Source organism: Flagellimonas olearia (genome assembly GCF_004150225.1).
Lineage (GTDB): Bacteria > Bacteroidota > Bacteroidia > Flavobacteriales > Flavobacteriaceae > Flagellimonas > Flagellimonas olearia.
On sequence record NZ_ML142909.1, the window covers coordinates 1 to 115,343 of the forward strand.

At 43.8% G+C, this 115,343-nt stretch carries 111 protein-coding genes, 1 other RNA gene and 1 pseudogene (1 of these 113 running past the window's edge); 66 read left to right on the top strand and 47 right to left on the bottom strand.

Annotation, left to right across the window (positions count from 1 at the left end; genetic code table 11):
- The first annotated feature begins 119 nt into the window (after window positions 1-119).
- The 3 genes from trhA to DN53_RS08925 all read left to right on the top strand — a co-directional run bounded on the left by trhA (window position 120) and on the right by DN53_RS08925 (window position 3,159).
- Window positions 120-755, top strand: a complete 636-nt coding sequence (gene trhA / locus DN53_RS08915) for a PAQR family membrane homeostasis protein TrhA (RefSeq protein WP_129654063.1) — start codon at window positions 120-122, stop codon at window positions 753-755.
- Between the two features lie 151 nt (window positions 756-906).
- Complete coding sequence (locus tag DN53_RS08920; protein ID WP_129654064.1) at window positions 907-1,572, top strand: phosphatase PAP2 family protein; 666 nt, start codon at window positions 907-909, stop codon at window positions 1,570-1,572.
- Between the two features lie 15 nt (window positions 1,573-1,587).
- Window positions 1,588-3,159 (top strand): ArnT family glycosyltransferase, encoded by a 1,572-nt coding sequence (locus tag DN53_RS08925; protein WP_129654065.1) that lies wholly within the window; start codon window positions 1,588-1,590, stop codon window positions 3,157-3,159.
- Between the two features lie 62 nt (window positions 3,160-3,221).
- Here the strand turns inward: DN53_RS08925 and DN53_RS08930 are convergent, their stop codons facing one another.
- Window positions 3,222-4,643 carry a cadherin repeat domain-containing protein gene (locus DN53_RS08930; protein ID WP_129654066.1) on the bottom strand — a complete coding sequence of 474 codons (1,422 nt, stop codon included), beginning with the start codon at window positions 4,641-4,643 and terminating at the stop codon, window positions 3,222-3,224.
- A gap of 168 nt (window positions 4,644-4,811) precedes the next feature.
- Window positions 4,812-5,510, bottom strand: a complete 699-nt coding sequence (locus DN53_RS08935; protein WP_129654067.1) for a ZIP family metal transporter — start codon at window positions 5,508-5,510, stop codon at window positions 4,812-4,814.
- Window positions 5,511-5,566: 56 nt separating this feature from the next.
- Between DN53_RS08935 and DN53_RS08940 the strand changes: the two genes are divergently transcribed.
- A complete protein-coding gene (locus DN53_RS08940) occupies window positions 5,567-6,739 on the top strand; it encodes a THUMP domain-containing class I SAM-dependent RNA methyltransferase (protein WP_129654068.1) in 1,173 nt (390 codons plus the stop codon).
- A 177-nt stretch (window positions 6,740-6,916) separates the two neighbouring features.
- Here DN53_RS08940 and DN53_RS08945 read toward each other — a convergent pair whose 3' ends face one another.
- Genes DN53_RS08945 through rlmD form a run of 3 tightly spaced genes read right to left on the bottom strand, consistent with a single transcriptional unit; the run spans window position 6,917 to window position 9,617 of the window.
- Window positions 6,917-7,681, bottom strand: a complete 765-nt coding sequence (locus tag DN53_RS08945; RefSeq protein ID WP_129654069.1) for a DUF6048 family protein — start codon at window positions 7,679-7,681, stop codon at window positions 6,917-6,919.
- On the bottom strand, window positions 7,662-8,174 hold the full coding sequence (locus DN53_RS08950; protein WP_242502104.1) for a DUF6452 family protein: 513 nt from the start codon (window positions 8,172-8,174) through the stop codon (window positions 7,662-7,664). The genes DN53_RS08945 and DN53_RS08950 overlap by 20 nt, the downstream gene beginning before the upstream one ends.
- Window positions 8,175-8,204: 30 nt before the next feature.
- Window positions 8,205-9,617: a 23S rRNA (uracil(1939)-C(5))-methyltransferase RlmD gene (gene rlmD / locus DN53_RS08955; RefSeq protein WP_129654070.1), complete on the bottom strand. Its 1,413-nt coding sequence runs from the start codon at window positions 9,615-9,617 to the stop codon at window positions 8,205-8,207.
- Between the two features lie 225 nt (window positions 9,618-9,842).
- On the opposite strand from rlmD, the gene rocD reads away from it, so the two are divergent.
- Window positions 9,843-11,087, top strand: a complete 1,245-nt coding sequence (gene rocD, locus DN53_RS08960; protein ID WP_129654071.1) for an ornithine--oxo-acid transaminase — start codon at window positions 9,843-9,845, stop codon at window positions 11,085-11,087.
- A 7-nt stretch (window positions 11,088-11,094) separates the two neighbouring features.
- Here the strand turns inward: rocD and DN53_RS08965 are convergent, their stop codons facing one another.
- The 3 genes from DN53_RS08965 to DN53_RS08975 all read right to left on the bottom strand — a co-directional run bounded on the left by DN53_RS08965 (window position 11,095) and on the right by DN53_RS08975 (window position 16,127).
- Window positions 11,095-12,147, bottom strand: a complete 1,053-nt coding sequence (locus tag DN53_RS08965) for a S66 peptidase family protein (RefSeq protein ID WP_129654072.1) — start codon at window positions 12,145-12,147, stop codon at window positions 11,095-11,097.
- A gap of 82 nt (window positions 12,148-12,229) precedes the next feature.
- On the bottom strand, window positions 12,230-13,549 hold the full coding sequence (locus DN53_RS08970) for a carboxypeptidase-like regulatory domain-containing protein (RefSeq protein ID WP_242502105.1): 1,320 nt from the start codon (window positions 13,547-13,549) through the stop codon (window positions 12,230-12,232).
- A gap of 112 nt (window positions 13,550-13,661) precedes the next feature.
- The gene (locus DN53_RS08975) at window positions 13,662-16,127 is read right to left on the bottom strand and encodes a M14 family metallopeptidase (RefSeq protein ID WP_129654073.1); all 2,466 of its coding nucleotides are present in this window, start codon (window positions 16,125-16,127) and stop codon (window positions 13,662-13,664) included.
- Window positions 16,128-16,288: 161 nt separating this feature from the next.
- Between DN53_RS08975 and bshC the strand changes: the two genes are divergently transcribed.
- Window positions 16,289-17,890, top strand: a complete 1,602-nt coding sequence (gene bshC, locus DN53_RS08980) for a bacillithiol biosynthesis cysteine-adding enzyme BshC (RefSeq protein ID WP_129654074.1) — start codon at window positions 16,289-16,291, stop codon at window positions 17,888-17,890.
- 207 nt (window positions 17,891-18,097) lie between these two features.
- Here the strand turns inward: bshC and pgmB are convergent, their stop codons facing one another.
- On the bottom strand, window positions 18,098-18,757 hold the full coding sequence (gene pgmB / locus DN53_RS08985; RefSeq protein ID WP_129654075.1) for a beta-phosphoglucomutase: 660 nt from the start codon (window positions 18,755-18,757) through the stop codon (window positions 18,098-18,100).
- A 244-nt stretch (window positions 18,758-19,001) separates the two neighbouring features.
- Between pgmB and guaA the strand changes: the two genes are divergently transcribed.
- Genes guaA through DN53_RS09005 form a run of 4 tightly spaced genes read left to right on the top strand, consistent with a single transcriptional unit; the run spans window position 19,002 to window position 23,578 of the window.
- Window positions 19,002-20,534: a glutamine-hydrolyzing GMP synthase gene (gene guaA / locus DN53_RS08990; protein ID WP_129654076.1), complete on the top strand. Its 1,533-nt coding sequence runs from the start codon at window positions 19,002-19,004 to the stop codon at window positions 20,532-20,534.
- Complete coding sequence (locus DN53_RS08995; protein ID WP_129654077.1) at window positions 20,531-22,675, top strand: LysM peptidoglycan-binding domain-containing protein; 2,145 nt, start codon at window positions 20,531-20,533, stop codon at window positions 22,673-22,675. The genes guaA and DN53_RS08995 overlap by 4 nt, the downstream gene beginning before the upstream one ends.
- Window positions 22,653-23,057, top strand: coding sequence for an OsmC family protein (locus tag DN53_RS09000; RefSeq protein ID WP_129654078.1), 405 nt, complete (start codon window positions 22,653-22,655; stop codon window positions 23,055-23,057). Before DN53_RS08995 ends, DN53_RS09000 begins: the two co-directional genes overlap by 23 nt.
- On the top strand, window positions 23,045-23,578 hold the full coding sequence (locus tag DN53_RS09005) for a DUF922 domain-containing protein (protein WP_129654079.1): 534 nt from the start codon (window positions 23,045-23,047) through the stop codon (window positions 23,576-23,578). The genes DN53_RS09000 and DN53_RS09005 overlap by 13 nt, the downstream gene beginning before the upstream one ends.
- Before the next feature lie 124 nt (window positions 23,579-23,702).
- Here the strand turns inward: DN53_RS09005 and DN53_RS09010 are convergent, their stop codons facing one another.
- From DN53_RS09010 to DN53_RS09020, 3 genes are all read right to left on the bottom strand, one after another.
- Window positions 23,703-25,301 (bottom strand): sulfatase family protein, encoded by a 1,599-nt coding sequence (locus tag DN53_RS09010; RefSeq protein ID WP_242502106.1) that lies wholly within the window; start codon window positions 25,299-25,301, stop codon window positions 23,703-23,705.
- A 190-nt stretch (window positions 25,302-25,491) separates the two neighbouring features.
- Window positions 25,492-25,941 (bottom strand): hypothetical protein, encoded by a 450-nt coding sequence (locus DN53_RS09015; protein WP_129654081.1) that lies wholly within the window; start codon window positions 25,939-25,941, stop codon window positions 25,492-25,494.
- 83 nt (window positions 25,942-26,024) lie between these two features.
- The gene (locus DN53_RS09020; RefSeq protein ID WP_129654082.1) at window positions 26,025-26,249 is read right to left on the bottom strand and encodes a helix-turn-helix domain-containing protein; all 225 of its coding nucleotides are present in this window, start codon (window positions 26,247-26,249) and stop codon (window positions 26,025-26,027) included.
- Window positions 26,250-26,268: 19 nt separating this feature from the next.
- On the opposite strand from DN53_RS09020, the gene DN53_RS09025 reads away from it, so the two are divergent.
- Window positions 26,269-26,502 carry a hypothetical protein gene (locus DN53_RS09025; RefSeq protein ID WP_242502107.1) on the top strand — a complete coding sequence of 78 codons (234 nt, stop codon included), beginning with the start codon at window positions 26,269-26,271 and terminating at the stop codon, window positions 26,500-26,502.
- A 37-nt stretch (window positions 26,503-26,539) separates the two neighbouring features.
- Here DN53_RS09025 and DN53_RS09030 read toward each other — a convergent pair whose 3' ends face one another.
- Together DN53_RS09030 and DN53_RS09035 are read right to left on the bottom strand one after the other, a co-directional pair.
- Window positions 26,540-27,025, bottom strand: coding sequence for a hypothetical protein (locus DN53_RS09030; RefSeq protein WP_129654083.1), 486 nt, complete (start codon window positions 27,023-27,025; stop codon window positions 26,540-26,542).
- Window positions 27,022-27,885, bottom strand: a complete 864-nt coding sequence (locus DN53_RS09035; protein WP_129654084.1) for a hydroxypyruvate isomerase family protein — start codon at window positions 27,883-27,885, stop codon at window positions 27,022-27,024. The genes DN53_RS09030 and DN53_RS09035 overlap by 4 nt, the downstream gene beginning before the upstream one ends.
- Before the next feature lie 47 nt (window positions 27,886-27,932).
- On the opposite strand from DN53_RS09035, the gene DN53_RS09040 reads away from it, so the two are divergent.
- The 4 genes from DN53_RS09040 (at window position 27,933) to DN53_RS09055 (ending at window position 32,448) form a co-directional block, all read left to right on the top strand.
- Window positions 27,933-28,175, top strand: coding sequence for a DUF3820 family protein (locus DN53_RS09040; RefSeq protein WP_129654235.1), 243 nt, complete (start codon window positions 27,933-27,935; stop codon window positions 28,173-28,175).
- Between the two features lie 49 nt (window positions 28,176-28,224).
- Window positions 28,225-29,859 (top strand): CTP synthase, encoded by a 1,635-nt coding sequence (locus DN53_RS09045; protein WP_129654085.1) that lies wholly within the window; start codon window positions 28,225-28,227, stop codon window positions 29,857-29,859.
- Window positions 29,860-29,926: 67 nt separating this feature from the next.
- A complete protein-coding gene (yidC, locus tag DN53_RS09050; RefSeq protein WP_129654086.1) occupies window positions 29,927-31,810 on the top strand; it encodes a membrane protein insertase YidC in 1,884 nt (627 codons plus the stop codon).
- Window positions 31,811-31,899: 89 nt separating this feature from the next.
- A complete protein-coding gene (locus DN53_RS09055; protein WP_129654087.1) occupies window positions 31,900-32,448 on the top strand; it encodes a DUF6515 family protein in 549 nt (182 codons plus the stop codon).
- Window positions 32,449-32,715: 267 nt separating this feature from the next.
- On the opposite strand, the gene DN53_RS09060 is transcribed toward DN53_RS09055, so the two are convergent.
- On the bottom strand, window positions 32,716-34,587 hold the full coding sequence (locus DN53_RS09060) for a fasciclin domain-containing protein (protein WP_129654088.1): 1,872 nt from the start codon (window positions 34,585-34,587) through the stop codon (window positions 32,716-32,718).
- 189 nt (window positions 34,588-34,776) lie between these two features.
- Between DN53_RS09060 and mnmA the strand changes: the two genes are divergently transcribed.
- The 4 genes from mnmA to DN53_RS09080 are packed head-to-tail and all read left to right on the top strand — an operon-like array spanning window position 34,777 to window position 37,743.
- Window positions 34,777-35,979 (top strand): tRNA 2-thiouridine(34) synthase MnmA, encoded by a 1,203-nt coding sequence (mnmA, locus tag DN53_RS09065; RefSeq protein WP_262707908.1) that lies wholly within the window; start codon window positions 34,777-34,779, stop codon window positions 35,977-35,979.
- 16 nt (window positions 35,980-35,995) lie between these two features.
- Window positions 35,996-36,283, top strand: coding sequence for a hypothetical protein (locus DN53_RS09070; RefSeq protein WP_129654090.1), 288 nt, complete (start codon window positions 35,996-35,998; stop codon window positions 36,281-36,283).
- Window positions 36,284-37,225, top strand: a complete 942-nt coding sequence (locus DN53_RS09075) for an NAD(P)H-dependent flavin oxidoreductase (RefSeq protein ID WP_129654091.1) — start codon at window positions 36,284-36,286, stop codon at window positions 37,223-37,225. It abuts the gene before it with no gap.
- A 47-nt stretch (window positions 37,226-37,272) separates the two neighbouring features.
- Window positions 37,273-37,743: a YfiM family lipoprotein gene (locus DN53_RS09080; protein WP_207211105.1), complete on the top strand. Its 471-nt coding sequence runs from the start codon at window positions 37,273-37,275 to the stop codon at window positions 37,741-37,743.
- 11 nt (window positions 37,744-37,754) lie between these two features.
- Here DN53_RS09080 and DN53_RS09085 read toward each other — a convergent pair whose 3' ends face one another.
- From DN53_RS09085 to DN53_RS09110, 6 genes are read right to left on the bottom strand one after another with little or no spacing between them, the layout of a single operon-like run.
- Window positions 37,755-39,089, bottom strand: coding sequence for a DUF58 domain-containing protein (locus tag DN53_RS09085; protein WP_242502108.1), 1,335 nt, complete (start codon window positions 39,087-39,089; stop codon window positions 37,755-37,757).
- A 7-nt stretch (window positions 39,090-39,096) separates the two neighbouring features.
- Window positions 39,097-40,095, bottom strand: a complete 999-nt coding sequence (locus tag DN53_RS09090; RefSeq protein ID WP_129654092.1) for an AAA family ATPase — start codon at window positions 40,093-40,095, stop codon at window positions 39,097-39,099.
- 2 nt (window positions 40,096-40,097) lie between these two features.
- Window positions 40,098-41,309, bottom strand: coding sequence for a DUF4350 domain-containing protein (locus DN53_RS09095; protein WP_165357340.1), 1,212 nt, complete (start codon window positions 41,307-41,309; stop codon window positions 40,098-40,100).
- Window positions 41,310-41,314: 5 nt separating this feature from the next.
- Window positions 41,315-42,031 carry a DUF4129 domain-containing protein gene (locus DN53_RS09100; protein ID WP_129654094.1) on the bottom strand — a complete coding sequence of 239 codons (717 nt, stop codon included), beginning with the start codon at window positions 42,029-42,031 and terminating at the stop codon, window positions 41,315-41,317.
- A complete protein-coding gene (locus tag DN53_RS09105; RefSeq protein ID WP_129654095.1) occupies window positions 42,028-42,969 on the bottom strand; it encodes a hypothetical protein in 942 nt (313 codons plus the stop codon). The genes DN53_RS09100 and DN53_RS09105 overlap by 4 nt, the downstream gene beginning before the upstream one ends.
- The gene (locus DN53_RS09110; protein WP_129654096.1) at window positions 42,944-43,918 is read right to left on the bottom strand and encodes a stage II sporulation protein M; all 975 of its coding nucleotides are present in this window, start codon (window positions 43,916-43,918) and stop codon (window positions 42,944-42,946) included. Before DN53_RS09110 ends, DN53_RS09105 begins: the two co-directional genes overlap by 26 nt.
- A 36-nt stretch (window positions 43,919-43,954) precedes the next feature.
- On the opposite strand from DN53_RS09110, the gene DN53_RS09115 reads away from it, so the two are divergent.
- The 5 genes from DN53_RS09115 (at window position 43,955) to DN53_RS09135 (ending at window position 49,831) form a co-directional block, all read left to right on the top strand.
- Complete coding sequence (locus DN53_RS09115; protein WP_129654097.1) at window positions 43,955-44,680, top strand: RDD family protein; 726 nt, start codon at window positions 43,955-43,957, stop codon at window positions 44,678-44,680.
- A gap of 2 nt (window positions 44,681-44,682) precedes the next feature.
- Window positions 44,683-45,297: a trimeric intracellular cation channel family protein gene (locus DN53_RS09120; protein WP_129654098.1), complete on the top strand. Its 615-nt coding sequence runs from the start codon at window positions 44,683-44,685 to the stop codon at window positions 45,295-45,297.
- Between the two features lie 222 nt (window positions 45,298-45,519).
- On the top strand, window positions 45,520-46,665 hold the full coding sequence (locus DN53_RS09125; protein ID WP_129654099.1) for a hypothetical protein: 1,146 nt from the start codon (window positions 45,520-45,522) through the stop codon (window positions 46,663-46,665).
- A gap of 8 nt (window positions 46,666-46,673) precedes the next feature.
- A complete protein-coding gene (locus DN53_RS09130; RefSeq protein WP_129654100.1) occupies window positions 46,674-47,183 on the top strand; it encodes a DoxX family membrane protein in 510 nt (169 codons plus the stop codon).
- Window positions 47,180-49,831 (top strand): TonB-dependent receptor, encoded by a 2,652-nt coding sequence (locus DN53_RS09135; protein ID WP_129654101.1) that lies wholly within the window; start codon window positions 47,180-47,182, stop codon window positions 49,829-49,831. The genes DN53_RS09130 and DN53_RS09135 overlap by 4 nt, the downstream gene beginning before the upstream one ends.
- A 29-nt stretch (window positions 49,832-49,860) precedes the next feature.
- Here the strand turns inward: DN53_RS09135 and DN53_RS09140 are convergent, their stop codons facing one another.
- Window positions 49,861-50,583: a peptidylprolyl isomerase gene (locus DN53_RS09140; protein WP_129654102.1), complete on the bottom strand. Its 723-nt coding sequence runs from the start codon at window positions 50,581-50,583 to the stop codon at window positions 49,861-49,863.
- Between DN53_RS09140 and DN53_RS09145 the strand changes: the two genes are divergently transcribed.
- Complete coding sequence (locus tag DN53_RS09145) at window positions 50,582-51,223, top strand: NUDIX hydrolase (RefSeq protein WP_129654237.1); 642 nt, start codon at window positions 50,582-50,584, stop codon at window positions 51,221-51,223. The genes DN53_RS09140 and DN53_RS09145 overlap by 2 nt on opposite strands.
- Window positions 51,224-51,259: 36 nt before the next feature.
- Window positions 51,260-52,072 carry a lysophospholipid acyltransferase family protein gene (locus tag DN53_RS09150; protein WP_129654103.1) on the top strand — a complete coding sequence of 271 codons (813 nt, stop codon included), beginning with the start codon at window positions 51,260-51,262 and terminating at the stop codon, window positions 52,070-52,072.
- Here DN53_RS09150 and DN53_RS09155 read toward each other — a convergent pair.
- The 3 genes from DN53_RS09155 to DN53_RS09165 all read right to left on the bottom strand — a co-directional run bounded on the left by DN53_RS09155 (window position 52,069) and on the right by DN53_RS09165 (window position 54,706).
- On the bottom strand, window positions 52,069-52,713 hold the full coding sequence (locus tag DN53_RS09155) for a hypothetical protein (protein WP_129654104.1): 645 nt from the start codon (window positions 52,711-52,713) through the stop codon (window positions 52,069-52,071). The genes DN53_RS09150 and DN53_RS09155 overlap by 4 nt on opposite strands.
- Window positions 52,714-52,716: 3 nt before the next feature.
- Entirely contained in the window at window positions 52,717-53,211 is a 495-nt protein-coding gene (locus DN53_RS09160) for an RNA polymerase sigma factor (protein ID WP_129654105.1), read from the bottom strand.
- 67 nt (window positions 53,212-53,278) lie between these two features.
- The gene (locus DN53_RS09165) at window positions 53,279-54,706 is read right to left on the bottom strand and encodes an amidohydrolase (RefSeq protein WP_129654106.1); all 1,428 of its coding nucleotides are present in this window, start codon (window positions 54,704-54,706) and stop codon (window positions 53,279-53,281) included.
- Window positions 54,707-54,806: 100 nt separating this feature from the next.
- On the opposite strand from DN53_RS09165, the gene DN53_RS09170 reads away from it, so the two are divergent.
- Window positions 54,807-56,117: an NAD(P)/FAD-dependent oxidoreductase gene (locus tag DN53_RS09170; protein WP_129654238.1), complete on the top strand. Its 1,311-nt coding sequence runs from the start codon at window positions 54,807-54,809 to the stop codon at window positions 56,115-56,117.
- 29 nt (window positions 56,118-56,146) lie between these two features.
- Here DN53_RS09170 and xerD read toward each other — a convergent pair whose 3' ends face one another.
- The gene (gene xerD, locus DN53_RS09175; protein WP_129654107.1) at window positions 56,147-57,043 is read right to left on the bottom strand and encodes a site-specific tyrosine recombinase XerD; all 897 of its coding nucleotides are present in this window, start codon (window positions 57,041-57,043) and stop codon (window positions 56,147-56,149) included.
- 226 nt (window positions 57,044-57,269) lie between these two features.
- On the opposite strand from xerD, the gene DN53_RS09180 reads away from it, so the two are divergent.
- The 4 genes from DN53_RS09180 to aroQ all read left to right on the top strand — a co-directional run bounded on the left by DN53_RS09180 (window position 57,270) and on the right by aroQ (window position 59,501).
- Entirely contained in the window at window positions 57,270-57,788 is a 519-nt protein-coding gene (locus DN53_RS09180; protein ID WP_129654108.1) for a hypothetical protein, read from the top strand.
- A gap of 80 nt (window positions 57,789-57,868) precedes the next feature.
- Window positions 57,869-58,327 (top strand): hypothetical protein, encoded by a 459-nt coding sequence (locus tag DN53_RS09185; RefSeq protein ID WP_129654109.1) that lies wholly within the window; start codon window positions 57,869-57,871, stop codon window positions 58,325-58,327.
- 166 nt (window positions 58,328-58,493) lie between these two features.
- Window positions 58,494-59,003, top strand: coding sequence for an outer membrane beta-barrel protein (locus DN53_RS09190; RefSeq protein ID WP_129654110.1), 510 nt, complete (start codon window positions 58,494-58,496; stop codon window positions 59,001-59,003).
- A gap of 81 nt (window positions 59,004-59,084) precedes the next feature.
- Entirely contained in the window at window positions 59,085-59,501 is a 417-nt protein-coding gene (aroQ, locus tag DN53_RS09195) for a type II 3-dehydroquinate dehydratase (protein WP_116219266.1), read from the top strand.
- On the opposite strand, the gene DN53_RS09200 is transcribed toward aroQ, so the two are convergent.
- The 6 genes from DN53_RS09200 to DN53_RS09225 form a co-directional block, all read right to left on the bottom strand.
- Entirely contained in the window at window positions 59,493-59,774 is a 282-nt protein-coding gene (locus DN53_RS09200; protein WP_129654111.1) for a DUF3817 domain-containing protein, read from the bottom strand. The two genes, aroQ and DN53_RS09200, sit on opposite strands and share 9 nt — an antisense overlap.
- Window positions 59,775-59,784: 10 nt before the next feature.
- The gene (gene lpdA / locus DN53_RS09205) at window positions 59,785-61,176 is read right to left on the bottom strand and encodes a dihydrolipoyl dehydrogenase (protein WP_129654112.1); all 1,392 of its coding nucleotides are present in this window, start codon (window positions 61,174-61,176) and stop codon (window positions 59,785-59,787) included.
- A 120-nt stretch (window positions 61,177-61,296) separates the two neighbouring features.
- Window positions 61,297-61,833 carry a DUF1572 family protein gene (locus DN53_RS09210; protein WP_129654113.1) on the bottom strand — a complete coding sequence of 179 codons (537 nt, stop codon included), beginning with the start codon at window positions 61,831-61,833 and terminating at the stop codon, window positions 61,297-61,299.
- Window positions 61,833-62,240 (bottom strand): peptide-methionine (R)-S-oxide reductase MsrB, encoded by a 408-nt coding sequence (gene msrB / locus DN53_RS09215; RefSeq protein WP_129654114.1) that lies wholly within the window; start codon window positions 62,238-62,240, stop codon window positions 61,833-61,835. Before msrB (DN53_RS09215) ends, DN53_RS09210 begins: the two co-directional genes overlap by 1 nt.
- A gap of 13 nt (window positions 62,241-62,253) precedes the next feature.
- Entirely contained in the window at window positions 62,254-62,745 is a 492-nt protein-coding gene (msrB, locus tag DN53_RS09220) for a peptide-methionine (R)-S-oxide reductase MsrB (RefSeq protein WP_129654115.1), read from the bottom strand.
- Between the two features lie 116 nt (window positions 62,746-62,861).
- Complete coding sequence (locus DN53_RS09225) at window positions 62,862-63,440, bottom strand: collagen-like protein (protein ID WP_129654116.1); 579 nt, start codon at window positions 63,438-63,440, stop codon at window positions 62,862-62,864.
- Between the two features lie 157 nt (window positions 63,441-63,597).
- Here DN53_RS09225 and glgB point away from each other — a divergent pair, with 157 nt between their 5' ends.
- The 4 genes from glgB (at window position 63,598) to DN53_RS09245 (ending at window position 70,272) form a co-directional block, all read left to right on the top strand.
- Entirely contained in the window at window positions 63,598-65,493 is a 1,896-nt protein-coding gene (glgB, locus tag DN53_RS09230) for a 1,4-alpha-glucan branching protein GlgB (protein WP_129654117.1), read from the top strand.
- 96 nt (window positions 65,494-65,589) lie between these two features.
- Window positions 65,590-67,989, top strand: a complete 2,400-nt coding sequence (locus tag DN53_RS09235) for a glycoside hydrolase family 31 protein (protein ID WP_129654118.1) — start codon at window positions 65,590-65,592, stop codon at window positions 67,987-67,989.
- Window positions 67,990-68,028: 39 nt separating this feature from the next.
- Window positions 68,029-68,838, top strand: a complete 810-nt coding sequence (locus DN53_RS09240; RefSeq protein WP_129654119.1) for a M48 family metallopeptidase — start codon at window positions 68,029-68,031, stop codon at window positions 68,836-68,838.
- A gap of 108 nt (window positions 68,839-68,946) precedes the next feature.
- Entirely contained in the window at window positions 68,947-70,272 is a 1,326-nt protein-coding gene (locus tag DN53_RS09245; RefSeq protein WP_129654120.1) for an MFS transporter, read from the top strand.
- A 78-nt stretch (window positions 70,273-70,350) separates the two neighbouring features.
- Here the strand turns inward: DN53_RS09245 and DN53_RS09250 are convergent, their stop codons facing one another.
- The 4 genes from DN53_RS09250 to DN53_RS09265 are packed head-to-tail and all read right to left on the bottom strand — an operon-like array spanning window position 70,351 to window position 73,305.
- On the bottom strand, window positions 70,351-71,076 hold the full coding sequence (locus tag DN53_RS09250) for a head GIN domain-containing protein (protein ID WP_129654121.1): 726 nt from the start codon (window positions 71,074-71,076) through the stop codon (window positions 70,351-70,353).
- Between the two features lie 36 nt (window positions 71,077-71,112).
- Window positions 71,113-72,204, bottom strand: coding sequence for a DUF4097 family beta strand repeat-containing protein (locus DN53_RS09255; RefSeq protein ID WP_129654122.1), 1,092 nt, complete (start codon window positions 72,202-72,204; stop codon window positions 71,113-71,115).
- Window positions 72,185-72,745, bottom strand: coding sequence for a hypothetical protein (locus DN53_RS09260; RefSeq protein ID WP_129654123.1), 561 nt, complete (start codon window positions 72,743-72,745; stop codon window positions 72,185-72,187). Before DN53_RS09260 ends, DN53_RS09255 begins: the two co-directional genes overlap by 20 nt.
- Window positions 72,742-73,305 carry an RNA polymerase sigma factor gene (locus DN53_RS09265; RefSeq protein WP_129654124.1) on the bottom strand — a complete coding sequence of 188 codons (564 nt, stop codon included), beginning with the start codon at window positions 73,303-73,305 and terminating at the stop codon, window positions 72,742-72,744. Before DN53_RS09265 ends, DN53_RS09260 begins: the two co-directional genes overlap by 4 nt.
- 217 nt (window positions 73,306-73,522) lie before the next feature.
- On the opposite strand from DN53_RS09265, the gene lon reads away from it, so the two are divergent.
- Window positions 73,523-75,973, top strand: coding sequence for an endopeptidase La (lon, locus tag DN53_RS09270; RefSeq protein ID WP_129654125.1), 2,451 nt, complete (start codon window positions 73,523-73,525; stop codon window positions 75,971-75,973).
- A gap of 53 nt (window positions 75,974-76,026) precedes the next feature.
- Window positions 76,027-76,719 carry a (d)CMP kinase gene (cmk, locus tag DN53_RS09275; RefSeq protein WP_129654126.1) on the top strand — a complete coding sequence of 231 codons (693 nt, stop codon included), beginning with the start codon at window positions 76,027-76,029 and terminating at the stop codon, window positions 76,717-76,719.
- 25 nt (window positions 76,720-76,744) lie between these two features.
- On the opposite strand, the gene DN53_RS09280 is transcribed toward cmk, so the two are convergent.
- From DN53_RS09280 to DN53_RS09305, 6 genes are all read right to left on the bottom strand, one after another.
- Window positions 76,745-77,224 (bottom strand): hypothetical protein, encoded by a 480-nt coding sequence (locus DN53_RS09280; RefSeq protein ID WP_129654127.1) that lies wholly within the window; start codon window positions 77,222-77,224, stop codon window positions 76,745-76,747.
- A 188-nt stretch (window positions 77,225-77,412) separates the two neighbouring features.
- Window positions 77,413-78,129 carry a VIT1/CCC1 transporter family protein gene (locus tag DN53_RS09285; RefSeq protein ID WP_129654128.1) on the bottom strand — a complete coding sequence of 239 codons (717 nt, stop codon included), beginning with the start codon at window positions 78,127-78,129 and terminating at the stop codon, window positions 77,413-77,415.
- Between the two features lie 87 nt (window positions 78,130-78,216).
- On the bottom strand, window positions 78,217-79,518 hold the full coding sequence (locus tag DN53_RS09290; protein WP_129654129.1) for a M20 metallopeptidase family protein: 1,302 nt from the start codon (window positions 79,516-79,518) through the stop codon (window positions 78,217-78,219).
- Window positions 79,519-79,592: 74 nt separating this feature from the next.
- Window positions 79,593-80,183, bottom strand: a complete 591-nt coding sequence (locus DN53_RS09295; protein ID WP_242502109.1) for a Crp/Fnr family transcriptional regulator — start codon at window positions 80,181-80,183, stop codon at window positions 79,593-79,595.
- Between the two features lie 243 nt (window positions 80,184-80,426).
- Window positions 80,427-81,584, bottom strand: coding sequence for a glycosyltransferase family 87 protein (locus DN53_RS09300; RefSeq protein WP_129654130.1), 1,158 nt, complete (start codon window positions 81,582-81,584; stop codon window positions 80,427-80,429).
- 261 nt (window positions 81,585-81,845) lie between these two features.
- A complete protein-coding gene (locus tag DN53_RS09305; protein ID WP_129654131.1) occupies window positions 81,846-82,226 on the bottom strand; it encodes a LysM peptidoglycan-binding domain-containing protein in 381 nt (126 codons plus the stop codon).
- A 257-nt stretch (window positions 82,227-82,483) separates the two neighbouring features.
- On the opposite strand from DN53_RS09305, the gene rpsA reads away from it, so the two are divergent.
- The 9 genes from rpsA to DN53_RS09350 all read left to right on the top strand — a co-directional run bounded on the left by rpsA (window position 82,484) and on the right by DN53_RS09350 (window position 91,339).
- Window positions 82,484-84,319 carry a 30S ribosomal protein S1 gene (rpsA, locus tag DN53_RS09310; protein ID WP_129654132.1) on the top strand — a complete coding sequence of 612 codons (1,836 nt, stop codon included), beginning with the start codon at window positions 82,484-82,486 and terminating at the stop codon, window positions 84,317-84,319.
- A 116-nt stretch (window positions 84,320-84,435) separates the two neighbouring features.
- A complete protein-coding gene (gene pyrR / locus DN53_RS09315; RefSeq protein ID WP_129654133.1) occupies window positions 84,436-84,972 on the top strand; it encodes a bifunctional pyr operon transcriptional regulator/uracil phosphoribosyltransferase PyrR in 537 nt (178 codons plus the stop codon).
- Window positions 84,973-84,978: 6 nt separating this feature from the next.
- Window positions 84,979-85,905 carry an aspartate carbamoyltransferase catalytic subunit gene (locus DN53_RS09320; protein ID WP_129654134.1) on the top strand — a complete coding sequence of 309 codons (927 nt, stop codon included), beginning with the start codon at window positions 84,979-84,981 and terminating at the stop codon, window positions 85,903-85,905.
- A gap of 1 nt (window position 85,906) precedes the next feature.
- Window positions 85,907-86,239, top strand: coding sequence for a ribonuclease Z (locus tag DN53_RS09325; RefSeq protein ID WP_129654135.1), 333 nt, complete (start codon window positions 85,907-85,909; stop codon window positions 86,237-86,239).
- On the top strand, window positions 86,236-87,141 hold the full coding sequence (locus DN53_RS09330; protein ID WP_129654136.1) for a ribonuclease Z: 906 nt from the start codon (window positions 86,236-86,238) through the stop codon (window positions 87,139-87,141). The genes DN53_RS09325 and DN53_RS09330 overlap by 4 nt, the downstream gene beginning before the upstream one ends.
- An 80-nt stretch (window positions 87,142-87,221) precedes the next feature.
- Window positions 87,222-87,869: a pyridoxamine 5'-phosphate oxidase gene (pdxH, locus tag DN53_RS09335; protein ID WP_129654137.1), complete on the top strand. Its 648-nt coding sequence runs from the start codon at window positions 87,222-87,224 to the stop codon at window positions 87,867-87,869.
- Between the two features lie 11 nt (window positions 87,870-87,880).
- Window positions 87,881-88,366 (top strand): SixA phosphatase family protein, encoded by a 486-nt coding sequence (locus DN53_RS09340; protein ID WP_129654138.1) that lies wholly within the window; start codon window positions 87,881-87,883, stop codon window positions 88,364-88,366.
- A 3-nt stretch (window positions 88,367-88,369) separates the two neighbouring features.
- On the top strand, window positions 88,370-90,445 hold the full coding sequence (ppk1, locus tag DN53_RS09345; protein WP_129654139.1) for a polyphosphate kinase 1: 2,076 nt from the start codon (window positions 88,370-88,372) through the stop codon (window positions 90,443-90,445).
- A gap of 12 nt (window positions 90,446-90,457) precedes the next feature.
- Complete coding sequence (locus DN53_RS09350; RefSeq protein ID WP_129654140.1) at window positions 90,458-91,339, top strand: Ppx/GppA phosphatase family protein; 882 nt, start codon at window positions 90,458-90,460, stop codon at window positions 91,337-91,339.
- A 5-nt stretch (window positions 91,340-91,344) separates the two neighbouring features.
- Here DN53_RS09350 and DN53_RS09355 read toward each other — a convergent pair whose 3' ends face one another.
- Both DN53_RS09355 and DN53_RS09360 read right to left on the bottom strand, forming a co-directional pair.
- Window positions 91,345-91,926: a MiaE family protein gene (locus DN53_RS09355; RefSeq protein ID WP_129654240.1), complete on the bottom strand. Its 582-nt coding sequence runs from the start codon at window positions 91,924-91,926 to the stop codon at window positions 91,345-91,347.
- Between the two features lie 42 nt (window positions 91,927-91,968).
- On the bottom strand, window positions 91,969-93,705 hold the full coding sequence (locus DN53_RS09360; RefSeq protein WP_129654141.1) for a DNA polymerase III subunit gamma/tau: 1,737 nt from the start codon (window positions 93,703-93,705) through the stop codon (window positions 91,969-91,971).
- 109 nt (window positions 93,706-93,814) lie between these two features.
- Here DN53_RS09360 and rnpB point away from each other — a divergent pair.
- Window positions 93,815-94,117: RNase P RNA component class A (gene rnpB, locus DN53_RS09365), an RNA gene on the top strand.
- Here the strand turns inward: rnpB and DN53_RS09370 are convergent.
- Genes DN53_RS09370 through DN53_RS09380 form a run of 3 tightly spaced genes read right to left on the bottom strand, consistent with a single transcriptional unit; the run spans window position 94,115 to window position 96,112 of the window.
- A complete protein-coding gene (locus tag DN53_RS09370; protein ID WP_129654142.1) occupies window positions 94,115-94,651 on the bottom strand; it encodes an RsmD family RNA methyltransferase in 537 nt (178 codons plus the stop codon). The two genes, rnpB and DN53_RS09370, sit on opposite strands and share 3 nt — an antisense overlap.
- Window positions 94,651-95,505 carry a DUF3822 family protein gene (locus DN53_RS09375; protein WP_129654143.1) on the bottom strand — a complete coding sequence of 285 codons (855 nt, stop codon included), beginning with the start codon at window positions 95,503-95,505 and terminating at the stop codon, window positions 94,651-94,653. The genes DN53_RS09370 and DN53_RS09375 overlap by 1 nt, the downstream gene beginning before the upstream one ends.
- On the bottom strand, window positions 95,465-96,112 hold the full coding sequence (locus DN53_RS09380; RefSeq protein ID WP_165357374.1) for a hypothetical protein: 648 nt from the start codon (window positions 96,110-96,112) through the stop codon (window positions 95,465-95,467). The genes DN53_RS09375 and DN53_RS09380 overlap by 41 nt, the downstream gene beginning before the upstream one ends.
- 195 nt (window positions 96,113-96,307) lie before the next feature.
- Here DN53_RS09380 and DN53_RS09385 point away from each other — a divergent pair, with 195 nt between their 5' ends.
- From DN53_RS09385 to DN53_RS09475, 19 genes and pseudogenes are all read left to right on the top strand, one after another.
- A complete protein-coding gene (locus DN53_RS09385; protein WP_129654145.1) occupies window positions 96,308-97,747 on the top strand; it encodes an ATP-dependent DNA helicase in 1,440 nt (479 codons plus the stop codon).
- Between the two features lie 18 nt (window positions 97,748-97,765).
- Window positions 97,766-98,335 (top strand): DUF4126 domain-containing protein, encoded by a 570-nt coding sequence (locus tag DN53_RS09390; protein ID WP_129654146.1) that lies wholly within the window; start codon window positions 97,766-97,768, stop codon window positions 98,333-98,335.
- A gap of 39 nt (window positions 98,336-98,374) precedes the next feature.
- On the top strand, window positions 98,375-99,088 hold the full coding sequence (kdsB, locus tag DN53_RS09395; protein ID WP_207211111.1) for a 3-deoxy-manno-octulosonate cytidylyltransferase: 714 nt from the start codon (window positions 98,375-98,377) through the stop codon (window positions 99,086-99,088).
- Window positions 99,079-99,777, top strand: a complete 699-nt coding sequence (locus DN53_RS09400) for an HAD family hydrolase (protein ID WP_129654148.1) — start codon at window positions 99,079-99,081, stop codon at window positions 99,775-99,777. Before kdsB ends, DN53_RS09400 begins: the two co-directional genes overlap by 10 nt.
- A 76-nt stretch (window positions 99,778-99,853) precedes the next feature.
- Window positions 99,854-100,909 carry an iron-containing alcohol dehydrogenase family protein gene (locus DN53_RS09405; RefSeq protein ID WP_129654149.1) on the top strand — a complete coding sequence of 352 codons (1,056 nt, stop codon included), beginning with the start codon at window positions 99,854-99,856 and terminating at the stop codon, window positions 100,907-100,909.
- Between the two features lie 38 nt (window positions 100,910-100,947).
- Window positions 100,948-101,487 (top strand): lysophospholipid acyltransferase family protein, encoded by a 540-nt coding sequence (locus DN53_RS09410; RefSeq protein ID WP_129654150.1) that lies wholly within the window; start codon window positions 100,948-100,950, stop codon window positions 101,485-101,487.
- Window positions 101,488-101,993: 506 nt separating this feature from the next.
- Window positions 101,994-102,872: a HEPN domain-containing protein gene (locus DN53_RS09415; protein WP_109649858.1), complete on the top strand. Its 879-nt coding sequence runs from the start codon at window positions 101,994-101,996 to the stop codon at window positions 102,870-102,872.
- Window positions 102,873-102,877: 5 nt separating this feature from the next.
- Window positions 102,878-104,554, top strand: a pseudogene (locus DN53_RS09425) (DUF6035 family protein).
- 169 nt (window positions 104,555-104,723) lie between these two features.
- Window positions 104,724-104,981: a DUF6660 family protein gene (locus tag DN53_RS18175; RefSeq protein WP_313790136.1), complete on the top strand. Its 258-nt coding sequence runs from the start codon at window positions 104,724-104,726 to the stop codon at window positions 104,979-104,981.
- 117 nt (window positions 104,982-105,098) lie between these two features.
- The gene (locus tag DN53_RS09435; RefSeq protein ID WP_109649862.1) at window positions 105,099-109,502 is read left to right on the top strand and encodes a CusA/CzcA family heavy metal efflux RND transporter; all 4,404 of its coding nucleotides are present in this window, start codon (window positions 105,099-105,101) and stop codon (window positions 109,500-109,502) included.
- Between the two features lie 16 nt (window positions 109,503-109,518).
- Complete coding sequence (locus DN53_RS09440; protein WP_109650103.1) at window positions 109,519-110,763, top strand: efflux RND transporter periplasmic adaptor subunit; 1,245 nt, start codon at window positions 109,519-109,521, stop codon at window positions 110,761-110,763.
- Window positions 110,764-110,878: 115 nt separating this feature from the next.
- The gene (locus DN53_RS09445) at window positions 110,879-111,208 is read left to right on the top strand and encodes a P-II family nitrogen regulator (protein WP_109649863.1); all 330 of its coding nucleotides are present in this window, start codon (window positions 110,879-110,881) and stop codon (window positions 111,206-111,208) included.
- A 20-nt stretch (window positions 111,209-111,228) separates the two neighbouring features.
- Window positions 111,229-111,651 (top strand): Fur family transcriptional regulator, encoded by a 423-nt coding sequence (locus tag DN53_RS09450; protein WP_109649864.1) that lies wholly within the window; start codon window positions 111,229-111,231, stop codon window positions 111,649-111,651.
- Window positions 111,652-111,685: 34 nt separating this feature from the next.
- Window positions 111,686-112,039, top strand: coding sequence for a SpoIIAA family protein (locus DN53_RS09455; protein WP_109649865.1), 354 nt, complete (start codon window positions 111,686-111,688; stop codon window positions 112,037-112,039).
- Between the two features lie 10 nt (window positions 112,040-112,049).
- The gene (locus DN53_RS18070; RefSeq protein ID WP_223308345.1) at window positions 112,050-112,505 is read left to right on the top strand and encodes an AlbA family DNA-binding domain-containing protein; all 456 of its coding nucleotides are present in this window, start codon (window positions 112,050-112,052) and stop codon (window positions 112,503-112,505) included.
- Window positions 112,492-112,821, top strand: coding sequence for an AlbA family DNA-binding domain-containing protein (locus tag DN53_RS18075; protein WP_223308344.1), 330 nt, complete (start codon window positions 112,492-112,494; stop codon window positions 112,819-112,821). The genes DN53_RS18070 and DN53_RS18075 overlap by 14 nt, the downstream gene beginning before the upstream one ends.
- 90 nt (window positions 112,822-112,911) lie before the next feature.
- On the top strand, window positions 112,912-113,268 hold the full coding sequence (locus DN53_RS09465) for a SpoIIAA family protein (protein ID WP_109650104.1): 357 nt from the start codon (window positions 112,912-112,914) through the stop codon (window positions 113,266-113,268).
- Between the two features lie 26 nt (window positions 113,269-113,294).
- Window positions 113,295-115,283, top strand: a complete 1,989-nt coding sequence (locus DN53_RS09470) for a heavy metal translocating P-type ATPase (RefSeq protein ID WP_109649866.1) — start codon at window positions 113,295-113,297, stop codon at window positions 115,281-115,283.
- A 37-nt stretch (window positions 115,284-115,320) separates the two neighbouring features.
- A protein-coding gene (locus tag DN53_RS09475; RefSeq protein ID WP_109649867.1) for a Fur family transcriptional regulator crosses the window boundary here: on the top strand, window positions 115,321-115,343 show its 5' end (the start). 412 nt of this gene lie beyond the right edge of the window; only the first 23 of its 435 coding nucleotides appear in the window; it begins with the start codon at window positions 115,321-115,323; its stop codon lies off the right edge, out of view.

The window sequence follows — 115,343 nt, forward strand, 5'->3', positions numbered from 1 at the left end:
TGGGAGAGTAGGTCGCCGCCTTCCTCAAAGCCCGATACATAACGTATCGGGCTTTTTTGTTCATATTGTTTTCTACCGTGCTTATATTTGTACCCTAATATCTCTTAAAGCGTTTATTCTTGCCCCAAAAATCAAATCCGGTTTTATTAGAGGAAAAATGGAATGCGTACTCGCATGCCCTTGGTATTGTGCTGGCTCTTTTTGGGAGTGTAATTCTTCTTCAAAAACATATCAGGGATACACCGTACCTTTTTGGAAGTGTTTTGGTGTATTGCATATCGTTGGTACTGTTGTTTACAGCATCAACAGTATACCACTCCGTACAAGATCCAAGGTTGAAGAAGAGACTAAGGATTTTGGATCATATCAGTATTTATTATTTGATAGCCGGTACGTATACCCCAGTATGTCTTACCGTACTTTTGCCCTCCAAAGGCTGGCTGTTGTTTTTTTTGGTCTGGGGTATAGCATTGTTCGGAACGGTATTGAAACTTTTTTTTACAGGAAAGTATGAAGCGTTCTCCCTTGTACTTTACGGCGTTATGGGCTGGCTTATTGTCATTGATGTTCCCTATTTGGTAGAGCACCTATCCACAACAGGATTGTTCTATCTGTCTCTTGGGGGCGCTTTTTATACCTTGGGCATTGTCTTTTATGCCATCAAAAAGATACCCTATAACCATTTGATATGGCATTTTTTTGTGTTAGGCGGAGCAATCAGCCATTGGTGGATGGTTTTAGAACTGATTCGCTAATCCTATTTTAGGAAAAGGTTAATTGAAGTTTTTGGTAAGACTGGGTTAAAAATATCTTTACAGAGAAGGAAAGGATTTTTAAAAAACAGATAATCAAGAATTAACCTAATCATTCTCGATGTAAAATAATTTTGGGTACAAACCTTCAGGCATGCGTATCGTACTCCAAAGATTACTACCGTTCTTCTTGCTCATTGTTCTTCTTTTGCCCCTGACATTTGTACACAAGGGTGAATTGCTTTTATGGGTCAACCAACTCAGGACTCCCTTTTGGGATGTTTTTTTTACTAGGTCAAGCTCATTGGGAAATGCCATAATTGTTCCCTTTGTCCTATTATTGGTGCTCCGGTTTAAGTTAAAATGGTTGGCCGTATTCCTACTGGCTTTTGCGGTCCAAGTGGTTTTGGTATTACTTTTTAAAAAAGGACTATATAGTGGGGAACTCCGACCGTACCTTTATTTCTATCGTTCTGGTATGGGAGAACTTATCCATTTGGTAGAGGGAGTCAAAATCAGATATGTCAATTCATTTCCATCTGGGCATACCGCAACTATGTTTTACTTGGTGTCTTTCTTTGCCCTGTTGTCCCGTAACACAACCGCCAGTTGGGTTTTAATGATTCTTGGTCTATTTGTGGGACTTTCCCGTATCTATTTGGTACAGCACTTTTTTATAGATGTCTACTTTGGGATTCTTTTTGGAACGACTTCTTCCATGATTGCATATTTGATTGTGAGAAGGTTTCCCAAAAAATGGCATGCCAAGCAGATTCAATTCAACCCACAACATGTCTTCAAACAGATTTTTAATGGCTGATTTTAGTTCCGTTTCATGGATGCTTTAAGAAAATATGACGCTCTCTTGGTATTTTTATTGGCATTGACGGTTTGTACTTCTTTTATTGGCGCATACCCCATTTATATTTTGGACGAGGCCAGAAACTCCGAAGCCGCTCGGGAAATGTTCGTCACAGGAGATATCATTGTGCCCTATTTCAATGGCCAATTGCGTACCGATAAGCCTCCGTTGCATTATTTTTTTATGATGTTGGGGTATAAACTGTTTGGGGTAAATGCCTTTGGCGCCCGTTTTTTTTCTGGGCTTTTTGGTGCCCTTACCATTTGGTTTACCTATAGAAATGTAAAACAGTGGCAGAATGGGGCCTTGGCTATGATGACCGTGGTGATTTTGGCCTCATCACTGTTTTTTGTGCAGGAGTTCCATCTGGCAGTGCCTGACCCTTATCTTATCTTTTTTTTCACCCTTTCCTTGTTTTCTTTTTATAACCATTACAAAACGGGTAGTACGGGATGGCTGGTCCCTTTTTATGGGGGAATGGCATTGGGGGTGCTTGCCAAAGGACCTATCGCTTTGGCTTTGCCAGGTCTTATTGTTTCCTGTTTTTTATGGTTTAAAGGGGATTTTAACCGAAACACTATTTTAAGGCTTCGGCCTCTTTTGGGATTGGGACTCTTCTTTTTGATTTCCACCCCGTGGTTTTATCTGGTGCATACGGCCACCGATGGGGAGTGGACCAAAGGTTTCTTTTTAGACCATAACCTTTCCCGTTTTGGTTCGGAAAAGGAAGGGCATGGGGGGTTGTTCATTTTGACCCCATTATTTGTGATTTTGGGGATGTTGCCTTTTTCCGTATTTATCATCCAAGGATTTCAACGGGCTTGGAAGGTGCGAAAGGTAAACGATTTTATGCTGTTCTCTTTTTTGGTCTCGGCCATTACCATTCTATTTTTTAGTATCTCCAGCACCAAATTGCCCAATTACCCCATGCCGTGTTATCCGTTTGTGGGCATTGTGATTGCTTTTTATCTGTATCAATTGCATCAGTCGCAAGTAAAGTCCAAATCAGTCTTGTGGAGCCTTGTTTTTTTGGCCGTTGTTGGAATAGCCCTGCCCATTGGGGGGTATGTGGCCCTTGGGGTGGAACAACAATTTTTGGAAGTACGTTCTGTGAGCCTCTTGTTGCTCATTACCACTGCGGCAGCATTTTTGGCGCTTTTTTTTTATAGAAAAGGTGCCTTGGTCAAAGCCTTTTGGAGTATGGCTGGAGGATGGATGGCCATGGGACTGTGCCTTTTTGGGGTGATATACCCTATTTTGACTAAGAAAAGTCCCGTTTCCATGGCTTTGGAGCGCATACCCGAAGAATCAACCATAATTGTCTTTAAACGTTTTGACAGCGCATTCCCCATTAATTTTAAACAAACCTTCCCAGTATTTGATACGGTGGACGAATTGAATACCTATTTGGAGAAGCATCCCAATACCTACGTAATTACCAATACCCCTAACGAAGAAGACCTACAGGCCTTGGAACAGTTTCATTTGGTACAGGAACAGAAAGCCCTTTTTGAAAACCACGTTACGCGAATTTACACCAAGTAAAGGACAAAAAAAGAGGGCGAAAACTCGCCCCCTCTGCAGTTAATGATTAGGTTGGTTGTTTTTTAGAACAAATAGGCAGGGATAAGTGCTAAATTCTCATAACGACCTTGTCCTCCGGGACTTACCAACATCTTATTTATGAATTTTTTGTTGTCTAAATCCACTTCTGCCAAATAAGTGTCTCCACTGATTGTTTCCAGACAAATTGCATAAAGTTTAGCTCCTACCCATTCCAAGTCTCTGATTGTATAGCTAGCTGGGTTAACATTTTCAAAACCCTGTAAATCCAATGCTATGCTTTCCGAAATGACACCGGTTATACTTGATTTATGGATTAAAATTGAACTTTGGTATCCATCTCCTACAAGAATTCCGTCTTCACTCCATGTAATGCCCATACCAGAGTTGGGCAATAAATCGCCAGATAAAAATGCGGGTTCAGAAATATCGCCGGTTAGACTACTATAAACCAACGCGTGATTTTCAAAGTCGCCAAAGTCAATGCTAGCGACAAGGGTATTGTCCTGTGCTAAAATTAAGCTGGGTATTTTTGACCAAGTACCATCATTTTCATAAATCGAATTTGCTACCATGCCTGGGGTGTCAACCTCGTAGATACTGGGAAAAATCTCCCCATTTTTTCCAGTTGAAATATAGATTTTATGGTTGTTTGGATTATATACTACTCCTCCAACATTGCCTATAGTTTTGTTTTGGTCATTTGATATAACGGTAAAACCAGAAGACAGGGTAAAATCATCTAAATTGATGACAGAAAATTCACCTCCTAAGTTTGAAGTTACCAATTCCCATTTATCTACCACAGCAACCTTAATATCCAGATCAGTGCTGCCCACTACGAATTTAGCCAATGCTATATCCGAGGTTTGGGGTACGGGGCTGGAGTTTATCCAGGTAAAAGAAAAATCATCCTTGGAAATGTCCATGATCCCATTGCTGATGTTTACCAAAATCTCATCGCCTTCCGTAAGGTCGGTGGGTTTGTCCGTGGAATAGGAATCGCCGCCATCCGTGGAATAGAGGAAGGTCAAGTCTTCCGGGGCGGTATATCCCGTTTTGTCTATAATGGCTGTGACCACGTCCAACGTTTCTTCGGTCACGTTGATGGTAATGTTGGCCGTTTTGGCGACATCTTCAACCTTGGCCTGTACGGTTGCGGTAATGGTGGGGTTGGTGGCAAAAACAAAAACGGAAGGGTCCGCTACGGTCAATTGCCCCGAACTGGCATTGATGCTCAAAGCCCCTGATGGGGTTTCCCCCGTCAAGCTGAAGGTCAAGGTCCCTGTGTTGGTACTTGCCGATATGGTTCCCAATACTTGGTTTTCCACTGGATTTTCCTCAACGGAGGTCTCAAAATTGGAGATGGTGATTACTGCGGCCAAAGCTTCAGGGCCATCATCCTTACGACATCCAAAATGCAGCGTTATCAAAAAAACGCTCAATACAATACTTACTTTTTTCATGACTTCTAGTGTTATGGAGTTATGTTATGAAAACCAAAGTATCGTATCGGAACCATGAAATATGTACCCAATTGACGGATGCCACATTTGGATTCACGGAACAGGGATATGGATTGACGGGCAATCCGAAGTAAATGGAAAATAGGGCCTAATCGGCCATCAGGTATGCTACATATGCAGGGTAAAGTAGGCCGTGGCAATCCCCAAGATGATCACCAGCAGTTTTTGAAGGTTAAAGGAATGTCCCTTTGAACTTTCAAAAAGGATAATGGTGGAAATATGAAAAAATACCCCAATGGCCAAGGCGGTCAATATATGTCCATACCCTTGGAGTTTGGGCAACTGTGCGGACAAAAAGCTGCCCAAAGGTGTCATCAGGGAAAAGAAGACCACAAATAGGATGGCCCATGCCAGTCTCATTTTGGAATTGATCAAAAAGATACTGAGAATGATGGCAACCGGAATTTTGTGAATGATGATGCCATACAAAATGGAATTGTTGTCATGAATGGGAACTCCTTCCACCAGTGCATGGATGGATAAGCTCAAAAAGAGCAGGATGGGAAAACGGTTCTGCTTGATATCGATATGCATGTGCCCATGTTCGGCCCCCTTCGAGAAAAACTCCAAAAAAATCTGGAGCAGGATACCGGCCAAAATGTAAAGGGCTATGGTCTTGGGGTCATGCCCTTCGTATACTTCGGGCAACAGCTCCAAAAAGGTGAGCGACAACAAAAATGCCCCACTGAAGGCAAGGAGCAGGTTGATGTTCTTGATATTCTTGGGCCGTGCGATGTACGCAAAGGCAAAACTGGCCCAAACGGCCAATATGGGAACAATATAGATGACGTAGACCGGAAAATCCATAAATAGGGTTGAAGGGTCAAAAATAGCCTATTTTTGCGGAAAGATTTTAGGAAAACATGGCAGGAAATTTTAAAATGTTGGCAAAGACCCTTTTTGGCTTTGAACCTCTTTTGGCCAAAGAGCTTCGGAACTTGGGAGCGGGAAATGTTGAGGAAGGTGTTCGCAATGTGTCTTTTGAGGGGGATACGGGGTTCATGTACAAGGCCAATCTGTGCCTTAGGACCGCATTGAAGATTTACAAACCTTTGCGAACTTTCAAGGTGTACAATGAGAAAGATCTGTATAAAGCAGTGTACGACATCAACTGGTCTTCCATATTTGGTCCGGACCAGACTTTTGCGGTGGATACCAACATGAACACCGAGATTTTCAACAACTCCATGTTTGTTTCGCTCAAGGCTAAGGATGCCATTGTGGACAAGTTCAGAAGGGTGGAACGTGAACGTCCCAACGTGAGTACCCAAGATCCCGATGTACGGATCCACATTCATATCCATGATAACACCTGTACCGTTTCTTTGGACAGTTCTGGAAACTCGTTGCATCAACGGGGTTATCGCATTTCGACCAACATAGCCCCCATTAACGAAGTGTTGGCGGCAGGCCTTTTGTTGAAGAGTGGATGGGATGGTCTTACCGACTTTTTGGATCCCATGTGCGGGAGTGGTACTTTTTTGATTGAAGCCGCCATGATTGCCTGTAATATCCCGGCCAACATCAATCGGGAATCCTATGCCTTTATGAACTGGAAGGATTATGATGCCGAACTGCACCAAAAAATTGTTGATGCCAGTTTGAACAAAGTCCGTGAGTTCCGTCATAAGATATTCGGTTATGACAAGGCGCCCTCTGCGGTTCGGAAAACCCAAGAGAATGTGGAGAATGCCAACCTCTCGGAATACATTACCGTGGAACGAAAGGATTTCTTTAGAACGGAAAAACCGGTAGATACAAAATTGCATATGGTCTTCAATCCTCCCTATGGCGAAAGGTTGCCCATAGAGGTGGATGAGTTTTATGCCAAAATAGGGGATACGCTAAAACAAGAATATCCGGGAACGGATGTCTGGATGATCACCTCCAATTTGGAGGCATTGAAATATGTAGGGCTAAGGCCTTCAAGAAAAATAAAAGCCTTTAACGGAAAATTGGAAGCGAGATTGGTGTACTATGAGATGTATGAAGGCAGTAAAAAGGCAAAATACAATAAAGAAGGTCAAGAAGCGTAAAAGGGGATTTTTCCACCTCAATTATAAATTGATTAACTTTACCATAACCATTGGCTTAGGTCTTTGTTAAGGAATAAGCTAATTGACTCAAAAGAATAGAAGGATTATTCTAGACTAACTCAATTCAATTACCAAAAGGAGCCTGATGATTCAGGCTTCTTTTTTTTACATGACCCTTTAAGGTTCTTGAACTTCGGTAGTGGGTTTCTTCTTGTTCGACTTTTTGTAGAGTGGAATGAAATAGGAAAGGGTGTAGTTATAGCTTACTCCAAAATTGCTACCATCGGTTACTTTGTTGAACCCAGGAATCCAAAGGTTGGGGAAGCGTTCATCCTCTTTGTTGGTGACCAAGAATCCCATACGGGCGCTCATACCAATAAAGATATTGGCAAAAAGCTCTGCTTTGACCCCTACCACAAATTCCAACCAAGAGGCACTAAGCCCATTATATTCCACATTGGGCTCCGAACCGGGTAAAAACCCAGGATTGTAGTAACGGTTGCTATCAAAAATTTGATAGTCGTTCAAGGTTTGGCTAAAACTGGCCACGGCATATCTTCCTCCAATGGTTATGGCATTGTTCATTCCAAACCAGTTTTCATAGGTGTTTATGTCAATCCCTGCTTTGATATAGCTCCCTGCGGTTTTGTAACTGTACAGGTCGGTACCGCCCAAATCCTCGTTTTGGGTTTTGGTTTCGTTCCCTAATTCGGCGGCCAAGTAAAGTTTTTGGGTAAGTCGATAGTCGCCCACCAGTTCCAGTCCGGTGTAGTCCTCATCCGCAAAGGAAAAAATAAGTCTACTGAGATCCGCACCGACACGCAAACCGTATTCCTGCTTATACTCCACAGTATCCTTGGCCTGAAGGTCTATAGGTTTACTCTGCCCAACAACCAGCAAGGGCAGTAGAATGATAAAAAGACTAATGGAATATCTTGACATGGACGTTGTTGGAATTTTCTATGTTCTGTTGGACAATACGGATGTCCTGAATCCAATTTTCGGCACTTTCAGGCAAGGTTACGGAAATACCTTCATAATTTATCACAAAGCCACAAGCTCTTGAGACAAAAGTCTCGTTTGTGGTATAGGAAACGGTCAATGTATCGATACTGCCAATTTCTTCCCCGGTTTCCCCATCATCTGCAGAGTTGGTGATAAAGGCAAATTGGGTACTGATGGCATCCCCACGAAGTGGAATGCCTATAGAGTCCAAATTATCGGAGCGGTCGGTAAAGGTGTTCACCGATTCATCCAAAATCACTTCCTTGATACGAAGGGAAGGAACTTCCTTGGTTGCGGTGGTATCCTCAATATCATAAAAACCAACGACGAGGAGTGGGGTATCGCCTTCCACACAAATATCATCCTTTTCACAAGAGGAAACATAAACGAGCATGGCGGTGATCAATGCAATGGGGAGAATTTTTTTCATTCCTGTATAAAGCAGATTTTTCATCAAAGATTATACCCGTTTTTCCAAAAGTACAACATTTTCAACGTGATGGGTCTGTGGGAACATATCCACCGGCTGAACTTTTACAACCTCATATTTTTCCTTCATCAATTCCAAGTCGCGCGCTTGGGTGGCACTGTTGCAGCTTACATATACAATCTTTTTTGGGGCCACTTGCAAAAGTTGCTCCACGACCAGTTTGTGCATTCCGTCCCTTGGCGGGTCCGTAATGATCACATCAGGATGGCCATGTTGTGCTATAAACTCTGAATTGAAGACATTTTTCATGTCTCCCACAAAGAATTCCACATTGGAAATTTGGTTGTGTGCCGCATTGGCTTTGGCATCTGCAATAGCTTCCGGAACAGACTCCACTCCAATCACCTTTTTGGCTTTTTTGGCCACAAACTGGGCAATGGTCCCGGTTCCGGTATATAGGTCGTAGACCAGTTCATTTCCGCTCAGGTTGGCAAAATCCCGGGTTACTTTATAGAGTTCGTAGGCTTGCTCCGAATTGGTCTGGTAAAAGGACTTTGCATTGATTTTAAATTGCAACCCTTCCATTTCCTCAAAGATGTGATCTCTGCCGGCAAAGCAAATGACCTCTTGGTCATAAATGGTATCGTTTTGTTTGGAATTGATGACGTAGAGTAGGGCGGTGATTTCCGGAAATTTTTGTTGGATGTGATTCAAAAGCAGTTCGCGTTGTTCCAAATCGTCCTCAAAAAATTGGAACAGCACCATGATTTCGCCAGTGGAAGCGGTTCTGATCATCATGGTTCGTAAAAGCCCTTCTTGCTTTCTTGGATTAAAAAAGGCCATATCATGTGCAACGGCAAAGCGTTTCACCTCCAATCGGATGGCATTGGAAGGATCTTCTTGCAGATGACATTTTTCAATATCCAAAATCTTGTCCCACATGCCTGGAATATGGAATCCGAGGGCATTTCTATGCTCAAAATCCGTGTTGGAATCAATTTCCTCTTGGGTGAGCCATCGGCTATTGGAAAAGGAAAATTCCATCTTGTTCCGATAGAAATACTGCTTTTTTGAACCTAGAATAGGGCTGATTTCGGGAAGTTCAAGATGGCCAATGCGCTTGAGGTTGTTTTCTACCTCCTTCTGTTTAAAATGGAGCTGGTGCTCATAGCCCATGTGCTGCCATTTGCACCCTCCGCAGACCCCAAAATGTTGGCATTGGGGAGTGGTTCGTTTATCGGAAAGTGTATGGAAATGGGTGGCCACCCCCTCAAAATACGCCTTTCGTTTTTTGGTGGTCATCACGTCCACCACATCACCGGGAACGGCATTGGACAAAAAAATCACCCGTCCGTCCGGGGCCTTGCCCACGGTTTTTCCCTTAGCTCCCGCATCAACTACTTCGACTTGTTGAAAGGTCTGTCGCCTACTTTTTCTACGCATGGGGCAAAAGTAACTTCTTTTTGGTATTTGGCATTGCCCGAGGTCTTAAATTGCCCCTAAACTTTGATTGTGAAATTGGATTTGTCAAGTGTATGTTTTGCGCAATAATTTGTAATTTGCGGGCACTTCAAGGGATGATTTCTCTCCCACGCTGCTTTTTCGAGTCTTCGAAAGAAAAAAGGTATTGTAGGAATGGTTGTTTTATAAATTTTAATTAGAACTAAAATGGCTGTTTTAGAGCATTTAACGTCGCAGCAAGCGATAGATTTGGAAAACAAGTACGGAGCCCATAACTACCATCCGCTCCCTGTGGTTTTGAGTAGGGGTGAGGGAGTCTATGTCTGGGATGTGGAAGGTAAAAAGTACTACGATTTTTTATCGGCCTACTCAGCAGTGAACCAAGGGCACTGCCACCCCAAGATCGTTGGGGCCATGGTGGAGCAGGCCAAGACCCTTACCTTGACCTCACGCGCCTTTTATAACGATATGTTGGGAAGGTTCGAGGAATATGCCACCTCTACCTTCGGTTTTGACAAGCTTTTGCCCATGAATACAGGGGCCGAAGCCGTGGAAACTGCCTTAAAGATTTGTAGGAGATGGGCGTATCAGAAAAAAGGTATCCCTGAGAACCAAGCCAAGATTGTGGTCTGTGAGAACAATTTTCATGGAAGGACAACGACCATTATCTCCTTCTCCAACGACCCTGTGGCCAATACGGATTATGGACCTTATACGGAGGGATTCATAAAAATTGAATACGATAACCTGACCGCATTGGAAAACACCTTGAAAAGCAATCCGCATGTGGCGGGCTTTTTGGTGGAACCCATTCAAGGGGAAGCAGGGGTTTATGTACCCTCCGAAGGCTATTTGGCCGCTGCCAAAAGCCTTTGCGAAGAGCACAACGTCCTTTTTATAGCTGATGAGGTGCAAACGGGTATTGCGCGTACCGGGAAACTTTTGGCGGTGGACCATGAAAATGTAAAACCCGATATCTTGATTTTGGGCAAAGCCCTATCAGGAGGTGCCTATCCGGTTTCGGCTGTTTTGGCCAATGATGATATCATGGAAGTGATTACCCCGGGAAGCCACGGAAGTACTTTTGGGGGCAATCCGGTTGCTGCTGCAGTGGGCATGGCCGCTTTGGAGGTAATCAAAGAGGAGGGGCTGGCCCAGAACGCAGAGGAATTGGGAGCGTTGTTCCGGGAAGAACTCAACAAGTTTATCCCCACTTCGGATTTAGTGGTGAAGGTTCGTGGAAAAGGACTTTTGAATGCTATTTTGATCAACGATACCGAAGAAAGCTCCACCGCTTGGGACTTATGCATGGCCCTTAAGGAAAATGGTCTTTTGGCCAAACCCACCCACGGAAATATCATACGGTTTGCACCACCTTTGGTGATGAACCGGGAACAATTGATGGAATGTGTTTCCATCATTATAAAAACGTTCAAGGGGTTTAAAAAGTAAACTAGGATCAAGAAACTGCGGATTCCAACAATTCCATGGTCATTTCAGTGGCATTGAATGCCGCTTGGATACCCACGGGAACTGTAAAGTTATTGGGAACATGCCCAAAGCTCATACCATAGGCTGCGGGCAATCCTATTGGGGCTATTCGGTCCATGATGACTTCCTTAAGGGTGAAATTGTCGGTTTTCTTTTCCCGATCACAGCCTTTGCATACCCCAAAAACAATTCCCTTGGCCTTTGAAAAGGTTGGGCCTTCAATGAGTTGGGTGAGCATACGATCTATACGGTAGGGAGCTTCTTCCACATCTTCCAAGAAAACGAGTTTGTCCGTAAAGTCAATTTCGTGTGGAGTTCCTACCAATGCATTGACCAGGGTAAGGCTTCCCCCTGCCAATTCACCTTGACAAGTACCAGGTGTAATGGTATATCGTTCGTACTCACTATTGTCCAGAAATTCGGAGTCTTTCAGCTTTACATTTTCTATGACCTGGGAATCCTTTCCCTTCATCAATACCTTTCGGAAGTATTTTTGACTATACGAATCGTCTATAGTGCTGCCTACAGGTCCGTGAAAGCAAATCAATCCGGTTTCCTTGTATATGCCCTGGATCAATGCGGTAATGTCACTAAAACCGATCAAGGCTTTAGGGTTGTTTCGGATAATGTCGTAATCCAAGTGATTAAGGATTCGGGTGCACCCATACCCGCCCCGGGCACACAGAATACCATCTATTTCTGGGTTGGCGAACATTTCGTGCAGGTCTTTTACCCGCTCTTCATCCGTATTGCTGAAATATCCATAATTTCCCAAAATTCTCGTAGTATGATAGGTTTTGAAACCCATCTCTTGTAGCGTGTCCAGTGCTCTTTGCAATACTTCGGGCTTTATGGCATAACCTGGTGCCACCAAACCTATGGTATCCCCTTTCCGTAGTTTTTTGGGTTTGATCTTGGATGGAAGGATAGGTTGATTTTCATTTCCCATTCCGATTTTGGGCAGTAGTAATGTGGCCCCCATGGCAGAGGCCGATTTTAAGAAATTTCTTCTTTTGGACATGTGTTCAGATTAAAGTATACAAGAAACCTTGGCATGGCCAAGGATGTGCCATAAAAATAAACGGAAAGTATGATTTTACCAACTATTTGCCCCGGCGCTCTATGCGACGAAGCTGTCTTTGGATTTTCTTGATGGCCGATTCAATGGATCTTTCTGGTTCTATAATGTTGTATTCGCCCCAAAAGTCAGGGTCGGAAAAACCAATGGCCTCATCACTTAGGATGATGGATTTTCTAATTCGCTCACGGTTTTTGGGCAATTTCCCGGTAATATTGGGTTCCCAGTCCGTAACGGCCATTTCCGCGGTCATGCTGTACACGGAATTGAACAGACGGTCTTCCCAATCCACTTTAAACTCCAGTATAACACTACTGTATCCATAATACCATTTCCCGTTTTTTTCACGATAATCAACCCGGTAAGATACCTCGGTGGGCCAGACATCAACACCTACGGGTTTTCTTCGGACAAAAAGCTGGGAGGCCAAATCCCTGTCAGTAATGTTCAGGGAATAGGTGGCACTGGTCAAGGTTTTATTTTCCACATCAATAAAAAGCTCCCCATGGTACAAAGGGTCCAAAATGGTTTCCCGTTGGTCGAATTTGATGACATAGATCAAACGGTCATTGATTCTAGTGGATCGGTCAAATGAGAATTTATAATTTGAGATGGAGCCATCGTCGAAAAGAAATTCGGGATATTTCATGATATCCACATACAAGGCGTTGTACGGCCCTCCCTGAAGTTTTAATGCAACCGTGTCCAGTTTGCTGTAATCTGTACTTTTTCTGGCCTTGTAGAGTTCAACGGCGTCTTTTCGAATAGAGTTGTAGGGCGATTTGTATACACTGACAACAGCTTCGGAAAGGGATACATTTTTTCGGCGTTTGCGTATGGTCTCCCTGTAAAATGCGGTCATCAATGTGGGGTCGTCAAAATAATTTTCGTTTTTTCTGGCCAAGGTTTCCTTGACCAGGGCAGTGGCATCCTTAGGGGCATTGATATTGATTTCGGAAAGCTCGGTTATCGAAATCAGCAATGAAATCTTGTTCTTTTCAGGGTCAAGGGTGGAGAGGGGTAGGGTCTTGCTCTTGTACCCCAAAAAAGATACAATGACATTGGCGTTGGTAATATCTTTGGGAACCTTCAGTAAAAAGTTTCCCTCCGTATTGGTAATGGTACTGATGTTGGTGCCTTCCACGGAAAGTGTGGCAAATACCAAAGGCCGGTTGGTGGATTCATCGACCACCTCGCCCTGATACTGATTGAAATCGACTGAAGGGTCATCCTGAAAAGCCACTGCCTTTGAAGGAGTCAATAACACGCAGGCCCATAGTAAAACCATTCCTGACATGATGATTTTTCCTTTGGAAAGAACATTGTTGAAGTGTTGGGAAGCCATACCTATTTACCTAAAGATTTACTTTTAAAGGTACAAAATTTTGAAATCCCATTACTGATGGAAAATCTTAAAATAATAGACTTTTTAGTTTGATAATCAGGTAAAAAGGAGCTTAGTCTACCATAAAAAGGGCGTTGGCGAAGAATAACTTTCCGTTCTCCCAAAATCCTCGGAAAAGGGGATTGTCAACCATATACACCACCTGGCCCCTGCCAAAGTTCTCCACACCGTACACCAAAGATTCCCCTATGCTCTCTTGGGCTATGCTTCCCGCGAATCCAGAAAACGGTTTGGTGGAACGGTCAATGTAAACGGCATTACCATTCTTCAAATAGTTATAACCTGCATTGCCCAATTTTAAGGTAAAATAGTCATTGCCATAGCCATAGGCCAAAGGATGGGTGTTGTCTACCTTGGTCTTGAAAATGGCTCCTGTGATAGCCGTTTTGATCCGTTCCCTTTCCATATTCTTATGGGGGCTGGGTCTATTTCCCGTGGAGTCGCCCTCAACTTCCTTTTTGGCAATGCCAAATCCATCCTCTCCGTCAATAGCGTCAATGGCTCCTCCCATGGCAATGAGTTTTCCTCCTTTTCTTACCCAGTCGCGAAGCCTTTTAAGCTGCTTTCCATTGAAATGATCGTTGTACCGTCCACTAGGTAAGATCAAAATATGGTACTCATCCAAATCCACCGTTGCGGCATAAGAGTCATCAATTACCGTTAATGGATAGTGCAATTGTTGTTCAAAGAAATGCCAGATTTCCCCAAAACGAAGGGTAGAGGTGGGGCCTCCGGACAAAATGGCGACCTTGGGTTTGGAGATCATGGTAACATATCCCGAACCAAAATCCTTGCCCGAGTCCACAAAACCCGTTTGGGCTGGGGTAAAGTCCATATGGTGTTTGGAAACCACATCCATTAAGGAAGCGTAGAAATCAGATTGGTGCTCATTGTCCCCTTTGGTGACAATCAAAGTACCCCGATCATAGGATTTTCCTTCCATGGTAAAAGGATGGTCCGCTTTCCTTACACGGATGCCTCGGGTCAAAAGCTCGGCCAAAAAACGGGCGTCCTTCATGCTGTTCCAATCAAAAAGATAGGCATAGGCCTGGTCATTGGGTTTTCCAACGGATGAGCTCACCACAGCATCTTGGGCTTGGCTGGCCGGAGTGGCATTGACCAAGGCAGTGGATGCAATGGCATCCAATCCATAGGCATAGGGCAAGGACCACGCAGTGATATCATAGGTAAGCGAATCGCTGAGTTTGGCGTTGGGTTCAAACAATACTTTGACCAAGGTGCCCTTGGTTTGATTGGTTGAAACAACCAAACTGTTCGCAGAGGTTGACATACTTCCATTGCTTCCGGTATTGTAGTTAAAACCTTTGACCGAACTATTGGAAGGATGGCCATATGCGATCTTGTGCTTGTCCAACAACGCTCTCAAGGCATCAATTTTGTCCTTGTTTCCATTGAGGACATAACTTTTGTACTTGAAATTCTGATTTTGATAGAATTTTTGGAACTCGGTATTCAGTTTTTCGGCATTTTGCGAAGAAACCTCCACGGTGGAAAGTCCTGTGGTAAAGTGGTGGGCAATACGGTCTTTTAGGGTAAGGGTATCCCCAATGCGGGTAATAATGCCCAGCCCGGCACGGCCACTGCCTCCTTGTTCATAGGTCATACCAATGGCGCCATTGTAGGTGGGATAGGTGTCCCCATAACTTGGATAAAAAAGGTCGAAAACCTCCTTGGTAAAGTAAAACCATCCATTGGCATCGAAATATTTGGCATGGTTTCGCCCCAAAATGGTTTGAAAATTCCGTTGAAAGTCGGTGATCACTTCATGATAGGGTTCAGCCGCCGGAGCAAAATAGTAAGGGTTGTCCACTCCTTGTTCGTGAAAATCCACATGAACGTGGGGCAGCCATTCATTGTAAACTTTTATACGTTGCTGACTTTCAACCTGTGTCAACCAGGCCCAATCACGGTTCAAATCGAACATATAGTGGTTGCTTCGTCCATTCCACCAACCTTCATGATGCTCCTTACTATTGGGATCTACTTGGTTTGGTGTGTTCTTATATTGATTGTACCAATTGCTGTATCGATCACGACCATCCGGGTTGATACATGGGTCCATGATTACCACAGTGTTTTCCAGATAAGCACTTTTGGCGGTCAAAAGCTCATAAATGGTCTTCATGGAAGCCTCCGTGCTTACACTTTCATTACCATGGACATTATAGCTCAACCAAACAATGGCCTTGGAGTTGCTGCCCGAGCCTTGGGTACTCTTTAAGTGTTCCTGTCTAATGGATTCCAAATTGGCCATGTTCTGGGCCGAAGAGACATAGACCAACAATAAGGGTCTTCGCTCATTGGTTTGACCATAAACGGTGAGTTTTACCCTATCCGGGGCCTCATTGGCCAAATATTCATAATAATCCACCACTTCGTGGTGACGGGTAAATTCCGTACCCAGTTCATACCCCAAAAATTCCGAAGGGGATTTTAGTTGTTGGGCCGTTACGGAAAAAGTGAATAGTACAGTGAGGGAAAATAAAAATCTTGTCATGTAAGGGTCAATTAGTCGTAACCAAATCTAACAATAAATTGATTGGCAGTCCTATTTTTTTGTTCAGCTGGGGATTTGAAGGGTCAAAAAATGTAATTAACGTATTTTTAGGATGAGAAAAAAAGAAGAGGGCTATCTTTGATCACCTCATTTCAGTTTTAATGGAAGTAGATTGTATACCCTTTAAGGAAACCGGTTATTTCTCCAAGCTCATTTGTGATTATTTGGACCAACGGAAAGACTTGCAGCCATTTTATAACCGATTCCCCCTACCGGAAAATTTTGCGGAACAAATCAAGGAAAAGGAGGCAAATTATGCTTCTGCCCATAGGGCAACCTTGGTACAATCCCTACGCAAACAGTATAAGGGCATCACAATTTCTGAACATACCGAAGCAAACTTGACCGCGTTGAACGCGAAAAATACGTTTACCGTGGTGACCGGGCATCAGCTGAACCTGTTTACGGGACCTTTGTATTTTTTGTACAAGATTGTCTCCACCATTAATCTGACCAAGGAATTGGGTCGGTTATATCCCGATCATCAATTTGTCCCGGTGTATTGGATGGCCACGGAGGACCATGATTTTGATGAGATCAATTATTTCAACCTGAACGGAAAAAAGGTACAATGGAACCGCTCCGCTTCCGGGGCCGTGGGTATGTTGGATACCAAGGGCTTGGATGTGGTCTTTGAAACCGTATCGGCGGAATTGGGGAAAACAGGAAATGCGGAAAGCTTGAAGGCTCTTTTCAAACAGGCATATTTGGAGCATTCCAATTTAACAGAGGCCACCCGCTATTTGGTGAACGAACTTTTCGGGGAACATGGTTTGGTGATTGTTGATGGGGATGATATTGCCTTGAAGAGGTTACTGGTTCCCTATGCGGAAAAAGATATTTTTGAACAGATTCCCTTTCAAAAGGTAACCGAATCAATTGGGGCCTTGGAGCAAGTTTCCCCGGACTATAAGGTACAGGTGAACCCGAGGGAAATCAATTATTTTTATCTCAAGGAAGGACTCCGCGAGCGAATTGTGGAAGAAGGAGGCACGTATCAAGTGCTGAATACCGACTTAAAGTTTTCGGAACAAGAACTGCGTGAGGAGCTGTATGCACACCCGGAACGGTTTTCTCCCAATGTAATCGCAAGACCCTTATACCAAGAAGTAATATTGCCCAATCTCACCTATATTGGAGGAGGAGGCGAATTGGCCTACTGGTTGGAATTGAAATCCTACTTCAATGCCATGGATATCACTTTTCCCATGTTGTTGCTTCGCAACTCGGCCTTGGTCATCACAGAAAAGCAGGCTGAAAAGATAGAAAGGTTGAATCTGAAAGTGGCCCACCTTTTTCTAAAACAGAATACGTTCATCAACAAGAAAATCAGGGAAATCTCCAATATTGATATTGACTTTTCCCCACAGAAAAAATACTTGGAGGAGCAGTTCAAACACCTTTACGAGTTGGCAGCTGAAACCGACAAAAGTTTCTTGGGAGCTGTAAAGGCCCAGGAGGTCAAGCAGAAAAAAGGGTTGGACGCCCTGGAAAAAAGACTGCTAAAGGCACAAAAACGAAAATTGAAAGATCAGGTCATACGCATGACTGATATTCAAAACGAGCTTTTTCCGAATAAGTCCCTACAGGAGCGGCAGCTTAATTTTTCTGAACTCTATCTGGAACTAGGTAAGGGTCTCATACCAAGCCTTTTGGATTCTCTTGATCCATTTTCTGGAGCATTTTCAATTTTGAAATACTAGTAGTTCTCAGGAGGGATTTAGGAATTAGTAAAAAAATCAAATAGAAAGTAGGGTATTTTTCTTGGTAGTTGTTCTACTATTGAAAATTGCTATGAAGATTTAAATAATGAGTTGGTTAACTCATATGTTTAGGTTGGTTTTGATTTTATTGAAAAGCCCCGGAGTGGTTCCCGGGGCTTTTTGCTTTTTCTATATTTTATATTTCTGTCAGAACAAGTCTGCAAAATGCGACTTTATCTCAAACAAGGTCGCTTCTTTCATCGTGTCAAACCTCAGGTCGGCATGGCCCACACGGTCCTTTGGTCCAATACCTACGCTATGGAACCCTCCCGTTTTGGCGGCATCAATGCCCTTTTCGGCGTCTTCCACCACGATGCAATTGTTGGGCGGCAGCTGAAGTTTTTCCGAGGCATAGAGGAAAATATCGGGTTCCGGCTTGCTCTTGGATACGCTGTTACCATCACCGATCACATCAAAATAGGGCATGGCGTTCAATTGCTGCAAAACTTTAAGGGCATTTTTGCTGGCACTGCCCAAGGCAACACTAAAACCCTCCGTGCGCAGATGTGTCAATAACTCCCTCGCCCCGGGTAAATAATCCTCGGGGGTCATTTGGTCCAGACTGGCTACGTAAATGTCATTCTTTTTAGTGGCTAGGTCAACAATGGTTTTCTCGTCCAATGAGACCTTGTTGTGGTCCATAATGACTTTGATGGAATCCATCCGCGATATTCCGCGAAGCTTCTCGTTGACCTCGCGATCAAACTCCCAGCCCATTTCATCGGCCAGTTTTTTCCAGGCTTCAAAATGTAGCTCGGCAGTGTCGGTAATCACGCCATCCAAATCGAAAATGAATCCTTTGATCATGGTTTGGGTTATTTAGCAACCGCAAATAAATGACTAAAAATGTTAAGAAAAAAACTACAAAACGTTATGTTCATTTCAAAAGATACTGAATTTTTGAAGGGCAACGGGTTTGAATTTTAAAAATGGATATGCACTTTCCTGAAAACCGGTGACAAAGGTTTGGCTCTGCATAACTTTTGAAAAGTTGTCATAAATATCCTTTAAAAGATCCTTTTCCAAAAAAACCAAATTGCTATTTTTGCCCATGCATAACAACGTACTCATCCTAGACTTTGGTTCCCAGTACACACAATTGATCGCAAGACGCGTAAGGGAACTCAACATTTACTCAGAAATAAAACCCTATAACAAGCTTCCCGAGGATTTATCGGAATATAAGGCGGTTATCCTATCAGGGTCTCCATCATCCGTGAGGGCAGAGAATGCCCCACACCCGGATTTGTCGGAGATCAAGGGCAAAAAACCCTTATTGGGCATCTGTTATGGGGCCCAATACCTGTCCCATTTCAATGGAGGCAATGTGGCGCCTTCCGCTACGCGGGAGTATGGCCGGGCCAATCTTTCGTTTGTAAAGAACGGGGAAGCCTTTTTGGAAGGTCTGGGAGAAGGAAGCCAAGTGTGGATGAGCCATAGTGATACCATTAAGGAGCTCCCTGAAGGAGCTGTTAGATTGGCCAGTACCCATGATGTGGAGAATGCCGCTTATAAAATTGAAGGGGAGAACACCTACGGGATTCAATTTCATCCTGAGGTGTACCATACCACCGATGGGGCCAAACTTTTGGAGAATTTTTTGGTGAACATCGCCGGATTGAAGCAAGATTGGACACCAGATGCCTTTGTGGAAACCACCGTGGAGGAACTAAAGAAAGAAATAGGGGACGAAAAGGTAATTCTTGGACTTTCCGGAGGTGTGGATTCCAGTGTGGCGGCCATGTTGCTGCACAAAGCTATTGGAAGTCATCTCCATTGCATTTTTGTGAACAACGGATTGTTGCGGAAAAATGAGTTCGAAAGTGTATTGGATCAATATGAGCACATGGGGCTCAATGTGAAGGGAGTTGATGCTTCGGCACGCTTTTTGGACGCGTTGAAAGGAGAATCGGACCCAGAGAAGAAACGAAAGATCATTGGAAGGGTCTTTATTGAGGTCTTTGATGACGAATCCCACAAAGTGGAAAATGCAAAATGGTTGGCCCAAGGTACCATTTACCCCGATCGGATAGAATCCGTTTCGGCCAGTGGTGGGCCCTCCGCGGTCATTAAAAGTCACCATAATGTTGGTGGATTGCCCGATTATATGAAATTGAAGATTGTGGAACCCTTGAAAATGTTGTTCAAGGATGAGGTAAGAAGAGTGGGGGCAAGCATGGGCATGGAAGATTTCATTTTGGGTAGACATCCCTTCCCTGGTCCCGGATTGGGAATCCGTATCTTGGGGGATATCACCGCCGAGAAAGTGGCCATTTTACAGGAAGTGGATGCCATTTTTATTGATGGATTGAAAAAATGGGGACTTTATGATAAGGTCTGGCAGGCCGGAGCCATGCTTTTGCCCGTAGATAGTGTAGGGGTTATGGGAGATGAACGTACCTATGAAAAATGTGTGGCCCTGCGAGCGGTGGAAAGTACCGATGGAATGACGGCAGATTGGGTGAATTTACCCTATGAATTTTTACAAAAGACCTCAAATGATATAATAAATAAGGTCAAGGGCGTTAATAGAGTAGTGTACGACATTAGCTCTAAGCCACCTGCAACTATAGAATGGGAATGAAAAAATATATCTTACAATTGGGCTTGGCGGTCATTTTTATGACCTCTTTCCAAGCTTTCGCGCAAGAATATGCAACACACGCCGTAAAGGAGGGAGAGACCTTACAGAGTATCTCCCAACAGTATAGGGTTACGCCTTATAGCATTTTACAGGCCAATAAAGAAATCAAAAGTGCTTCCGATGTAAAACCGAATATCATTTTGGTGATACCATTGAAGGGTCCTATTGTTCAAAAAGAGAAACCCAAGGAAGAGGAACAGGAAGAAATTAAACCCATAGGGTTTACCCGCCACCGGGTACGAAGAAAGGAAACCCTTTTTGGACTCACGCAGAAATACGAGATCACCGAAGAGCAATTGAAACGCTATAACCGTGAATTGTATTCTGAGCCCCTACAAAAAGGAATGGTGCTACAGATTCCCCAATTCCCTGAGGTGGACCCGGAAGATGAACGCGAATTGGATTTTGAAACCTATACCGTTCAGCCCAAAGAGACCCGATGGAGTATTGCCCATAAGTATGGAATCACTGTAGACAGTTTATTGGTTTTGAATCCAGATCTCAGCAAGACTTCCAATTACTTGGCCGCTGGGCAAGAATTAAAGTTGCCCCGCCCCAAAGGAGATAGCCTAAAGGAACAACAAGTGGAACTTTTTACTTCCTATACCGTACCTCCCAAAATGACCCTATACAGTTTGGGCAAGGAATATGGAGTTCCTTCGGACTCCATAGTCAAATTGAACCCAGAGATCATGGCGCAAGGTGGGTTAAAAGAAGGAATGGTAATTCGTCTTCCCAAAAAACGTGATACTTCTGGGGAGGTAAACACGGATAATTTCATTTTTTATGAGGTAAAACCCAAGCAGAACATTTTTAGACTGACCCAAAACCTAAAGATTTCCCGTGAGGAGCTTTTTCGTCTGAACCCAGATCTGGAGAACGGCCTTAAGGCCGGAATGGTTCTTAAATTGCCCAAGGAAAGAGCGGAAGGGCTACAAGTGAAAAATGCACTGGTATTGGATAAGGTGAATCTGGTGGACAGTATCAATCTTGAAAATAAGCCCAAAGTGGTCTTTATGTTGCCGTTCAGGTTAGATCGTATCGACCTTAATGATACAAAAAAGACCCAAAGTCAGATTGCTACAAGAAGGGATTTGGCGCTAAGCCTTGGATTTTACTCGGGAGCCTTGGTTGCCTTGGATTCCATTAAAAAGCTGGGGGTTTCGGTGGATGTGAAAACCTATGATACCGAACTGAGCCAGGCCAAGGTGAAGGAAATCCTTTTTAGGGAGAACCTGCAAGGCGTAAATGCCATTATAGGGCCAGTGGCTGCTGGTGCCCTGAACGAAGTTGCCGTTGTGGCCGCTTCCAAGAACATACCGGTAATTGCCCCAGTGGCTTCGGATAGTGAGTTGAGCCATAGCAATGTGTTCTTTTCGGTGCCTAGGGAGCAAATACTTCGTGAGAAGATGCTTTCCTACATGAAAAAAATCTACAATAATGAGAATGTGATCATTATTGCGGATGCAGAACATCAGGTAGCCCATGATTCTATTTTGAGCAAGTTTCCAGCGGCCCAGATTGCAAAAATCATCGACAATAAATCCTTGCATTTAGATCGGTTTCTATTAAAATTATCTGAAACCAAGGAAAACTGGGTGTTTTTGGAAACCGACCAGCCCAATATGATTTCCAGTGTGACCTCCATTTTGAACTCGGCCATTACGGAAGACGTTAAGGTGCGTATGTTCACCACGAGCTATAACAATAATGCTTATGAGGACGATGCCGTGTCCAACACCCATTTGTCCAACCTAAGGTTTACTTACCCCTCATTTTATAGGGAAGCAGGGAACGATTTCTTTACCAAGGCGTATCAGAAACGATACAATGGTTTACGACCCGATCGGTATGCGGTCCGTGGGTTTGATGTGACCTATGATGTGTTGTTGAAACTGGCGCACAAGAACAATCTTTTTGAAACCTCCAAGATCATAGGCCAGACAGAATATACAGGGAATAGTTTTGATTATATCAATGATTGGTCGTCTGGGTATTTTAACAGGGCCTGTTATATCATGGAGTATGATAATCTACAAATCAAAGAAGTAAAACAGGATGACCTCAAAAGTAACCTATAACGGCAACCTCAGGACCACCTGCGTCCATATACGGTCTGGCAATGAGTATATCACCGATGCTCCTGTTGACAACAACGGGAAGGGAGAGGCTTTTTCACCCACGGATACCGTGGCCACGGGATTGGCCAATTGCATGATGACCATGATGGGCATCAAGGCCAGGGATTTGGAGGTGGATTTAACAGGTTCCACTGCTGAGGTGACCAAGCATATGGCTGCCAATCCAAGACGGATCTCAAAGATTGAGGTGAAATTGGAGCTGCCGGCCCATGTTTCGGAAAAGCATCGGAAAATATTGGTGCATACGGCCAATACATGCCCTGTGCATTACAGTCTGCATCCCGATATTGAACGTGTAATCGATTTTCATTGGGTAAAATAACGACCATAGGATGTTTGTTGCTCCTTGGTTTTTTGGGTTCTGCACAGGAAATTGAGGAAGGGGTCCCTTGGGATGCCGGCAAACGTTTGGTTTGGGCCGATTTTAAGGGGAAAGTGCCCCCTGCAGCCGTACCTGCCGCCACAACGGCCAGTGGGATCAGTTATACCTACTCCGCGAATTTGATGTACCATGAGGTGAAACTGGATTATGAGGTGACCGCCTATTTCTATCCCAATGAATCATGGTATAAGAAACCATTGGCCAACGATACCATTTTGAGCCACGAACAGTTGCATTTTGATATTGCCGAGCTCTTTGCACGTAAGATGCGCAACCGATTGGACCGTACTTCCTTCTCGGACAATGTAAAGGCCGAGGTTCGGGAAATCTACCAAGAGATTTTACAGGAACTCCAAGAATTTCAGGAAGCCTACGATTGGGAGACCAACTTTTCCCGAAACGTTGAAAAGCAGTTGGAGTGGAACGCTAAAATTGCCAAGGAACTTCAGGCAGTGGAATAATTTCCCAACGAGGATTCGCGTATTTTCCGAAGGAAAATGTATCGAGAACTTGTTTCCAATTCTCGATACGATTTTTTCCGTTGCACGTCAAAAATCACTCGAACCGACGAGCAAACGCCATGTTTTATTTCTTGTATTTATCGATGAACTTTTGGTCCAGTTCCTCGGAATCCTTGTACTTCACCCGAAGGGCCTTTAATTCTTCCTTCAATTCCTCCCGAATTTCAGCATAGGCAGGGTCATCATACACATTTTGCATTTCGTGGGGGTCTTTGGCAAGGTCGTACAGCTCCCATTCGTCCACATCATGATAGAAATGAATCAACTTATATTGCTTGTTGGCCATACCATAATGCCTTTTTACGGCGTGTTCTGCAGGATATTCGTAATAATGGTAATACACATTTTCCCTATCCCACTGTTCCAAATTTCCGGTCAAGATGGGCATTAGGCTTTCCCCTTGCATATCATCCGGAATAGCGGCACCGGCAGCTTCCAAGAAGGTTTGGGCAAAATCCAGGTTTTGGACCATTTCATCACTGGTGATACCCGGTTTTATGGTGTTGGGCCACCGAATCAATAGGGGCGTTCCAAAGGATTCTTGGTACATGAATCGCTTATCGAACCATCCGTGCTCGCCCAAGTAAAATCCTTGGTCCGAGGTATAGACCACCAAGGTATTGTCGGCCAAATTGGTTTCATCCAAATAGTCCAAAACCCGACCCACATTATCATCCACGGAGGCAATGGTGGCCAGATAATCCTGCATATAGCGTTGGTATTTCCAGCGGGTCTTTTCGGTATCGTCCATATTTGGCCACTTGGCCTTGAAATCTTCGGCAATGGCATCCAGAATGGGAAGGTACTCCGCTTGTTGTTCCTCGGTGAGGCGTGCCACTTCCCCACGACTGAAAAGCGGTCCGTTCCTAGGGTCGGTGTTCATGCCCAGCTCATCGGCAAGCTCGGGATAGACCTTGCAATCGTAGCTGAGGAGCATGTGTTTAAAGATGTTCATCTCGGCGGTACGTGCCGCGGTGCCCCTTCCGGAATAATCATCAAAAAGGGAGGCAGGTTCGGGAATTTCCTTTTCCAGATAGGCCTTGAACTTATCCGCTTTGGGCCACCACGGGCGGTGTGGAGCCTTGTGCAGGTACATCATCAAAAACGGTTTTTCAGGGTCCCGTTTTTGGTCCAGCCACTCCAAGGTCATGTCGGTGATGATATCCGAAGCATAACCCATTTTACGGATGGTATCGCCCTTGGGCGTGATAAAATCCGGATTCATGTAGCGCCCCTGCCCGGGCACGATCATAAACTCATCAAAACCCTTGGGGCTGTTGCCAAAATGCAACTTGCCGAACATGGCTGTTTGGTAGCCCGCCTTTTGCAACAACTGCGGAAAAGTGACCTGCGCGGTATCAAAAGGGGAGATGTTGTCTATTTTTCCATTGATGTGGGTATGCTTCCCGGTCAAAATAGTGGCCCGCGAAGGCGCGCAGATGGAGTTGGTGACCGAGGCATTGGTGAACAACATCCCTTCCTTGGCCAAGCGGTCTATGTTGGGGGTCTGTATCAAGGTGGTGTCATAGGCGCTGATGGCTTGGTAGGCATGGTCATCGCTCATGATAAATAGGATGTTGGGCCGTGCCTTGGTGGTTTCTACTTGTTCTTTTGGGGTGTCCTTACATCCAATAAGGAAGGAGATAAGAAGAAGGGGTAACATAAATACAGGTTTAGACCTCATGGTGTTGGATAGGTTTGAAAATTTAAAGGTAGCAAATTCATTTTGTGAATGTATTTGTGGACTTTAGTAGAATGGGTTACGTGTTTTTGAAAATTACCTTTACGGTTAATTATTTTCTAAAGAATTTTCAGCTTTAAACTGAAGAAGGCACTTCGCAGCTGTCAGTATCTCAAGTAGTTTTTCTTTCCTTAATCAATTTAGTAAGTTTTTTTAGCCTTATTTGGTCAACTTTTGCCCAATCTACTTTATCGGATTCCAAAGCATTAAATTTTTTTATACCTCGATATATGGGTAAAATAATAGACTCGTAATCCCCTGCTAATTCATAAACCGGATTTCGATACTCTGTTATATCTTCACTTTTTGAAATTAGAATGCTGATGTCTCTTGTTCTTGGCCTAAATTCGAATATGTAGTATTGAGGTTCCAAATTCCAAATTATTTCAGACTCAATTCCGTTGAGAGCCAAAATCAAGGAACTGCATAGTTTATTTATTGGGTTTTCTGGAATATTTGAAGCGGAAAAGTTCAATTCAAAATCCCCAAACTTTAATTCAGTCGGAAGCCATCCATTTTCAGGATTTCCAAATACTAGCTTCAATTTCTTTACTTCTGTCAAACTATAGGTAAATTATATTAAGCTGAGAGCATACCATTAAGCTCCTAAAATAAGCATATTTGGTGTCCTCTCTGAAAGGATTATTAGAAGTCAACCAAATCACTGACTTTCATGTCGAAGGCTTCAGCAATTGATTTTAAGGTGCATATAGTGGTATTGATACTTCCTTTTTCAATGGAGTTTATTTGACTTCGAGAAACGCTTGATTCGTAGGAGAGGTCGTAGGTAGAGATGCCCTTTTCTGTTCTGATTTTCTTGATTCTTTTACCAAGAGCTTTCAGGTATTTTTCATCTCGAATTTTAGTCATAAGTCTAAAGTCACATATTTTGATTAGATTTATAGACCTATATATCGTACTGCTTATGCTGAATAAAAATCAATTGGATGAATTGTCCCAAATAATCGAAGACCAATACGGCAAACCCGAAGTTTTGGCAAACTGGTTAGATCTTGCAGTAGAAATGCTGTTTTATGTGGAAGAAGACACCTTTTCTAGGGTGGAATTGCAGGAAGTGGCTACGGCGCTTATGGGATTGGTCAGGGTCTTGAGGGGGAGGTGAAATTTTATGACTTTATTATGCCCTAGATGGAAGTTTTTCAAACTAAGGATAGTTTGCTTTTTAATTCATTCCAAAATTTGTTATGAATTTCTTCATTCCCTTTCTTCAATTCAAATATAATTTGGGAAACATTGAAATATTCGGAATCTACTAGCCATTTAGCCCCTTTATTATAATTGGTTATGTTTCTCGCTATATTTTTGAATGGTTTTATCTCATTCCACTTAAACAAATATTCATTGTTGTTACCATACTTTTTTTCAAAGTATGGGATGACTTGATTGAATAGCTTTTTTTCGGCTTCCTTAGTAAATGCAATACGTAAAAAGCTATGAAGTTTTCTTTTATAGATTGAATCATTGCCCTTTTTGGAAAATATCGGTCTCACGTTATCGCTCTGACTTATCGCAAGAAGATGTTTGACAATACTTCTATCAATATTGTCCAATTCAATTTCCTCATTAAGGCATTGGGCATAAAACTTCTTTGATGACTCATTCAAATATATTCTATTCAATGTCATATATCGCACCGTAAAAACCCATCTTTCAAGGCAGCGATCTTATCTTCCCAAGTGGTCAGGAATTCTTGGGCCACATAGCCTGTAAACCCGGTTTCATGGATGGCCTTGATAATGGCGGGGTAGTAGAGCTCTTGGGTCTCATCGATCTCGTTACGGCCGGGAACCCCTGCCGTGTGGTAGTGTCCAAAATAGGGATGGTAGTTGCGTATGCTGCGGATAATGTCACCCTCTTGGATCTGCATATGATAAATATCGAACAACAACTTAAAGTTGTCGCTGCCCAAGTGCTTGCAGAGTTCCACGCCCCAAAGGGAGTTGTCGCACATATAATCCTTATGGTCCACCTGGTTGAACAGCTCCATCTGGATGACTACCCCGTGCTCTTCGGCCAAAGGGATGATCTGTGACAGTCCGTCCACACAGTTTTGCAGTCCCACATAATCGTTCATGCCCCTGCGGTTGCCACTAAAACAGATGAGGTTGGTGTAACCGGCCTCGGCCACCTTGGGAATCATCTCCGTATAATTTTTAATGAGCTGCTCGTGGTATTTGGGGTCGTTCCACCCTTCGGTAAGGCTTATCTCTGCCCCGTTGCACATGGAGCAGTGGATGTCGTATTTTTTCAATAAGGGCCAATCCTTGGGACCGATCAAGTCAACAGCCTTGATGCCCAAACTGTTCAGGGTCTTTAGAAAATCCTCCAAGGGAATATCGGAAAAACACCAGTGGCACACACTGTGGTTGATGTTGTTCTTCAGTTTGAATTCTTTCTGTGGCGTTTGGTCTTGCGCAAGACCGGAAACCGATGCCAAACCCGCTGAACCAGCGGCCGCCGTGGCAATAAAATTTCTTCGCTTCATGTTTTCGGAGTGATTGTTCCGGGAAAGATAGTACATTGCCCCTACAAATGGAAATGCGACCGGATAGAGAACAGCTGTTGGAAATGGCCCATTACAGAATGCCGTTTGGCAAGTACAAGGGGCGGTATTTGGTGGACTTGCCATTACCTTATTTGGTGTGGTTCAGGCAAAAAGGTTTTCCCGAAGGGAAACTGGGCAACTACCTGAACACCATGCTTACCATTAAGGACAACAACCTGGAATCGCTCATCAGAAAACTTCAAAAAGAATTTCCGAAGGAATCCTCCTGATTTCTGCGCTGCAATTTGTACCTTTACGCCCCGTAATAGAAAGATTAATATGTCACAGACCAAGTACATTTTCGTTACGGGAGGCGTAACTTCATCCTTGGGTAAAGGAATCATCGCCGCATCCTTGGCCAAATTGCTACAGGCCAGGGGTTACCGGACCACCATTCAAAAATTAGATCCCTATATCAATGTAGATCCAGGGACCCTGAATCCTTACGAGCATGGCGAGTGTTATGTGACCGATGATGGTGCAGAGACCGACTTGGACTTGGGACACTACGAGCGTTTTTTGAACGTGCGCACTTCCCAAGCCAATAATGTTACCACGGGGCGTATCTACCAAAGTGTGATCGAGAAGGAGCGAAGAGGGGAGTTTTTGGGGAAGACCGTTCAGGTGGTGCCCCATATTACCAATGAAATCAAAGAACGTATCCAGATTTTGGGCAAAAGTGGCGATTATGATATCGTCATCACCGAAATTGGCGGTACCGTGGGGGATATTGAGTCCCTACCTTATATTGAAGCTGTACGTCAGTTGCTTTGGGAACTGGGTGAGCATAACGGTATTGTGGTGCACCTTACCTTGGTGCCATTCCTGTCCGCAGCCGGTGAGCTCAAGACCAAACCTACACAGCACTCCGTAAAAACCTTGATGGAAAGTGGTATAAAGGCCGATATCTTGGTCTGCCGTACCGAACACAATATTTCCGAGGACATCAAAGAAAAACTGGCCCTCTTCTGCAATGTGCGAAAAGAGGCCGTGGTACAGTCCATTGATGCCAGTACCATTTATGATGTGCCAATCTTGATGCAGGAAGAAGGTCTGGATACCGTGGCGTTGGAGAAATTGGCATTGCCCAATGATACCCAGCCCAATCTGGACCAATGGAAAGAGTTCTTGAAACGCCACAAAAACCCGAAGCACAAAGTGGTCATCGGGTTGATCGGAAAATATGTGGAGCTTCCGGATTCCTATAAATCCATTCAAGAGGCATTTATCCATGCCGGAGCGGCCAATGAGGTACAGGTTGAGGTACGTTCCATCCATTCGGAGCACCTTACTGCCAAGAACATCGACAAAAAACTGATGGGACTGGATGGTCTTTTGGTAGCACCCGGATTTGGGGAACGTGGTATAGAGGGGAAAGTGATGGCCGTGCGGTATGCCCGTGAGAACGACATGCCCTTTTTGGGGATTTGTCTCGGTATGCAAATGGCTGTTATCGAATTTGCCCGCAACGTTTTGGATATGAAAGGCGCCAATTCCACTGAAATGGACAAGGAAACCGCCTATCCTGTCATCAGTTTGATGGAAGAACAGAAATCCGTGACCGATATGGGCGGCACCATGCGTTTGGGAGCTTGGGATTGCCATCTTACCGAAGGCAGTCAAGTGCAAAAGGTATATGGGACCACAGATATTGCCGAACGTCACCGTCACCGTTACGAGTTCAACAACGCCTATAAACAGCAAATGGAAGAAGCTGGACTGGTACCTACTGGGTTCAACCCAAAGACCGGTTTGGTGGAAGTTGTGGAAATACCTTCGCACCCATGGTTTATTGGTGTGCAGTACCACCCAGAGTACAAGAGTACGGTGGCCAACCCACATCCATTGTTTGTAGGATTTGTAAAGGCCGTACTGGAACAGAAACAGAAACAAAAGAATGCCAGTTTGGCATAAACTGCGGTTTTGGGCATATATTTGCGAGCTGAATACCGATAAAGAAGATTTCTACTAAATAATTTTCATGGAAGAAAAGAAGCTGGATATCAATTCCATAATTGGATTTGTATTGATTTTTGGGATACTGATTTTTATGTTTTACCAAAATCAGCCTACCCCAGAAGAGCTGGAAGCGCAGAAAGCAGAGCAAGAACAGATTGAAGCAGCGGCAAAACAAGCCGAAGCCGCCGAAACCACCACAACCCCGGTACAACAAGCCCAGACCTTGGATTTGAACGATTCCACCGCAGTGGCCAATTACAAGGGCTCTGTTGGGGCATTTGGGTTTACCCAAGCGGCTGAGGGGACCACCAAGCTGGAGAATGAAGTGCTTTACTTGGAGGTGTCCAACAAAGGAGGCCAGATCGTGGAGGCCAGGATGAAGAACTTTGTCACGTATGACTCCGTTCCCGTTTATTTGGTAAAGGATGGCAATGCCAGTTTTGCGCTCAACTTTTCGGCCAATGACAATAGGGTGCTCAGCACCGCAGATTTGTATTTTGAGCCTTCCCTTTCCAAAAGTGGAGACAACCAAGTGCTTTCCATGAAGGCCAAGGTTGCCGAGAACCGCTTTTTGGAGTATCGCTATGAGATCAAGCCCAATGATTATTTGGTGGATTTCACCATCCGTTCCCAAGGATTGAATGGGGTGATCAACAGCAGCAAACCGGTTACCTTGGATTGGGACATGAAGGGGATTAGACACAACAAGAGTGTCAAGTATGAGAACCGTTACACGCGTTTGACGTACAACCATGAAGATGGTAAGATCAGTAAACTTTCCGAGAGCAGTGACTTGGATGAAGAGACCGAGGAAGATATCAAGTGGCTTTCCTACCGCCAGCATTTTTTCAGCTCCATTTTAGCGACAAAAGACCATTTTAAGACCGCGGAACTCAGCTCCAAAAACTTAGTGGAAGAGGAAGGTAAGGACGTAATGTTCACCAAGGCATACAGTACCAAGGCTCCTTTGGAGTTGCAAGGCGGGGAACTTTCACAGAACATGTATTGGTATTATGGTCCAACAGATGTAAAGGTGTTGGATAATTATAAGGAGTTGGGCTTGGTGGATTCCATACCCTTTGGTTGGGGAATTTTTGGATGGATCAACCGATATGTCTTTACACCCTTCTATGATTTCTTAAGCTCGTTCCTTCCGTTTGGAATCGCGATAATCGTAATGACCATTTTGGTGCGTTTGGCCTTGTCGCCCGTTACCTATAAGTCCTATCTCTCACAGGCCAAGATGAAGGTTTTGAAACCTGAGATCACGGAGATCAACGAGAAGTACAAGGACAATGCCATGAAGAAGCAGCAAGAGACCATGAAGCTGTACAACAAGGCAGGGGTAAGCCCTATGAGCGGCTGTATTCCAGCGTTGCTGCAGTTGCCTATTTTCTATGCGTTGTTCATGTTTTTCCCGACTTCATTTACCTTGAGGCAAAAGGCTTTCTTGTGGGCAGAGGATTTATCATCCTATGATTCCATTTTTGAGTGGACCACGAATATTCCGGTCATATCCAGCTTCTATGGAAACCACGTGAGTCTGTTCCCGATTTTGGCTTCGATTGCCATCTTCTTCTATATGATGATGACCACGGGACAGAGCATGCAGATGCAGCAGCAGCCCGGTATGCCCAACATGAAGTTCATTATGTACCTGTCTCCACTGATCATGTTGATTTTCTTCAACAACTACGCCAGTGGTTTGAGTTTGTATTACTTTATTTCCAACCTGATTACCATCTTTATCATGTTGGCCATCAAGAACTACATCTTGGACGAGGACAAGATTCACGCGCAGATTCAGGAAAACAAAAAGAAGCCGAAGAAGGAAAACAAGTTCCAACGCAAGATGCGGGAAATGATGGAACAGGCCGAAGAGCAGAAAAAGACCGGAAAGCGATAGGTATCGGTATTGAAGTTTATGGGGTGGCCCGTTAAACCTTTTGGGTTTAGGGAAGTCATAGAGGCATCTAACCATAAACTTTAGTACGTATGAAACATTTTCGAGTAGCTCTGTTCTTCTTGGTATTGTTTTCTTTGGGTTCTGTGGAATATGCAGAGGCCCAGGTTCGAAGAACCCCTCAAGAAAGGCGTATCGTCAAACGAAAGGTCCGTAGGCATAACCGTAGGGTGGTGCGAAGGACATTACGACGTTTGCCTGCCAACACTCGCCCCATTGTTTTTAGAAAGGTTATGTATTATCCCGTTCGGGGAATGTACTACATCCAAAGAAAAGGAGTCTACGTAAGAGCCTTTCCACCCCGTGGATTCCGTTTACGGTTGTTGCCAGCAACCGCTGTCGCCCTTACCGTGAGAGGTATAGCGTACAGCTATGCGGATGGAGTCTATTATCGCAAGGTCGAGGATGAATATGAAGTGACCCAGCCTCCCATTGGTGCTGTTTTGGAAGAATTACCGGAAGATGCCCAGGAAATAGATTTTGACGGAGTATCGGCCTATGAACTCAATGAGGCTGTTTATAAGGCCATTGAGGATGGTTATGAAGTAATCGATGTTCTGGAAGAGGAGCGCCAAGATTAGTTTTGTAGCTTCGGAGAAAGTCAAAAAAAAACTCCCTCAAAAACTTTGGGGGAGTTTCCACTTGTAGGTGTAGTTTGGAAAGATTTGGGACTTCAAAGATGCGGCATTGCTATCGGGAAAAAAATAAATAGTTGTAAAAACGGGGGTTTTGTATGGTAAAAGAATCCCTTTTGATGTGTCATCGATGAACGGTATATATGTATCGATAAAAAGCTCCCAAGAACAAATCCTTGGGAGCTTTTTCGTAGTAACCAGCCTGCTTGAATATTAGTTGCTAGTGTCTGGGACGAGTACGCCGTCCAAGACATGGATCACACCATTGATGGCCTGTACGTCAACGGCGTCAATTCCTATACCTGTATTGCCTGAACCATCGGTTACATCGGCAATATTGTCGCCTGTTCCGGGTAGGTTGATGGTAATGGCATCCCCTTCCAGGGTTGTGGCCATGATACCATCGGTTAAATCCCCGGAGCGAACATTGGCTCCTGCTACCACATGATGTTGCAATATCGGAATCAAATCTGCCTCAGCTGGAATGGCCGGTAGTGCGGCAAAGGCATCATTGGTCGGGGCAAATACGGTGAATGGGTCATCACCCGCTCCGTCTTGGGCCGACAGAACACTGACAAAATCCACACTTGGGGTAAGTTCGGTCAGGGCCTGTACCAAAGTGGAGAAATTGGGGTCTGCCACGGCAAAGGTCACCACGGTTGGAAGATCAATGACCGCATCTACGGCATGAATCACTCCATTGGTAGCCACAATGTCGGCAATGGCCACATTACTGACCCCATTCAAGGTTACCCCATCATCCGTATTGATGTACATGCTTAAATTTTCATCCGTATCAAATTCTGCCGCAGTGTTCACATAGGAATTGGTCAATCCGGAAGAGAAGGCCGATGCTCCCACAATCACGTGATTGGCAAGAATGGCGTTCAAATCGTTGGAGTTGGGATTGGTAAATGCTGCAAAAGCATCATTGACCGGGGCAAAAACGGTAAATTCCTCTTCTTCGTTGGATAACAGGTCCGTAAAGGTAGTGTTTCCACCATCCGTTAGGGCCGCCACAAGGGAAGTAAGATTTGGATTGGCAACGGCGTGATCAACAATATTGGGTAGGCCTATAACCGCATCCACTACGTGTACCACACCGTTCAATGCTTTCACATCTGGAGTGACCACTGAGGATACTCCATTAAAGGTAACCCCATCTGAAGTATCAAAGAAGATACTGATATTGGCGTCTTGAACTCCTGTTGCAAGCGTAGAAGTGTATCCGGAACCAAGCCCTGTGAGGTCTGTGCTATAAATTGCACCTTCAATAACGTGGTTCAAGAGTACCTGGGTAAGTACTTCCACAGGGATGTCATCCAAAGAAGCGCCATCCAAGAAGGTTTCAAACGCCGCATCGGTGGGGGCGAGTACGGTAAATGGTCCGTCTCCCCTGAGCACATTGGGCAAATCACCATCTGCGGCCATAAGGGCAGCTACCAGGTTTTCAAGGTTTTCATTGCCAAGGGCCAAATCTGTAATGGGAACCAGAATAATGTCCGCCAATTCATCCAAGATGGCTTGAGGCAGTAACACCTTATCTATAATGTGTACCACTCCATTGGAAGTCTGCACATTGGCAGTGGTCACTTGGGCAGCTGTGCTGGTGGCATCGGAGATGAAAACACCTCCATCGGTGCTCACGGTCAAGGTAGATCCTTGAAGTGTGGTAAGCGTTTGCCCATTACTCAGGTCGGTAGACATCGCTGCTGTACCGCTTACGACATGATAGGTAAGTATCACGGCAAGCAAATCCTGTAGCTGTTCTGAGCTAAAGTCATCCAAGGAATCAAAACCATCCAATTGGGCCAACAAATCTGTAAAAGCAGCATTGGTAGGTGCAAAGACCGTGAAAGGCCCTTCACCACTCAAAGCACTAACCAAGTCATTGTTGGCGCTTTCATCGGCTTTTTGCAGGGCACTTACCAAGCTGCTCAGTTCTGCGGTGGCTTGTGCGGCTTCCACAATAGTTGTTGTGGTTTCTTCAGGAGGGGTCATTCCGTTATCGTCGTCCGAACAGGATACGAACAATAAGGTAAGGATCATTAAGGGTAATCGAATGCGTTTAATTAGTGCTGTCATGGGATTGTTGTTTAAAAGTGTTTAACATTACGAATATAAAGTTAAACAAAATAAATCAATTCTGTTTAACAATATTTATAAAAAGTTTAACAAAATGAATTTTGATTTTAGTTTGAAAGCTGTCGTTTGGATTTTGTGAACCTACCCTACAGTAGTTTAAATGGCTGTTATTTTGTAATTTTGCATCTTATTGAACATGCTATGAAAAAGGTGGTTATCGGACTTTCCGGCGGAGTGGATTCAAGTGTCTCGGCTTATCTCTTAAAAGAGCAGGGCTACGAGGTTATTGGCCTTTTTATGAAGAATTGGGTCGATGATTCCGTAATCCTATCCGAAGAATGCCCATGGGTAGAGGACAGCAACGATGCACTCATTGTTGCTGAAAAGTTGGGGATTCCATTTCAAACGGTAGATTTGAGTGCGGAGTACAAGGAACGTATTGTGGATTATATGTTCAGTGAATACGAAAAGGGGAGAACTCCCAATCCCGATGTACTGTGCAATCGCGAGATAAAGTTTGATGTTTTCCTGAAAATTGCACTGCAGTTGGGTGCCGACTATGTGGCCACGGGCCATTATTGTAGAAAAGGCATTCTTAAAAACGAGGACGGTACCGAAACCTACCAATTGTTGGCAGGAAAGGACCAGAATAAAGACCAGTCCTATTTTTTGTGCCAGCTTTCGCAGGAACAGCTTTCCAAAACCCTGTTTCCCATTGGGGAACTGACCAAGCCCGAGGTGCGTAAGATAGCCACAGAGAACGATTTGATTACCGCAGATAAAAAGGATTCCCAGGGACTTTGCTTTGTGGGCAAGGTGCATCTACCCGAATTTTTGCAACAAAAACTCAAACCCAAAAAAGGGGTGATTGTTGAGGTGCCCACCACAGCCTCACAGTTTTCGGTCACTGTTCCCAGATTTCAAAACAAGCGGGAAGAGTTGGCTTTTAATGCTGAAAAACCAGTTTATGCCCAATCTGATGGAAAGGTAGTGGGAGAACACCAAGGCGCCCATTATTTTACCATTGGGCAGCGTAAAGGACTTAATGTGGGGGGCACCAAGGAACCTTTGTTTGTCATTGAGACCGATGTGGACAAGAACATAATTTACACCGGGCAAGGGAAAGCCCACCCTGGATTATACCGTCATACCTTGTTTGTAAAAGAGGACGAATTGCATTGGGTGCGCCCGGATTTGGCCTTGGAGGTAGACGGAACCATGGAGGTCATGGCAAGAATACGGTACAGACAACCCTTGCAAAAAGCCACTTTGTATAAAACTGAAACGGGCTTATATGTGGATTTTGAAGAAAAACAATCTGCCATTACCGAAGGTCAGTTTGTGGCTTGGTATATTGATGATGAACTGGTGGGGTCGGGAGTGATATCATAATCAAAAAAATGATTGAATGAATCCTAAATTGAAAAGTATACTAGAAGATGTATGGTGGAATATTGGTATAGTGTGTACTTCGATTTTTGTTTTTACAGTTTTTGCCATGTCGGCACCGGACCTTGATAGAGCGGGATTAGGTGGACTAGCTAATCTTTTTTTTCCTGGTTTGATAGGAGTTTTTACAATCATAATTTATTTTTTGACACGCATTTTTGCGAATGAGTGGAATTGGATTATTACTCTGGCAGGAGTAGTTTTTATGGCTTATGTGTCAACAATGCTTTTTTTTGATAGATTTTAAATGCGTAACAGAATCACTGAACTTTTCGGAATTGAATATCCCATTATCCAAGCAGGGATGGTCTGGGCCAGTGGTTGGCGTTTGGCCTCCGCGGTTTCCAATGCAGGAGGTTTGGGGTTGTTGGGGGCAGGGAGTATGTATCCCGATGTCTTGGAAGAGCACATCATAAAATGTAAGAAGGCAACAGATAAACCTTTTGGGGTCAATGTTCCCATGCTGTACCCCGATATCGATAAATTGATGCGGATCATTGTGGACCATGGGGTGAAAATCGTATTCACTTCCGCTGGAAACCCCAAGACATGGACCAGCTTTCTCAAAGAAAACGGAATTATCGTGGTACATGTGGTGAGCAGTCTAAAGTTTGCCTTGAAAGCAGAAGAAGCTGGAGTGGACGCCATAGTGGCCGAAGGCTTCGAAGCAGGAGGCCATAACGGAAGGGACGAGACCACGACCATGGTGCTGATTCCCTCGGTCAAAGAGAAAATAGAGATTCCACTCATTGCCGCTGGAGGTATTGCCAGCGGAAGAGCAATGCTCGCAGCGATGGTCTTGGGTGCCGATGGTGTCCAAGTGGGTAGCCGTTTTGTAGCCAGTCCTGAAGCCTCATCCCACGAACTTTTTAAGCAATGGGTGGTAAAGGCCCAGGAAGGGGATACCCAACTGACCTTGAAGGAACTGGCACCGGTACGACTACTGAAGAACAAGTTTTTCCAAGACGTTCAAGAAGCCTATGCCCATGGAGCCACGGTAGAGGAATTAAAAGCACTGTTGGGCAGGGCTAGGGCCAAACGAGGGATGTTTGAAGGTGATATGGAGGAAGGGGAGTTGGAAATAGGCCAAGTGTCCGGTTTGATACATGATATTACCCCAGCTGCGGAAATTGTCCGGGAAATGATGGCGGAATTCAACCTTGCCAGACAAAAAACACAAGAGTATTAGCAGTTTAGCGGTATAAATGCGCAACTTTTTCATACTTTTAACCGCGCATGAGAACACTAATCCCCACATTGGTCCTTTTTATGCTCGTTTCGCATGGATATAGTCAAGTGGAGCGGGACAAAGCACTTCATTTTTTAGGAGGTAATCTTTTCGGTCTGGCCGGAGCAGGTATTGCCAAACAAATGTCCGAGGGCAATCGGGTGTGGACCTTTGTAGGTTCCGTAGCCGGAAGCGCCCTTGTTGGGGTGGCCAAAGAAGCGGTGGATGCGGGGCAAAGCGGAAACGGTTGGGACAATGACGACTTGGCCGCTACCGTACTCGGAGGGGTCACGGTAGGGGTTACCATCGACATCTTTTCCAAAAAGAAGGACAAAAAAAGGCTAAGGGGCAATTATGCGTCCGTTCCCAAAAGAAAGTTGAATATCCCGAGCCATGAAAAGGATACAGAGGCGCTGGTGTTACAGACCATGCCATTGTCTTTGAACTCCCTTACGCTTTTTCCAGCAATGGAAGAGTAAGGAATTTGAAATTAAATAAGTCCCCGAGCTTTTATTTCCAAGTATTTGTTGATGGTGCTGATGGTCAAGTTTTCAGGCTTGGTCAAAATGGTTTGGATACCATGTTTGCGCAATTCGTTCACAATCAGCTTTTTTTCGTAAATGAACTTTTCCGCCATGGTCTGATCAAAAATTTGACGAACGGTTTCCGCTTCCCTGTCCGCAAATTCATTCAGCTCCGTATTTTCAAAGAAGATGACTACCAATAAATGCTGTTTGGCCATGGCCAACAAATAGGGCAATTGTCTATGCAAGGCATCCAGCGTTTCAAAATTGGTGTAGAGTAGAAGGAGGCTACGCTGGTTCAGATTTCGTTTCACATCAACGTACAAACGGCTAAAATCACTTTCAATAAAATTGGTTTCCAGATTATATAGCGTTTCCAGGATGAGGTTCATTTGTGAGCTTCTCCGTTCGGCCACGACCCGGTTCTCTATCTTATTGCTAAAGGAGAACATACCTGCTTTATCCTGTTTTTTTAGTGCAATATTACTGATGACCAAGGTGGCATTGATGGCATAATCCAAAAGACTCAACCCATTGAAAGGCATTTTCATGACCCTTCCCTTATCGATGACCGAATAAATAGGTTGGGATTTTTCGTCTTGGAATTGGTTGACCATGAGTTGTCCCCGCTTTGCGGTAGCTTTCCAATTGATGTTGCGTATGTCATCGCCCAGAACGTAATCCTTGATCTGTTCGAACTCCATGGTGTGCCCGATGCGTCTTATTTTTTTCAACCCATATTCATGAAGCCGATTGGTAAATGCAATAAGGTCGTATTTCTGCAACTGCAAAAAAGAGGGATAAACAGGTACCTCCTGGGCTTGGTCAAAACTATATTTCCGAGCCAGTAACCCAATGGGGGAACTGGCAAAGATGTTTAGGCTCCCAAAAGAATACACGCCCCTTTCTGTGGGCCGTAGCTCGTAATCATAGGTTTTGCTATTGCCCGAAGCTATTTTGCTGACCAGACCGAAATCCCTTTTTTGGAACTGAAAGGGAATTTCATCAATGATCTTTACCACTACCTGAAAAAGATAGGTGTTGGTAATTTTCAACAGGATGGGGTTCTCGTCCCCATTGGAAAGCTTATCGGGGAGCACACGTTTCCCTTCAATTCTTCCTTTGGAAGCGAACAGCAACAATACATCAACAATAACAAGGAGGACCAAAAGGTAGAACAAAACCTTTACGGCGCCATACAGATTAGGTATCATGAAGGATACCAAAAAACCAACGATGATAGCCGTCAAGGCTATAAAAAATCGTTTCTGCAGGTATATGGGCCTAAAAAGTTTCTTCACAATTCGTCTATCTGGGAATTTCTATGCTGTCCACAATTTGCTTCACCACCTGTTCCGAGGTCAGGCCTTCCATTTCTCGCTCCGGGGTAAGCATAATACGGTGCCCCAAAACCGGACTGGCCACGCTTTTGATATCGTCCGGGGTAATAAAATCCCTCCCGTTGATAGCGGCCAAGGCCTTGGAGGCATCCATAATGGCAATGGAAGCCCGTGGCGATGCCCCTAAATAGAGGTTGGCGTTGGTTCGGGTATTGTCCACAATGGAGGCGATGTATTTTAATAGGTTCTTTTCAACCACAATCTCTTTGATTGTGCTCTGGTAACCCGCTATTTGTTGGGCCGATAGCAGGGCACTGACCAAGTCTTCCTCAATTCGGGTCTTTTGCTCGTGCTTGCTTTCCAGAATCTGTATTTCTTCCTCAAGGGAAGGGTAGTTGACCTTGATTTTAAATAGAAAACGGTCCAATTGGGCTTCGGGCAAGCGATAAGTACCTTCCTGCTCAATGGGATTTTGTGTGGCAAACACCAAAAAGGGTGGTTCCATGGCGTATTCCACACCGTCCATGGTAATCTGTCGCTCGGCCATAGCTTCAAAAAGGGCGGCTTGGGTCTTGGCCGGGGCGCGGTTGATTTCATCGATCAAAATGATGTTGGAGAACAAAGGCCCTTTTTTAAACTCAAACTCCGAAGATTTGAGGTTAAAGATGGAAGTCCCCAAAATATCGCTGGGCATAAGGTCCGGCGTAAACTGTATGCGACTAAAATCCACATCCATGGTCTTGGCCAGCAGTTTTGCGGTAACGGTCTTGGCCACGCCGGGAACCCCCTCGATCAGGGAATGCCCATTGGCCAAAATGGAAATGATGAGTAGCTCAATCATGTCCTGTTGTCCGATGATGACCTTGCCCAATTCGGATTTTATCCCGGAAACGGCTTCTTGCAGTTGGGTAAGATCTATCCGATTGCTAAATTGTAAGGCGTCGTCTTGTTGTTCGTTTTCTTCCATGGTTACAGCTTAAATGCGTTTATTTTTTTATTGAGTTCTATGCTATCCTGCTCAGTATGGGTCTTTTTTTGTTTCAGATGGAGGATAAATTCAATCAAACCTTTGGTCTCTTCCATACTTTTCCCGGCGCGCGATGCCAAAACCTGAATGGTTTTTTCGCTGAGTGTTCCCGTATCGATATGGTAGCGACTTCTCAAATGAGCTAGAAAATAGTTTATTTTTTTGTGGACCAAGTCCGTGTAATCCTTGTTTTGATGATAAAGTGACCCAACCGCTTGGGCAAACTCTACCGAGGAATTTTTTAAGGGTTCAATGACCGGAATGATGCGTTGTTCCCGTTTTCCCCGAAACAGTACAAAAACCAAAATGCCCAAAACCGCCAAATAGTAGGCCCATTTCAGCGAACCCTGTGTCAGCACAAAACGCATGGGGGAATCTATGATGATGCGACCCGCTTTTTTGTAGTTGTCCCAATAGAGCTGCTCATTATCCTCCAAATACGAGAAGGTATGCAATGCATAGTCCTGGTTTCCCTTGAGCATATAATAATTGGAGTAGGCCTGTGGGGTGGTATTGATGATAAAGTTGCCCTTCCCAAATTGGGTTTTGATGAAATTGGGCTTGGTGACCTTTTCATCGGGTTGTCCCTCCAAAAAGTTTTCTTTGGTATAGGTGATATGCCCCAGAATGGTGGTGCTGGTGGAATCTACACTTGTAAAATGGGAATTGAAAATACCTCTGGACAATTCAAATTTCTTGGTGTTGAAGTTGGAATGGGTCAAGTTCAGTACTGCGGTTCCCTCTTTGAGGGAATAATCAGAACCAATGGAAATGTTCAAGGTATCCATCAAAGGCCAACCAAAACCTGTAGCGGCCATAAAGACCGTGTTCCCTTGGTGTACATAGTCCAAAAGCTGATGGGTTTCCTGTTCGTCCAAGTCTACATATTCGTTGATGATTATATAATTGGACGACAATAAGATATCCCTTTCCACCAAAGCATCGTACACACTTTCCTGGACGGTTTCAATGCTGCTGTTGGGAAAAATGTTGGGCAGTTCGGAATAAAGGACGTAGCACCCAAAAGGGATTTTGTCCACTGCCGTATAGGACGGCCTCCAGTTGATGGGTTTGGGCCGTACCATTTCCGTGATGATGATTCCCAGAACCACCAAGGCAAATAGAGCAATGACTATTTTCGATTTACGGTCCATGGTCATTACGGAATTAAAAGGTTCAGGGTGTCAAATCGGGAGCTGGTCTTGGCGTAACCTTGTTCATCAATAGGTTGCTCACCATACCAAATGTTTTCATAGAGGTAGGATGCTTTTTTGAACTCTTCCTGCAGTCGGGCTTCCTTAATCTCCCTGCCATAGTCCAGATTGGTCTTGTCAAAGTGCCACTCAATAATACTCTTTTGGGAGAGGAGTTTCAGGACTCTCAGGAATTGGTAACGTACCGCCAATCGGTAATCTTTTTGTTTTAGGGCGGCATCCATGAGGGCATCCAGGTCTATGGCCTCGATATGGTGTTCGGAAAGGTCTATATCCACAATGGATTTGGCCTTTTTTGAAAAAATGGCATTGAACTTCTCGTTGATGAACATACGGACAAGCAGATAAATGGCCAAAAGGCCCATCAAGCCATAGATGATATACTCCAAAATCAGTAAGGTCTGTGGGGAAATATCAAGACCAAAGGTTTCCCCAAGACCATTGAGCACCCATCTAATAAATCGCGCCAATAAATTGGAAGATTCCCCCGTCTTGACTTCGTAGTTAAACTCATCCCCCGTATATTTTTGGGAAAGTTCTTCGCCGATTTGCCGGTCGGTGAGTACCGATGCCTCATCAACAGGTATGGGAATACTGTCGTTTTGGGCCATGGAAGTCATGGTCCAAATCAAAAGGAATATGGTGGCAATGCGCTGGATCACTGATCGGATTGTCCTATTTGTTCAATTTTGCTTCGGGTGTTCACATTATAGGTTTTTTCGTGCAGGGCATAAAAAAGGATGCCATTCACGAATTGTGATAGGCATTGGGCATAGATCATAAGGATGAGCAACAGGCAAAGCCCCAAGGTATAAACCACTGTGGAAACCACGGAAGCTCCCACATCAACACTACTTTCCACAACATGAAAGGTATATACCCCAATAATGATCATGGGAATGAGCAAAATGATGAAAAACAACAGACCATTGAGCAGTCCCAAAATAAAGTTGACGCCGATGGCTCTCCAAAAGTTCTTACTGATAAGGTTCCATCCCTCACCAAAACCTTCCGTAACCCCTTTTTTTTCTGAAAGCATGCTAAAATAAGAGACTCCTACCCAGCTGGTTATAAAAAACTGAAGGATATACTGGGCAAACATGCCCAACAGCGGAATAAAGGCGAAAATTATTGAAGCAATAATAAAGCCCAAATAAATGGGAATGAGCAACAGGATGAAAAGCAAGGTATTGCCCAAGTTGTCTTTGGTCAGTTCCCACACCTTGGTCTTGTCAAAATGCATTCCTTTGTGTTCCTCGTACTTGATCAGGTAAGAAGAACTTAAACTAAAGTTTAGGCCTCCAACCACTAAAAAAATCAAAAAGAACAGGATGCCCCCGGCAATGATATAATACCAGTAGGTGTCGTCAGTGCTTTGACCGCCACCGATTCCATAGATACCGGAACTTTCCGAAATCAACCCCACAAAACCGGACACCAATAGATAACTGGTGATCAAAAGACCAATAAGGAATATTCCATTATAGCTAAGAAAAACATTGGTGAATTTCTTGATGTTCTGCCTTAAAAATTCAAAGTAGGTGGTAAGGATGTCCCCAAAATCACGGTTGATCCTAAGTTCTATGTATTTGTCTTTCATGTGATCTATTGAGTACAATTGGATAAACGATATAGTAATACACAATGAGGAACAACGATCCCCCAATGATTAAAAACGCCAACCAGTTAGGCATATTGGCGTAGCGGGTTATAAAGCCTTCAATAAAACCCGCAATGATAAAGAAGGGAATGGTACTCACCACCACCTTTAAACCATCTTTGGCGCCTTTCATAAAGGAAACCCGCCTGGAAAATGTTTTGGGAAACAAAATACTGTTGCCCATAATGAGTCCGGCACAACCCGCAATGATAATAACCGAAATTTCTATGGTGCCGTGCAGCCAAATTTGTCGGTTGGCCTCAAAAAACACCCCTTTGGTATAAAAAAAGGTGACAAAGGCACCCAACATAACCCCATTACTGAATAAAATATAGGCGGTCCCTATACTGGTGATTACCCCAAAGGCAAAGGCCAGGAAGGCCACCCGGATATTGTTGATGGTAATGCCCAAAAAAGTTCCGATTTCACTTCCGTTTTTATAAATGGCGGTTGGCTCCCCTTTGGCAATATTGTTCAAGGTCTCGTTCACATAGGCATCTCCCAAAATAAGTCTAAGGAAGGCAGAATCATTGATGGCGGAAATACATCCAATGGCTGTGGCCACCGCAAAAATTAAGAAGGCCACCCCCAAAGTGCTGTGATATTGTTTAAAAAACAGCGGAAATTCCTTGGCCCAAAATTCAATGATACGGTTACCGGATTCCTTTTTGTTCCTATAAATTTTTTGATGTGCCTGTGAGGCCAGGGAATTCAAGTACAATAAAGTCTTGCTTTCTGCGTAATACGTTTGTGCGTAGGCCAAATCGTTTGTGAGTTGGATGTAGCCATCCACAAGGGCATCGGGGTCGGTATGGGAACCCATGGAAATTGCTTTTTCAAAAGCAATCCATTTTTCCTTATTTTGTTTCACAAAAGCAGCCTCGCGCATACGTGGAAAATTCCTATCAGTTAAAATTACGGTTATATGGATAACCTCCAAATCAATACAACGCAAAATGTCAACTTAGATTATAAAATCGTTGGTATTGGAGAGCGAATCGTGGCTTTCCTCATCGATGGACTCATCCTGTACATGTATGCGTTTCTGGTGAACCTGGTAAGTGATGTCTTGGGTTATATCTATGAGGATACTTGGACCCAGCGTGGGTTGGCGGCCCTTATTTTTTTACCAGCTATGTTTTATTCATTGTTGATGCACAGCTTGTTCAACGGACAGACCGTGGGCAAAATGTTGATGAAAATGCGGGTGGTCCGTTTGGATGGCACCCCGGTACACTGGAGCAACCTTTTGGTGCGATGGATGCTTCGGCTGGTGGACATTTGGATTTTTTTGGGCTCCATAGGCATATTGAGCATCCTGTTTTCAGAAAAACGCCAACGGGTAGGGGATGCTGCAGCGGGCACGGTGGTCATCAGTACCAAAAAGAAGACCAAGGTCTCCCATACCATTTTGGAGGAGGTCCATAACGAGTACATTCCACAGTTTACCAACGTTACCTTGCTTACGGACAAAGATGTGAGGTTAATCAAGGAAACGTTTTACATCGCTAAAAAAAGTGGGGATTTTAAGACCTTGACTGCGCTTCGGGTAAAAGTGGAAAGCATTCTCCAGACCAATTCGCAGCTCTATGATGTTCCGTATTTGGATACCGTTCTAAAGGATTATAACTACTATACCCAAAACATGTAGGTATGCTGTATCAGGTAATAGATATTTTAGGTACGGTGGCCTTTGCCATATCTGGGGTCTTGGTGGCCATGGAAAAGAAGTTGGACCTTTTTGGGGTACTCATCATTGCCTTTGTCACCTCCATTGGTGGAGGAACCTTGCGCGATCTTCTCATTGGAAACACACCAGTGGTCTGGATGCGTGATCTCACCTATGTCACCACCATATTTATCACGGTGGTCTTGGCCATTATTTTTGTGAATCAACTTAAATATTTAAGAAGATCCCTTTTCTTGTTTGATACCATAGGCATCGGTCTTTACACCATGTTGGGTGTGGAAAAGGGCCTTCAAGCTGAACTTTTACCGGTAATGTGTATTGCCTTGGGGACCATGACCGCCTGTTTTGGGGGAGTGATTAGGGATATGCTCTGTAATGAGATTCCCATTATTTTTAGAAGAAAGGAAATTTATGCCACTACTTGTATTTTGGGTGGGGCAAGTTATTTCTTGTTTGTGACCTTTCCCATTCCTGAAGATTATGCCTATATCGCGGCGATTATGGTCGTGATCGGTTTGAGGCTCTTGGCCGTTAAGTTTGATATACGTTTGCCCAACATCTACAGCAAGGAAGCATAGTTTCAAGAGATTTCCATAGATCCATGTATCATCGTCTGACGGCATTAACCTTTGGTTAATGGAATTAACCCTTTGTTAAGCTTTCTTACTTTCTTGTTAATCTCCCCCTGTGCCATATAGTCCTACTTTGGCACCAAGTTTAGTTGTCTTTATAAATACTAGCAAGGCCGTCCTACTTAGGTCGGCCTTTTTAGCTAAACCATCAACCAATCAATCAGTATTATGAAATCTAAAAAACTACTTTACATCCTTTGTGGTTCGGTCCTTCTCTTTTTTGGAGTTAAAAGCGTTCGGGCGCAAGGATGTGTGGCCATTAGGCACTTCTCCTCATGTGTGGGCAATACTTTGGAAAGCAATTTATTGGGCCCGGGTGATATCCAAATTGGCACTAACTATCGCTATTTTAAATCGTTTAGACATTTTAGGGGAACGGAGGAAGAACCGGACAGGGTCGCCAATGGGTCCGAAGTGATCAACCATTCCCATTCTTGGGATTTTTTCCTCACGTATGGGATTACGGACCGATTGTATACCAGCATTACCATTCCTACGGTGATCAACACCAGATCTTCTTTATATGAGCATGGAAGGGAGGAACGGAACATGACCTATTCCAGAGGTCTGGCAGACATAAGGGTCGGTCTGGGCTATTGGTTGTTCGATTTGGAAAAACACCAGAACGGAAACTTGGCTTTGGGTCTGGGATTGAAATTACCCACCGGCAACTACAACGCCTCGGACATATTTTACAATGTGGGGCCAGAAGGAAGCCCCCAGGTAAGGCCTGTAGATCAAAGTATCCAACCGGGCGATGGTGGTTTCGGGATTACCTTGGATTTCCAATTTTACCAAAAGATAGCCGAAAAGTTTTTTGCCTATGGAGGGGGGTTCTATTTGCTCAACCCTAGGGAAACCAACGGAACGAGAACGTTTCGGGAAACCTTGAGCCCCATTCTTGAGAATGAGGCCATCATGGCCGTTCCAGACCAATTTTCAGTACGGGCTGGGGTGAGCCATAGCTTCTCTAACACCATCTCTGGGTCTTTGGGAGCACGATATGAAGGCGTTCCCGTAAAGGATCTTATAGGCGGCAATGAAGGATTTAGGAGACCGGGGAATGTACTCTCCATAGATCCTGGAATTGCTTTTATGAAAAATAATTTCTCATTGAACCTGAATGTACCCTTCGCGGTGCGAAGAGATCGTCCACAAAGTGTGACCGATAAACAAACTGAGGAAGCCACCGGAAACCCAAGGAACGGTGACGCCGCTTTTGCGGACTATTTGATCAATGTTGGGGTGTCCTATCGGTTTGCGAACAAAAAAGTAAAGGTGGATCCAGCCTTGATGAACGAATTCAAAAATTAGGAGATAGTATGAAGCAGACCGCAAAGCACAATTTTCTGGCAATTACCATTGGGGTGGTATATCTGTGGTTTGGGGCCCTTAAGTTTTTTCCGGACCTCAGTCCGGCCGAAGGCTTGGCCAAGAGTACCATTCATATGCTTACGTTCGGTCTTATCCCGGATACCGTATCTATAATTTTATTGGCCCTTTGGGAAACCATGATAGGGGTATGCCTGATATTTAACCTATGGCGCAGGACCATGGCGGTATTGGCCTTGGCACATATGGTATTCACTTTTTCGCCTTTGCTTTTCTTTCCTGATCAGGCCTTTGGCGAGGGACCGCTCTATCTAACCTTGGTGGGCCAGTATATCATTAAGAACCTTATCATCATTGCGGCACTTTTAAATCTTGTTGATTTTAGTGCGGAGCATATCAAAAACAAGCTCAAATATTCAATTCCGTCACCAGCAGGACTCCATCGTTTAGGATTGATTGGTGAAAGGATCCATCAAAAAAATCTCAAAAAAAGTAAATGATACAACAAAGGCAATCCCACTTACTGGGAACCCTCCTATGCTTTCTATTTTTAAGTATTTCCTCTTTTTCGCAAACCAAACTCACCGGCAGGGTGGTCGATGCTACCGATTTACAACCCTTGATCGGGGCGCAAATTATTTTGCAGAATGGTCAATTGGGGGGTGTCACCAATGAAAGCGGATACTTCGAATTCAATGTCGATACAGAAACACAAAGCATCCTGATAAAGTATTTGGGATATGAAGAAAAGCAGATTACCATAACCTCTACCACCAGTGATTTGGGAATCTTGGAACTCAAAAGGGCCAACACTACTTTGGATGAGGTTATTGTGAGCGCTTCGCCCCAAAACTTTAAAGAGGATTTTAAGGGCAGTAATTTTCGTATTAATCCGGTTGCATTAAAGAGAATCAATCCATTGAGTACGGAGGAAGTACTGCGTACCATTCCCGGAGTCAACATTGTTGGGGACATGGGATTGTCCAACAGGCCCAACATTAGTATACGTGGGTCTTGGGGGCGACGATCAAAAAAGGTATTGCTCATGGAGGATGGGACACCATCTGCCCCGGCACCGTATATAGCTCCAGGCGCCTATTACAATCCTGTAAGTGATCGGATTGCTTCCATAGAAGTATACAAGGGGGCAGATATGCTCAAATACGGACCCAATAATATGTATGGTGCAGTAAACTACATTACTGCCTTGCCACCCCAAAAACCTACCTTGCGGTTAAAACTCACGGGAGGTCAGCGCAATTATACATCAGGACTGTTCTCCTACGGAGGTACTTGGAACAATATAGGTGGATTGGTGGAAGGTGTATATAAAAAGTTCGATGGATTCACGGACAATTCCTCCGTGGAAATATTGAATCTGAACGCCAAGATTTTTGCCAAATTATCCGAGAATCAATCCCTGTACTTCAAAGTCAGTGGACAGTTTGAGGATAACCAGGCCTCTTTGAGTTCCCAGACCCCATTTACCTTTGAGACCGATCCTACCCAAAACCCATTGGATGCCGATCAGTTTACCATGAGGCGATATGGAGTGGACATTATCCACAAATGGCTGCCCACGGAGCAATCCAGTTTTACGACCAAGGTGTATGCTTCTGATTTTGAAAGGGATTGGTGGCGACAGGTCACTACCAAGGTAAGGGCCTCTGAGGTGCAGGGTTATGTAGGTCCAGATATTTTTAACCAACGGTATGGCTACCTGAACGGAAAATCCTTTGATGATGAAGACTATGTCATTGTAGGTCGTGTGGTGGACGGATTGGAAAGTACGACCGATAGCCGTTGGATTTATAAGGTATCCGGAATTAAGGAAACTTTCAAGACCGCATGGGAGGCATTCAATGCCCCCAGTCATTTTGAAGCTAGTATCAACCTGCACAGGGAAACCTTTAAAGATGTGTTCTTGGAGGCCGATAACACCCGATGGGCACGCTATGGGACAGCTACCAAAGACCTTTGGTATCGATTATGGTCCGTAAATGGCTATGTGAGGAACGAGTTTCAAATAGGTAAGATAGGCGTCATTCCCATTTTACGCTTTGAACATGTGGACATGTACCGTCAAGATTTGATTGCACAAGCCCAAGACCCCACCCTTCAAGGTACAACAGAGGGTAGGGAGCCCAATGTGTATGATCAGTTTTTACCGGGACTCACCATCAATCGTGAATATAAGAATGGAGAATTCTTCGGGAGCATCTATCAGGGAATGATCGCTCCATCCAAAGTCTTTGGTTTTTTGGTGGAACAGGATGGTGTGGTGACCAATCCACTAGAAGGGCAAAGTATAAACATTGACCCGGAACTGAGTTGGAACAAGGAAGTGGGATGGCGTGGCAGTCTTTTTGGGAACAGCATCAATGGCCAATTGACCTATTTCCACAATGCCAGTCGAAATTTTTATGCCGGGGGGCGCAATGAGGTGTTTCAAGAGTTGGGAAAGATCAATGTACAAGGAGTGGAAATGGCCTTTAATGCCGAAGTTTTGAACGATGGAGGGCATCAACTCCATTTATTGGGAAACCTTACCTACATGCATTCCAAGGTAAAAGAAGGTAGGCTGGAAGACAAAGATCTTTTTTCCCAAGTGGTGCATAGCACGGACACCCAAAATGAATATATCCAGAAAGTGAATTCGAACCGAAATGCCTATGAGGTTTATGCCGATAATGGAGGAGGGGAGACCTTACTGACGGATGCAACTTTGGATGCTTCGGATTTTCCCAACATTACCAGGAGCATCATCACCTTTGGCGATGGGGGCATCAAAGATGCCGAGGCACCCTACACGCCCAAAATCAACATGACCGTTGGGTTAAATCATGATTGGAAAGGGTGGTCAAGTGGTATCAATTTGCATTATGTGGGCGAACAGTTTACCGAGTTCCACAATTTTGAACAGGAATCGGCGGATGGTGCCATTGGAAAATTGCCATCGTTTACCACGGTGGACGCCTTTGTCAACTATGATTTTAAAATAGGTGACCAAATGGACGCCACAGTTTTTGTGAACGGGAAGAACATAACGGACCGGGTGTACAGGGCATCACGGTTGAACAGGGCCACTTCTGGGGTTTTTGCAGGAGGGTTCAGGCAAATCATATTCGGGATCAACCTGAAAATATAAGTCAGCCTTTTGATGGTCCCTGTGGAAGGTTAAAGTACTTCCGCTTTTAGGATGTATATGCTTTTCCAAGGCCAGTCCCCATCACCAACGGGAACTTGGTTTATGGCGTCCACAACATCCATTCCTTCAATGACGCGGCCAAAGGGCGTGTAAGCACCATCCAAATGGTAAGACCCTGGTTTGGTGACTACAATAAAGAATTCATACGGGGAGGCCAATTTGTGTGGGTTGTCCCGCTCGCTACTGGGCATGGATATGGTACCCCTATGGTGCTTGTGTCCTTTTTGGGTATCGGGCGGAAGCAGGTATCTTCCTATTTTAACCCGTTTTTGGGCCGTTTTTTTGTCATCGGAATTTCCTCCTTGGATGATAAAATCCTTCACCACTCGATGAAATTGGGTGCTGTCAAAATACTTCTTGCGGGCCAGATAAATAAAGTTTGCCTTGTGATAAGGAACATTGTCAAAGAGCTCAATGGTAAAGCTTCCCATGGTAGTGGTGAGTTTTACCTTGTCCTTCTTAAGGTTCTTGGCATAATCAAAAAAGAAGTCGATGGCATTTTCCTCATCCAACACAAAGGCTTCTTCTTTTTCCTCTTCGGGCTCAGGGGTTTTATTGCTTTCAGCTGGGATGGAATCCTTTTTAAAGCTGTTTTCCGTTGTTTTGGATGTATCTTTTTTAGGGTTTTCTCCACAGGATACCAGAAAAAATAATAGTATACTTGTGGCCAAAGCCGATGCTTTCAATACCATGAATTTTATCGATTTTAGTGAAATAGCCCTAAAAATAAAAGATCTTCCCCTACCCGGGGAGGAATCCCACTATAAAATGTCTCCGGAACTTCGGGTGCAATGGTTAAAATCCAATAGGGTAGAGGAAAGAAAAACCAAGAAGGCAGGGGTCATGGCCCTATTTTATCCAGATGTGGAACAAGAGGCAAGGTTGCTGCTGATTCTTCGTAAGGCTTACGAAGGTGTGCATTCCAACCAAATAGGGTTTCCAGGTGGCAAGGTGGAGCTTGAGGATCGGGACCTTTTGGACACGGCGCTTCGCGAGACCCATGAAGAGGTTGGGGTGGTCCCTGCGGCGGTTGAGGTAATCAAGGAACTCAGCAATGTGTATATTCCCCCAAGCAATTTTATGGTAACTCCTTTCATGGGAATCTATCCAGAACCAGAACCTTTTGTCCTCCAGGAAACCGAAGTGGAACGTTTGGTGGAGGTATATGTAAAGGATTTTTTGGATGATGCCAACCTGATTGAGGAAATCCTGACTACTTCCTATGCAAAAAACATTCGTGTACCCGCTTATAAATTAAATGGTTATACTGTCTGGGGTGCTACGGCCATGATGCTGAGCGAGATTAGGGAACTTTTACGGCAAGTGCTTTGACCGCTATTTTGTAAATTTGCCCCCAACAATTGTACTATGGGTCTATTCAAGAAAAATCCTTTTGGTCATATCCTGTTTTTAAAACGCTGGTTGATACGCGTTGCGGGAGCAATGACCCATCAGCGTTATAAAGGATTCAATACCCTTGAAATAGAAGGCTCCCAGGTGATACGTGACCTGCCGGAGACCAATGTGCTTTTTGTAAGCAATCACCAGACCTATTTTGCTGATGTTGTGGCCATGTTCCACGTTTTCAATGCCAGTTTGAAGGGGAGGGACGATTCCATTAAAAATTTGGCCTATCTCTGGAATCCCAAGCTCAATATTTATTATGTGGCGGCCAAGGAAACCATGAAGAAAAGTCTGCTCACCAAAATTTTGGCCTATGCGGGATCTATAAGCATTGAGCGCACATGGCGTGCCGATGGGCAGGATGTGAACCGACAGGTGAAATTCAGTGACATCAGCAATATAGCCAAGGCCTTGGACGATGGGTGGGTGATTACCTTCCCTCAAGGTACCACAACCCCATGGAAACCCTTACGAAAGGGAACTGCCCATATTATAAAGCGGTACAAACCCGTGGTGGTGCCGGTGGTCATTGATGGGTTTAGACGTTCGTTTGATAAAAAGGGACTTCGGGTCAAAAAGAAAGGGATTTTACAGTCCATGCAGATCAAACCGCCTTTGGATATTGATTATGATAACGAGTCCATTGATTCTATCTTGGAAAAATTGGAATACGCCATTGAGCAGCATCCTTCTTTCTTAAAGGTCATCTCCAAAGAAGAGCTAGCGGCCTACGAAGCAGAAAATCAAAAAAGGAGATACAGCTACCGGGGCGATTAGACTTCCAATTGTTCCAGTTCCCTATAATTTTGTTTGAGCCGTTTTAAAAGAATGCCGTAGAGCAGTCTATAGAACAACCATATCAGTAATAAAAGTAAGGCAATAAGCACTATGGATATGATCACGACCATGACCCAAAAGATGGTGGTATCTCCATTTTGTACGGCATTTTCAACAATTTGCTGCCCCTTGGAGTCATAAATAAGGATTCCGTAAATACTGATGATCATGGAGACGGTAAAAATGGCCAGATTGAACCAAACATATTGGGTGACCGTTCTTTTGACGTCCAAAATGGTCTTCATCAGTTTTTTGGAAGAGTCCGTGAAGGATATTTTTCGGTAGTTGGTATAGAACTTATAGATGAAATATAAAATGATGCCGTAGTTGATCAGGTTAAGTACTATGATGGCAGTATGGATGTGCATCGCCTTGAGTTCCTCCATGGACTCGGCATCACTGAACATGATGTTAAGCCCCGCCCAGAATACAAATTCAATAAGGCTGATGTAAAAAATCCATTTTACGATGGAAGATGATTTTTTCCATATCATCTTGTAGATTTCGTCATAGGTAAGTTTAGGAAGCTGCGCCTCCTTCTTCTGCCAATCTTTTTTCAAGAGTTCCAATTCATCCACCATGGTCTACGGATTTAATATGGTTCTTAATTTGTTTTTCACCCGGTTCATTTTAACCCTTGCATTTACCTCGGTAATCCCCAAGGTTTCCGCTATTTCGGAATAATCTTTGTCTTCAAGATACAGAAATACCAACGCTTTGTCAATATCCCCAAGCTGTCTCACGGCATCATACATCAATTTCAACTGTCGTTCTTCAGTATCATCATAGGTGTCGGCCTTGATTTTGTGTACTACCGAATCATAATCTTGGGTCTGTACCCTTCTTTTTGATTTTCGATACATGGTAATGGCCGTGTTCAGGGCCACTCGGTACATCCATGTGCTGAATTTGGAGTCTCCCCTAAACTTCGGATAGGCTTTCCATAGTTGTATGGTAATCTCTTGAAAGAGGTCACTATGGGAGTCCCTGTCGTTGGTATATAGGCTACATACTTTGTGAACAATATTTTGATTGTTCTCAAGCTCCGTCACAAAACGATGTTCCAGTTCTTTGTTCAATGGTTGGTAAGTGATTTGCTTATATGTAGCAATAAAACCGTTTTTGTTACACTACCACAAAAATGTCCTATTTTCTATAATCCAATGCCGGGGGCCTGTTGCCCAATAAAGGAATATATTTAAAATCTTCCCCGCGTCTTTCAATAAGCTCTGCCTTGGCGGCTTCAACGGTTTTTGGGTTTTTAAAAATATCCATGGCAGTCAAAGTAAGGGTCTTTGCAGCGACCATCATTCCTTTGGTGCCTATGGAAGTGCCTCCGGCCGCAACGGCTTGCCAGCTGTGCGCAGGGGTTCCTGGGACCCAGGTGGCCGTCCCCAAACCTGCCGTGGGTACGGTGAAGCTTACATCACCCACATCCGTGGAACCATAAGCTCTGGCTTCTTCCTGGTAGGGTTGTATGGTTTCAGCGGTCTTCAAATCCAAGGTTTTTGCTCCCAAGGTCTGGGAAATTTTTTCAGCGAAAGCTTTTTCTTCATCCGTATAGGTTACCCCACCCACCTTGGTGAGGTTGTCATACATGATTTTTTGAAGGGTCAGGTTGGGTAAAAGCTCGTGGGTACCCCCAATCATCTCATAATCCATGGTAGTGCCTGTTCCCAATGCAGCTCCTTCGGCAGCTTTTACAATTCGGTCGAAAATATCAATGACCACATCTCTTTTGCCATGTCGGGCATAATAGTAGACTTCGGCAAAGTCGGGTACTACGTTGGGTGCCTTTCCACCATTGGTGATCACGTAGTGTATCCGTGCATCTTGGGGAATGTGCTCACGCATCATATTGACCATATTATCCATGGCTTCAACACCGTCCAATGCAGATCTACCTCTTTCCGGGGCTCCTGCGGCGTGGGCCGAAATACCGTGAAATCTGAATTTGGCCGATTTGTTGGCCAAGGCAGCTCCGGCACTGGCAGCATTTTGTGCTCCCGGATGCCAGTGAAGGGCCACATCCACATCATTGAAGACCCCTTCCCGTACCATGTATACTTTTCCAGACCCACCTTCCTCGGCAGGACATCCATAAAACCGAATGGTTCCTTGTATCTTATTGGACTGCAACCAGTCCTTTACGGCAATGGCAGCAGCTGTGGAAGCAGTTCCAAAAAGGTGGTGTCCGCAAGCATGCCCTGCAGCTTTGTTGGCTGATGTCTTTTCTGGAACAGCCTGTTGTGATAGCCCGGGGAGGGCATCATATTCCCCTAAAATGGCGATTACAGGATACCCGGAGCCATATTCGGCCTTAAAGGCCGTGGGAATACCGGCGATTCCTTTCTCAATGGAGAAACCGGCATCGGATAAGGTTTCTTGCAGTAAAGCGGAACTTTTCTCTTCCAAATACCCCATTTCGGCAAGGTCCCAAATTTGATGGGCGATATCACCGTATTCTTGGGTTTTTGTATCCAGTTCGTTCAAAATGGTTTTTTGATTTTTTTGGGAAAAGCCTATGGCACTACAAAGAACAAGTGCCATACCGATTAGTAGGGTATTTTTCATTTTCTTGAAGTTTTTAGTCAGGCTTTAAATATACTAAAAAAAGCCTCTTTTATGGAGAGTTGCCTGCAGTGGAATGTGTACATTTACATCCATGTCCACAATGAATATTCCACAATCCAGTTTCCCAAGGGTCGTAATCATTGGCGGCGGTTTTGGGGGCATCGCACTAGCTAAGAAACTCAGTAAAAAGGAAATGCAGGTAATTTTGCTTGATAAGCATAATTATCACAACTTTCAACCCTTGTTGTATCAAGTTTCAACAGGGGGGCTTGAACCGGACTCCATTGCCTACCCCATTCGAAAAGTGTTGCAGGGCTATCCCAATTTTTACTTCCGTTTGGCCAAGGTCATGACAATAGACACTGCGTCTCGCAAAGTAAAGACCAATATTGGTGAAATCAATTTTGATTATTTGGTCGTGGCAGCAGGCTCTGAGACCAATTTTTTTGGGAACGAGAATATCGAGACCAAGGGTATGGCCATGAAAACCATTCCCCAGTCATTGAACCTCAGGAGTCTAATCTTGGAAAATTTTGAGCAGGCCCTACTTACGGACGACCTTCATGAAAGGGATGCCCTTATGAACTTTGTGATTGTGGGGGGAGGGCCAACGGGTGTTGAGCTGGCAGGGGCACTGGCCGAGATAAAAAAAGGGATCTTGCCCAAAGATTATCCAGACTTGGATACCCGAAGGGCCCAAATAAACCTGATCCAGAGTGGGGAGCGTATTTTACCGGCCATGAGTGAGCAGGCCTCGCGAAAGGCAGAGCATTTTTTGGAGCGTTTGGGCGTAAATGTGTGGAAGAACATCAGGGTCACGGATTATGATGGAAATAAGGTAACCACCAACACGGAAACATCCTTTGAATCGGCCACATTGGTATGGGCAGCAGGAGTGCAGGCGGTCAGTATCAAAGGGTTGGATGCCAAAGAGCTGTTGTGTAGAGGAAATAGACTAAAAGTGAATGAATTCCATCAGCTGGAAGGGTTCCAGAACATATTTGCCATTGGTGATGTGGCTCAAATGGAATCTGAGACTTTTCCCCATGGTCATCCCATGATGGCCCAACCTGCGATACAACAAGGCAGGAACTTAGGTGATAATTTAGTAAGGCTGATTGATGGGAAGCCTATGAAGCCTTTTGTTTACAAGGACAAGGGAAGTATGGCCACCGTTGGAAGGAATAAAGCTGTGGTGGACCTTCCAAAGTTCAGGTTCCAAGGTGTGTTTGCGTGGTTTGTATGGATGTTTGTGCACTTGTATTTCCTCATCGGTTTTAGGAATAGGGTAGTGGTGTTCATCAACTGGGTCTACAACTATATCCGGTTCGATCGCGAAGCCCGATTGATCATCAGACCCTATAAAAAACAAAATCAGGGATTGAAAAATCAGCTAAAAAAGGGGAGCTGATCCCAATAACCTTATTGTTCTTTTAAGCCCTATTTTCTAGGGTGATATTCATTCAGTACCTTGGCCAAATGGGCACGGTTTACATGCATGTACACTTCTGTAGTGGTAATACTTTCATGCCCCAACATTTGCTGTATGGCCCTTAAATCGGCCCCGTTTTCCAAAAGATGGGTGGCAAAGGAATGTCTAAAGGTATGCGGACTGATGCTCTTTTTTAGTCCGATTTTTTCTGCCAAACGTTTGATTATGGTGAAGACCATGGCCCTAGTAAGCTGTTTTCCCCTTCGGTTAAGAAAAAGAATGTCTTCATGCTCTTTTTTAATGGGTAGATGCACCCGTATTTCGTTTCGGTAGATATTGATGTATTTTTTGTTGATATCGCTGATGGGAACAAACCGCTGTTTGTTGCCTTTTCCTGTAACCTTGATAAAGTCCTCTTCAAAATAGAGGTCGGAAAGTTTAAGGTTCAACAACTCCGAAACCCTGAGGCCACATCCATAAAGGGTTTCCAGAATGGCCCGGTTCCGCTCTCCTTCGGGCTTGGATAGGTCAATGGCCAAGATAAGGTCATTGATTTCGTCAATGGATAAGGTATCCGGCAGTTTACGGCCTATCTTGGGAGTCTCGATGAGGTCCATGGGATTATCCGCTCGGTAATCTTCAAAAATGAGGTAGTTGAAAAAGCCTTTCAAGCCCGAAATGACCCTGGCCTGTGTCCTGGGATTTACCGTTTTGGCAATGGCATAAATAAATCCTTGGACCGTCTCCATATCAATTTGAACAGGAGATGTTTCCATTTCATGGTCTTGCAGATAGTTGATCAACTTCTGAAGGTCAAGAGAATAATTGGTAATGGAATTTTTACTGAGACCGCGTTCAATCTTCAGATAATTCTGGTAGTCCTGTATTGCCTGTTTCCAGTTCATGGTTTAAATATAGAAACAATAATGGGTAGAAATTTGATGTAATTGAACGATTGGTCAATTCAAAAGGGCCTTTGATCAAATGGGAGCTGATTGGAACTTCAAGTTTGGATATTTTTCACAAAGATTTTATTGGATTTAAAAAAAGGTCATTTTGTAAGGTTTTTACTACGAAAATACACTATATCCCGTATTGTTACGTTTTAGCCATTACAAAAATTTAACAATAATGAGAAAAGCATTTTTATTGACACTAGGCCTATTGGTATTGTCCTTTTCCGCAATGGCACAACAGGTAGACAGAACCAGGTTTAAGGCGGGGCTGCAGGCAGGTATTCCCGTTGGGGACGCTGCGGATATATCCAAATTCAGCGTTGGGTTGGACATGGCCTACTTTTGGGGCGTATCGGAACTTGTTGATGCCGGATTGGCAACAGGTTTTATCAATGCCTTTGGGGAAACCAATACAGTTACCGTGGGCAATGTTACCGTGGAAAGCGAGTTTGAAGATTTTCAGTTTGTCCCTTTGGCCGGAGCATTTCGAATTTATCCAACATATGATTTCAATTTCGGGGCCGACGTGGGTTACGCCGTGGGTATCAATGAGGGCAACGAAGGAGGGTTTTATGTGAAACCTTCCATGGGATACAATATTACAGGGAACACGGAACTCAATGTATCCTATATCAATATCAGCAATGATGGAAATTTTTCCATAGTGGCCCTTGGGGTGCTATTCCTGTTCTGATATGTAAAGAGATCCAAAGAAAAACTGGGCACAGCCTCAAATCGCACAGTTGAATTAGTATAAACCATAAACTTAGAAAAATGAAAAAATTACTAGTTGTTTTTGGCCTTGCCCTATTGGGTACGGTAACTGTGAAATCCCAAACGAGCTATAAAGCTGCTTTGGGTCTTGGTGTTGATGCGGTTAATAGTGCCACCTTTATTGGGGCTACTGGAAAGTATTTCTTTACCAGCAACCATGTGGGTCAGGCCGATTTGGGATTTGAGGATGGGGCTACCATGATCACCATCCTGTATTCGTACCACAAAAGATTCGTTGGCGCTGGAGGCTTGCGTTGGTATGCCGGGGCAGGCCCGAGTATTATGCTAGTGGACAATATGGATAATGCTTTTGCCTTACGCCCGCATTTGGGACTGGATTTTAAGGTGAACGGAGTGCCCTTTGTGGCCAATTTTGATTGGAGACCGGCCATTGTGCTCAGCGATGGGAACAATGAAGTGGGTGCCTTCGGATTTGGATTGCAATTCGCATTCAACTAATTGATATTAAATAAATTATGATTAAAAAAAAGGAGCAGTGAAACCCTGTTCCTTTTGCAAAAAAATAGGATTTCGATGTTGATATAATAAAAACATTCCAAATTTCCTATTATTCTTAACCTTGTGGCATTGCTATATTTGTGCCCTCAACTAAAATTTATACATCGTGAGAAAATTAATTGTTTTAGCAGTATTTTTTACTAGTGTAATCGTTTCAAACACCTATGGCCAGGAAGGATTCGCGGTCAAGGCAGGTCTTAACAATGTGTCTATGAAAGTGGATACGGGAAATAATTTGTTTGGAAGTGTAAGCGACAGTGAGCTTGGATTTTATCTGGGTGGTAGCTATAACTTTGTGGCATCCGAAGAGTTTGACATTGAACCTTCCGTACTTTTTAGTTTTGTAGATGATTTGACCTCACTTTATATTCCAGTGATGGCCAAATACAAAATAAACAACTTCAACATTCAGGCTGGTCCACAGATCAATTACCTATTGGAGGATATGCCTGATGGTGAGTTTGGTCTTGACATTGCTTTTGGTGGTGGATACCAAATCGATGACAACTGGTTTGTGGAAGCAAGATATGGTCTTCAAGTATCCAGAGGAGGAGATTTTGGCGATGTTGTGGACATCAACACCCTAACTTTTGGAGCTGGATATAGATTTAACTAATCAAGTTCAACAAAACACAAAAAAGCGGGAGTCTTCACTTCCGCTTTTTTTATGCCTTAAAATAATTGGTACTTTTACGATATGAAACTAATGATCATCAATGGGCCCAATTTAAACCTGTTGGGAAAACGGGAGCCCGAAGTGTATGGCAGCACCACTTTTGAAGACTATTTTGCCGAATTGCAACAAAAATTCCCGCAAGTGGAATTGGAATATTTTCAGTCCAATATTGAGGGGGAGCTCATAGGTAAAATACAGGAAGTAGGGTTTGATTATGATGGAATAGTCCTAAATGCTGCGGCATACACCCACACTTCGGTGGGTATGGGGGATGCGGTAAAAGCGGTTTCCACCCCAGTGGTCGAAGTACATATATCCAATACCCACCAACGGGAGGAATACAGGCATGTTTCCTACATATCACCGGGAGCCAAAGGAGTTATCCTTGGTTTTGGATTACAAAGCTATGATTTGGCCATCCAGAGTTTTCTAGGCTAGTTCCTTCAGATACTTTTCATCCGCATAAAAAGTCCCAAAGGGCAATAGGGAGGCCATAAAGAGCATCACAAACTTTTTGATGCCCCATTTGCGCTGCCAACAAAATGCTACGGCCAAAACCACATATAAAATAAAGAGAACCCCATGGGCGTAGCCCACAATTTTATTGGGTTCCATGATATCGGCCCAATACTTCAAGGGCATGGTCATCCCAAACAAAGCGATATAGGAAATACCTTCCAGAATGGCCGTGGCCCTAAAAAGTTTAAGCATATTCTTTGGATTAAATGTGGATTACTTCATCATAGGCAGCTGCTACGGCTTCCATAACGGCTTCACTCATAGTTGGGTGAGGGTGTACCGCTTTAAGGATTTCATGGCCTGTGGTTTCCAGTTTTCGGGCCACTACTGCTTCGGCGATCATATCGGTTACACCAACTCCGATCATATGGCAACCCAACCATTCACCATATTTGGCATCAAAGATGACTTTTACAAACCCGTCTGCATTTCCGCTGGCCTTGGCTTTACCACTGGCAGAAAATGGGAATTTTCCAATTTTGATGTCGTACCCTTGTTCCTTGGCCTGTTTTTCGGTCAAACCGACTGAGGCAACTTCTGGGATACAGTAGGTACATCCGGGGATGTTTCCATAATCCAATGCCTCAACATGCATTCCCGCAATCTTTTCAACACAAAGAATACCTTCGGCAGATGCCACGTGGGCCAATGCTTGGCCGGGAGTTACATCGCCAATGGCGTAATATCCTGGGATATTGGTCTGGTAATAATCGTTCACCAAGATTTTATCACGGTCCACAGCGATTCCTACATCCTCCAAGCCAATGTTTTCAATATTCGTTTTGATACCCACGGCTGAAAGAACGATATCGGCTTCCAAAACCTCTTCACCTTTTGACGTTTTTACGGTGGCTTTTACACCATCACCTGAAGTGTCCACTTTAGTCACTTCCGCGGAAGTCTTGATTTTTACCCCGGCCTTTTTGAAGCTACGCTCCAACTGCTTGGATACGTCCTCGTCCTCAACAGGAACAATATTGGGTAAGTACTCCACTACGGTCACTTCCGTGCCCAAGGAGTTATAGAAATAGGCAAACTCGATACCAATGGCACCACTACCTACTACAATCATTTTTTTAGGTTGTTTTTCCAAGGACATGGCCTCACGGTAACCGATCACCTTTTTACCATCTTGCGGTAGACTGGGCAATTCACGGCTTCTGGCCCCTGTGGCGATGATGATATGGTCTGCGGAGTACTCGGCAGTATCACCATGCTCTCCTTTTACCAAGACTTTTTTACCGGGTTGTACCTTACCATATCCGTTAAGAACCTCGATTTTATTTTTTTTCATCAAGAACTGAATGCCCTTGCTCATGCCTTCGGCCACACCACGGCTTCGCTTTACCACGGCACCAAAATCGTAATCCACATCCTTTGCGCTAAGTCCGTAGTCTTCGGCATGCTTCAGATATTCAAAGACCTGGGCGGATTTTAAAAGGGCCTTGGTGGGGATACAGCCCCAATTGAGACAAACGCCTCCCAAACTTTCCTTTTCCACAATGGCGGTTTTGAATCCTAGCTGTGAGGCCCTGATTGCGGTAACATATCCACCGGGACCACTGCCCAGAACAATTACGTCGAACTTGCTCATTAGATCTTGATTTTAGTTGTTAAATTGGAAGCCAGCCTTTGGGCAGGCAGGTGCAAAAGTACGGAATTCAATCCCCAAATCCCAAGCTTGAAAAAGGCAAAATTGGCTTTGTTTGTGAAATCAGTTCGGGTCTTTGCCGAACATCTTTTGATTGAAGGCTTGGGAGCCCCCTTTTGGAATGGAAAGTGATACCCATTCGTCTCCTTTTATCATTCTTCCCACAAAGGCAATTTGTCCAACATGACTGGCATAATGGGCCAACTGTCGATTGATGGCCGCTGGAATGGAGTGCTCTTCGTCACGGATTTTTATTTTACTATCAAAATTGAAAGCATTGATGCTTTCCAGGGCTGTGAACAGGCACTGCCATCCTTTTTCCCAAGCGGCCAATAGTTCAGTTTTGGAGGTGTAGGGTTCTTCAAACTCCAGTTCCCTGTTGCGCCAGGTTTTTTCACCATCCTCGGTCAGGAAATTGGTCCATCTACTCAACATATTTCCCACCATATGTTTTACAATGATGGCGATGGAGTTGTCCGTTTCGCTATACTTCCACAGAATGTCACTATTGGAAAGTTGGGCAAAGGTTTTATCGCCCATGGTTTTGTACCGATGGAATTCGAACAGGGCACTTGCGATATACTCTTTTTGAAAATCCATTATTCTTCAGAAGGATTGAAACCAATGCTCACGGAGTTGATGCAATACCGCTGCCCTGTGGTCTCTTGGGGTCCGTCATTGAACACATGCCCTAAATGTCCACCACAGTTGGCACAGATGGTTTCGGTACGAATCATACCATGGGAAGTATCACGGATATATTCAATGGCCCCTTCCACAGCTTGATCAAAAGAAGGCCATCCACAGCCGCTTTCAAACTTGTGTTCGCTCTCAAACAGCTTGGCATGGCATGCCTTGCAGTGATAGTCCCCATTTTCAAAATGGAGGTTGTATTGCCCAGTGAATGGGCGTTCCGTGCCTTTTTGACGTAAAACGTAATATTCTTCGGGGGAAAGGGATTGTTGCCATTCCTCCTCGGTTTTTTCCATACCGTATTTCTTATCCATAGAATGGGGTGGTTTACTTGCCATCAGGAATAAAATCCAAGGCAATTCCATTGATACAGTGTCTTTTCCCAGTAGTCTTTTTAGGACCATCATCAAAAACGTGGCCCAAATGTCCGCCACAGGTGGCACAATGTTCCTCTATTCGGGTAACACCGTACGAGTTGTCTTCTTCATAGGCCACATTTCCTTCAATCTCACGGTCAAAGCTGGGCCAACCGGTACCGGACCTATATTTGTTTTCACTTCGGAAAACCGGGGTGCCGCAACCTGCGCAGACATAGGTTCCCTTTTCTTTGTTTTCCAAAAGGTCGCTGGTAAATGCATTTTCGGTAGCCGCTTTACGGAGCACATAATATTCCACTTCGGTAAGCTCTGCTTTCCATTCCGCATCGGTTTTGGTTACCTTGTAGGCCACCTCTTTTTCGGATTCATTTTTCTTTTCCTGCGATATGCCCTTGCACCCTAAACAGGCTAGAAAGGCCACTAAAAACAATTTTTTTCCCATTTTTCTGACTCTTTTAATGAATAGACGCAGTTTTGGCAGTATCCTTTCAAAAATACCATAAAAAGAAAAAGTCCCTTCGGAGAAAGGGACTTTTATTCATATTGCGGACTGGAAAATTATTGCAATTCCAATTTCTTCACTTGGTCTTCGCCAATGCCCAAAGAGGACATTACATTTTCAATATTGGAGGTGTCCATTTTTGAGGCATCTGCATATTCACTGGGGATAAAGACAATCCTGAAAAGTTGGTTGTCCGTAAAATCCGTGCTCAGGGTGGAAAGGTCAAAATTTCCATCGATGAACAGTTCCACATCTACATAGGTATGCTCAAAAACATATTGGATGGTGCCTTCGGGCAGAAAATAATTTTGTGGAATCTGGCTCCAAACATCGGCAGTGCTGCCATCATCCAAATCCACGGTTCCGGTATATCGATACACCAAAACGGCGTCTTCCGGAATGGTCTCAAAATCGGTGACATCACCATAATTGATCAAGGTGCTGAAGAGATTGGCATCGCCATCATAATCAAAATTTATTCCATCCACTTCCACTACTTGTCCTTGGATGCCGTCAAGACCGTCCAAACCGTCCAGGCCATCAAATCCATCCCGGCCAGGAGGGCCTTCTGGGCCTTCGCAGGCAACGGTGAACAAGACTATAAAAGCGCCAATAATTGTGTTGAATTTATTCATGATTCTTGGTTTTTGATTTGTATTCATCAGGTTTCTTTTTTCATCAAAATCAAAAAGCATTCCATTTTTTCACCAAGTACAATTTTCTTTGAAAGGATTTGATGAAAATCGTAATCTTGGCCAAGAAGTATTATATTGTGAATACTAAAACACAAATATGTCTAAGGTAGTTGCCCATAGTTTGTTCACAGAGTTTGATATTGACCTTTTTAAGGCGGGAAAACATTTTCGATTGTATGAAAAATTGGGATCCCATCTTACGGAAGTGGCAGGTGTAAAGGGCACTTACTTTGCGGTTTGGGCACCTTCGGCAAAATCTGTGTCGGTCATTGGGGATTTCAACCATTGGAACGCCGATGAACATAAACTCAATGTCCGGTGGGATTCCAGTGGCATTTGGGAGGGATTTATCCCCGGGGTTGACCAAGGCACCAAGTACAAGTACAAAATACAGTCGCACAACAATGACATTTCGACCGAAAAGGCGGATCCCTTTGCCCGGTATTGCGAACAACCACCCAAAACGGCTTCCATGGTCTGGAACGCGGAACACAACTGGAAGGATAAAAAATGGATGGACGAACGGGAAAAACACAATGGGTTGGACAGACCTTATTCCGTTTACGAGGTGCATTTGGGTTCTTGGCGGAAGAAAAATGGCTGGGAATATCTTTCCTATATGGAATTGGCCGATGAGCTTGTGGACTATGTGGACGAAATGGGTTTTACCCATGTTGAGTTCATGCCGGTCATGGAATATCCCTATGATCCCTCTTGGGGGTATCAGCTGACGGGGTATTTTGCCCCAACCTCCCGATTTGGCAAGCCAGAGGATTTTAAGCTGTTGGTGGATAAATTCCATCAAAAGGGCATTGGGGTGATCTTGGATTGGGTGCCGTCCCATTTTCCTGAAGATGCCCATGGATTGGGCTTTTTTGACGGTTCACATCTCTATGAACATCCAGACCGAAGACGGGGCTACCACCCAGATTGGAAGAGCCTTATTTTCAATTACGGAAGGAACGAGGTCAGGGCCTTTTTGATCAGCAATGCCATTTTTTGGCTGGATCAATACCATGTGGACGGGCTCCGGGTAGATGCCGTGGCCTCCATGCTCTACTTGGACTATTCCCGTGAAGATGGGGAGTGGGAGCCCAATATCTATGGCAACAATGAAAATTTGGAGGCGATTTCCTTTTTACGGGAAATGAACCAAGAAGTATACGGGAGTTTTAAGGGTGTGCAGACCATTGCCGAAGAGTCCACTGCCTTTTCCGGGGTGACGAAACCAGTACATTTTGGTGGACTTGGTTTTGGTATGAAATGGATGATGGGTTGGATGCACGATACCTTGGAGTTCTTTAAAAAGGACCCTATCCACCGTTCTTATGATCTTAATGAGATTACCTTTAGCTTGACTTATGCTTTTACAGAGAACTTCATGCTGCCCTTTTCCCATGATGAGGTGGTCTATGGAAAGCAATCCCTTTTGTACCGTATGCCGGGGGACGAATGGCAACGTTTTGCCAATTTGAGGATGCTGTTTGGGTACATGTTCACCCACCCGGGAGGAAACCTTCTTTTTATGGGGGGTGAGTTTGGGCAATCTTCCGAGTGGAATTTTCAGGAAAGCTTGGAGTGGCACCTTACCCAATATGATTTTCACTCTGGAATACAGAAAGTTATCAAGGATTTGAACAAACTGTACAAAACCAACCCTGCACTGTACGACAAACAGTTCAGTAGCGATGGATTTCAATGGATAGAATACAACGATCAGGAAAATACGGTGGTCAGCTATATCCGAAAAGGGAACGACCCTAAGGATGATATGATCGTGGTCTGCAATTTTACCCCTGTTCCCCGTGAAAACTATAGGGTCGGGGTTCCCAAGACCTCCCAACTGAAATTGGTTTTTAATAGCGATGATGCCAAGTATTCAGGAAGTGGAATGGGCAAAAAAACCCTTAAGCCGGGAAAAACGTCTTGGAACGGACATTTACAGTCCGTTTTGATGACACTTCCGCCCTTATCCATCGTTGTCTACAAATAGCGGCCAAACTATAACGATATAGTGGCATGTTGTTCAAAACATCTTTTTATTTTGTCCGCCTAAAGTATTTCTTTTGTTAGTCTCAACAAACTGAAGATGATAACCAACACGGAAATAGAGAAACGGGGCAATCAGCACCCCAATCATATAGTAGACTTTAAACAGGAGAACCGAAAACTCCTTTTTACCACCCAGAACGGGGTTATTTTGGAAGTGTCCATTTTACGGGATAGTGTGGTACGGTTTCGGTATGCTACCGAGCATGTTTTTGAACCGGATTTCTCCTACGCCATCAGCGATGATGTGAACACGGGGTTCAACCAACTTGAGGTTCAGGACGAGATTCCTGAATATGTGGTTACCACCAATAAAATCAAAATCTACATCAACAAATCCAATCTCAAGGTCCAGATAACAGATTTGGAAGACAATGTGCTCAATGAGGATGAGCTGGGATTTCATTGGGAAGAGAACTATGATTTTGGCGGCAACGTGGTCAAAATGAGTAAAATATGTCATTCCGGGGAGAGTTATTACGGAATGGGCGACAAGGCTTCGCATACCAACCTGAAGGGCAAGCGATTGAACAATTGGGTAACGGATTCCTATGCGTATGGCAAGGACCAGGAGCCATTGTACAAGGCCATTCCCTTTTATGTCGGGCTCAAGGAAAGTGTGGCTTACGGTATCTTTTTTGACAATTCTTTCAGCACCTATTTTGATTTTGCCAATGAAAAAAGGAACGTGACCAGTTTTTGGGCCGATGGGGGCGAGATGAACTACTACTTTTTCTACGGACCCAAAATGAGCCAAGTAGTGGAAGCCTATACCGATTTGACCGGTGTTCCGGAGCTGCCACCCCTTTGGGCCTTAGGCTTCCATCAATCCAAATGGAGTTACTATCCAGAACGAAACGTAAAGAAAATCGCCGCTACCTTTAGAAAACTCAATATTCCCTGCGACGCCATTTATTTGGACATTGACTATATGGAAGGATTCCGGTGCTTTACTTGGAACAACCGCTATTTTCCCAATCCCAAAAAAATGGTGCAGGAGTTGGAAAAGGACGGGTTTAAGGTGGTTACCATGATCGATCCTGGAATCAAAATCGACCGTGATTATTGGGTATATCAACAGGCGATGGATAATGGCTTTTTCTGCCGGAGGGCAGATGGGCCCCATTTTAAGGGAAAAGTATGGCCAGGGGAATGTAAATTTCCAGATTTCACCAACCCCGAAGTTCGGGAATGGTGGGCAGGCCTGTATAAGGAAATGATAGCTGAGATAGGGGTGCGTGGAGTTTGGAACGATATGAATGAACCTGCCATTATGGAAGTTCCTTCCAAAACGGCCAATCTGGATGTACGTCACGATTATGATGGCCACCCCTGTAGTCATAGAAAAGCGCATAATGTGTATGGGATGCAAATGGTGAGAGCCACCTATGAAGGGATTAAGAAGTATACCTTTCCAAGAAGGCCTTTTGTGTTGACGCGGGCCGCATATTCAGGGACACAGCGATACTGTGCTACTTGGACTGGGGACAATGTGGCAACTTGGGAACACTTATGGATCGCGAACGTACAAATGCAACGGATGTGTATGAGTGGGTATTCCTTTGTAGGATCGGATATTGGAGGTTTTGCGGAACAGCCCAATGGAGAATTGTTTGCCCGATGGGTACAGTTGGCAATTTTCCATCCGTTTTGCCGGGTGCATTCCAGCGGGGACCATGGGGACCAGGAACCATGGTCCTTTGGCGAGGAAATCACCAATATAGTTCGAAAGTATATAGAGCTTCGCTATCAATTGCTGCCCTATCTCTATACCATGTTCTATAAGTATATCAACAATGGTATGCCCATGCTACAATCCTTGGTTTTTTATGACCAGGAAGATACCCAGACCCACTTTAGAACCGATGAGTTCCTGTTTGGGGAACACATGTTGGTATGTCCGGTACAAGAGCCCAATGCGCAGGGTAGGCGCATGTACTTCCCAAGGGGAAATTGGTACAGCTACTGGACAGATGAAGTGATTGAAGGAGGAGTTGAAAGATGGGTGCCTGCAGAAATTTATAAGATTCCACTTTACGTAAAAGAAGGGGCCATGATACCAAAATATCCGGTGCAACAGTATGTAGGTGAAAAGGAAATCAAAGAATTAAGGATCGATGTATATTACAAGGAAGGGATAGAGAATTCCAGTGTGTATGAGGACCAGCAAGACGGGTATGATTATAAGAAAGGACGGTTCAGTCTTAGAAAGTTCAGGTTGCGAGGTAAGGAAAATGAATTGATCATTCAACAGTTCAAGGATGGAAACTTCACCACTTCTTATAACACTTTTAAACTGAATTTTCACGGTCTTCCCTTCACCATTGGAACCGTTGAGGTAGATAATGAGGAAGTTGACTTTTCGGAAATCAAATTGAATGGTAACAACTCCATAGAAGTGACCAAGGATTTCACGGAACTCCACCTGATCGGAAAATAATTTTTTGTACTTTTCCTAGACTAAACACTCTCACATATTATGAAACGATTTATTCTTACCGCTTCCATTTTTTTGGTAGTTGCTGCGTGTAAAACAAATCCATTTACGGGGAAGAGCACATTGAATTTCTACCCCAATAGTCAAATTTTCCCCATGGCCTTTGCCCAGTACGATCAGTTTTTGGGCGAGAACAAGGTGATCACCGGAACATCGGATGCGCAAATGATTGCACGAGTGGGCCAACGGATTGCCTCTGCGGCGGAACGCTGGTTGGATTCCAATGGCTATCCAGGCTACCTTAAGGATTACAAATGGGAATACAATTTGGTGCAGGACGAAACCGTCAACGCTTGGTGTATGCCTGGGGGAAAAATTGTGTTTTACACTGGAATTTTACCTATAGCCCAAGGGGAAACCGGAGTAGCAGTGGTAATGGGCCACGAAGTGGCACACGCCTTGGCAGATCATGGAGCACAGCGGATGAGTGCCGGTATGGTACAGCAGATCGGGGCCGTGGCCGGGAATGTGGCCATACAGGATCCTGAAAAACGCAACATGTTCAACCAAGCCTATGGATTGGGGTCTACCTTGGGGGTTATGCTCCCCTTCAGTAGAGGCCATGAAACCGAAGCCGATAGGATTGGACTACAGATTATGGCCATTGCAGGATATAATCCTGATGAGGCTGCCAATCTATGGAGACGGATGAAAGAAAAATCAGGGGGACAGGCTCCTCCAGAATTTATGAGCACACACCCCTCCAACGATACCAGAATCCAAAATTTGACCGCTTGGGCACCAGCCGCCAAACAAGAGGCGAGAAAGTTTGGGGTAACCTCATTTAAGTAAATTGATTGATAACATAAAGATGTCATTTCGAATACGTTAAAGACCTATTTTTATCTGCGATGGGTCTTTTAGCCATCGGGATGACATCTTCTTTTTTAGACACTATACATGGCACAGGCATTGGCATTAAAGGGAAGTAAAAAACTATTGAACGCTTGGGCTTTCTATGATTGGGCCAATTCCGTATACAGTTTGGTCATTTCCTCGGCCATTTTCCCCATTTTCTACGGAGCCCTGTTCCGGGTAGCGGGCATAGAGCGAGTGGTCATATTTGGTGGAGAGATAGCCCGTGCCCCGTTGATCAGTTATGTGACCTCGCTTGCTTTTGTGTTCATTGCCATTGTAACCCCATTGGTTTCTGGGATTGCCGATTATTTGGGCAACAAAAGATTGTTCCTAAAATTTTTCTGTTACCTCGGAGCCTTATCGTGTATCGGTTTGTACTGGTTTTCATTGGAAAATATCTATTTTGGACTGGTATGCTATTTCTTTGGCTTGGTCGGATTTTGGGTGAGTTTCGCCATCAACAATTCCTATTTGCCGGATATAGCCTTTCCTGAACAGCAGGATGGAATAAGCGCCAAAGGGTTTTCATTGGGGTATGTGGGTAGTGTTATTTTGTTGATATTCAATTTGGCCATGGTAATGCAGCCTGATGTGTTCGGCATAACCGATAATGGGGGCGAAGTGGCCGAGATCAAGGCCATGAAATATTCGTTTATTTCCGTAGGGATATGGTGGATACTTTTCAGTCAATACACCTTTGCCCATCTCCCAAAAGGCTATAAGAGGGAAGGGGAACGAAAAAACATTGTGCTCAACGGATTTAGGGAATTAAAGAGCGTTTGGCACCAATTGGGTGAAAACACAAGATTAAAGCGGTATCTAGGGGCCTTCTTTGTATATAGTATGGCCGTTCAGACCATTATGCTCATCGCTACCTATTTTGGGGAAGAAGAAATCACCTGGGGCTCGGATAGTGAGCGTACCACGGGGCTGATCATCAGTATTCTGGTGATTCAAATTGTAGCCATTTTTGGAGCTACCGTCACGGCAAGGGTATCAAAAAAGTATGGAAACATCAATACCCTTATGGTCATCAATTGCATTTGGGTGGCCTTGTGTGTGTATGCTTATTTCTTGCAAACCCCGATGGATTTTTACATTGCGGCAAGTTTTGTTGGGGTGGTGATGGGGGGAATCCAAGCCCTGTCCCGATCTACCTATTCCAAGTTTTTGCCCGAAACCACGGATACCACATCCTTTTTCAGTTTTTATGATGTGGCCGAAAAAATAGGAATCATCATCGGTACATTTTTATATGGAGCCGTGGCCCAACTCACGGGGAGTATGCGGAACAGTACCATCTTTCTGGGCTTGTTCTTTTTGATAGGGATTTACCTGTTGACTAGGGTCAACAGCACCAGAAAATAGAAAACATCATACATTATACACAAAAGGCCCCGACATTTGTCGGGGCCTTTTGGTTTCTTGATTGATGGCTAAACTCCTTTATCCTTTTGAAATATCTCCGGAGCCTGATGATTTACTGTCGATTTTCTTGGGATTGCCTCGGTAGCTGATATCGCCTGAACCTGAAACTCTGGCCTGTATGGATTCATTTGCGGTAACCCTGACATCGGCAGAACCGGAAACCGCAACGGTAACGAAATTGGCCTCAAGTTCATAGGCCTTTACATCGCCGGAACCCGATACTTGGATGTCCAGGTCAGTGGTTTTACCGGAAAGATTGATGTCACCCGAGCCGGATAGGGCAGCGTTCACACTTTTGGCGTTTACGGTCAGCGAAACGTCGCCAGACCCAGAAATCCTAGTGCTGAAATCATTGGCTTCCAAAGTGGTTTTGCCAACAATATCCCCAGAACCGGATAGCGATACCGAACTTATGGATTCAACCGGTACGGTGATTCGGATTCCTTTGCCCCAAGAAGATGGTTTCAAGTTTACCCCTTTTTCCACTTTAATGAGTAGAGTGCCGTTCTTGACTTCGGTTTTAATGTGTTCCAATAAATTGGATTCCCCTTCAAGGGTAAGTTCCCCCTCTTTGCCGGATACCAGGTCCACATCGAACCAACCGGCCAAGGCCACCTCGTCATAATCGCCCACCGAACGTTCAATGGTTACGATGTTGCCATCCCCATTGATGCGTTTTCCCCATTGGGCGTTGGTGGTGGCTACGGCACAAAATGCCAGTGCTAGTGTGATGAGTTTTTTCATGATTGTGTTTTTAGTTTTGTTTTTTGATTTGATTTATTAATTCTGATAGAAGGTGATGCCCCCATAATCACTGGTAATGTTTATCATGTTACCGGAGTTTTCTTTTCCGTAATATCCCTTGAAATACTTTTCATGTGATTTTTCTATGCTGATGTTCAGCTCAAAATCATCCTTGCCGCTTACGCCGGCATATTCCGTCCTGATCTCAAAATCAAAAGCATACTCGGGATGGTACCCTATTTTTATTCCGGTGTAGTCCGTTCTAATGGTTACATCACCGGCATCAGGGGCCAATCGATCTATTTTTAAGGAACCATAATCCCCGGTTATGGAAACATTGCCATGGATTTCTCCCAATTTTACTCCAATGTAGTCCCCGTTTCCGGTCACGTTTTTGGCATTGTTCACTTCTATGGACCCATAATCGCTGGAATAGTCCAAATCTCCCATTTCTTCTATGACAGCGTTGGTGTAATCGGCCCGAATGCGCAAATTGCCAGCCTTTTGAATCGTGAAGCCTGAGTAATCGGCCACAATTTCACCACTGTTGATATAGTCAAAAGTGGATCGGGAGGTATAGTCGAACTTAAGTTCGTTGTTTCGGCCCCGCAGTTCACCCACATCGATCTTGCCGTAATCACAGTTTATTTTGGCGTGTCCATCTATGCGGTCCAAGAAGATGTTTCCATAGTCATTGCTCAGGTTTACGCTGTTCTTAACAGGTAACTTAATAGTATAGTTTACCTGTACGTTTACGTTTCTTCGCTTTCCCCAGTTCCATCCCCAACTGCTACCGCGGTCCCCAAACAGGGTACGGGCCGATACCATGCTGGAGCTGTTCTCAAAATCCACATCAATTTCATCCAAGCGCTCCTGCACGCGATCTTCGTCATTGCCATTGGTCTTGATGTTGACCTCGATGACCACCCGGTTTTCATTCCATGAGGTAATGTTGAGGTTGCCGTAGCTGTTGTTCACTTTAAAGAGTGCATCGGAGTTTACGTTAAACTCTTTTTTAATGGTCTTTTCCTTGGTGTACTTGCCTTCCATCTCTCCCGTACCTGCACTTAGTGCAAGAGGGATTAGGGCTAAAGCCAAAAGGGTGATTTTATATCGTAATGTTTTCATCATTGAATGATTTTAAGTTTTTGATGTTTTCTATCTGGTTCAATACCTCTTTTAATAAATCTATTCGGGTCTGGAAGTTGGTGATCATGGCGTTCAAGATAATTTTGCTGTCACCCCCATTGACCAAATCCTCTTCCAGGGATTCGTAATCGTTTTTTAGCTTTTGCAACTGAAATAGCGTGTCATCAACCAATTGGGCTGTTTCGGGCGATTTTTCGCTTTCCAATAGCTCTACCTGTTGCTCAATAAGATTGGCAAAGTAAAACTCGGTCTGTGAAACCTCCGGAGCGATCTTGACCACTTGCTCTTTCAAACTGGGTTTTGGCCCCAATGCCTGAAAGGACAGTACGCCAATCAGCGCAATGGATGCTGCAATGGATAACGGTTTCCACCAGTTCACCTTCTTTTTGTTCAGGGAAATTGTGCCCTTGTCTTGGTTCAGTTTCTCTAAAAAGCGTCCTTGGTGCCCGTTTTGGGGCTCCTCAAGGTCAAATTGTCCGTGCAGCCTCTCAAACAGTTGGTCTAAATTATCCTCTTTCATGGCAAAACGTTTTGGTTCAATTTTTTTCGTAAGCTTTCCTTGGCTCGTGATATAGTAGTCCTGCAATTGGCGTAGCTTATATTCATAATCTCACTGATTTCTTCGTAATCGTAACCTTCAATTAAATGTAAGGTCAAAGAAACTCTGTAATTGTCTTTCAAACTTTTCATGGTATCCATCACTTTTTGAGCCTTCAGTTCTGTGTAACCATTGTGGTCTGGAGCAACTTCATCATTATCTTCGACCTTGTACATTATGTCATCCAAGTCCACAGCCTTTGTTTTTTGCTGCTTTTTGTACTGATAAATGCTGTTATTGATCACAATCCGCTTTAACCATGCGCCAAAAGTGACCTCACCTTTAAATGTGTGCAGTTTCGTGAACGCGCTCAAGAACGATTCCTGCATTACATCTTCCGCTTCGGCCGAGTCTTTTACAATTCGGTAAGCCGTGTTGAACATGGCCCTGTAATACCGATTGTAAACCTCCATTTGTGCACTTTGTTGGCCTTTTAGGCACAGCTCCAGCAGTGCGTCAATATGTTCATTTTGGTGGCTCAAAAAATGAATGGTTTGTCTTATAGAGGTATGAATTTATCAATTGTTACACTTTTTTTGGAATTTTTAAATTTTAATGGCACAGGAATTGCCTTTTAACAAATGAAAAAAAGCTGTTTAAGGACTATAAACGTTGATTTTAAAGGAGTTAAAACAGTTTTGTGAAAGAATAAGGACATTGTCATTTTGTTGATTATGACAAAATGACCGAAAAGATGATATGGGAGAGATGAAAATTTCAAATTTTGACAATATAGACTTTCAAGGCTTGGATGAGGATGCGGAATTGATTCCTTTGCTCACCCCAGAGGACGAGGAACAGATGAACCGGGAGAGCCTACCGGAAACCTTGCCGGTGTTGCCGCTTCGGAACACCGTGCTGTTCCCAGGTGTGGTAATCCCCATTACGGCCGGTAGGGATAAATCCATTAGCCTGATCCGCGATGCCAACAATGGTTCCAAGACCATTGGGGTTGTTTCCCAAAAAGATGAGGAAACCGAAAACCCAGGGGTGGACGACATCAATACGTTGGGAACGGTTGCGCGCATATTACGTGTGCTGCAGATGCCCGATGGGAACACCACCGTCATCATTCAAGGAAAAAAGCGCTTTCAGATAGATCAAGTCATTTCTGAAAAACCGTATATGACCGCAACGGTAAAGGAGGCTGAGGAAGTGCGCCCTGAAGAGGGCAATAAGGAATTTGGGGCCATTATCGATTCCATAAAGGAATTGGCCTTTAAGATCATTAAGGACAACCCCAATATTCCCAGCGAGGCCACTTTTGCCATCAAGAACATCCAGAGTAATTCATTCTTGATCAATTTTGTGTCGTCCAACCTTAATTTAACGGTTGCCGAAAAACAACAACTTCTGGAAATCCCGAATTTGCAGGATAGGGCCTTGGCCACCTTGCGCTATATGAACATGGAGCTTCAAAAACTGGAATTGAAGAACGATATCCAGTCCAAGGTTCGTAGCGATATGGACCAACAGCAGCGCGAATATTTCCTTCACCAACAGATGAAGACCATCCAAGAGGAATTGGGTGGCATGTCCTATGAGCAGGAAGTGGAAGAGATGAAGGAGCGGGCCAAGAAGAAAAAATGGAGCAAAAAAGTCAAGGAGCACTTTGAGCGCGAGCTGGGAAAAATGCAGCGCATGAATCCCCAAGTGGCCGAGTATTCCATACAGCGTAATTATCTGGATTTGATATTGGACCTGCCTTGGAACGAGTATTCCAAAGACAAATTTGACCTGAAACGGGCCCAGCAGATTTTGGATCGTGACCATTACGGTCTTGAGGATGTAAAACGCAGGATCATTGAGTATCTGGCGGTTTTGAAACTCAGAAACGATATGAAATCGCCCATCCTTTGTCTGTATGGCCCTCCCGGGGTAGGAAAGACCTCCTTGGGTAAATCCGTGGCTGAGGCGTTGGGCAGGGAATATGTGCGTATGTCCTTGGGTGGACTTCGGGACGAAGCGGAAATCCGTGGTCACCGGAAAACCTATATCGGGGCCATGCCCGGTCGTATCATTCAAAGTTTGAAAAAAGCCGGGACATCCAACCCTGTTTTTATTCTGGATGAGATCGATAAGCTTTCCAACAGTCATCAAGGGGACCCATCCTCTGCCATGTTGGAGGTATTGGACCCAGAGCAGAACGCCGAGTTCCACGATAATTTCTTGGAGATGGGGTATGACCTATCCAAAGTGATGTTCATAGCCACGGCCAACAACCTGGCCACCATTCAGCCTGCGTTGCGCGACCGAATGGAAATCATCAACGTGACAGGCTATACCATTGAAGAAAAAGTGGAAATCGCCAAAAGGCATTTGTTGCCCAAACAATTGAAGGAACATGGACTGTCCACCAACGATTTGAAGATTGGCAAACGCCAGTTGGAGAAAATCGTGGAAGGCTATACCCGCGAATCCGGGGTGCGTGGATTGGAAAAGCAACTGGCCAAAATGGTTCGGTATGCCGCAAAGTCCATCGCTATCGAGGAAGAATACAACGTGAAGGTCACCAGTGAGGATGTGGAAAAAATTCTGGGTCCTGCCCGATTGGAGCGCGATAAATATGAAAACAACGATGTGGCCGGGGTGGTCACAGGATTGGCATGGACCAGTGTTGGGGGCGATATCCTCTTCATAGAATCCATTTTGTCCAAAGGAAAAGGTGCCTTGAACATAACGGGGAATCTGGGCAAGGTGATGAAGGAATCGGCCACCATTGCCATGGAATACATAAAATCCAATGCAGAGGCCTTTGGTATAGACCCCAATGTGTTTGAAAAGTACAATGTGCACATCCACGTTCCTGAAGGGGCAACGCCCAAGGATGGGCCCAGTGCGGGGATTACTATGTTAACATCCTTGGTGTCGCTGTTCACCCAACGCAAGGTGAAGAAAAGCTTGGCCATGACCGGGGAAATTACCCTGAGGGGCAAAGTGTTGCCCGTTGGTGGAATCAAAGAGAAAATCTTGGCGGCAAAACGCGCACGGATTAAGGAAATCATTCTTTGTGCCGATAACCGAAAGGATATTGAGGAAATCAAAGCGGACTATCTCAAGGGGTTGACATTTCATTACGTAACCGATATGAGTGAGGTGATTGACATTGCCATCACCAAGCAAAAGGTGAAAAATGCCAAAACCCTATAATGGAATGACGGATGTCATGATTCGGTAAAACCTTTTCTACCTATTTTTGCGGCATGAAAAAAATCACCATAGCCATTGACGGCTATTCTTCCACGGGAAAAAGTACCATTGCCAAGCGTTTGGCCAAAGCCTTGAACTATATTTATGTGGATACCGGTGCCATGTACCGGGCCGTGGCCTTGTTTGCCCTTGACCATGGATTTGTGGATGGGGAGGACAATATCCCCGAATTGATCGCGCATTTGCCCGAAATGGAGTTGAAGTTTGTGCCCAACCCCGATTCTGGAAAATCCGACATGTACTTGAACGGCCAAAATGTGGAAGAGGAAATCCGGACCATGAGGGTATCCGGACAGGTGAGCAAAGTGGCCGCCATTGGCGAGGTACGTACCAAGTTGGTGGAAATGCAACAACAAATGGGCCAGGACAAGGGCATTGTTATGGATGGCCGTGACATTGGTACCGTGGTGTTCCCGGATGCCGAGCTAAAACTGTTCATGACCGCCTCCCCAGAAATCAGGGCCACCCGACGCTACAAGGAGTTGTTGGACAAAGGGGAGCAGGTGACCTTTGAGGAGGTATTGAAAAACGTACAGGAACGGGACCGCATAGACTCTACCCGGAGCATATCCCCACTACAAAAGGCCAAGGATGCCATTGAGTTTGACAATAGCGATATGGGCTTGGAAGAACAGTTTGAGCGTATTTACGACTTTTCCCAACGTGTGATTGCGAAGCAGGGGTAAGGAAAAGACAGTTTTGGAGTTGCACTTATAGCCGTTGTTGTACGCTGGCTTTTTTTCTTATTAACAAAATCAATTCGCTTAAATTCTTATTCATTTCCTTGTTCATATTCCATTCCAAAGTTTTATTTCCTACCGTGAGTTGGCAAAAAAGCCCGTCAAGAACGATTCCATCTATCTTATTTTTATTCAATTCCTTATTGATTAACTTTTGTAGATCTAAAAATTCCGAATCAGTGAGTTTAATTTTTTTCTCATTTATTGCGAGTCTATCTAAATTAAAGAAACCGTTTTCAAATCCTTCTCTATAAAATTTGGTATTCCAGTTCTTAACTCTCAAAAAGTTGTTGTCTGATGTGGTTAAGCTAACTGAAAATCCGTGAGTCAATAGTTGTCCTATTTCACAGTAAGTGAATCTCAATTTTTCATTTTCGCCTAAATCTAATTCAGTTAGTTCTTTTTTAAGTTCAGTAAATAAAGCTACTGTATCTCTTGATATTCGTTCCATTTTTCAGCTTGCGTACAACGTTCTAAAATAGGATTCGTTTAAAAGTGAATTACATAGACCGATACCGAAACAAGTTCGCCACAGGTAAGTGAAGTTGGGCTTTTTTCATTGAAGATGCCACTGGAAATGGATGGATACCTATTTTGATTTGATAGAATCCGGTTTTCAATTGATGGGAAATCACCGTTTTACCCTACATTAACATTGAACAGATACCCCACCAAAGCGGTAAGACCCATGGCCACGGTTCCCCAGAAGGTGATCCTGAGGATGGCCTTTCCAATGCTGGAGCCCCCTGTTTTGGCGGCCAAGGCCCCCAAAATGATCAGGAAAAAAAGCGCAAAACCATAAAGGGTATATTCCATGCTCTCCAAAGGCAGGAAAAGGGTGACCAGAAAAGGGAGCGATCCCCCTGCGGTAAAGGCGGCGCCCGAAGCCAAGGCAGCCTGCATGGGCTTGGCCTGACTGATTTCATTGATGCCCAGCTCGTCCCGGATATGGGCGCCCAGCGCATCGTGTTCGGTCAGTTCTTTGGCCACTGTTAAGGCGGTCTCCTTTTTTAAACCTCTTTTTTCATAGATTTCGGCAAGTCGTTGCAGCTCAATTTCGGGCATGTCGTCCAGTTCCTGTTGTTCGCGTTCAATGTCGGCTTTTTCCACATCGGTCTGCGAACTAACGGAAACATACTCTCCGGCGGCCATGGACAGGGCGCCGGCCACAAGTCCGGCCAATGAGGCCAAAATAATGGGTTCCCGCAGGTCACTCGCGGCCGCCACTCCAATGGCGATACTCGCGGTGGATAAAATCCCATCGTTGGCACCGAGCACAGCGGCCCGTAACCAATTGCTTCGGTGTATGTAGTGGTTGTCCAAATAATTGTCCAGTCCTCCGGTTTGTTCTGCCATTGTATTAGGTGTTCAAATTGAGTACAGCAATGAAGTTAACCATTTTGGATCACAGAACGACTTTAAAATACGTTTGGGGTGCTTGTATCAAGGCTTTAGCCTTTCCACTAGCATGGAAGAAAAATAGTTGACCCCGGTCCGGATGCATTCCTCATCCACTTGAAAAGTTGGGGAGTGGGGCATGGAGATGATGCCCTTTTCGTAATTGGAACCACCAAGGAAGAAATAGACTCCGGGCACTTCCTCTTGAAAATAGGCGAAATCATCACCATGATAACCGGGAAACACTCCATACAAAGGGATGGCGTTTTGTGCGCCGTAAATGTTGGCAATACTCTTCAAGGCAAGCGGGGCCAGATTTTCATCATTATAAAGAATATCCTTTTCATAGGAATACACCACGGAAAGCAAATCTTTGGCGTATTTGGAGTTCATAATCTCCGCTTTTACATTTTTTAGCAAGGCATCCAGTTGTGGTTGGTCACTGGAATTGATCAAACTGCTTAGGGTAATTTTCCCTTCAGAATCGTTAACCTTGATGTCTTGCAACAAGGTCAAATAGTCCTTAAAGATGGTATTGGGATTGGCCAGGCCAATTTCAGGGTCCAGCGTGTTACGGGGGTCCCAAAACTTGCTATCGGCCCCTACGGTTTGAAAGCTTTGCAGCAAATTTTTGGTATAATCAATAAGTGCCCCTTTGTTTTGGACAGTGCTTTTGTAGTTGATTTCAATGGCATTGAGATAGGCATAGAGCGGTCCCGGTTTGGTAAAAACCGTTCCCTGTGGTGATGGGGTGATGTGGGCGGCGTAGATTTCTTCGGGCTGGATTATTTGGAACAAAGAATCATGAATCATGGCCTTGGCCCCGGCATAGGTTTCTTCCGCAGGTTGAAAGATAAAATAGATCCTCCCTTCCAAATGTTCTTTCTGACTGGCCAGCACATGGGCCATACCCAGTCCAATAGTGGTGTGCACATCATGGCCACAGATATGGCGCACCCCTTTATTTTCTGATGCGAAATCCACAACATCGGGACTGTCCGAAGGCAAGGCATCAATGTCGGCTCTCCAGGCAATGTGCTTTCCTTCCTTGGCGCCTTTTAGGATGCCTACCACCCCATGGCCTCCAATGCCCGTTTTCACCTCCAATCCAAGGGAACGCAAAAAGTCCTGTATTTTTTGGGCAGTCCGTTCTTCCTGTTCGGCTACCTCAGGGTGTAGGTGAAAGTCCCTCCGGAGGTTCACCAAGCCGTCAAAAATTGCATCAGTATGGGTTTGGATGGATTGATGGATGGAAGAAGGCGCTGCGTTTTGGCTATACATACTCCACCCGAACAGAAAAAAAAGTACGGATACTGCGATTTTGGCTGCTTTTGTGGTTAGGGCCATAGTCTCTTGTTTTTCAGTGATGCTGTAAAATTATCCCGACCCCATGTTTTTTACCTGTCACCTATGTGACAAAATCACTTTTTGGCCAAATTACTGCGTATTCTGCTCAATGATTGGCGCTCAATGCCCAAATAGGACGCCAAATGGGAGAGGCTTATCCGGTTTAGGATGTGCTTGTGGGTCTCCAAGAAATTCAAATACCGTTGTTCGGCATTTTCAAACAAGAAACTTTCCACCCGGTCTGTTTCCCGGGTCAGGACCATTTCGGCAATGAGTCTGCCATACATTTCACTGTCTTTGAATTTGCGATAGGCCTCTTGGAGCTTTTCATAGGGCATTTCAACCACAATGGTTGGTTCCAGGCATACCATATAATATTTGGTGGGTCTCTGGTTCAAAAAGGAAGGATAGTCCGTGGCATATCCCTGTTCACTGGTAAAGCTTGTGGTTATGGCATTGCCTTTTTCGTTGATATAATATCGTCGCACAAGCCCTTGACAGATATAGGGAATGGCGGTTTGTACATCCCCGGCCTTGGCCAAGAACTCCTTTTTCTTGTATTTTTTCAGCATCAGGATGGAACGCGTAAATTTTTGGGTCTCCACTTCCATATGTGGAAATTGTTCCATGAACTGATCAAAATAAGGCGTTGTTTCTTCTTTCAAGGTGTTTTTTGAACGATTATAGACAGATGGCCAAAACAAGTTAGACGCATGGAGGGAAGATCGTAAATTTTATGGAAATAGCATGAGGCTTGAAACCTCGGTATGGGTTTGAATTTAGAGTCTAGGCTGTTTGCGGCTTTACCGAAAGGGTGTTTGTGAAGCAAGATTAGGAAGAACAGTTTAGGACGATATTTGGCAAAAAAGTATGGAAAATCTAATTAAAGGTGTAGAGCTAGTTGCTATTTATTTATACTCTAATGCTTTTGTGCTGTTTGAATTCTCGCTGGCATACTTTTTCAGTACAAGGTTTCTTTTAGCGAAGCCTAACTTTAGAAGCCAAATGTTCGCTGTTAGCAAGATTATGGTATGTGGCAATCCAATCCAGTCCCTTAATCTAGGGGATAGCCCTATTTGGTCATAATAAAAGGACCAAAAAAACATCCAAAGCCCTAAAGTCAAAAAACAGATACAAACAAAGGGACTTCGCTTAATTATTTGTTTGTTCAACCCATAAATTAAAGTGCTTAGCAAGATAGGGGTCAGATAAAATTGAGGGTGACCAACTTTATACAGTAAAAGTATATTCAACCAACAAAATAAAATTGACATTGTTCTGTCAAGCTTGAAGATAACATAAGCCAAAAACGACCCAATTGCCCCAGATATAACCAAAATAGTGCTGTAGGAATCTAAGTTTATGCCATTTGCTTTCAAAAATCTAAAAATCGAAAAAATTTTAGAAACCCTTTCCGTACCCAAAACCAAAGGTCGAATAATACCGTTTCCCCATTCCAAATACCCCATAAAATAGATTAGTGTTATGGTTATAATTGAAGAACACAAGAACTTGTAATCTATTTTTAAATTATTGTTGAAAATTAAGAATGGAATAATGAGCAGGGGGACAAACTTAAACCCAACAGCAATAGCAATAATTATTCCAGATAATAAGCTCTTTTTTTCTAGGTAAAGTATAATTCCCAGCAAAACCAGTGACGAAAGAAAGACATCATTAGATCCGTATTTTACACCAAATATTAAGAATAGAGGATTTACTAATAGGAAAAGCTTTAACCAAGTCAAGTTAACCTCTGGGTTTTGGTGTGATATAAAGTTGCATAATTTAGATATGGTAAAGAAATAAAACAGAATCCACAACCCTCTAGGTACAGCAACTAAATCAGTGACATGTAGATAAGCAAAAAGATTATAGATTATACCATAAGCGTTATCTGAGGCTTTTCCCAAATATGGGTTTCCTCCATCCGAAATTATCCTCCATTGTTTAACATAAGCGATATAATCATGATAATTAGTATTGAAAAGTGCTATGGCAAGTATGCTGATACCAAGTAGTAAAAGCAATATTCTAACTTGAAATGTCTTTGTTTCAAACCCCATTCTTTTCTAGTCATTGCAACTCCATTTAATTTGGGGATATAGTCCTTTTATTTTTGGTATATCTGGATGGAGTAATGTTCAGAATGAGTTAAGTAATGGGTTTTTGTCTATGAATAATGATTTAAATTGATGAATACACATTCTGGATTGACGGAGCATGGTTTTCAATTGATAAGCAAAACAGTTATCAATAAAAAAGACGCCCTAGGCGTCTTTTTTTGATTAGTTGTATGTTCTCGACTGCGCTCGAACTGACAATCATTACAAATTCGGGATCACCAACACCTGATCGGGATGGATGATATCCGGATTTTTCAAAATATTGGTGTTCGCATCAAAGATCTTGGTGTACTTCATGGGGTCACCATAATAATGCTTGGCGATCTTGCTCAAGGATTCCCCACTCTTTACCGTATGTCTGTGGTATACAGAATCGTCCTCTACGGTGATATTGGCCTTGAGGTCCGAAGGCTTTTCCCCGCCGATCTCCTTTATTTTGTCCCAAAGGATGTTCTTTTCGTATTGGGTGGCAGCCATTCCCTTTATTTTTAGGACGCCATTTTCCTCGGAAACATCCCCGTCCTTGATGCCCAATTTAAGGCCAAGGTCCAACACGGGCTGATACTTTGCTTTTACACTCATAATGGTATTTTTTAGTTAACAATTAGAGCTTTCAAGATAGCCATTATGAAAATGTTTTGCCATTAAATTTTTGTAATACTTTTTTGGGGATAAACCTTTGGTCGGGATACTTTGTAAATCAAAAGATTAATTGTAATTTTGCACTCCTTTTTGGCGAATATCAGGAGATAAAAGGAATTAGTAAAAAACAAGTATAAATCACTTTCACGGAATCGCCCCGCTCCTGTAAAACGTGGAATACAAATTTAAATCAGCACATGGCTGAAGAAAAAGCAAACGTTGAGGTAGAAGAAACTATCGCAACACAAGAAGTACAAGAAGAAGTTCAGACCCAACAGGACCCTAAGGAGTTCCTTGATAGTTTTGATTGGGACAAGTATGAAGAAGGAATTGAGCGCGTAGACGATACAAAGCTCAAGGAATTTGAAACGCTTGTTGAGGAAAACTTTGTGGATACCGCAGATGAGGAAGTTGTTGAGGGAACCGTGGTCCACATGACCGATCGCGAGGCCATCATCGACATCAATGCGAAGTCTGAAGGGGTAATCTCGTTGAACGAGTTCCGTTACAACCCAGACCTTAAAGTAGGTGACAAGGTTGAGGTCCTTATAGACATCCGTGAGGACAAGACAGGTCAATTGGTACTTTCACACAGAAAGGCCAGGACCATCATGGCTTGGGATCGCGTTAATGCGGCCCACGACAAAGAAGAGATCGTTACCGGTTTCGTGAAATGTCGTACCAAAGGAGGTATGATCGTCGATGTTTTTGGAATTGAGGCGTTCTTGCCTGGTTCACAAATCGATGTGAAGCCTATCCGTGACTACGATCAGTATGTAGGCAAGACCATGGAGTTCAAGGTAGTGAAAATCAACCACGAGTTCAAGAACGTAGTGGTTTCACACAAAGCCTTGATCGAAGCTGATATCGAAGAGCAGAAAAAAGAGATCATCGGTCAATTGGAGAAAGGCCAAGTATTGGAAGGTGTAGTGAAAAACATCACGTCTTACGGGGTATTTATCGACCTTGGTGGCGTAGATGGATTGATCCACATTACCGATCTTTCTTGGAGCCGTATCAACCACCCCAACGAAGTTGTGGAGTTGGATCAGAAATTGAACGTGGTTATCTTGGACTTCGATGATAACAAATCAAGAATCCAATTGGGTCTTAAGCAATTGGAGAAACACCCATGGGATGCCCTTGGTGATGAGATCAAAGTAGGTGACAAAGTAAAAGGTAAAGTTGTTGTGATCGCTGATTACGGTGCCTTTATCGAAGTTGCCGAAGGTGTTGAAGGATTGATCCACGTTTCTGAAATGTCTTGGTCTACGCACTTGCGTTCTGCCCAGGATTTCGTGAACGTTGGTGATGAGGTTGAGGCTGTTGTACTTACCTTGGACCGTGAAGACCGCAAAATGTCTTTGGGTATCAAGCAATTGACTCCAGACCCATGGACCGATATCACTACCAAATATCCTGTTGGTTCCAAGCACAAAGGAATTGTAAGGAACTTTACCAACTTTGGTGTATTTGTTGAAATGGAAGAAGGTATCGATGGTTTGATCTATATCTCCGACCTTTCTTGGACCAAGAAGATCAAGCACCCATCCGAGTTTGTTGCCGTTGGTGATACCTTGGAAGTGGAAGTTTTGGAATTGGACGTGGAAGGACGCAAGTTGAGCTTGGGTCACAAGCAGACCACAGAGAACCCTTGGGACAAATACTCCGAGGAGTTTGCTGAAGGCACCATCCACAAAGCTTCCATCGCAGAGATCGTTGACAAAGGAGCTACCATTGACTTCAATGAGGATATTGTTGGATTTGTTCCATCAAGACACTTGGAGAAAGAAGATGGTAAGAAATTGGTAAAAGGTGAAGAGGCAGAATTCAAGATCATAGAGTTCAATAAAGATTTCAAACGAGTTGTGGCCAGCCACACCGCTATCTTTAGAGAGCAAGAAGAGAAGAATGTAAGAGCTGCCAAGAAAAGGTCTACTTCGTCTGACGAAGCTGCACCAACCCTTGGTGATGCCAATGCTCAATTGCAAGCCTTGAAGGATAAAATGGAAGCTGATTCCAAGAAGAAGTAATCAGATTATCCTGAATATAGCGAAAGCCCTGCTGGAAACAGCGGGGCTTTTTTTATAGTGTTGGCATTTTAAAGAATTGCTTACTTTTGCATACAAATGAGTCGGTCGCAAAGCATATGAGTCAAAAAGTACTGCTTACTTCAAAGGAAATAAATATCATACTGCACCGGCTGGCCTGTCAGCTTTTAGAAAACCATTTGGACTTTACCAATACCGCCTTGATCGGCATTCAGCCGAGAGGCGTCTTTTTAGCCGAACGTCTGGCCAAGATTCTTAAACAGGAATATAAGATCAAGGATATCGCCTTGGGCTTTTTGGATATCACATTTTTTCGGGATGATTTTGGAAGAGGGGAGATTCTTAAGGCCAATTCCACCAAGATGAACTTTCTGGTCGAGGACAAAAAAGTGGTCTTCGTGGACGATGTACTCTATACGGGACGAAGTATTCGGGCCGCGTTAACGGCCATCCAATCCTTTGGCAGGCCCCAAAGCATTGAACTGTTGACATTGATCGACAGGCGTTTTAGCAGACACTTGCCCATACAGCCCAATTATAGGGGACGGCAGGTTGATGCCATCAATGATGAAAAAGTTAAGGTGATGTGGGAGGAAAATGACGGGGAGGACATGGTATATTTAGTAAGCAAATAGATTAAAATGAGTGAACTGAGTGTAAATCACTTGCTGGGGATAAAATATCTGAACAAAAAAGATATAACGCTCATTTTTGAAACGGCGGACCATTTTAAGGAAGTGATCAACCGATCGATCAAGAAAGTTCCCACTTTGCGGGATACCACCATTGCCAATATCTTTTTTGAGAACAGTACCCGTACCCGACTTTCCTTTGAATTGGCTGAAAAGCGACTTTCAGCGGATGTTGTCAATTTTTCTGCGGGCCAATCTTCGGTAAAGAAAGGGGAGACCCTTATTGATACGGTCAACAATATCCTATCCATGAAAGTGGATTTGGTGGTGATGCGTCACCCCAATCCCGGAGCGGGAATTTTTCTGTCCAAACATGTGAAGGCAGCTATAGTGAATGCTGGTGATGGAGCCCACGAACATCCTACCCAAGCCCTTTTGGATTCGTATTCCATTCGTGAAAAATTGGGGGATGTGTCCGGGAAGAACATTGTCATTGTAGGGGATATTTTGCACTCACGTGTGGCCCTTTCCAATATTTTTGCCCTAAAATTGCAAGGGGCCAATGTAAAGGTATGTGGTCCAAAAACCCTGATTCCAAAGCATATAGAATCGCTTGGGGTATCGGTGGAAACCAATTTAAGGAAAGCATTGGAGTGGTGTGATGTGGCCAATATGCTACGTGTACAGCATGAGCGTATGGACATCAGCTATTTCCCCTCCATAAGAGAGTATACCCAACAATTTGGGGTGAATAAACAGCTGTTGGACAGCTTGGACAAAGAAATTGTGATCATGCACCCCGGACCAATCAACAGGGGAGTGGAGATTACAAGTGATGTAGCGGATTCCGATCAGTCCATTATCCTGCACCAAGTGGAAAATGGAGTGGCCATCCGTATGGCAGTATTATATTTATTGGCATCAAAAATTCAGTAAGATGATTTTCGACAAAGAAGGTACGACCACTATCGTTTTTCAAGAGAAGACCTCGCTTTTCACCTTCATGGACAATCTGAACAAAGCGTATCCCAAAATCAAGCATGACAATATCATTGTCAACCTGTTTTCATTCAGTGCTTTGAAGTCGGGTGATGTATTGGAGTTTTTGGAAATATCCAATACACATAAAGGCGCGGGAAAATCCTTTGTGTTGGTCACAAATACAGTCTCATATGATGACGTTCCTGATGAGATCAGTGTGGTGCCCACCGTTCAAGAAGCCAAGGATTTGATTGAAATGGAAGAAATTGAACGCGATTTGGATCTATGAAGTTGACCATTCTAGGATGTTATTCCGCAACTCCAAGAACGTTTACCAATCCAACTTCACAGGTGTTAGAGATCAAGAACCACCTTTTTTTGATTGATTGTGGGGAAGGCACCCAAGTACAACTGAGAAAGTACAAGCTTAAATTCTCCAGGATCAAACACATTTTCATATCACATCTACATGGCGACCATTTTTTTGGATTACCAGGCTTGATTTCAACGTTCAGGCTTTTGGGCAGGGACAGTGAAATGCATATCTACGGTCCCAAAGGAATTAAGCAGGCCGTAACATTATTGCTTAAACTGGGTGATTCATGGACCAATTTCCCACTTATTTTCCATGAATTGGAATCCAAGGATTCAGAACTTTTGTTTGAGGATGAGAAAGTGAGTGTCCGTACCGTACCATTGGAGCATCGTGTGTACACCAACGGGTTTGTGTTCCACGAAAAACCGGCCCCAAGGACCTTGGATGTGGAAGCGGCCAAAAGGCTGGGTGTAGACCGGAGTCAGTTCAACAATATCAAAAATGGGGCAGATGGCGTTTCCAACAATGGGGAAACCATACCCAATGCCAAGCTTACGTCGGACCCACCTAAACCCAAAAGCTACGCGTTTTGCAGCGATACAAGTTATCATGAGCCCATAGTTCCTCTTATTGAGGGGGTTGATGCCCTTTATCACGAGTCCACTTTTTTGGAAACCGAATCCCATCTTTGTGCCAAAACTAAGCATTCCACGGCCAAGCAAGCCGCCCAAATAGCCCAGCAGGCCCATGTGGGAAAATTGATCTTGGGCCATTATTCCACGAGGTATAAATCCTTGGAACTTTTTAGGGAAGAGGCCATGCAGGTGTTTCCCAATGTGGCTTTGGCCGATGATGGCAAAACCTTTGAAATCTAAGGGGAGACCTTAACACAAATAAAACAACTTTTCCAACCGCGATGCTTTGCTGAGATTTGAATTTTGACGAAATTCACAGTATGCAGAAAGATTTGAGCGATTACAGAAAATCCTACGAGAAAAGTGCCTTGTTGGAAACTACCATCAAGGAAAATCCCATGGAACAATTTCAAAAATGGTTCTATGAAGTGGAGGCCACGGATGGATTGGATGAACCCAACGCCATGACCGTTTCTACCATTGGGTTGGATGGTTTTCCCAAGAATAGGGTGGTGCTAATGAAAAAGTACACCCATGAAGGCTTTATTTTTTATACCAATTACGATAGCGAAAAAGGGAGGGCCATAGCGGCCAATCCTTCCCTATGCCTCTCTTTTTTTTGGCCCAATTTGGAGCGACAGGTAATCATAAAGGGTACGGCGGAGAAACTCGCCGAAAACCTTTCGGACGGGTATTTTGAATCCAGGCCGTTGGGCAGCCAATTGGGTGCCGTGGTCTCCAACCAAAGTGAGGTGATCGGGTCACGCGAGGTTTTGGAAAAGGAATTGGAAGCCTTGGAAAGAAAATATGAGGGGAAGGAAATCCCTAGACCATCCAACTGGGGAGGGTTTTTGGTACGACCGGTCTCCATTGAATTTTGGCAGGGGAGGCCTAACCGACTGCACGATAGGATCAGATATACACTCCAGGAAGATTACGACTGGAAGATAGAACGTTTGGCACCATAACTCTAGTGAACATGAAACAGCTGATACTCATGAGACACGGAAAATCCTCTTGGGATTACGAAGTGTCCGATAAGGATAGACCCTTGCTCCAAAGGGGAATCAATGACGCCCATTTGGTGTCCAAAACCTTTGGAAACCATGCGCCTAAAATAGACTTTGCCTATTCCAGCCCAGCAATTAGGGCCTTGCATACCAGTATGATCTGTCTTAGGAACCTTGATTTTGACTTGGATCGGTTTAAGGTGGATAAGGCACTCTATGACTTTTCTGGAGATAGTGTCCAGCGATTTGTGGGCAAACTGGATAATGACCATCAGACCGTTGCGATTTTCGGACATAATTATGCCTTCACTTCGCTTGCAAATACTTGGGGAGATCAGTATATTGAAAACGTTCCCACAGCAGGACTTGTGCACATTATATTCAATGTGGACGATTGGTCCAAGGTTTCCAAGGGAACCACTGAGCGAACAATCTTTCCAAAACACTTAAAATAAAGAATGGTCAAAACAAAGAATGAATATATAAACAGGGAAATTAGTTGGTTACATTTCAACGCCCGCGTACTTCAAGAAAGTGCGGACAAGAAAGTGCCCCTGATTGACCGACTTCGGTTTTTGGGGATTTTCAGTAATAATCTGGATGAGTTTTTCAAGGTGCGGTATGCCACGGTAAAACGTATTGTGGATGCTGGAAAAACAGGAAAAAGTGTGTTGGGTGGAGAGAGGGCCAAGGATCTTTTGGAAGAGATTACCAAGATTGTGATTGCCCAGCAGGCCCGTAGTCTGGAAATTTTCAATGAGATTGAAAAGGAACTCAAGGAAGAAAATATTTTCATCATTGATGAGAATGAAGTAAACGATAGCCAAGCCGAGTTTATCCGCGATTATTTCTTTCACAAGGTCAATCAAGAGTTGATGACCATCATCCTGAACGACCTTACCGAGTTTCCATTGTTGAAGGACACTGCAGCCTATTTGGCCGTAAAGATTGTCATGAAAAATGGTTCAGGGGAACGGAAACACAATCGGTATGCCCTGATCGAGATTCCAAAGGGCATTGACCGTTTTGTGGTGCTACCCAAGGAAGGGGACAAGAATTATATCATCATTCTGGATGACCTGATTCGGTTCTGTTTGGATAGCGTATTTACCATGTTCGAGTTTGAGTCCATCTCGGCCCACATGATCAAGATTACCCGGGATGCCGAATTGGACATTGATAACGATTTGAGCAAGAGCTTCATTGAGAAGATTTCTTCCAGTGTGGAGCATAGAAAAATCAGTGATCCGGTCCGTTTTGTTTATGACAAAAATATCGATAAGGATACCCTTCAGTTCCTCAAGGAAAAGATGGACATTATGGGTACGGATAGTGTGATTCCTGGCGGACGTTACCATAACAGACGTGACTATATGGGCTTTCCCAGCTTGGGAAGATACGATCTCATGTATGACAAGATAGATCCGCTTCCCGTAAAGGGGCTCAGCATGGAAGGGAGTCTTTTGGAAATGATAGCGCACAAGGATTATATGATCTATGCGCCCTACCATACTTTTAGCTATATCACCAAGTTTTTAAGGGAAGCCGCCCTAGACCCCAAGGTAAGGACGATATTGATCACGGTATACCGATTGGCCAATGATAGTCAGATAGCCTCCTCATTAATCAATGCCGTAAAAAATGGAAAGCATGTTACGGTACAGATAGAATTGCAGGCCCGATTTGATGAGCAAGCCAATATTGAGTATGCCAACCAATTACAGGCGGAAGGCATCAACTTGATTTTTGGGGTTCCAGGTCTAAAGGTACATAGTAAGATCTGCATGATAGAGCGGGAAGAAGCCGAAGGCATCAAACGTTATGGTTTTATAAGTACTGGAAACTTTAATGAATCCACAGCAAAGATCTATACGGATTATACCCTTTTTACGGCCCATCAAGGAATCCTGAAGGATATGAGCAAGGTCTTTGGGTTCTTTGAGACCAACTATAAGATTAATAAGTATAGGCACCTGATTGTTTCCCCGCACTACACCAAATCTACCTTTATCAAACTTATTGATAGGGAGATAGCCAATGCCAAAGCGGGTAGGGAGGCCTATATCAAAATAAAGATGAACAGCCTCACTTCGTACAAAATGGTGGACAAACTGTATGAAGCCAGTAGGGCAGGCGTAAAGATCCAGATGGTGGTACGTGGAATCTGTTGCCTTATTCCGGGCGTACCGGGCATGAGTGAGAATATTGAGGCCATTAGTATTGTGGACAAGTTTTTGGAGCATCCAAGATTGTTCATCTTTGGAAACAATGGTGACCCCAAGGTCTATATCTCCTCAGCAGATTGGATGACGCGAAACCTTGATTTTAGGGTTGAGGTGGGATGCCCCATTTATGACCCGGACATCAAACAAGAGCTTTTGGATACTTTTGAGATATCTTGGAAGGATAACCTAAAGGCCCGGGTGTTTTCGGAAAAACAGGACAATGCCTATAGGCAGCGTACCGAAGGTGAGCCGGAGCTTAGATCGCAATTTGAGCTCTACCACTATTATCAGAAGAAGTTGGAATCTTAATACCCCATAAATTTGTTAATACGAAAGTTTGCGGCCATAGACATTGGGTCCAACGCCATACGATTGCTCATCAACAACGTGATTGAGCAGAAAGATAAACCTACCTTGTTCAAAAAGAGTGAGTTGGTGCGCGTTCCCGTTCGTTTGGGGGAAGATTCTTTTTTGCGGGGAGAGATTTCGGATACCAGTCTTAAACGTCTTATTAAAACCATGCAATCCTTTGATCTGTTGATGCAGGTCTATGGCGTGGAAAAATACATGGCTTGTGCCACTTCTGCGCTTCGTGAGGCGAGAAATGGTCAGGAGGTCATTGAACGAGTACAACAAGAATCCAACATCAAAATAGATATTATAGATGGTAAACGCGAAGCGGCCATCATCGCATCCACAGATTTAAAGGACGTGATCAAAACCGACCGACTCTATCTCTATGTGGATGTAGGGGGCGGAAGCACGGAGTTCACCATTTTTGACAAAGGAGCGCCTGTAGTCTCGCGTTCTTTTGAAATAGGCACCGTCCGTATTCTCAACAATTTGGTCAAGGATACCGTTTGGGACGACATTAAGGCGTGGATAGCCTCACACATAGGGCAGGATAGGTTGGTGGAGATCATTGGTTCGGGGGGGAACATCAATAAGCTGCACAAAATGTCGGGGCGGAAGATTGGACAACCCTTGTCCTATATCTGGTTGAATGCCCAGTACCATTTTCTGAACAGCATGGAATATGAAGACCGCATTGCCGAGTTGGGCCTTAACCAAGACCGGGCTGATGTGATCATACCTGCTACTAAAATATTCCTGAATGCGGCCAAATGGAGCAAGGCCAAGAAAATCCATGTGCCCAAAATAGGGTTGGCCGATGGTATGATCAAGACTTTGTACTATCAGTAAGATTATTAGCCATGCATGGTTTCTTTTTTGCCCAAGTCTTTCATAAGACCGGCCTCATAATCCAATAGGTCCTGCCATTTTTGATCTACTACATCCTTATCGCCATACTTTCGGGCAAACGTTAGGAACATGGTATAATGGTTGGCCTCACTGACCATAAGATTGCGGTAGAATTCGGAGAGTTCCTCATCTGCAATTTCTTCGGAAAGTAAACGGAAACGTTCACAACTACGGGCTTCAATCAAAGCCGCATAGAGCAGCTTATGCACCAAATGGGTTTCTTTGCTACCTCCTTTTGGGAAAAACTTCATCAACTCAATTACATACTCGTCCTTACGTTCACGCCCTAGGACCCATCCCCGTTTCAGGATTTTATCATGAACCATGTTAAAGTGGCCCATTTCCTCACGTGCCAAGGCGGTCATTTCCTTGACCAATTCAGATTTTTCCGGAAAGCCTATGATGAGTGAAATGGCGGTACTGGCCGCTTTTTGCTCGCAATAGGCATGATCGGTAAGGATTTCCTCAATGTTCTTTTCAACAATGTTCACCCATCTGGGATCGGTCGGTAGTTTAAGCCCTAGCATAGTGGTACTTTTCAAGATTTAGCTGCAAAGATAATGGAATGGCTAAAAATCTAAGTCGAACTCCTTGCGCAAGAGGTCTATGGCAGGATTCTTTTCCCGTAGTTTCTCATACTTTTCCGCTGGGGTAAAGGCAAATTTTTTGGCCACTTCCTCATTCACGGTAATGTGAAGGGTGATGGAATGGTTGTTCAGCTTTTCCTTGAGGTAGTTGAGCATTAGACTTTGTTCCCGTTCCACCTCTTTTTTCATGGTGCTGTTGGGAAGCTCTATCCAAATGGTATGGTCATTTTTTAACTTGGGCACATCGGTTTGGAGATTACTGGCCAGAATTTTTCGGCCTTTGTCTTCCAATTGATCTACAAAATCGTCCCAATGGGCCTGCATTTCTGCTTCGGTAAACGGCTCTTTGGGGAGCTCTTCGTGGTCAACCTCGGATGTTTTGGTGTTTTCGTGGGCCTTTTTAGCTTTGATACTGGATAATGACAGCCCGGACACTCTTTTTTCCGAAGGCTTTATTTGAATTTTCTTTGCGGGTTGATATTCTTCCTGGGGCTCTTGTGCCAATACCGGTTGGGGTTCAGGTGTTTCGGGAACAGTTTCCGTTACCGAAGTGGTCGCAGTTTTAGGTTTCTCGTTGGTTTTTGGGGGAGCAGCTCCATTGGTTTTGGGCCTTCCAGAAAAAAATGAAGCTGGGATTATAAAATCAGACTTTTTTTTTTCTCCATCATAAGTGATGGAGGCCAATTTCATAAGGGTAAGTTCAACCAACAGACGTTGGTTTTTACTGGATTTGTACTTGAGGTCGCAATCATTGGCCAGATCAATGGCTTTTAAGAGGAAATCCTTGGAGGTTTCGGCAGCCTGCTCCTTATATTGGTTCTTGACATCCTCACCTACCTCCAAAAGGGCTATGGTCTCGGGATGTTGGCATACCATTAAATCCCTGAAATGGGATGCTAGGCCCGTAATAAAATGATGGCCATCAAACCCATAGGACAAAGTATCGTTCAAAAGTATCAGGAGCTCTGGAATCTTGTTTTCCAAGATAAGGTCCGTTGCAGAAAAATAGGTGTCGTAATCCAACACGTTTAAATTTTCCGTCACGGCTTTACGGGTCAATTCCTTGCCCGAAAAACTTACTACCCGGTCAAAAATGGAGAGGGCATCGCGCATGGCGCCATCTGCCTTTTGGGCTATAATGTGAAGGGCACTTTCCTCTGCCTCAATCCCTTGTTGCTCCGCGATGTATTTAAGGTACTCCGTAGCATCCTTTACCGTGATGCGCTTAAAATCAAAAATTTGGCATCGGGATAGAATGGTTGGAATTATTTTGTGCTTTTCCGTGGTGGCCAAGATAAAAATGGCATGCTTTGGAGGCTCTTCCAATGTCTTTAAAAAAGCGTTGAAAGCGGATTGGGAGAGCATGTGCACCTCGTCAATGATATAGACTTTGTATTTGCCTACCTGGGGAGGTATCCGTACTTGGTCGATCAGACTCCGGATATCATCCACGGAATTATTGGAGGCGGCATCCAGCTCAAAGATATTGAAGGCAAAATCCTCATCGTCCCGTTCGGTACCATCCTGATTGATTTTTTTAGCCAATATCCGTGCACAGGTGGTTTTACCCACACCCCTTGGTCCACAGAATAAAAGCGCTTGTGCCAAATGGTTGTTTTCTATGGCATTCAGCAATGTATTGGTAATGGCACCCTGGCCCACCACATCCTTAAAAGTCTGCGGGCGATATTTTCTTGCCGATACAATAAAGGGTTCCAAAATCAATGATACAATTGCGTTCCTACAAATATAAAAATAGCAACCGTCAAAGTGGTACAAGAGGCATCATGTAACCCTTTTTTTATTAACAATTGCGTTACCTTTGTCGCCAGCAGGCCACCTTACCGCTGCAGCTTTGGGCAACCAAGGTTGAAGAGGAAAGTCCGGACACCATAGTGCAGCATAGCGGGTAACGCCCGTCCGTTGAAAGGCGAGGACCAGTGCAACAGAAAGCAAGTACAGTTCGGCTGTAGTGAAATCAGGTAAACTCTATGCGGTGAAACGCCACGTAAACCAATGTTTGAGGGCTGCACGTCCAAATTGGAGGGTAGGCGGTTGGAGCTTTTGGGCAACCAAAAGCCTAGATAAATGGTAAGGCTCGACAGAATCCGGCTTATGGCCTGCTTTTTTATGCTTCAAAAAAACTGAACACGCTTCCGCCGTATTTACGACTTTCCGAAAATTTTGGGTGTTGGGACAAATCGGTTTTATCGGAATGTTCAATGATCAAAAGACCGTCATCCAACAGCAATTCCCTTTCAAATACCAAATCCGCAATTTTTAAAAACTGATTCTGGTCAAAGTTGTAGGGGGGGTCTGCAAATACGATGTTGAACTTTTCCGGGCTTCGTTCCAAAAATTTGAATACATCAGACTTGGCCGTAGTGATGGGAAGGTCCATTTCCTTGGTCATTTTGGAGATAAAATGTACGCAGCCGGCAAAACTGTCCACGGCCATGATTTCCCCCGCATCACGAGAGGCAAATTCAAAGCTGATATTCCCGGTTCCGGAAAATAGGTCCAACACCTTGAGTCCATCAAAATAGAACCGATTGTTTAGGATATTGAAAAGACCTTCCTTGGCCATATCCGTGGTAGGGCGTACAGGAAGTTTTTTGGGTGCCGTGATTCGCTTTCCCTTATATTTTCCAGAGATGATTCGCATTATAGCGTGCTGAGTATGGAAAAATCAATAGTCTCATCTTCCAATTCCTCATAAGGAAAGGGAAGGTTGCCCGGAATAAAGACGGAAACATACTCTATGTACTTACGACAAAGTTCATAGATGGAATCGCCTTCCTCGATGTTCCCAAACAATTTTAGCTGCACTTTTCGAGTATCCAACTGCAACTGTTCCATACTGAATAGGAGGTAGTATAGAAAATCTTCCTTGGTCTGATATTCAAATTGGTTGTAGAAAAGCAGTTTCTTGTTGGAAACCACCATCATTTCCATATCTTTTTCGGATACCTGGATATAACATACAGTTTGGTCCGAAATTCTATTTTGGTTCAGCAATGTACTGATCAGGACCGTTCCGCTATGTTTGAATTCAAATTCACCAAAAAGGTCAAAAATGTAGTTGTTGACATTGGTATAGGGTACATACACATTGACGATATCCTGATTGGGTATTTCATCATGGGCAATGAGGTCATTTGCCATGATCTTGGCATTGAATTTTAAATAGTTGGGGAGTTCCTCGGCGTTGAAAAGGGGCTTGGGCACCAAGCTGAACATGTTGTTTTTATGAATGACCAAAACCTCGGAAAATTCACTTCCAATATTGCTTTTTTGACCCAACATATTCTTAAGTTCCTTTAGCATGAGATATGGCGTGGAAGGAACTTTGAAAGTTATTTTCTCAAAAGCGAGTATTTTATTGGATACTGTGTCCAGCACACAAAAAGAAAGTCCATTCAAGCCGACTTGAATGGACAATTTTCTAAAAATGTTATTTGTCTTTGACTGTGCTATATCAGTTGTTTTTTCTATCATAGATAGGAGGCCAGTTACCATTTGTGCTTACATCGGTAAGTGAGCCTACTTTAATTTCGGTTCCATTGACTTCCTCTACACTTTGATGTGCATTTTCCCTATCCAACAAATCTTTGGGTTGGTCATATAGAACAACGTTCTTCTTTACCTTGGCTTCAAAAACAGGAACTTTGTACCCGCTTTTATCAATGATGTTAGCCTTCATTTCAAATTGCTCACCATTCTGGGCATATGGCACATTCATCATGGTCTTGTAACGGCTATCGGCACCAAACAAGGAATCCTTTACTTTTACCTGTCCTAGGGTATCAATGATGACGGTGTCTTGTTGAAGTTCAATTTGGTACACTTTGTCGTATCTCATGAAAGAGGAATCTTTTTGAGAAGTGATAGTGTAGTTTCCAGTATCGATAAACTGTATTAGGCTATTGAAATTGCCGGCATACCTTCCATTTACGGTTTTATAGGCTTCTTGTGAATCCCTAATGTCTTTAAGTTTGGCAATTACTTGTGAAAATCTTTCTTTTCTTACTTTGTTAAATTCTATGGGGGCATTAATGGATTGGTAAATTTTATATCCGAGGAAAATGCTCAAAAGACCAAAGGCAATTACAAGTACAGGCTTTATTTTTTGAGGTAAAAATCTGTCAATCAGGAATACAAGCCCTATGGTCAAAAGGGCAATCAATACAACGATAAGGATTAAGTTTAACATATCTGCTACTGTCTTTCTAAGTTAATTTAGTGGTTACAGACAAATCTACAATTTTTTTTTAATCACGAAACTTTTTGCTTTAAAAATCCATGCTTACTTTAGATGCTCATGGACCATCCCACAGCACCTAAATTTTTAAGCATTTTAGCCGAAAAGTTCCCCCATCTTCCTACCGAAAAACAGGAGGTGGCCTTAACAAAATTGGCCCAATTTGTATTGAATGGCAAAAAGGACGAGATATTTCTGTTAAAGGGGTTTGCCGGAACAGGAAAAACCACTATTGTGGCCACATTGGTGAGCAGCCTTTGGAAGGTAAAGATGAGCGCCGTGCTCATGGCTCCGACCGGAAGGGCGGCCAAAGTCATGTCGGTCTATTCTGGCAGCCAAGCCTTCACGATCCACAAGAAGATCTACTTTCCCAAAAAACAATCTGGAGGAGGGATCCAATTTGTCCTGGCACCGAACAAACATAGAAATACACTGTTTATAGTGGATGAGGCTTCCATGATTCCTGATAGCCCTGCCGATTCCAAACTTTTTGAGAATGGATCCCTGCTGGACGATCTTATCTTTTATGTGCACTCCGGGCATAATTGTAAACTCATATTGATCGGGGACACGGCACAGTTGCCCCCGGTGAAATTGGAATTGAGTCCGGCCTTGGATGAAGATCGACTGTCCCTTAATTATAATAAGGAAGTCAATTATTTGGAACTGGATGAGGTCATGCGCCAATCCGATGATTCCGGAATCCTGTACAACGCTACCAATTTAAGGGAGCAACTACAAACCCATTTTTTTGATGGCTTCAAGTTTCAACTGGGCTCCTTTACCGATATCGTCCGCCTTATTGATGGAACGGAAATACAAGAGGCTATAGACAGTTCGTACCATCAGAATGGCAAGGAAGAGACCGCCATCATTGTCCGTTCCAACAAACGCGCCAATCTGTACAACCAGAATATACGGGAGCGCATCCTTTTTTTGGACAATGACATTGCCGTGGGGGATTATATGATGGTGGTGAAGAACAACTATTTTTGGCTTAGGCCCAATTCCGAAGCGGGATTTATTGCCAATGGCGATATTATTGAAGTACTGGAGCTTTTTGCCATAAAGGAGCTCTATGGGTTCAGGTTTGCCGAAGTGAAGGTGAAAATGGTGGACTATCCCAATCAGAAACCTTTTGAAACGGTGCTATTATTGGATACCATCGATTCGGTGACCCCATCACTTTCCTATGAAGACGGAAATAAACTATACCAAGAAGTACTAAAGGATTATGCCCATGAAAAGTCCAAGTACAAAAAGTTCTTGGGAGTAAAGAACAATAAGTTCTTCAATGCGCTGCAAGTGAAGTTCTCCTATGCCATTACCTGTCATAAATCCCAGGGAGGGCAGTGGGAAACCGTTTTTGTGGAACAACCTTATTTGCCCAATGGGGTGGACAAAGATTATTTGAGATGGCTATACACAGCGGTGACAAGGGCCAAGCGACAACTCTTCTTGATTGGATTCAAAGATGATTTTTTTGTTGACGGGGAATAGCCTATTTTAGACAAGACCATGAATATTGAACCGAATACCATTATTAGTATTTTCTTGGGCATTGGCTTGGCGGCTTCCGTTGGGTTTAGGGTGTTTTTACCCCTTTTTGCGCTCAGTTTGGCGGCCTATTTGGACGTTTGGGAGCTCAATGCCAGCTGGCAATGGATTGGCAGTTTGGCGGCATTGATCACCTTAGGGGTGGCGACCTTGGTTGAAATTTTTGCCTATTTCATTCCGTGGGTAGACAATGCCTTGGACAGCTTGGCCGTTCCTTTGGCGGGAATTGCCGGTACGGCGGTAATGGTATCCACAGTGGCCAATTTGGACCCAATGACCACCTGGACCTTGGCCATCATTGCCGGAGGTGGAACTGCAACAGCTATTAAAGGGGCCAATGCGGCAGGTAGAATGACCTCGACCGCTACCACTGGCGGAGTGGCCAACCCTATAGTCTCCACTGTGGAAACAGGAGCGGCAGTGGCTGTTTCAACCGCTTCCATATTGGCACCCCCCATCGCAGCCATCCTGGTCATCATTATTTTGGTGATCATTTTTAGGATCTACCGCAGAATACGACCGAAAAAGTAACCTCAATCAATAATTTTTAGATAAGTGAAGATAATTTCCATGATACCGGCCCGGTACCAGGCCTCAAGATTCCCTGCAAAACTGATGCAGGACCTTCAGGGCAAACCAGTGATTGTTAGAACCTACGAAGCTGCCGTCAATACAGGACTTTTTGATGAAGTCTACGTGGTGACCGATAGTGATATCATCTCCAAAGTTATCTCCGAAATAGGAGGTAAGGTGATCATGAGCAAGGAAAAGCATGAAAGTGGGAGCGATAGGATAGCGGAGGCTGTGGTGGATATGGAAGTGGATATCGTGATCAATGTACAGGGCGATGAGCCCTTTATAGATGGCGAAAGCTTGGAAAAAATCATAGCGGTGTTCAGGAAGGATGAAAAAAAAGAAATAGATTTAGCTTCGCTAATGACGCCAATCACGGATTGGGAGGAAATTTCTAATCCCAACACGGTAAAGGTCATTGTGGACAATCAAAATTGTGCACTGTATTTTTCCCGTTCCCCCATTCCCTATCCAAGGGACCAAGAGGTGGAAGCCACCTATTACAAACACAAAGGCATATATGCCTTTAGAAAAAGAGCATTGATGGATTTTCAACGGTTGCCCATGTTGCCTTTGGAAGCCAAGGAAAAAATAGAGGCCATCCGCTTTTTGGAATATGGTAAAAAAATAAAAATGGTGGAAACCCATGTAACGGGCATAGAAATTGATACCCCTGAAGACTTGGAACGAGCCAATAAAGCATGGAAGTAGATTTTAGCAATATTAAGGTCATAGGTTTTGACGCGGATGACACCCTTTGGGTGAACGAAACCTATTTTAGGGAAACCGAGGAGCGTTTTGCCGAATTGTTGGAAGAGTATGAGACCAAGAACAAGGTGGATCAAGAATTGTTCAAAATGGAAATGGACAATCTGGAACTGTACGGATATGGTATAAAAGGATTCATGCTTTCCATGATAGAATCCGCCTTGGACCTGTCCAACGGAAAGATTTCCCAAGAGACCATTTCGAAAATACTCGAGTTGGGCAAAAATATGATTGCCCACCCTGTGGAACTGTTGGATGGAGTGGAAGAAGTACTTTCCCAACTTGTGGGAAGATATAGATTGATTGTCTTGACCAAGGGCGACCTTTTGGATCAAGAAAGAAAATTGGAAAAATCCGGACTCTCCAAATATTTCCATCATGTGGAAGTGTTGAGTGAGAAAAAGGAAACTAATTATAGCAATTTGTTGGAGCATCTGAACATTGATGTCAACGAATTTTTGATGATAGGGAACTCCCTAAAATCAGATGTATTGCCTATATTGAACATTGGGGCTAAGGCGGTGCACATACCCTTCCATACCACATGGGTACATGAGATGGTACCGGAAACGGAGCAGGTGAACGACCATTTGAAGCTTAATGGCCTCAAGGATGTTTTGAAGTATTTGTAGAATATTGATGATAAGGAGCGATTTGAGAAAAGAAACGATTTCAACGAATAGAATTAAGACCTATAGAAATTTCCCCATGGTACCCCGAGTGGTTTTTGGCCGTGGAAGTTTTTCGCAATTGAACGAAATCTTATTACCTAAACGGAAAAATGCTGATGCACCCTTCATCTTTTTGGTGGATGATTTTTTTGAGGACAAGGATTTTGTATCCCGTATTCCGTTGATGTTCAACGACCAAGTTATTTTTATTTCGGCGGATGAAGAGCCCAAAACGGCACAAGTGGATGCTTTGGTGTCGCGTATAAAGGAACAATTTGATGAGTCTCCTTCCGGGATCATTGGTATTGGAGGGGGCACACTATTGGATTTGGCCAAGGCAGTGGCCATTTTGTTGAATAATACAGGATTGGCCAAGGACTACCAAGGATGGGACTTGGTAAGTAGGCCCGCGGTCTACCACGTAGGCATTCCGACCATTAGTGGAACAGGGGCGGAAGTTTCCAGGACTACGGTCTTATTGGGCCCCGAGAAAAAATTGGGAATCAATTCGGACCATACTACCTATGATCAGGTGATTTTGGATCCAGACCTTGCCGTTACCGTGCCCAAAGAACAATGGTTCTATACGGGGATGGACTGTTTTATTCATTGCGTGGAATCGCTGACCGGAAGCTATTTAAATGCTTTTAGCCAAAGTTATGGCGAAAAGGCCATGGAGCTTTGCAAGGAGGTTTTTCTCGGAGATATCCCTGAAGATGAGTCGCGGGACAAGTTAATGATGGCATCCTGGCACGGAGGAATGAGTATTGCCTACTCCCAAGTGGGGATTGCACATGCCATGAGCTATGGACTCTCCTATCTTTTGGGAACCAAGCACGGGATAGGAAATTGTTTGGTGTTTCAACATTTGGAAGAATATTATCCCGAAGGAGTGGCGCTTTTTAGGCAAATGCAGGAGAAACATCAAATAAAGCTTCCTAAAGGAGTGTGTTCCAACCTAACCCAGGATGATTTTGATATCATGGTAAATGTTTCCTTGGGAATGGAACCTCTATGGGAAAATGCACTTGGTGAGGACTGGAAAAAAATCATGACCCCGGAACGTCTTCAGGCTTTGTATCAAAAAATATAGGACACCTTGGATACCTATCAAGGGTCTTAAAAAGAAGAATGCATAAACTGTCCAAATTCATATACTTCAAGATTTTGGGCTGGAAACTCAACGGTTCGTTTCCAGATTTGGATAAATGTGTGGTCATTGTAGTGCCACATACCCATTGGTTGGACTTTTTCTTGGGACTGTTGGTACGAAAGGTTGTCAACCAAGAAATCAACTATATCGGAAAAAAAAGTCTGTTCAAGCCACCTTTTGGATGGTTTTTTAGGTGGACAGGAGGTGCGCCCGTGGATCGTTCCAAAAATTCCAATACGGTGGACGGAGTGGTTCAAATTTTTAAGGAGAGAAGTGTTTTTAGGTTTGCCCTTGCCCCAGAAGGAACGCGTAAAAAAGTGGACAAATTACGGACAGGTTTTTATCACATAGCCCAGAAAGCTAAAGTCCCGATTGTAATGGTAGCTTTTGACTTTGGGAAAAAAGAAGTGAAAATTGCCGAACCCTTCCATCCAACGGAGAATAGGGAACAGGATTTTCAGAAAATCCATGAATTCTACAAAGGCGTGACAGGTAAGGTCCCGGAGTATAGCTTCTAGTCTATTCCTGCATACTGTGGAAGACGTTCTGCACGTCGTCCTATCATTATCATATGTATTATTTACAGTACTTTATGAATTATAAAATTTAATTAGTTCGTTATTAGTTCGATTTAAACAGATATATCCAAAATAAAGAACCTAGTAATTAGAAGAAAAACGAAGACTGAAAATGAATCTTCGGGTTATGAGCCCGACGAGCTACCTACTGCTCTATCCCTCGGTCTTATAACTCTTTAATTAACTGCAAGTTAATAATCGTTTGATTTTATAAAATGCATACGTTGCACGCGGTTTTATATGCCGTAAAAGTATTTTAAAAAAAGTCTTGTTTCAAAGGATTCATATAGATTTTTCATGAATAAATATAGTAAGCTTCCTTAAACAAATTCATCTATGATGAAGTAAATTTAAGAAAGTAAATTGACATATTGGCTTATAGATTATTAACTGAAAGAAATATCAATATATTTATAGATATCATTTAGGTTACACTTACACCTCTTATGCAAACAATAATCAATACATGGCTAAATATCGCTCTTAATGATTTGGAATCTGCCATCTTGCTACACCGAAACGGAAAGTATAGAAACTCATATTTTCTGTTCCAACAGGCAAGCGAGAAAGCCAATAAAGCCGCGGTTCTTTTCTCTAGCGATTTTACCGAAAAGGAAATCGAGGAGACATCCCACGATCAATTTAAAATCCCAAGAAAGATTATGGTGCAAAAAGAAGAAAAAATGAAGGCCGCAATAGAGCTTCTTGAAAGCTATCCAATGCCGAAAGATCTGGAGCCGCTTTCCCATAAGAGCTTTGCCAAACACCATAAATCAATTTCAGCGGCCATTTGCAGTATAGACAGATTGAAAAATTGCGACTTGGTTAATTTTACATTGGAAGATCTCGATGGCTTTTTAGAAATCCTAACGGGCTTAGAAACCATTGAATATGCATTTCCGGAAAATAGCAATTCAATACTTAGGTCACAAATGCAAGCCATGGCAAGATACTTTGGGGAATTAGGTACGAAGGAAGCTTTGGAAACAAAAAGGGAAATTTTGAAGATGCTTGCGGATAAAAAAAAGTCGCAAATGTATTTTCAAAATTTAATGCATCACTTGATACCAATTCAATTTGATTCTATATTTATAGACCATACATTTTACTTTTGCGCTTTACTGACCATTCAACATAGTTCACAGACAAGATATCTCAAAAACGGGGTCAATCCTGAGGATATTTATACTAAGGAACTACCAATTGTACAGAAACAATTGGATTTTATAAAATTTTTAAAGGAGGCGATTCTGCGATTGGAGAAAATGAATAGTAATAAACAAGTGCTACAAAACCTGTTTTCGAACCCTACAATTACCCAATAATAGAGATGTCGTTTCAAAGAAGTATAAAAGTAGCTTTTGACAAAACTTCTGGAGAGATTCTTGAAGCCGATGATGTCTTTGACACGGCTAAAAATTCATTTGAGCTTCGCAGGCAGTATCATAGAGATGAAGTAGAACTCTACTGTTGCGAGTGTGAACAAAAATTGAACGTTTCAGGTAGTAAGTATGATAGACTACATTTTAAGCATCAACCAAATGCGGCGTTCTGTTACTTAAAGGAGACCGACCTGACGCAGGAGGAAACGGAACAATTGGCACAGCTTTATCGTGGAAAAGAAAGTGCAAGGCATAAAGCACTTAAAAACAAAATAGCCAAGAAACTTTACAATTTAGATGGTGTTCATTCTATCTGCGTAGATGATACCTTTATTTACGATGGAAATGAAAAACGTAGGCCCGATGTGTATTGTAAATACTTGGACAAAGAACTCGTTTTCGAAATACAGCTATCCGATTTATCCTTGCGCTACATTTATGACCGACATGATTTTTACAAACGGAAAGGAGTTTTTCTGATTTGGATATTGGATGATTTTGACGTTCATGGCCAGTGACAAATGGAACGCGATATCAAATATCTTACGGATTTTCAAAACTTTTTCAAACTGGATGAATCTTCAGAACCTTTTAGATTGTTGTGTACGTACAAATATCCATTTCTAACGGAGGATAATAAGTTGCTCTGCAAATGGATAGAAAAATCCGTCAGTCTTGGACAACTCAAGTTCAATGTTGAATCCTATCAGATTTATTATTTTGACTATGGGAAAAAGCTCAAGGTTAGAGAGAACGAACATGCCAAACGTCTTCAAAAGGAAAGAGAAGAGGAAGTCAAAAATCAAGAGCGTCGAAGGAAGGTAGTGGCTGAAGAAAAAACAAACTCTATAATCGATGACCTCCGATTTTTATGGAAAAATAAAGGGTATAATTTTTCTTCCATCGAAGAACAAATGGAAAATTTGGACGAATTCGAACTATCGATATTAAATAAATCCGATGCTTTTAAACCTAAAGATGGTCAACCAAGAATTCACCATTGGTTTTCAATAGCAAAAAAGGGTCATATCGGTTTCTTGGAACACATGATTGATAGTTCATATTTGGAAATCGACTTAAACGAAAAATCCAAAGACGACAAAACGCTTCTTGCAACTATGTTTGAAAACATAGCTATTGAACATAAGATGTGGCTTTTAAAAAGACTTATCCGAAAAGGATATAACTTAAAGAAAGAGGACGAAGCAATATTGGCCCAAATCGAAACAGACCCTATTGAATACGAATCGACATTAATAGTTTTTCATTTGGCAAATGAGCTAAATGGTTGTTATTTAATCGATGAACTTTTCGAACATAAACCCCTTGTATGCATAATTGAAAGCGCAAAAAGGGATAAGATTATTGGTTATCGATATCAAAAAACTCAATGGATAGCTTTTGCAAACAATGCTATACATAGTTACGCCGACTATTGGAGTTATATCGAAAAAGCCTTTAAGAACTATGGTATTTGGGAAAAATTGATGCTTTTTAACAAAAAAAATACCTTTCAAAAAAAGCTGGCAGAGTTCCATGCTACGAATCCAAAACAGAAAGTTGATTGCCTGCCCTTACTAAATACCCTATATCCTGAATTGAGAAATGATGAATCCGTAGGGTAGTTGAATTAGCACCAAAGGATTATTTCTTGTGTTTTGATGCGTAATCATAGATTACCAATTCTTCAGTCTTTCAAGTTTTTGCATAGGTGTTGCATCAATTTTTTTATATTTTTGTACCGTGAAATTTTTAACAATCATATTGTCCTTTTACTTTTTGGCACTCAATGTAGTGCCCTGTGCCGATTCGGGAACGGCTAAAGACGATGCCCAGGTCGTTTCGGTAATGGACTATGATGGCGACCACGATCAAGATTGTGAGCTGTGTTCGCCATTCTGCCAATGTCATTGCTGTCACGTGCATACGATTGATTTTGGTGTAATCGCTTTCACACCCTTACCAAATCCTATTTCACAGGAAAACTTCTCGCACTTCGAGAGCGTTTCCGATGGAGTAGTATCTTCAGTATTACAACCACCTAGAGCTTAATTCAGTTTTTTTAAGGATAGCTATGTCCTAACGTGATGCTTTTCAAAGCAAGCATCGCATCATAAATGCATTGCATCTCTTGTATTGCGAAGTTTAAACTGAATTAAATCTCTTTCTATGATTAACAAAATCATTTCATATTCCATTAATAACAAGTTCATTATTGGGCTTTTTATAGTGGCTCTTGTGGGCACGGGCATTTGGTCTATGGCCACTATAAATTTGGGTTCCGTACCCGATATTACTAATAACCAAGTACAGGTTATCACAGTTGCACCAAATTTAGGAACTGAAGACATTGAACAATTTGTAACGTACCCTGTTGAGTTGGCAATGGCCAACCTTCCTGACGTTATCGAGCTGCGTTCAGTATCCCGTTTTGGACTGTCCGTGGTTACCATCGTCTTTGAGGACGAAGCAGGCACCTATCTTCCTCGGCAATTGGTACAAGAGAAATTAACCGAAGTCGCCGGGGAAATTCCCGAAGGTTTTGGTACGCCATTTATGGCTCCCATTACTACGGGTCTGGGCGAAATATTCCAATACACCTTAAAGGTAAAAGAAGGATACGAAGATAAATACGATGCAATGGAACTTCGTACCATTCAGGATTGGATTGTTAAACGCCAAATGGCATTAGTGCCTGGAGTTGTCGAGGTCAATGCTTTTGGTGGCTATGTTAAGCAGTACGAAGTGGCCATAAATCCTGATAAACTAAAAAGTTTTGGCATTACAATGAATCAGGTTTTTGAAGCCCTGAAAGTGAACAATGCCAATACAGGTGGTGCTTATATCGAGAAAAACCACCAAGCAAATTTTATCCGCGGCGAAGGTTTGGCTCGTAGTATAGCCGATTTAGAAAATACGGTTGTTACCTCACAGAACGGTAGCCCTGTTTTAGTTAGGGATGTAGCCGAAAAAGTGGGCTACGGGAATCAAGTGCGCTATGGTGCGTTTACCCAAGATGGACACGAAACTGTTGGCGGACAAATTTTAATGCTGAAAGGCGAAAGTCCTGGCACTGTTATAGATAATGTGCAAAAGCGTATCGATGAAATTCAAAAATCACTTCCAGAAGGCGTTTACATTGAACCATTTTTAAGCCGAAGTGAACTTATTGGAAGGACCACAAGCACCGTTGAAAAAAACCTTATTGAAGGTTCATTGATTGTGATTTTTGTGCTTGTCCTGCTTTTGGGAAGTTTCCGTGGCGGTTTGATTACCGCGTCGGTAATCCCATTGTCATTACTCTTTGCATTTATCTTGATGAAGCAATTCGGGGTGTGGGCCAACTTAATGTCCTTGGGTGCAATTGATTTTGGGATCATTGTGGATGGCGCGGTAATCATTGTGGAAGGAATGGTATTCCACATTCATCAACGGATGAAAAAAACTACAACCGCCATTGGCCAATCTGAAATGGATGAAATCGCCTATGAATCGGCTAGTACGATGATGAATTCGGCATTTTTCGGTCAGCTTATTATTCTTATCGTATTTACACCGATTCTCTTTTTGACCGGTGTGGAAGGAAAAATGTTCCGACCAATGGCATTTACTTTCGGATTCGCGGTTTTAGGAGCGATTATCCTTTGTCTTACTTACGTGCCAATGATTTCGTCAATGTTCCTTAAACCTGCTAAAAATCAGAACAGTTGGTTTGCCAAATTTGAAAACAAGATTGATAGGTTCAGTGATAAAATAATGTCCGGTTTGAACACGGCGTATGTACCGTTGCTCAATTTCGCACTTCGGTTTAGGGCTGGTGTTGTTATTGGTGCGGTCGGGTTGTTGTTGATTGCAGGATTTATTTTCAGTAATATGGGTGGCGAATTTATTCCCAAATTTGATGAGGGCGATATTGCGTTTCAGGCTTTGATAAAACCGGGGAGTAGTCTTACAGAATCCATAGAGGCCTCAAAAAAACTTCAAAATTTAATCAATGAATTTCCAGAAGTAAAAACAGTGGTTTCAAGGATTGGCGTGGCCGAAATCCCTACCGACCCAATGCCAATGGACATAGCCGATAGTTACATTATTCTTGAAAAAGATAAGAGTAAATGGACTTCAGCAGATAGCAAGGAAGAACTCATAGAAAAAATTCAGGAAAAAATTTCAGTAGTGCCCGGTGTAAACTTCGTGTTTACGCAACCTGTAGAACTTCGTTTCAATGAACTGCTTACAGGTGTTCGGGAGGACGTGGCCATAAAATTGTACGGAGAAGATTTGGGTGTGTTGGCTGACAAGGTGCAAGAAATCGCGGCCGTCATCAGAACCGTTCCCGGCGCAGCCGACCTCAATGTGGAGGCCACGAGCGGTTTGCCGCAAATGACGGTGGAATACAATCGCGCGAAAATGGCACAATACGGTGTAACGGTTAATAAGTTGAATGATTATGTGAGTGCTTCATTTGCTGGAGAGCAGGCAAGTGTGATCTTTGAAGGCGAAAAACGGTTCGATGTGGTCATTCGTTTGGCGAAGGACTTTAGACAGGATATCAACAACCTTAAAAATCTGTATATCGACCTGCCCAGCGGCAACCAAGTACCCTTAAAGGAAGTGGCGGAAATCAGTTACAAACCAGGGCCAATGCAAATTTCAAGGGACAATACCTCGCGTCGTATTTCGGTAGGGGTAAATGTTCGTGGGCGCGATGTAAAATCAATGGTCGAGGAAATACAGCAAAAACTGGAAGCACAAGTAAAATTGCCACCTGGTTATTTTGTGACCTATGGCGGTTCGTTCGAAAACCTGCAACGTGCGACCGACCGATTGATGATCGTAGTGCCCATTGCACTCTTTCTAATATTCATATTGCTCTACTTTGCGCTGAGTTCGTTCTCGCAATCACTTATGATTTATATGGCAGTACCGCTGGCAGCTATTGGTGGTGTGTTTGCCCTTTGGATAAGGGGAATGCCTTTTAGTATTTCTGCAGGTGTCGGTTTTATCGTGCTCTTTGGAGTGGCGGTATTGAACGGATTGGTACTGATAAACAAATTCAATGAATTAAAGGAAAGTGGAATGACAGACTTAAAAAAACGCATATACGAGGCAACACATGAGCGCTTGCGCCCAATTTTGTTGACGGCAACGGCAGCTATTATGGGCTTTATACCAATGGCGATTTCTACCTCGGGAGGTGCAGAAGTGCAGCGACCATTGGCAACCGTCGTTATTGGCGGATTGCTTACGGCAACGTTTTTAACGCTTGTTGTCCTTCCGATATTATATTATTGGCTGGAAGCCCGCAAAGAACGTAAGGGTAAAGGAGATGATCCAAGCTATATCAACAAAAGCACAACAGTTCTGGTGGTGTTATTAGGCTTGGGAGGATTTTTCACTTCCAATACCGTAAATGCACAGGAAAGTGGAATCGCCCAGACCATAACATTGGAGGAGGCTATTTCCCTAGCAAAACAGAATTATCCATCGCTTAAGGAAAGCCAGGCTTTTATTGAGCGCGAGCAGGCGATGAAGGCAACAAGTTTCGATCTGGGTAATACCCAAATCTTTACGGGCAAGGAAGAATATGGCAATGACCTGCCCGGGGTACAGACCACGATCGGGGTGCAGCAGCAAAATGTTGATTTGCTCTCTGGGTTTTCAAAATCCAAGTTTTATAAGGAGCGTGTTCAATTGGGCGAAAAGTTCTATGCCCTAAACGAGCAACAGTTGATACGTAACGTGATGCTGGCCTATGACCGTATCAATTATAACAAGGCACAATTGCGCTTCGCGGAACAATTGGACAGCGTCTATGCAAATTTCAGGACGGCCGCGGAACTCCGTTACGATACTGGGGAAACCGGAAAACTGGAGTTTATTGCGGCGTCCTCGGAATATCAGCAGATACAGGTGCTCAGGCAACAAGCTTATGACGATATCGAAATCGCCAAGCGTGCACTAAAGCAATATCTGGGTATAAACCAAGACATCGAAACGGTAGGCCGAGCCTATACACCGCTAAATTATCGGGCAGTTTTGGATTCCACATCAGTGGGCGACAACCCAATATTGCAATATTCAATGCAAAATGCCAAAGTGAGCAAAGCAAACGTGGGCGTGGAAAGATCACAGTTCCTGCCCCAGTTCAACCTCACGTACGGAAGACAGATAGTAGACGATGTATCAGGGTTCAACACCTATCAGGCGGGTATCAGCATTCCGCTCTGGTTCTTCCCTCAAAAATCCAGGGTCAAAGCCGCCAAAGCAGACGCAATGGTAGCCGAAAATCAGTATCTGGAACAGAAGGCCATAACCGAAAGTAGGGTTTCCCAACTTTTAAAATCTTTGGAGAAGACCCAAAAGACGCTTGATTATTATCAAGAAGGGGCTTTGCTCTTGGCGGAAGAACAGATAGCAACGGCGGAACTGGCCTCAAGGGAAGGGGAAATCGATTATGTGAACTATATCACGATCCTGAACAGTGCCATAAGAATCAAACAAAACCATCTACAATTTATAAATCAGTATAACCAGCAGGCCATTGAGCTGCAATATCAATTGGGCAATCTATAATCTTAAAAAAGGAAAAATGAAGAATATAATCTTAATAAGCACCGTATTATTTACACTTATGTTCATGAGTTGTAACGATGCCCCAAAATCTGAACTTGGGAATAATGAAGCTGAAGGTGTATCAAAAACCGAAGCAGGTGGGGAAGATGCCCACGGCGAAGAGGAAGGCGGCCACGGGGAAGAAGGAGAAGAAGGTGTTGTAGTACTTTCTACACTACAAATGGAGACCATTGACCTGGAGACCAGAACCTTGGAAAAAAGAAACCTCGGTAACAATATCAAGGTAACCGGAAGGCTTGAGCTATATCCTCAGGACAGGGCCAATATTAGTCCTTTCGTAGGCGGCAATGTACGTTCCATCAAAGTAATCGAAGGAGATGAAGTGCGAAAAGGAGAGGTGTTGGCCTATTTGGAACATCCCGATATTATCAGTATGCAGCAGGAGTACCAGGAAAAAAACGATGAACTGGTTTTCCTTAAACAGGATTTTGAGCGAAAGCAGACCTTGTACGACAAAGGCGTTTCCTCCGGGAAGGAATTTCAGATGGCACAGTCAAAGTTCCGTTCCACAACCTCAAGTGTCAATGGCCTAAAATCAAAATTGCGCTTGCTCGGTATCGATCCTTCCAAGGTGGAAGAAGGACAAATCTACTCGGCCATACCCATATCGACACCTATATCCGGCTTTGTGGATGAAGTAATGGTAAGCCTGGGGGATTATGTGGCCCCCCAATCAAAAATGTTTACGGTGAGCGATAATTCAGAACTCCATTTGGATCTCAAAGTGTATGAAAAAGATATCCCCAAGGTTCAGGTAGGTCAAAAAATCCATTTTACCGTTGCCTCAAAACCGGATGAACTGTTAACGGCAGAAGTGCATTCCATAGGCAAGACCTTTGAGGAAGATCCAAAAGCCTTGCACGTCCACGCGGATATCGATAACAAAAATGGCGACCTCTTACCAGGAATGTATGCAGAAGGAAGAATCGTGCAGGGAGAGAAATCGGGCTTTGCAGTACCCGAGGAAGCCATTGTCAAAGAAGGCGAACAGTCCTATGTTTTTATCGTGGATGAGGATGGAGCACCAGAAGAAAATAAAATGAAATATAAACGCATTCCCGTGAGTACAGGAGTCAACGACTTGGGTTTTGTAGAAGTAAACCTGCCTGCAGGAATACCCGAAAATGTCAAAATAGTAACAAACGGAGCCTACACCCTTTCTTCGGAAATGGTCAAGGGCGAACTGGAGCACGGACATTAAACAACAATATAGATAAAGGTTTTGATTCCGGGTTTGTTTATCGTCTTAATTAGTTAGTTGAAAATCAGAAAGTAGGCCCGGTTCAAAATCGATTAAAAATCTAAATAGTATAAATATGAAAGAAATAAAAGCATTTGTAAAACCAAACCGCATCCAAAAGGTCATCGAAGCCCTAAGCGACAATGGTTTTAAAAGTATGACGCTTTCACAAGCGGAGGGCACCGGGGCGTTCAAGGCAAAGGGAGCAAGACCCTCCCTTGATTTTAATATAACCGATAGTCCAGTGGTAAAAGTGGAGCTGGTATGTCAAAATGAGGAAGCACAAGCGGCAATCGATATTATTACGGAAAACGGTAAAACGCCCGACCCAGGGGACGGTATCATCTATTTATCGGATATAGAGGATGCCTTCCAGATCAAAACAGGCGAATCCTTAAAACGCTAAGACCTTTAACCCCTTTTAAAATGGAAAGAATTGTCAAAAAACTGGAGAGCAAGGGCATACGGCCCACGCCGATGCGACTGTTAACCTATAAAAAGCTGCTGGAAAGCGAGGTAGCCATCAGTTTGGGAGAGCTGGAGAATTTTTTCGAGAAATCGGAAAGGAGCACCCTTTTCCGGACGATGAAAACATTTGAGGAAAAAAATATTGTACATCAGATAGCGGACGGTACAGGGATTATGAAATATGCACTCTGTGAGGAAAACTGTGGATGTGAGGTGGGCAGCGACCTGCACCTACATTTTCACTGCACCCAGTGTAACGAGACCGTTTGTTTGACCGATCGTAAAATCCCACAGGTAAACCTGCCTCAAGGATATATGGCAGACGATATCAATCTGGTCGTAACGGGAGTATGCAATAAATGCAGTGGCAATTTGGAGTAGCCTTAAGGGCCAATAACATCAAAAGAATACGACGATGATAGCAATCTATAAAAAAGACCAAATCATATATACCATCGCAGATCAAGAAATGTATGCCGATGATGGGGCGACCTTGGTCAAAGCCCTGAATGAACATTTGAAAAGCAATGAACAAGCCGCTTGGTATATGGAAATGGAGCCTCGCAAAAAAGGAGTGAAGAAAAGCAGCGGCGAGAGGTTGGATTTTTCCTTTCCCGAAGAAACACGGCTTAGGAAAATAGCCTTGGTGGGCGAAAAAACTTGGCAAGAACGGTTTACCGAATCGCTATTGCCGTTTAGCGAAGCCCACATAAAATATTTCGGACCTGAAGACAAGGGCACTGCCAAAAACTGGCTCGAACGTAAATAACACTTTATCGATGCAAAGAAGAAAAATAGGGATAGGGCTTTTGGCAGGTTTTGCCTTTGGGGTCTTTATACTGCAACCCTTGGGCCTATCCCTTTTTCTCTTTGACCGGTTGGGCGATTCCGGTCACTGGTCAAGCTATTTTCTTGAAGCCTTCAAAACCGTATGGAACGTTGTCGATGTTGACCAAATTCTTAGAAACCTGTTGTTCGGGACAATGGGAAGCAGCCTTGCCCTGATGGTCTTTTTCAGAAAAAAGATTTTTCAACTGAACAGGCAACGGATGGACAGGCAAACCGTTCTCGAACTCATAAACAAGGGAGAGAGCAGCCGGGTGGAATTCAAGTCAAGCTTGCGATGGGATGTACGGCAGGGCAGGGTAAACAAACAACTTGAGCTTATCATTGCAAAGACCATTGCCGGGTTTATGAACACCGAGGGGGGGCAAGTTGCTCATGGGTGTCGATGACGGGGGAACCATTCTGGGCCTGCAACAGGATTTCGATACGCTTAAAAAGCCGGACAGCGATGGCTTTGAGCAGTATTTGATGCAATTGATCGCTCTAAAACTGGGAACCCATCTTTGTACGCTAGTGAACGTAGCATTTTTCGGGTTTGGTCAAAAGCAAGTTTGCTGTATCGAGATTTTACCAGCCCGAATGCCGGTATATGTAACCCTTGAGGGACGGTCACGGTTTTATATACGCACGGGCAATGCCACGCGCGAACTAGATTTGCCCGAAGCCCTGGTGTATATAGGTAAGGAAAAGGCACAGTACAACTAGAAACAGGAGGTTATTGGGCCATGCAGGAAGGGTTATTTGCACTTCCGTTGCACGTTTGTTTTAATTAGATTGATTAAAAAATATACAAAAATGGTACAGATAGTAAACTTAGAACAGGAACATCTTATTGCCGCTAAAATCAGCGGGAGACTTACGGAAAAGGATATGGAAAAGATGCATCCGCTCATCCACAACATCATAGAAAAAGGCCATAAAGTGGATTTCTATTTTGAAATGGAAGATTTTGAAGGCTATACCCTTAAAGGCTTTTGGGAAGACCTAAAAATTGATTCGGCACACTTGGGAGATTACGGCAAGATAGCCTTTGTGGGCAACAAAAAATGGCAGGAGTGGGTGGCTAAGGCAACTGATTTTTTCACTAGCTCGGAAGTTAAGTATTTTGATATATCCGAGAAATCACAAGCCCAAAAGTGGATTAAATCTTAATTAACGATAACAAAACGATTAATAATATGAATGACAAGGAAAAACATAGTAATGACGATGGCCACAATCACGACCACGGTGGCATCTTCGGCAAAAACACCGAACTCTATTTTGCTATATTAAGTGGGGTCACACTAATAACAGGTTTCCTATTGGAGAAATTTACAGGGGTTTCAGAAAACATTCCTTTTGGACTCTATATTGCGGCCTTCTTTTTTGGAGGTTATTTTACCCTGAAGGAAGCTATTAGCAAAGTGGCCAAGGGCGAATTTGAAATCGATTTCCTGATGCTGGTCGCGGCTGCGGGGGCGGCCTATCTGGGCGAATGGGCAGAAGGTGCCTTGTTGCTTTTCCTTTTTAGTCTGGGTCACGCATTGGAAAACTATGCAATGGGCAAGGCAAAAAAGTCCATTGCGGCACTGACCGACCTCGCCCCAAAAACAGCCCTTCTCAAGAAAGATGACGATACCGTTGAAGTGGGTATTGAAGAACTACAGGTGGGCGACATCATCGTGGTGCGCCCCAACAGCAAGATATCCGCCGATGGTGTAATTGTAAAAGGTAACAGTAGTGTTGACCAGGCACCCATTACCGGGGAAAGCGTTCCGGTGGACAAAACACCAATAGAAAATCCGGACAAAGAGTATACCTCAAAAAGCAATATTCCCAATGAGAACCGTGTATTTTCAGGAACCATCAATGGTAACAATACCCTTGAAATAAAGGTAATCAAAGAGGCAAAAGATTCTACCCTCAACCGCTTGGTTACAATGGTTCAGGAGGCTCAAGACCAGAAATCGCCCACCCAGTTGTTGACCGACAAGTTTGAGCGGTACTATGTGCCAGCGGTCATTATACTGGTCGTTGCACTGAATTTTGCTTTTTTGGTCATCGATGAACCATGGAGCGAAAGCCTATACCGTTCCTTGGCGGTATTGGTAGCTGCAAGTCCGTGCGCGCTCGCCATTTCTACGCCATCTGCTGTATTGAGTGGTGTGGCAAGGGCTGCGCGTGGCGGGGTCTTGATAAAAGGCGGTCGCCCATTGGAAGATTTAGGGGTGCTTACCGCATTGGCCTTTGACAAGACAGGAACGCTTACCGAAGGAAAACCAAAGCTTACCGACGTCGAAAGCTTTGGCAGCATAGATAAAAAGGAACTGTTGGAAATTGCTATTGCGGTTGAGGAACTGAGCGACCACCCCCTGGCAAAGGCAGTTGTACGGGACGGAATGGAACGGCTTGGGAAGGACACCAAAATTCCCGATGCCGATGATTTGGAAGCCGTACAAGGCAAGGGCATAAAGGCAAACTATCAAGGGAATTCCATTTACATAGGCAATCTTGAGCTTTTCGAGGATATTGATAAGGGCGTTCCCAACGACGTATCAGAAAAGGTAAGAGCACTTGAAGGGGAAGGAAAGACCACGATGCTTATCAAAAGGGGCAATGAATTTATAGGGATGCTGGGGCTGATGGACACGCCACGGGAAAAAGCCAAGGAAACCCTGGCCCAACTTAAGGAAATAGGCATCAAGAAAATGATAATGCTTACCGGCGACAACCAGAAAGTGGCCGACGCTGTAGCCGAGGAAATCGGTTTGACCGAAGCACGCGGAAGTCTGCTTCCCGAAGAAAAAGTGGAGGCCATCAAAAAACTTGCGGAACAGGAAAATAAACTGGCAATGGTGGGGGATGGTGTTAATGATGCGCCTGCAATGGCAAACAGTACCGTTGGTATTGCAATGGGTGCGGCGGGAAGCGACGTGGCTTTAGAAACCGCAGATATAGCACTAATGGCAGACAAACTGGAAACCTTGCCTTTTGCCATCGGTTTGAGCAGAAAAGCGAAGGCGATAATCAAGCAAAACTTATGGGTTAGCTTGGGGGTTGTTGCCCTTTTAATTCCTGCGACAATTATGAGCTGGGCAAGTATAGGGATAGCCGTGGCCATTCACGAGGGCTCTACGTTGGTAGTGGTGGTCAATGCATTGCGTTTGCTCGCCTATAAAAAATAAATCCAATAAAGGAGATTGCTTTTGAATCAAGCTTAAAATGACCAAAACGGAAAAAATATT

What these genes read in the sequence shown, in the direction of transcription:
- DN53_RS09020 (WP_129654082.1), bottom strand. Translation starts at nt 26,249, where the DNA reads ATGACTAAAATTCGAGATGAAAAATACCTGAAAGCTCTTGGTAAAAGA.
- lon (WP_129654125.1), top strand. Translation starts at nt 73,523, where the DNA reads ATGGGAGAGATGAAAATTTCAAATTTTGACAATATAGACTTTCAAGGC.
- DN53_RS09135 (WP_129654101.1), top strand. Translation starts at nt 47,180, where the DNA reads ATGATACAACAAAGGCAATCCCACTTACTGGGAACCCTCCTATGCTTT.
- cmk (WP_129654126.1), top strand. Translation starts at nt 76,027, where the DNA reads ATGAAAAAAATCACCATAGCCATTGACGGCTATTCTTCCACGGGAAAA.
- DN53_RS09200 (WP_129654111.1), bottom strand. Translation starts at nt 59,774, where the DNA reads ATGCTTAAACTTTTTAGGGCCACGGCCATTCTGGAAGGTATTTCCTAT.
- DN53_RS09300 (WP_129654130.1), bottom strand. Translation starts at nt 81,584, where the DNA reads ATGGGGTTTGAAACAAAGACATTTCAAGTTAGAATATTGCTTTTACTA.
- DN53_RS09110 (WP_129654096.1), bottom strand. Translation starts at nt 43,918, where the DNA reads ATGCGCGAGGCTGCTTTTGTGAAACAAAATAAGGAAAAATGGATTGCT.
- DN53_RS09450 (WP_109649864.1), top strand. Translation starts at nt 111,229, where the DNA reads ATGGAAAGAATTGTCAAAAAACTGGAGAGCAAGGGCATACGGCCCACG.
- DN53_RS09400 (WP_129654148.1), top strand. Translation starts at nt 99,079, where the DNA reads ATGGAAGTAGATTTTAGCAATATTAAGGTCATAGGTTTTGACGCGGAT.
- pgmB (WP_129654075.1), bottom strand. Translation starts at nt 18,757, where the DNA reads ATGATCAAAGGATTCATTTTCGATTTGGATGGCGTGATTACCGACACT.
- DN53_RS09240 (WP_129654119.1), top strand. Translation starts at nt 68,029, where the DNA reads ATGAAACGATTTATTCTTACCGCTTCCATTTTTTTGGTAGTTGCTGCG.
- DN53_RS09260 (WP_129654123.1), bottom strand. Translation starts at nt 72,745, where the DNA reads ATGAAAGAGGATAATTTAGACCAACTGTTTGAGAGGCTGCACGGACAA.
- DN53_RS09120 (WP_129654098.1), top strand. Translation starts at nt 44,683, where the DNA reads ATGCTGTATCAGGTAATAGATATTTTAGGTACGGTGGCCTTTGCCATA.
- DN53_RS09010 (WP_242502106.1), bottom strand. Translation starts at nt 25,301, where the DNA reads ATGTTACCCCTTCTTCTTATCTCCTTCCTTATTGGATGTAAGGACACC.
- DN53_RS08935 (WP_129654067.1), bottom strand. Translation starts at nt 5,510, where the DNA reads ATGGATTTTCCGGTCTACGTCATCTATATTGTTCCCATATTGGCCGTT.
- DN53_RS08945 (WP_129654069.1), bottom strand. Translation starts at nt 7,681, where the DNA reads ATGTCAAGATATTCCATTAGTCTTTTTATCATTCTACTGCCCTTGCTG.
- pdxH (WP_129654137.1), top strand. Translation starts at nt 87,222, where the DNA reads ATGCAGAAAGATTTGAGCGATTACAGAAAATCCTACGAGAAAAGTGCC.
- DN53_RS09325 (WP_129654135.1), top strand. Translation starts at nt 85,907, where the DNA reads ATGATTTTCGACAAAGAAGGTACGACCACTATCGTTTTTCAAGAGAAG.
- kdsB (WP_207211111.1), top strand. Translation starts at nt 98,375, where the DNA reads ATGATACCGGCCCGGTACCAGGCCTCAAGATTCCCTGCAAAACTGATG.
- DN53_RS09145 (WP_129654237.1), top strand. Translation starts at nt 50,582, where the DNA reads ATGAATTTTATCGATTTTAGTGAAATAGCCCTAAAAATAAAAGATCTT.
- DN53_RS09070 (WP_129654090.1), top strand. Translation starts at nt 35,996, where the DNA reads ATGAATCCTAAATTGAAAAGTATACTAGAAGATGTATGGTGGAATATT.
- DN53_RS09435 (WP_109649862.1), top strand. Translation starts at nt 105,099, where the DNA reads ATGATTAACAAAATCATTTCATATTCCATTAATAACAAGTTCATTATT.
- DN53_RS09385 (WP_129654145.1), top strand. Translation starts at nt 96,308, where the DNA reads ATGGACCATCCCACAGCACCTAAATTTTTAAGCATTTTAGCCGAAAAG.
- DN53_RS08975 (WP_129654073.1), bottom strand. Translation starts at nt 16,127, where the DNA reads ATGACAAGATTTTTATTTTCCCTCACTGTACTATTCACTTTTTCCGTA.
- DN53_RS08970 (WP_242502105.1), bottom strand. Translation starts at nt 13,549, where the DNA reads ATGGCTTCCCAACACTTCAACAATGTTCTTTCCAAAGGAAAAATCATC.
- msrB (WP_129654115.1), bottom strand. Translation starts at nt 62,745, where the DNA reads ATGGGAAAAAAATTGTTTTTAGTGGCCTTTCTAGCCTGTTTAGGGTGC.
- DN53_RS09225 (WP_129654116.1), bottom strand. Translation starts at nt 63,440, where the DNA reads ATGAATAAATTCAACACAATTATTGGCGCTTTTATAGTCTTGTTCACC.
- DN53_RS09235 (WP_129654118.1), top strand. Translation starts at nt 65,590, where the DNA reads ATGATAACCAACACGGAAATAGAGAAACGGGGCAATCAGCACCCCAAT.
- DN53_RS09095 (WP_165357340.1), bottom strand. Translation starts at nt 41,309, where the DNA reads ATGGACCGTAAATCGAAAATAGTCATTGCTCTATTTGCCTTGGTGGTT.
- DN53_RS09170 (WP_129654238.1), top strand. Translation starts at nt 54,807, where the DNA reads ATGAATATTCCACAATCCAGTTTCCCAAGGGTCGTAATCATTGGCGGC.
- pyrR (WP_129654133.1), top strand. Translation starts at nt 84,436, where the DNA reads ATGAGTCAAAAAGTACTGCTTACTTCAAAGGAAATAAATATCATACTG.
- DN53_RS09080 (WP_207211105.1), top strand. Translation starts at nt 37,273, where the DNA reads ATGAGAACACTAATCCCCACATTGGTCCTTTTTATGCTCGTTTCGCAT.
- DN53_RS09250 (WP_129654121.1), bottom strand. Translation starts at nt 71,076, where the DNA reads ATGAAAAAACTCATCACACTAGCACTGGCATTTTGTGCCGTAGCCACC.
- DN53_RS09280 (WP_129654127.1), bottom strand. Translation starts at nt 77,224, where the DNA reads ATGGAACGAATATCAAGAGATACAGTAGCTTTATTTACTGAACTTAAA.
- DN53_RS09180 (WP_129654108.1), top strand. Translation starts at nt 57,270, where the DNA reads ATGAGAAAAGCATTTTTATTGACACTAGGCCTATTGGTATTGTCCTTT.
- DN53_RS09030 (WP_129654083.1), bottom strand. Translation starts at nt 27,025, where the DNA reads ATGACATTGAATAGAATATATTTGAATGAGTCATCAAAGAAGTTTTAT.
- DN53_RS09330 (WP_129654136.1), top strand. Translation starts at nt 86,236, where the DNA reads ATGAAGTTGACCATTCTAGGATGTTATTCCGCAACTCCAAGAACGTTT.
- DN53_RS09090 (WP_129654092.1), bottom strand. Translation starts at nt 40,095, where the DNA reads ATGGAAGAAAACGAACAACAAGACGACGCCTTACAATTTAGCAATCGG.
- DN53_RS09370 (WP_129654142.1), bottom strand. Translation starts at nt 94,651, where the DNA reads ATGCGAATCATCTCTGGAAAATATAAGGGAAAGCGAATCACGGCACCC.
- DN53_RS09290 (WP_129654129.1), bottom strand. Translation starts at nt 79,518, where the DNA reads ATGGCCCTAACCACAAAAGCAGCCAAAATCGCAGTATCCGTACTTTTT.
- guaA (WP_129654076.1), top strand. Translation starts at nt 19,002, where the DNA reads ATGCATAACAACGTACTCATCCTAGACTTTGGTTCCCAGTACACACAA.
- bshC (WP_129654074.1), top strand. Translation starts at nt 16,289, where the DNA reads ATGGAAGTAGATTGTATACCCTTTAAGGAAACCGGTTATTTCTCCAAG.
- yidC (WP_129654086.1), top strand. Translation starts at nt 29,927, where the DNA reads ATGGAAGAAAAGAAGCTGGATATCAATTCCATAATTGGATTTGTATTG.
- DN53_RS08930 (WP_129654066.1), bottom strand. Translation starts at nt 4,643, where the DNA reads ATGAAAAAAGTAAGTATTGTATTGAGCGTTTTTTTGATAACGCTGCAT.
- DN53_RS09390 (WP_129654146.1), top strand. Translation starts at nt 97,766, where the DNA reads ATGAATATTGAACCGAATACCATTATTAGTATTTTCTTGGGCATTGGC.
- DN53_RS09210 (WP_129654113.1), bottom strand. Translation starts at nt 61,833, where the DNA reads ATGGATTTTCAAAAAGAGTATATCGCAAGTGCCCTGTTCGAATTCCAT.
- DN53_RS08940 (WP_129654068.1), top strand. Translation starts at nt 5,567, where the DNA reads ATGGCAGGAAATTTTAAAATGTTGGCAAAGACCCTTTTTGGCTTTGAA.
- glgB (WP_129654117.1), top strand. Translation starts at nt 63,598, where the DNA reads ATGTCTAAGGTAGTTGCCCATAGTTTGTTCACAGAGTTTGATATTGAC.
- DN53_RS09375 (WP_129654143.1), bottom strand. Translation starts at nt 95,505, where the DNA reads ATGGTAACTGGCCTCCTATCTATGATAGAAAAAACAACTGATATAGCA.
- DN53_RS09245 (WP_129654120.1), top strand. Translation starts at nt 68,947, where the DNA reads ATGGCACAGGCATTGGCATTAAAGGGAAGTAAAAAACTATTGAACGCT.
- rlmD (WP_129654070.1), bottom strand. Translation starts at nt 9,617, where the DNA reads ATGCGTAGAAAAAGTAGGCGACAGACCTTTCAACAAGTCGAAGTAGTT.
- DN53_RS09410 (WP_129654150.1), top strand. Translation starts at nt 100,948, where the DNA reads ATGCATAAACTGTCCAAATTCATATACTTCAAGATTTTGGGCTGGAAA.
- ppk1 (WP_129654139.1), top strand. Translation starts at nt 88,370, where the DNA reads ATGGTCAAAACAAAGAATGAATATATAAACAGGGAAATTAGTTGGTTA.
- DN53_RS09285 (WP_129654128.1), bottom strand. Translation starts at nt 78,129, where the DNA reads ATGGCAGAACAAACCGGAGGACTGGACAATTATTTGGACAACCACTAC.
- DN53_RS09075 (WP_129654091.1), top strand. Translation starts at nt 36,284, where the DNA reads ATGCGTAACAGAATCACTGAACTTTTCGGAATTGAATATCCCATTATC.
- DN53_RS09255 (WP_129654122.1), bottom strand. Translation starts at nt 72,204, where the DNA reads ATGAAAACATTACGATATAAAATCACCCTTTTGGCTTTAGCCCTAATC.
- DN53_RS09415 (WP_109649858.1), top strand. Translation starts at nt 101,994, where the DNA reads ATGCAAACAATAATCAATACATGGCTAAATATCGCTCTTAATGATTTG.
- DN53_RS09000 (WP_129654078.1), top strand. Translation starts at nt 22,653, where the DNA reads ATGACCTCAAAAGTAACCTATAACGGCAACCTCAGGACCACCTGCGTC.
- DN53_RS09320 (WP_129654134.1), top strand. Translation starts at nt 84,979, where the DNA reads ATGAGTGAACTGAGTGTAAATCACTTGCTGGGGATAAAATATCTGAAC.
- DN53_RS09440 (WP_109650103.1), top strand. Translation starts at nt 109,519, where the DNA reads ATGAAGAATATAATCTTAATAAGCACCGTATTATTTACACTTATGTTC.
- DN53_RS09305 (WP_129654131.1), bottom strand. Translation starts at nt 82,226, where the DNA reads ATGAGTGTAAAAGCAAAGTATCAGCCCGTGTTGGACCTTGGCCTTAAA.
- DN53_RS09040 (WP_129654235.1), top strand. Translation starts at nt 27,933, where the DNA reads ATGGAAATGCGACCGGATAGAGAACAGCTGTTGGAAATGGCCCATTAC.
- DN53_RS09060 (WP_129654088.1), bottom strand. Translation starts at nt 34,587, where the DNA reads ATGACAGCACTAATTAAACGCATTCGATTACCCTTAATGATCCTTACC.
- DN53_RS09150 (WP_129654103.1), top strand. Translation starts at nt 51,260, where the DNA reads ATGGGTCTATTCAAGAAAAATCCTTTTGGTCATATCCTGTTTTTAAAA.
- DN53_RS09445 (WP_109649863.1), top strand. Translation starts at nt 110,879, where the DNA reads ATGAAAGAAATAAAAGCATTTGTAAAACCAAACCGCATCCAAAAGGTC.
- DN53_RS08950 (WP_242502104.1), bottom strand. Translation starts at nt 8,174, where the DNA reads ATGAAAAAAATTCTCCCCATTGCATTGATCACCGCCATGCTCGTTTAT.
- DN53_RS09165 (WP_129654106.1), bottom strand. Translation starts at nt 54,706, where the DNA reads ATGAAAAATACCCTACTAATCGGTATGGCACTTGTTCTTTGTAGTGCC.
- DN53_RS08925 (WP_129654065.1), top strand. Translation starts at nt 1,588, where the DNA reads ATGGATGCTTTAAGAAAATATGACGCTCTCTTGGTATTTTTATTGGCA.
- DN53_RS09055 (WP_129654087.1), top strand. Translation starts at nt 31,900, where the DNA reads ATGAAACATTTTCGAGTAGCTCTGTTCTTCTTGGTATTGTTTTCTTTG.
- DN53_RS09105 (WP_129654095.1), bottom strand. Translation starts at nt 42,969, where the DNA reads ATGAAAGACAAATACATAGAACTTAGGATCAACCGTGATTTTGGGGAC.
- DN53_RS09155 (WP_129654104.1), bottom strand. Translation starts at nt 52,713, where the DNA reads ATGGTGGATGAATTGGAACTCTTGAAAAAAGATTGGCAGAAGAAGGAG.
- DN53_RS09125 (WP_129654099.1), top strand. Translation starts at nt 45,520, where the DNA reads ATGAAATCTAAAAAACTACTTTACATCCTTTGTGGTTCGGTCCTTCTC.
- DN53_RS09470 (WP_109649866.1), top strand. Translation starts at nt 113,295, where the DNA reads ATGAATGACAAGGAAAAACATAGTAATGACGATGGCCACAATCACGAC.
- DN53_RS08920 (WP_129654064.1), top strand. Translation starts at nt 907, where the DNA reads ATGCGTATCGTACTCCAAAGATTACTACCGTTCTTCTTGCTCATTGTT.
- DN53_RS09130 (WP_129654100.1), top strand. Translation starts at nt 46,674, where the DNA reads ATGAAGCAGACCGCAAAGCACAATTTTCTGGCAATTACCATTGGGGTG.
- DN53_RS09340 (WP_129654138.1), top strand. Translation starts at nt 87,881, where the DNA reads ATGAAACAGCTGATACTCATGAGACACGGAAAATCCTCTTGGGATTAC.
- xerD (WP_129654107.1), bottom strand. Translation starts at nt 57,043, where the DNA reads ATGAACTGGAAACAGGCAATACAGGACTACCAGAATTATCTGAAGATT.
- DN53_RS09115 (WP_129654097.1), top strand. Translation starts at nt 43,955, where the DNA reads ATGGATAACCTCCAAATCAATACAACGCAAAATGTCAACTTAGATTAT.
- DN53_RS09455 (WP_109649865.1), top strand. Translation starts at nt 111,686, where the DNA reads ATGATAGCAATCTATAAAAAAGACCAAATCATATATACCATCGCAGAT.
- DN53_RS09465 (WP_109650104.1), top strand. Translation starts at nt 112,912, where the DNA reads ATGGTACAGATAGTAAACTTAGAACAGGAACATCTTATTGCCGCTAAA.
- DN53_RS18070 (WP_223308345.1), top strand. Translation starts at nt 112,050, where the DNA reads ATGCAAAGAAGAAAAATAGGGATAGGGCTTTTGGCAGGTTTTGCCTTT.
- aroQ (WP_116219266.1), top strand. Translation starts at nt 59,085, where the DNA reads ATGAAACTAATGATCATCAATGGGCCCAATTTAAACCTGTTGGGAAAA.
- DN53_RS08965 (WP_129654072.1), bottom strand. Translation starts at nt 12,147, where the DNA reads ATGTCCAAAAGAAGAAATTTCTTAAAATCGGCCTCTGCCATGGGGGCC.
- DN53_RS09405 (WP_129654149.1), top strand. Translation starts at nt 99,854, where the DNA reads ATGGTACCCCGAGTGGTTTTTGGCCGTGGAAGTTTTTCGCAATTGAAC.
- msrB (WP_129654114.1), bottom strand. Translation starts at nt 62,240, where the DNA reads ATGGATAAGAAATACGGTATGGAAAAAACCGAGGAGGAATGGCAACAA.
- DN53_RS09185 (WP_129654109.1), top strand. Translation starts at nt 57,869, where the DNA reads ATGAAAAAATTACTAGTTGTTTTTGGCCTTGCCCTATTGGGTACGGTA.
- DN53_RS09045 (WP_129654085.1), top strand. Translation starts at nt 28,225, where the DNA reads ATGTCACAGACCAAGTACATTTTCGTTACGGGAGGCGTAACTTCATCC.
- DN53_RS09035 (WP_129654084.1), bottom strand. Translation starts at nt 27,885, where the DNA reads ATGAAGCGAAGAAATTTTATTGCCACGGCGGCCGCTGGTTCAGCGGGT.
- DN53_RS09355 (WP_129654240.1), bottom strand. Translation starts at nt 91,926, where the DNA reads ATGCTAGGGCTTAAACTACCGACCGATCCCAGATGGGTGAACATTGTT.
- rocD (WP_129654071.1), top strand. Translation starts at nt 9,843, where the DNA reads ATGGCTGTTTTAGAGCATTTAACGTCGCAGCAAGCGATAGATTTGGAA.
- DN53_RS09140 (WP_129654102.1), bottom strand. Translation starts at nt 50,583, where the DNA reads ATGGTATTGAAAGCATCGGCTTTGGCCACAAGTATACTATTATTTTTT.
- rpsA (WP_129654132.1), top strand. Translation starts at nt 82,484, where the DNA reads ATGGCTGAAGAAAAAGCAAACGTTGAGGTAGAAGAAACTATCGCAACA.
- lpdA (WP_129654112.1), bottom strand. Translation starts at nt 61,176, where the DNA reads ATGAGCAAGTTCGACGTAATTGTTCTGGGCAGTGGTCCCGGTGGATAT.
- DN53_RS18075 (WP_223308344.1), top strand. Translation starts at nt 112,492, where the DNA reads ATGGGTGTCGATGACGGGGGAACCATTCTGGGCCTGCAACAGGATTTC.
- DN53_RS08995 (WP_129654077.1), top strand. Translation starts at nt 20,531, where the DNA reads ATGAAAAAATATATCTTACAATTGGGCTTGGCGGTCATTTTTATGACC.